This is a genomic window from Pseudonocardia sp. ICBG1142 (assembly GCF_020496255.1).
Taxonomy (GTDB): Bacteria; Actinomycetota; Actinomycetes; order Mycobacteriales; family Pseudonocardiaceae; genus Pseudonocardia.
In genome coordinates this window covers 57,672-173,014 of sequence record NZ_JAHLJC010000031.1, presented here as the reverse complement: position 1 = coordinate 173,014, position 115,343 = coordinate 57,672, and the positions used below count along the sequence as shown (strand labels likewise).

General features: G+C 71.0%; 87 protein-coding genes, 1 tRNA gene, 3 rRNA genes and 5 pseudogenes (2 of these 96 cut by a window edge). 32 read left to right on the top strand and 64 right to left on the bottom strand.

All coding sequences use genetic code 11. The features are described 5' to 3' along the window. The 3 genes from KPL59_RS25230 to KPL59_RS25220 form a co-directional block, all read left to right on the top strand. Positions 1-438, top strand: partial view of a TetR/AcrR family transcriptional regulator gene (locus KPL59_RS25230; protein ID WP_226362235.1) — the 3' portion only. Its footprint begins 144 nt before the window's first position; only the last 438 of its 582 coding nucleotides appear in the window; the start codon falls outside the window, past its left edge; its stop codon occupies positions 436-438. A gap of 332 nt (positions 439-770) precedes the next feature. Further along, positions 771-1,604 carry a MerR family transcriptional regulator gene (locus KPL59_RS25225; RefSeq protein ID WP_226362234.1) on the top strand — a complete coding sequence of 278 codons (834 nt, stop codon included), beginning with the start codon at positions 771-773 and terminating at the stop codon, positions 1,602-1,604. 77 nt (positions 1,605-1,681) lie between these two features. Next, the gene (locus tag KPL59_RS25220; protein WP_226362233.1) at positions 1,682-2,968 is read left to right on the top strand and encodes a glycosyltransferase; all 1,287 of its coding nucleotides are present in this window, start codon (positions 1,682-1,684) and stop codon (positions 2,966-2,968) included. An 82-nt stretch (positions 2,969-3,050) separates the two neighbouring features. Here the strand turns inward: KPL59_RS25220 and KPL59_RS25215 are convergent, their stop codons facing one another. Next, a complete protein-coding gene (locus KPL59_RS25215; RefSeq protein WP_226362232.1) occupies positions 3,051-3,533 on the bottom strand; it encodes a hypothetical protein in 483 nt (160 codons plus the stop codon). Between the two features lie 197 nt (positions 3,534-3,730). On the opposite strand from KPL59_RS25215, the gene KPL59_RS25210 reads away from it, so the two are divergent. The 10 genes from KPL59_RS25210 (at position 3,731) to KPL59_RS25165 (ending at position 14,973) form a co-directional block, all read left to right on the top strand. Further along, the gene (locus KPL59_RS25210) at positions 3,731-4,366 is read left to right on the top strand and encodes a hypothetical protein (RefSeq protein WP_226362231.1); all 636 of its coding nucleotides are present in this window, start codon (positions 3,731-3,733) and stop codon (positions 4,364-4,366) included. A 16-nt stretch (positions 4,367-4,382) separates the two neighbouring features. Next, complete coding sequence (locus KPL59_RS25205) at positions 4,383-5,540, top strand: aminotransferase (RefSeq protein ID WP_226362230.1); 1,158 nt, start codon at positions 4,383-4,385, stop codon at positions 5,538-5,540. 40 nt (positions 5,541-5,580) lie between these two features. Further along, on the top strand, positions 5,581-6,153 hold the full coding sequence (locus tag KPL59_RS25200; RefSeq protein ID WP_226362229.1) for a DUF664 domain-containing protein: 573 nt from the start codon (positions 5,581-5,583) through the stop codon (positions 6,151-6,153). 63 nt (positions 6,154-6,216) lie between these two features. Continuing rightward, positions 6,217-7,212: an AMP-binding protein gene (locus tag KPL59_RS25195; protein WP_255677775.1), complete on the top strand. Its 996-nt coding sequence runs from the start codon at positions 6,217-6,219 to the stop codon at positions 7,210-7,212. Continuing rightward, complete coding sequence (locus KPL59_RS36025) at positions 7,154-7,783, top strand: AMP-binding protein (protein WP_255677774.1); 630 nt, start codon at positions 7,154-7,156, stop codon at positions 7,781-7,783. Before KPL59_RS25195 ends, KPL59_RS36025 begins: the two co-directional genes overlap by 59 nt. Positions 7,784-7,801: 18 nt before the next feature. Further along, positions 7,802-8,083: an acyl carrier protein gene (locus KPL59_RS25185; protein WP_226362228.1), complete on the top strand. Its 282-nt coding sequence runs from the start codon at positions 7,802-7,804 to the stop codon at positions 8,081-8,083. Further along, positions 8,080-9,027, top strand: coding sequence for a chlorinating enzyme (locus tag KPL59_RS25180; protein ID WP_226362227.1), 948 nt, complete (start codon positions 8,080-8,082; stop codon positions 9,025-9,027). Before KPL59_RS25185 ends, KPL59_RS25180 begins: the two co-directional genes overlap by 4 nt. A gap of 140 nt (positions 9,028-9,167) precedes the next feature. Continuing rightward, a complete protein-coding gene (locus KPL59_RS25175; RefSeq protein WP_226362226.1) occupies positions 9,168-10,211 on the top strand; it encodes an alpha/beta fold hydrolase in 1,044 nt (347 codons plus the stop codon). A gap of 94 nt (positions 10,212-10,305) precedes the next feature. Further along, the gene (locus tag KPL59_RS25170) at positions 10,306-11,058 is read left to right on the top strand and encodes a thioesterase II family protein (RefSeq protein ID WP_226362811.1); all 753 of its coding nucleotides are present in this window, start codon (positions 10,306-10,308) and stop codon (positions 11,056-11,058) included. A 15-nt stretch (positions 11,059-11,073) separates the two neighbouring features. Further along, positions 11,074-14,973 carry a condensation domain-containing protein gene (locus KPL59_RS25165; protein ID WP_226362225.1) on the top strand — a complete coding sequence of 1,300 codons (3,900 nt, stop codon included), beginning with the start codon at positions 11,074-11,076 and terminating at the stop codon, positions 14,971-14,973. Between the two features lie 51 nt (positions 14,974-15,024). On the opposite strand, the gene vioC is transcribed toward KPL59_RS25165, so the two are convergent. After that, positions 15,025-16,038: an arginine beta-hydroxylase, Fe(II)/alpha-ketoglutarate-dependent gene (gene vioC / locus KPL59_RS25160; protein WP_226362224.1), complete on the bottom strand. Its 1,014-nt coding sequence runs from the start codon at positions 16,036-16,038 to the stop codon at positions 15,025-15,027. Between the two features lie 130 nt (positions 16,039-16,168). Here vioC and KPL59_RS25155 point away from each other — a divergent pair, with 130 nt between their 5' ends. Together KPL59_RS25155 and KPL59_RS25150 are read left to right on the top strand one after the other, a co-directional pair. Further along, positions 16,169-16,933 (top strand): transposase, encoded by a 765-nt coding sequence (locus KPL59_RS25155; protein ID WP_226359944.1) that lies wholly within the window; start codon positions 16,169-16,171, stop codon positions 16,931-16,933. Between the two features lie 147 nt (positions 16,934-17,080). Next, entirely contained in the window at positions 17,081-17,485 is a 405-nt protein-coding gene (locus tag KPL59_RS25150; RefSeq protein ID WP_226362223.1) for a hypothetical protein, read from the top strand. Here KPL59_RS25150 and KPL59_RS25145 read toward each other — a convergent pair. Next, the gene (locus tag KPL59_RS25145; RefSeq protein ID WP_226359944.1) at positions 17,470-18,234 is read right to left on the bottom strand and encodes a transposase; all 765 of its coding nucleotides are present in this window, start codon (positions 18,232-18,234) and stop codon (positions 17,470-17,472) included. The genes KPL59_RS25150 and KPL59_RS25145 overlap by 16 nt on opposite strands. Before the next feature lie 154 nt (positions 18,235-18,388). Here KPL59_RS25145 and KPL59_RS25140 point away from each other — a divergent pair, with 154 nt between their 5' ends. Both KPL59_RS25140 and KPL59_RS25135 read left to right on the top strand, forming a co-directional pair. Next, positions 18,389-19,117, top strand: coding sequence for an aminotransferase class I/II-fold pyridoxal phosphate-dependent enzyme (locus KPL59_RS25140; RefSeq protein WP_226362222.1), 729 nt, complete (start codon positions 18,389-18,391; stop codon positions 19,115-19,117). A 16-nt stretch (positions 19,118-19,133) separates the two neighbouring features. Then, entirely contained in the window at positions 19,134-20,387 is a 1,254-nt protein-coding gene (locus KPL59_RS25135; protein WP_226362221.1) for a cytochrome P450, read from the top strand. Positions 20,388-20,405: 18 nt separating this feature from the next. On the opposite strand, the gene KPL59_RS25130 is transcribed toward KPL59_RS25135, so the two are convergent. The 14 genes from KPL59_RS25130 to vioD all read right to left on the bottom strand — a co-directional run bounded on the left by KPL59_RS25130 (position 20,406) and on the right by vioD (position 38,709). Then, positions 20,406-21,458, bottom strand: a complete 1,053-nt coding sequence (locus KPL59_RS25130) for a MupA/Atu3671 family FMN-dependent luciferase-like monooxygenase (RefSeq protein WP_226362220.1) — start codon at positions 21,456-21,458, stop codon at positions 20,406-20,408. Positions 21,459-21,462: 4 nt separating this feature from the next. After that, the gene (locus KPL59_RS25125; RefSeq protein ID WP_226362219.1) at positions 21,463-26,109 is read right to left on the bottom strand and encodes a non-ribosomal peptide synthetase; all 4,647 of its coding nucleotides are present in this window, start codon (positions 26,107-26,109) and stop codon (positions 21,463-21,465) included. A gap of 112 nt (positions 26,110-26,221) precedes the next feature. Next, entirely contained in the window at positions 26,222-26,959 is a 738-nt protein-coding gene (locus tag KPL59_RS25120) for a thioesterase II family protein (protein WP_226362218.1), read from the bottom strand. Then, on the bottom strand, positions 26,956-28,227 hold the full coding sequence (locus KPL59_RS25115) for a cation:proton antiporter (RefSeq protein ID WP_226362217.1): 1,272 nt from the start codon (positions 28,225-28,227) through the stop codon (positions 26,956-26,958). The genes KPL59_RS25120 and KPL59_RS25115 overlap by 4 nt, the downstream gene beginning before the upstream one ends. Further along, positions 28,224-29,027 carry a PhzF family phenazine biosynthesis protein gene (locus KPL59_RS25110; protein WP_226362216.1) on the bottom strand — a complete coding sequence of 268 codons (804 nt, stop codon included), beginning with the start codon at positions 29,025-29,027 and terminating at the stop codon, positions 28,224-28,226. The genes KPL59_RS25115 and KPL59_RS25110 overlap by 4 nt, the downstream gene beginning before the upstream one ends. Further along, a complete protein-coding gene (locus KPL59_RS25105; RefSeq protein WP_226362215.1) occupies positions 29,008-30,156 on the bottom strand; it encodes a hypothetical protein in 1,149 nt (382 codons plus the stop codon). Before KPL59_RS25105 ends, KPL59_RS25110 begins: the two co-directional genes overlap by 20 nt. Then, a complete protein-coding gene (locus KPL59_RS25100; RefSeq protein WP_226362214.1) occupies positions 30,153-30,845 on the bottom strand; it encodes a TenA family transcriptional regulator in 693 nt (230 codons plus the stop codon). Before KPL59_RS25100 ends, KPL59_RS25105 begins: the two co-directional genes overlap by 4 nt. Positions 30,846-31,046: 201 nt before the next feature. After that, positions 31,047-31,811 carry a transposase gene (locus tag KPL59_RS25095; RefSeq protein WP_226359944.1) on the bottom strand — a complete coding sequence of 255 codons (765 nt, stop codon included), beginning with the start codon at positions 31,809-31,811 and terminating at the stop codon, positions 31,047-31,049. A gap of 97 nt (positions 31,812-31,908) precedes the next feature. Beyond that, positions 31,909-32,619, bottom strand: coding sequence for an aspartyl/asparaginyl beta-hydroxylase domain-containing protein (locus KPL59_RS25090; protein ID WP_226362213.1), 711 nt, complete (start codon positions 32,617-32,619; stop codon positions 31,909-31,911). Positions 32,620-32,623: 4 nt separating this feature from the next. Continuing rightward, entirely contained in the window at positions 32,624-33,511 is an 888-nt protein-coding gene (locus tag KPL59_RS25085) for a chlorinating enzyme (protein ID WP_226362212.1), read from the bottom strand. Next, the gene (locus KPL59_RS25080; RefSeq protein WP_226362211.1) at positions 33,501-36,125 is read right to left on the bottom strand and encodes an amino acid adenylation domain-containing protein; all 2,625 of its coding nucleotides are present in this window, start codon (positions 36,123-36,125) and stop codon (positions 33,501-33,503) included. The genes KPL59_RS25085 and KPL59_RS25080 overlap by 11 nt, the downstream gene beginning before the upstream one ends. 128 nt (positions 36,126-36,253) lie before the next feature. Continuing rightward, positions 36,254-37,099, bottom strand: a complete 846-nt coding sequence (locus KPL59_RS25075) for a phytanoyl-CoA dioxygenase family protein (RefSeq protein ID WP_226362210.1) — start codon at positions 37,097-37,099, stop codon at positions 36,254-36,256. A 63-nt stretch (positions 37,100-37,162) separates the two neighbouring features. Continuing rightward, positions 37,163-37,567 carry a hypothetical protein gene (locus tag KPL59_RS25070; protein ID WP_226362209.1) on the bottom strand — a complete coding sequence of 135 codons (405 nt, stop codon included), beginning with the start codon at positions 37,565-37,567 and terminating at the stop codon, positions 37,163-37,165. After that, the gene (vioD, locus tag KPL59_RS25065; RefSeq protein WP_226362208.1) at positions 37,564-38,709 is read right to left on the bottom strand and encodes a capreomycidine synthase; all 1,146 of its coding nucleotides are present in this window, start codon (positions 38,707-38,709) and stop codon (positions 37,564-37,566) included. Before vioD ends, KPL59_RS25070 begins: the two co-directional genes overlap by 4 nt. Positions 38,710-38,843: 134 nt before the next feature. On the opposite strand from vioD, the gene KPL59_RS25060 reads away from it, so the two are divergent. The 6 genes from KPL59_RS25060 to KPL59_RS25035 all read left to right on the top strand — a co-directional run bounded on the left by KPL59_RS25060 (position 38,844) and on the right by KPL59_RS25035 (position 49,067). Beyond that, positions 38,844-39,053 (top strand): MbtH family protein, encoded by a 210-nt coding sequence (locus KPL59_RS25060; RefSeq protein WP_226362207.1) that lies wholly within the window; start codon positions 38,844-38,846, stop codon positions 39,051-39,053. A gap of 56 nt (positions 39,054-39,109) precedes the next feature. Then, positions 39,110-41,032, top strand: a complete 1,923-nt coding sequence (locus KPL59_RS25055; RefSeq protein WP_226362206.1) for a fatty acyl-AMP ligase — start codon at positions 39,110-39,112, stop codon at positions 41,030-41,032. Continuing rightward, positions 41,032-46,368, top strand: coding sequence for a non-ribosomal peptide synthetase (locus KPL59_RS25050; protein WP_226362205.1), 5,337 nt, complete (start codon positions 41,032-41,034; stop codon positions 46,366-46,368). Before KPL59_RS25055 ends, KPL59_RS25050 begins: the two co-directional genes overlap by 1 nt. Continuing rightward, on the top strand, positions 46,365-46,619 hold the full coding sequence (locus tag KPL59_RS25045) for an acyl carrier protein (RefSeq protein WP_226362204.1): 255 nt from the start codon (positions 46,365-46,367) through the stop codon (positions 46,617-46,619). The genes KPL59_RS25050 and KPL59_RS25045 overlap by 4 nt, the downstream gene beginning before the upstream one ends. Beyond that, positions 46,616-47,770, top strand: coding sequence for an alpha/beta fold hydrolase (locus KPL59_RS25040; protein ID WP_226362203.1), 1,155 nt, complete (start codon positions 46,616-46,618; stop codon positions 47,768-47,770). The genes KPL59_RS25045 and KPL59_RS25040 overlap by 4 nt, the downstream gene beginning before the upstream one ends. Before the next feature lie 532 nt (positions 47,771-48,302). After that, entirely contained in the window at positions 48,303-49,067 is a 765-nt protein-coding gene (locus tag KPL59_RS25035; RefSeq protein ID WP_226359656.1) for a transposase, read from the top strand. 344 nt (positions 49,068-49,411) lie between these two features. On the opposite strand, the gene KPL59_RS25030 is transcribed toward KPL59_RS25035, so the two are convergent. After that, a complete protein-coding gene (locus KPL59_RS25030) occupies positions 49,412-50,176 on the bottom strand; it encodes a transposase (protein ID WP_226359656.1) in 765 nt (254 codons plus the stop codon). A gap of 484 nt (positions 50,177-50,660) precedes the next feature. Between KPL59_RS25030 and KPL59_RS25025 the strand changes: the two genes are divergently transcribed. Beyond that, positions 50,661-51,251: a response regulator transcription factor gene (locus tag KPL59_RS25025; protein ID WP_226362202.1), complete on the top strand. Its 591-nt coding sequence runs from the start codon at positions 50,661-50,663 to the stop codon at positions 51,249-51,251. An 853-nt stretch (positions 51,252-52,104) separates the two neighbouring features. Further along, positions 52,105-52,683 (top strand): annotated as a pseudogene (locus tag KPL59_RS37815) (AMP-binding protein); the annotation flags it as partial. Positions 52,684-52,959: 276 nt separating this feature from the next. Here KPL59_RS37815 and KPL59_RS25015 read toward each other — a convergent pair. The 25 genes and pseudogenes from KPL59_RS25015 to KPL59_RS24900 form a co-directional block, all read right to left on the bottom strand. Then, positions 52,960-53,637 (bottom strand): hypothetical protein, encoded by a 678-nt coding sequence (locus tag KPL59_RS25015; RefSeq protein WP_226362201.1) that lies wholly within the window; start codon positions 53,635-53,637, stop codon positions 52,960-52,962. A 528-nt stretch (positions 53,638-54,165) separates the two neighbouring features. Then, a complete protein-coding gene (locus KPL59_RS25010) occupies positions 54,166-55,980 on the bottom strand; it encodes a condensation domain-containing protein (protein ID WP_226362200.1) in 1,815 nt (604 codons plus the stop codon). 75 nt (positions 55,981-56,055) lie between these two features. After that, positions 56,056-57,216 carry a cytochrome P450 gene (locus KPL59_RS25005; protein ID WP_226362199.1) on the bottom strand — a complete coding sequence of 387 codons (1,161 nt, stop codon included), beginning with the start codon at positions 57,214-57,216 and terminating at the stop codon, positions 56,056-56,058. A 71-nt stretch (positions 57,217-57,287) separates the two neighbouring features. Then, the gene (locus KPL59_RS36020; RefSeq protein WP_255677773.1) at positions 57,288-57,410 is read right to left on the bottom strand and encodes a hypothetical protein; all 123 of its coding nucleotides are present in this window, start codon (positions 57,408-57,410) and stop codon (positions 57,288-57,290) included. 4 nt (positions 57,411-57,414) lie between these two features. Beyond that, the gene (locus KPL59_RS25000) at positions 57,415-60,141 is read right to left on the bottom strand and encodes a non-ribosomal peptide synthetase (protein ID WP_226362198.1); all 2,727 of its coding nucleotides are present in this window, start codon (positions 60,139-60,141) and stop codon (positions 57,415-57,417) included. 190 nt (positions 60,142-60,331) lie between these two features. Next, a complete protein-coding gene (locus tag KPL59_RS24995) occupies positions 60,332-60,913 on the bottom strand; it encodes a hypothetical protein (protein ID WP_226362197.1) in 582 nt (193 codons plus the stop codon). Between the two features lie 47 nt (positions 60,914-60,960). After that, complete coding sequence (locus tag KPL59_RS24990) at positions 60,961-61,632, bottom strand: MFS transporter (RefSeq protein ID WP_374111678.1); 672 nt, start codon at positions 61,630-61,632, stop codon at positions 60,961-60,963. A gap of 789 nt (positions 61,633-62,421) precedes the next feature. Further along, a complete protein-coding gene (locus tag KPL59_RS24985; protein WP_226362196.1) occupies positions 62,422-63,099 on the bottom strand; it encodes an MFS transporter in 678 nt (225 codons plus the stop codon). Then, entirely contained in the window at positions 63,096-64,358 is a 1,263-nt protein-coding gene (locus tag KPL59_RS24980; RefSeq protein WP_226362195.1) for a non-ribosomal peptide synthetase, read from the bottom strand. The genes KPL59_RS24985 and KPL59_RS24980 overlap by 4 nt, the downstream gene beginning before the upstream one ends. A gap of 1,026 nt (positions 64,359-65,384) precedes the next feature. Further along, positions 65,385-65,458: transfer RNA gene (locus KPL59_RS24975), tRNA-Pro, on the bottom strand. A 27-nt stretch (positions 65,459-65,485) separates the two neighbouring features. Next, positions 65,486-66,211 (bottom strand): response regulator transcription factor, encoded by a 726-nt coding sequence (locus tag KPL59_RS24970; protein ID WP_063718844.1) that lies wholly within the window; start codon positions 66,209-66,211, stop codon positions 65,486-65,488. Positions 66,212-66,237: 26 nt separating this feature from the next. Continuing rightward, positions 66,238-67,011 (bottom strand): DUF5995 family protein, encoded by a 774-nt coding sequence (locus KPL59_RS24965; protein WP_172718150.1) that lies wholly within the window; start codon positions 67,009-67,011, stop codon positions 66,238-66,240. Between the two features lie 73 nt (positions 67,012-67,084). Beyond that, on the bottom strand, positions 67,085-69,994 hold the full coding sequence (locus tag KPL59_RS24960; protein WP_226362194.1) for a LuxR family transcriptional regulator: 2,910 nt from the start codon (positions 69,992-69,994) through the stop codon (positions 67,085-67,087). Between the two features lie 186 nt (positions 69,995-70,180). Beyond that, the gene (locus tag KPL59_RS24955) at positions 70,181-71,155 is read right to left on the bottom strand and encodes a zinc-binding dehydrogenase (RefSeq protein ID WP_226362193.1); all 975 of its coding nucleotides are present in this window, start codon (positions 71,153-71,155) and stop codon (positions 70,181-70,183) included. Further along, a complete protein-coding gene (gene der / locus KPL59_RS24950; protein WP_164514873.1) occupies positions 71,155-72,567 on the bottom strand; it encodes a ribosome biogenesis GTPase Der in 1,413 nt (470 codons plus the stop codon). The genes KPL59_RS24955 and der overlap by 1 nt, the downstream gene beginning before the upstream one ends. An 83-nt stretch (positions 72,568-72,650) precedes the next feature. After that, a complete protein-coding gene (locus KPL59_RS24945; RefSeq protein WP_226362192.1) occupies positions 72,651-73,346 on the bottom strand; it encodes a 1-acyl-sn-glycerol-3-phosphate acyltransferase in 696 nt (231 codons plus the stop codon). Next, a complete protein-coding gene (gene cmk, locus KPL59_RS24940; protein WP_020622139.1) occupies positions 73,343-74,017 on the bottom strand; it encodes a (d)CMP kinase in 675 nt (224 codons plus the stop codon). Before cmk ends, KPL59_RS24945 begins: the two co-directional genes overlap by 4 nt. A 103-nt stretch (positions 74,018-74,120) precedes the next feature. Continuing rightward, positions 74,121-74,483, bottom strand: coding sequence for a chorismate mutase (aroH, locus tag KPL59_RS24935; RefSeq protein WP_020622138.1), 363 nt, complete (start codon positions 74,481-74,483; stop codon positions 74,121-74,123). After that, on the bottom strand, positions 74,483-75,244 hold the full coding sequence (locus KPL59_RS24930; protein WP_020622137.1) for a pseudouridine synthase: 762 nt from the start codon (positions 75,242-75,244) through the stop codon (positions 74,483-74,485). Before KPL59_RS24930 ends, aroH begins: the two co-directional genes overlap by 1 nt. A gap of 166 nt (positions 75,245-75,410) precedes the next feature. Then, positions 75,411-76,346 (bottom strand): SMC-Scp complex subunit ScpB, encoded by a 936-nt coding sequence (scpB, locus tag KPL59_RS24925; protein WP_374111666.1) that lies wholly within the window; start codon positions 76,344-76,346, stop codon positions 75,411-75,413. Positions 76,347-76,587: 241 nt separating this feature from the next. Beyond that, positions 76,588-77,430, bottom strand: a pseudogene (locus KPL59_RS24920) (ScpA family protein); the annotation flags it as partial. Positions 77,431-77,432: 2 nt separating this feature from the next. Next, positions 77,433-78,326: a ParA family protein gene (locus KPL59_RS24915; protein WP_149665150.1), complete on the bottom strand. Its 894-nt coding sequence runs from the start codon at positions 78,324-78,326 to the stop codon at positions 77,433-77,435. Between the two features lie 189 nt (positions 78,327-78,515). Continuing rightward, positions 78,516-79,187: a DUF4097 family beta strand repeat-containing protein gene (locus tag KPL59_RS24910; RefSeq protein ID WP_226362191.1), complete on the bottom strand. Its 672-nt coding sequence runs from the start codon at positions 79,185-79,187 to the stop codon at positions 78,516-78,518. 75 nt (positions 79,188-79,262) lie between these two features. Continuing rightward, on the bottom strand, positions 79,263-80,186 hold the full coding sequence (locus KPL59_RS24905; RefSeq protein WP_226362190.1) for a site-specific tyrosine recombinase XerD: 924 nt from the start codon (positions 80,184-80,186) through the stop codon (positions 79,263-79,265). A 3-nt stretch (positions 80,187-80,189) separates the two neighbouring features. After that, entirely contained in the window at positions 80,190-81,182 is a 993-nt protein-coding gene (locus KPL59_RS24900; RefSeq protein WP_226362189.1) for an LLM class F420-dependent oxidoreductase, read from the bottom strand. A gap of 141 nt (positions 81,183-81,323) precedes the next feature. Between KPL59_RS24900 and KPL59_RS24895 the strand changes: the two genes are divergently transcribed. From KPL59_RS24895 to KPL59_RS24870, 7 genes and pseudogenes are all read left to right on the top strand, one after another. Beyond that, positions 81,324-82,661, top strand: a complete 1,338-nt coding sequence (locus KPL59_RS24895; protein ID WP_226362188.1) for a cytosine permease — start codon at positions 81,324-81,326, stop codon at positions 82,659-82,661. Between the two features lie 68 nt (positions 82,662-82,729). Beyond that, positions 82,730-84,322: a hydantoinase/oxoprolinase family protein gene (locus KPL59_RS24890; RefSeq protein WP_226362187.1), complete on the top strand. Its 1,593-nt coding sequence runs from the start codon at positions 82,730-82,732 to the stop codon at positions 84,320-84,322. Next, positions 84,319-85,422, top strand: a complete 1,104-nt coding sequence (locus KPL59_RS24885; RefSeq protein WP_226353426.1) for a DUF917 domain-containing protein — start codon at positions 84,319-84,321, stop codon at positions 85,420-85,422. The genes KPL59_RS24890 and KPL59_RS24885 overlap by 4 nt, the downstream gene beginning before the upstream one ends. After that, complete coding sequence (locus KPL59_RS24880) at positions 85,419-86,549, top strand: DUF917 domain-containing protein (protein WP_226353427.1); 1,131 nt, start codon at positions 85,419-85,421, stop codon at positions 86,547-86,549. Before KPL59_RS24885 ends, KPL59_RS24880 begins: the two co-directional genes overlap by 4 nt. A gap of 18 nt (positions 86,550-86,567) precedes the next feature. Beyond that, positions 86,568-87,035: pseudogene (locus tag KPL59_RS36015) on the top strand (DUF917 family protein); the annotation flags it as partial. A 167-nt stretch (positions 87,036-87,202) separates the two neighbouring features. Beyond that, complete coding sequence (locus KPL59_RS36010; protein WP_308187946.1) at positions 87,203-87,646, top strand: DUF917 family protein; 444 nt, start codon at positions 87,203-87,205, stop codon at positions 87,644-87,646. After that, positions 87,643-89,130, top strand: a complete 1,488-nt coding sequence (locus KPL59_RS24870; protein ID WP_226362186.1) for a CdaR family transcriptional regulator — start codon at positions 87,643-87,645, stop codon at positions 89,128-89,130. Before KPL59_RS36010 ends, KPL59_RS24870 begins: the two co-directional genes overlap by 4 nt. Before the next feature lie 44 nt (positions 89,131-89,174). Here the strand turns inward: KPL59_RS24870 and KPL59_RS24865 are convergent, their stop codons facing one another. From KPL59_RS24865 to KPL59_RS24770, 21 genes and pseudogenes are all read right to left on the bottom strand, one after another. Continuing rightward, positions 89,175-89,807, bottom strand: coding sequence for an NUDIX hydrolase (locus KPL59_RS24865; protein WP_020623249.1), 633 nt, complete (start codon positions 89,805-89,807; stop codon positions 89,175-89,177). A 169-nt stretch (positions 89,808-89,976) separates the two neighbouring features. After that, complete coding sequence (locus KPL59_RS24860) at positions 89,977-91,755, bottom strand: CTP synthase (protein ID WP_226362185.1); 1,779 nt, start codon at positions 91,753-91,755, stop codon at positions 89,977-89,979. 22 nt (positions 91,756-91,777) lie between these two features. Further along, a pseudogene (locus KPL59_RS37810) lies at positions 91,778-91,870 on the bottom strand (hypothetical protein); the annotation flags it as partial. A 77-nt stretch (positions 91,871-91,947) separates the two neighbouring features. Beyond that, positions 91,948-92,712, bottom strand: a pseudogene (locus KPL59_RS24855) (copper transporter); the annotation flags it as partial. Beyond that, complete coding sequence (gene steA, locus KPL59_RS24850; protein WP_226362184.1) at positions 92,697-93,884, bottom strand: putative cytokinetic ring protein SteA; 1,188 nt, start codon at positions 93,882-93,884, stop codon at positions 92,697-92,699. The pseudogene KPL59_RS24855 and the gene steA, both read right to left, overlap by 16 nt. 283 nt (positions 93,885-94,167) lie before the next feature. Then, positions 94,168-96,156 (bottom strand): DNA repair protein RecN, encoded by a 1,989-nt coding sequence (recN, locus tag KPL59_RS24845; RefSeq protein WP_226362183.1) that lies wholly within the window; start codon positions 96,154-96,156, stop codon positions 94,168-94,170. Positions 96,157-96,246: 90 nt separating this feature from the next. Beyond that, positions 96,247-97,173 carry an NAD kinase gene (locus KPL59_RS24840; RefSeq protein WP_075305866.1) on the bottom strand — a complete coding sequence of 309 codons (927 nt, stop codon included), beginning with the start codon at positions 97,171-97,173 and terminating at the stop codon, positions 96,247-96,249. Beyond that, a complete protein-coding gene (locus tag KPL59_RS24835) occupies positions 97,170-98,003 on the bottom strand; it encodes a TlyA family RNA methyltransferase (protein WP_226362182.1) in 834 nt (277 codons plus the stop codon). Before KPL59_RS24835 ends, KPL59_RS24840 begins: the two co-directional genes overlap by 4 nt. 2 nt (positions 98,004-98,005) lie before the next feature. Next, positions 98,006-98,212: a hypothetical protein gene (locus KPL59_RS24830; RefSeq protein ID WP_020622954.1), complete on the bottom strand. Its 207-nt coding sequence runs from the start codon at positions 98,210-98,212 to the stop codon at positions 98,006-98,008. A gap of 70 nt (positions 98,213-98,282) precedes the next feature. Then, positions 98,283-99,290: an HAD-IIA family hydrolase gene (locus KPL59_RS24825; protein WP_226362181.1), complete on the bottom strand. Its 1,008-nt coding sequence runs from the start codon at positions 99,288-99,290 to the stop codon at positions 98,283-98,285. Further along, the gene (locus KPL59_RS24820; protein ID WP_226362180.1) at positions 99,287-102,481 is read right to left on the bottom strand and encodes a hypothetical protein; all 3,195 of its coding nucleotides are present in this window, start codon (positions 102,479-102,481) and stop codon (positions 99,287-99,289) included. Before KPL59_RS24820 ends, KPL59_RS24825 begins: the two co-directional genes overlap by 4 nt. A gap of 158 nt (positions 102,482-102,639) precedes the next feature. After that, a 5S ribosomal RNA gene (gene rrf, locus KPL59_RS24815) occupies positions 102,640-102,756 on the bottom strand. A gap of 105 nt (positions 102,757-102,861) precedes the next feature. Beyond that, positions 102,862-105,965, bottom strand: a 23S ribosomal RNA gene (locus tag KPL59_RS24810). A 316-nt stretch (positions 105,966-106,281) separates the two neighbouring features. After that, positions 106,282-107,801 (bottom strand): 16S ribosomal RNA (locus KPL59_RS24805). The 16S, 23S and 5S rRNA genes sit together here, the layout of an rRNA operon. Positions 107,802-108,232: 431 nt before the next feature. Next, entirely contained in the window at positions 108,233-109,507 is a 1,275-nt protein-coding gene (gene tyrS / locus KPL59_RS24800) for a tyrosine--tRNA ligase (protein WP_226362179.1), read from the bottom strand. Between the two features lie 46 nt (positions 109,508-109,553). Further along, a complete protein-coding gene (locus KPL59_RS24795; RefSeq protein ID WP_226362178.1) occupies positions 109,554-110,225 on the bottom strand; it encodes a DNA-3-methyladenine glycosylase in 672 nt (223 codons plus the stop codon). Then, positions 110,225-111,448, bottom strand: coding sequence for an aminotransferase class I/II-fold pyridoxal phosphate-dependent enzyme (locus KPL59_RS24790; protein WP_226362177.1), 1,224 nt, complete (start codon positions 111,446-111,448; stop codon positions 110,225-110,227). The genes KPL59_RS24795 and KPL59_RS24790 overlap by 1 nt, the downstream gene beginning before the upstream one ends. Next, the gene (gene argH, locus KPL59_RS24785) at positions 111,445-112,890 is read right to left on the bottom strand and encodes an argininosuccinate lyase (protein WP_226362176.1); all 1,446 of its coding nucleotides are present in this window, start codon (positions 112,888-112,890) and stop codon (positions 111,445-111,447) included. The genes KPL59_RS24790 and argH overlap by 4 nt, the downstream gene beginning before the upstream one ends. Then, complete coding sequence (locus tag KPL59_RS24780; protein ID WP_226362175.1) at positions 112,887-113,444, bottom strand: arginine repressor; 558 nt, start codon at positions 113,442-113,444, stop codon at positions 112,887-112,889. The genes argH and KPL59_RS24780 overlap by 4 nt, the downstream gene beginning before the upstream one ends. Beyond that, on the bottom strand, positions 113,437-114,360 hold the full coding sequence (argF, locus tag KPL59_RS24775) for an ornithine carbamoyltransferase (RefSeq protein WP_226362174.1): 924 nt from the start codon (positions 114,358-114,360) through the stop codon (positions 113,437-113,439). Before argF ends, KPL59_RS24780 begins: the two co-directional genes overlap by 8 nt. Continuing rightward, positions 114,360-115,343 carry the 3' portion of an acetylornithine transaminase gene (locus KPL59_RS24770; protein WP_226362173.1) on the bottom strand. The gene runs 210 nt beyond the window's last position, so only the last 984 of its 1,194 coding nucleotides appear in the window; its start codon lies beyond the right edge, outside the window — the gene reads right to left on this strand; the stop codon is at positions 114,360-114,362. Before KPL59_RS24770 ends, argF begins: the two co-directional genes overlap by 1 nt.

Sequence of the window (115,343 nt, the reverse complement as noted above, 5' to 3'; positions counted from 1 at the left end):
TTCTACCACTTCCGCACGAAGGAGGAGCTCCTGCGGTCGTTGGTCGAGGAACGGACGGCGGGCGAGTTCCGGGAGCTGCTTCCCGACGAACCCGCCGCGTCCCTGGCGGCGGCGGTCGATCTCGCCTGGACCACGGTGCTCCGTGAGTTCGGCACACCGAACCCCCTGCGGCGCATCATCCTGCGGGAGATGCTGAGTCGCCCCGACATGCGGCGCGCGGCGCATGCGGCCCAGACCGCGATCACCGAGCAGACGGCCCGCTACCTCGCGCGCAGCGCGGGCCGTTCCGGGGAGACGCCGCCTGCCTTCCGGACCGTGGCCCGGCTCCTCGTGGTCGCCGCGTCGTTGTGCGAAACGACCTCCGACACGCCACCGCCGGAGCTGGAACCGGGAGCGGTCGCCACGGCGCTCACCCGCGGACTCTCCGAGCCCGACTGACACCCGCGCCGTCGGCGAACCGATGCTCGGCCCGACCCGCGAGCGGCCCTCACCCCGACGGGGTGCCGGCCGGCGGTCGGACGTGGGTAGCGACCGCTGCCGCCACCGGCCGCCCGACGTGACGAGCCGGACGCTCCCGGTCCCCGACCTCTGCCGATCGGCGGGTCGACGCCGTCGTGACGTTTCTCCCGACACCGCTTCGGGTGGCCCCGCCCGGCACCGGGGCGGGAGCAGCGGGGACGCACGACGAGCTTGCACCTGCCGTAACGGCATGTGGTGTCCTCGGGGCAACACCGAGAGAAGGGGTTCGCTCTGCCATGCCTCACCTAGTGATGTCTCCCCGTCGGGTCACGATCGGTGGCGCGGCCACGTTCGCCGGTACCACCCCGCGCGCGATCCGCCACTACCACCAGATCGGTCTGCTGCCGGAGCCCGAAAGAGGCGCGGACGGCCGCCGCCGTTACGGCTACGACGACATGATCCGCCTGCTGTGGATCCGCAAGATGGCGGAGGCCGGGATCAGCCTGCACACCATGCGGTCCGCCTTCGACGGATCCCAGGACATCGAGGAGACCCTGGGGCGACTGGCGGACACGCTGGCCGAGGAGGAGGCCGACATCAAACGACAGCGCGCGGCGGTCCAACGCCTGAAGGCGGTGGGCAGCCCGCTGGGGCTGCTCTCCCCGCTCGTGACGGACCGACTCAGCCATCTGCCCACGGGGGCGCTGCGCTCGTCCGACCTGGACGCACTGCTGGTCACGGAACGGATATTCGGCCCGTTGGGAGCCGCCATTCAGGCCAGCAGGTTCATCGCGTTGGCCACCCACCCGGAGCTGCGGGCCGAGGAGGACCGTCTCGACGCCGCCGACGCCGACCTCGACGACAGCGTCGACCCCCACGACCCCCGTGTCGAGGAGCTCGCTGCCCAGCATTGTGCGCACCACGAAGCCCTGATGGAGGCCATCGAGGCGGACGGGCTGGACGCGGCCGAGAAGCGTCTGCTCGAGAGCCACGACGACGGTCCGACGGACGACGGGGACGCCCGGATGAGCGTCGTCGACGCAGTGAGCAAAATGCCCTACGACTTCTCCCCCGCCAGGAAGCGATGTATGGAGCTGACGACACGACTCCTTTACCAGCAGCAGGACGCTCCGAACGGCTCCTGATCGGGTGGTAGCCAGGGCATCGTCATCGTCCGGCCGAGCTGTGTCCGGACAGCCGGCTTCTACGTACCGTAGAGCGCATGCGGGTTCTGGTCCTTGCTCCGGGCTCGACAGGTGACGTGGCTCCGTACACCGGATTGGGGCAGCGTCTCCGAGAAGGCGGTCACCACGTTGCCATCGCTGCGAACGAGCGGTTCCGTTCGATGGTCACCGGCGCTGGTCTCGAGTTCCGCCTGCTCCGCGGCGACCCGGAGCCGGGGAACACCGGTGAGGGCGGAAGGCGCTGGCACGCCGGCGGCACCGGCCCGCTCGGCCAGGCGCGGATGGTGCGCGTTCTGCAGGACTACGTCGACTCGGTCAGCGAGGACTTCATCCCGGCGGTCCGGGCCGGCACCGACTTCGTGCTGCTCAACACCGTCGCGCTGTTCACCGGCTACGACGTCTGCGAGGGCCTCGGCGTCCCCTCCGCCGGCGCCTTCCCCTCTCCCGTCCACCCGACCGGAGACCTACCGCCCGCCGCGCTCGGCCTGCCGAGCCTGGGACGCACCGTCAACCGGGCTCTGGACCGGGTCGCACTCGCCGCAGGCGCACAGTCGTTCGGCCGGACCTCCCGCAGACTGCGCACTCGGCTCGGCCTTCCCCACGTGCGGCCCGCCTCGCTGTGGTCCCGACTGCAGGCTCAGGAATGGCCGGCGTTCTACGGCTTCAGCAGCGCCGTCCTGCCGCGGTTCAGCGACTGGCCGCCGTCTGCACGGGTGACCGGGACGTGGTGGCCCGCCACACCTGACGGGTGGCGACCCGACCCGCGACTGCAGGACTTCATCGACGACGGCGATCCCCCGGTGTACGTCGGACTCGGGAGCCGCTCCCTTCCCGATCCCGACGCCGCGCTCTCGGTCGTCCGCGAAAGCCTGCGCCGCGCAGGACTGCGGGGCATCGTGCAGTCGGGATGGGCCGGCCTCGACGGCGGAGAGGCCGACGACCGCATCCTGACCATCGGCGAGGTTCCCCACGAGTGGCTGTTCCCGCACATGGCGGCCCTCGTGCACCACTGCGGCGCCGGCACCACAGCGGCAGGGCTGCGCGCAGGCGTCCCCACCGTGGGCCTACCCGTCCTGGCCGACCAGCCGTTCTGGGCATCCCGCCTGGTCGAGGTCGGGGTCTCGCCCGGCGCAGTGCCGCTGCGTCACCTCACCACAGACCGTCTCGCCGATGCGCTGACAGCCGCGACACGGGACGGCCGGTACCGGCGTCGCGCCGAGGAGCTGCAGCGGATCGTGAGAGCAGAGGACGGTGCCGGCCGTGTGGCGGAAGCCTTGCCGTCACTGGTGCGACCGCCGCACGGTCGTGGCTCATCACCGCCCTAGGAGCATGACGACGACCCCCGGGAACAGGATGGTCCCGGGGGCCGTCGCTACTCCTGCGAAGTGGAGGCCGCTGCGTCGTGGCTCAGTCGACGCTGCCGGCGTCGACCGCCCTCTCGGAGCCAGAACCGGAGTTCGGCCAGACCCGGCGGCCGCCGTCGCAGGGCTGGGAGCAGCTGTTGCGCAGCCCCGGCGCCGCAACAGGCGTGAGTCGAGGAGCTTGTAGGAGCCACCGTACGGCGGTCCCCACGACGGCCGCCGGTACGGCGCAGACAAGCACCACCACCGTCCACTTCTCCCACGCGCCGCTCTGCAGGTACTGCCCGAAACCATGGTGGTGCGAGGGGTAACCGACCGCCCAGTGCGCCTTGAGCACGTAATAGTTGCTGACCGAAGCGATGCCGCACGCGAGCACCGACATCAGATTCGTGCCGAACCTGTGGGACGCCATCGCCGAGAGCCCGAGGATCGCGGCCCACGACCACCAGGTGTCGGTCACCGCGACGACGGAGGTGAGTTCGGCGTGCCGGGCACTGATCGACAGCGCACCCCAGCCACACCCGAGCACGGCGGACAGCGTAGGTGGCACGACGATGCTCGTGCCCCGAGCACATGCGGACGTGCCAGGCGTGCTGTTCCTGATCACGATACTCAGCAGCCTTCGGCTCTTCGGGCGGTCTGATTCCCGACCTGTTCGCAGACGAGGCTGTTCCCTCGGGATGGATCCCGGCCACCGCGCTGGTGGACGGAAGTCACCTCCCGCAGGTGCTCGGCTGGGCGGAAACTCGATGGCGGGCCCCTCCACACGTCGCTGCAGCACTGGCGTGGAAGGAGTACACGTACTGGCTGGCCGTCCCGGTCGTACTGGGATGGACGGTCGCTCGTCGGGTACCGCTCCTGACACCTGCTGATGTGCTGGTGCGGCACGGAGGTCCTGGTTCTCTGCTCACGCTGTCCCTGCGCCGATCGGTCCGCCTCGCCGTTCTGGCCGATGACCCGCTGCTCGTGACCGCCAACTCGGATCGTATCCGGCCGGCCGCGACCGAAGCAGATCTGCTGGCCGAGCTGAGCGAGTCGTTCCTGGGGAAGCATCTCGATCCGTTCATCCGGACGCTCACCGGGCATACGAGGATCGGTGTCCGTCCACTGCGTGGTTCGGTGAGCGCAGGTGTCGCTCACGCGTTCGTCCGAGCGGCGGTGCCCGGAACACAGCCGTCCGACCTGGCCACCATTCTGTCCGCGCTCGGGCTCGACGACCTTGTTCGGCTGCGTCCCGGGCCGGGCGGCACCTGCACCGTCGAACGTCGGACTTGCTGTCTCGCCTTCACCCTCCCGGAACGCCGCGCGTGCCGCGGCTGCTGCCTGGCGGCCACGTGGCCGACGACCTCCGAGCCCGCATGACGTGAGGAAGGCCCACATGCACCTGAACAGGAACGTCGTCCGTGCGACGGTCTCACCGATAGGAGCGGCACACGACTTGATCGTCGGCCGAGCGGGCGAGCGTCCACTTCTCGATCTGTCGCAGGCCGCACCGCGATACCCGGCTGCGCCGGTGGTGTGCGAACAGGTCGCCACGGCCGCGTTCGACCCGGCGGGCGGAACGTACACCGAGATCGCGGGACTCCCGGATCTGCGCGAGGCATTCGCAGCCGAACTCTCCGCAGACTACCGAGGTCGGATCGACGGTGCGAACATCGTCGTCACCGCGGGTTGCAACCAGGCCTTCTGCCTGGTGATGTCCGCACTCGCCGCCCCCGGCGACGAGGTGATCATGGTCTTGCCGTACTACTTCAACCACGTCATGTGGCTGACCATGGCCGGGATCCGCCCGGTGTTCCTCGAACCCGGTTCAGACCTCATTCCCAGCGTGCACGCGACGGAGCACCTCATCACGTCCAGGACACGTGCGATCGTCCTGGTGACACCCGGGAACCCGACCGGGGTCACCGTGCCTCCGGACCGGCTCGCTGCGTTCGCCGACTTGGCTGATCGTCACGGCATCGCACTGGTTCTGGACGAGACCTACCGTTCCTTCCGCGAGACCACCGCGCCGCCCCACGACCTATTCTCCGGACCGGACCGCCTGCGCACGGTCATCAGCCTCCACAGCTTCTCGAAGGACCTGGCGATCCCGGGCTATCGCGTCGGAGCGGTCGTGGGCTCCACAGACCTCATCCACGAACTCACGGAACTGATCGACTGTGTGGCCGTCTGTGCCCCGCGGATCGGCCAGCTCGCAGCACTCACCGGCCTCCGGGAGGCCGGCGCCTGGCGCCGTGAACGCGCGGCCGAGATCGCCACGCAACGTCGGCTCTTCGCAGCAGTCCTCGCCGACCGGCCCGGGGGATTCCAGATCGTGTCGCTCGGCGCGTTCTTCGGATGGGTACGCCACCCCTTCACGGGCCGTTCGACCGCGGAGGTCGTCCGGGACCTGATACTCCGTCTGGACATACTGGTCGTGCCCGGGACTGCGTTCCTCCCGGAGGACCGAGCGATGCTGCGGGTGAGCGTCGGCAATGCCGACCCGGACGAGCTGACCGAACTCGCCGCGCGTCTCGCGCCGGCCGCCGGATGAAGGCGGACCGCCGCCTCGGCCGCTCGGTAAGGTCGGCACGGTGACGATCAACGCACCGTCCTGGGAGCCACCACTCGCCGGGACCGAAGCCGAGCATCTCACCGGTACTCTCGACCGTCTGCGCACCACGTTCCGCTGGAAGGTCGACGGTCTGGACACCGCCGCGCTCCGCACCCGGATCGGCACATCGTCGCTCACCCTCGCCGGCCTCATCAAGCACGTCGCGCGCGCGGACACCCAGTGCTTCACCGCCAAGCTGAGTGGCGAACCATTGGGACGTCCCTGGGACGACATCGACTGGCGAGCAGTACCGGATTGGGACTTCGAGTCGGCCCTGCAGGACTCTCCTGACGAGCTGTACGCACTGTGGGACAGCGCAATCGGTGCGTCCCGTACGCGACTGGCGAACGCGCTGTCCTCGGGTGGACTCGATCAGCCGGTGCACCTCGCGTGGCCGGACGGCCGACACGCCAACCTGCGTCGCATCGTGTTCGATCTGGTCGAGGAGTACGGACGACACACTGGGCACGTCGATCTGTTGCGCGAAGCCGTCGACGGGCGAGTGGGCGAGGACCCGCCTCCCGATTGGGTACCGCCGTCGTCCCTGAGATGACCGGGGTGGTCGCCGGTTCCGGTGACTCCACGGAGCCCACCGCCGCTCCTACGGTCAGTGACCATGCGGCAGCAGCCGGACCCGGCGATCACCTCCAGCAGGGCGGACCAGACAGAGATCGCCCTCGGCGCGGACTGCCTGCACACGATCTTCCGGCGGCGGGCCGAGGAGGCGCCGTGGCGCGTGGCGCTGACAACCGACGCGCGCTCGATGACCTACGGCGAGCTCGACGAGCGCAGCGACCGACTCGAACGTGTCCTCCGCGTCCATGGGGTCGGACCCGGCACACTCGTGGCGCTGTGTGTCGACCGGGCTCCCGCGGCGATCGTCGGGATGCTGGGCATCCTGAAAGCAGGTGCCGCCTACGTTCCGGTCGACCCGGCGTACCCGAGCGCCAGGATCCGGCACCTGCTCGCCGACAGCGCGGCGCCGGTCGTCGTCGCCACCCGGCAGACGGCTGACCTCGTCGCCGGACGCACCGTGGTGCTTGCCGACGATCTCGTCGACGTACCGGAGCAGGAGTTCTCCGAACCTGCAGCCGCGGCGACCGACCTCGCCTACGTCATCTACACCTCCGGTTCCACCGGAGCTCCGAAAGGTGTCGCCGTCGAGCACCGCAACGTGGTGCGCCTGTTCGACCGGACCCGAGCGTGGTTCGGCTTCGACCACGACGACGTCTGGGCCCTGTTCCACTCGATCAGCTTCGACTTCTCGGTGTGGGAGATCTGGGGGGCGCTGCTGCACGGTGGTCGACTCGTCCTGCTCCCGGAGATCAGCACCCGCTCCCCCGAGACCCTGGTCACGCTGCTGCGTTCGATGCAGGTGACCGTGCTGAACCAGACACCGTCGGCGTTCCGGCAGCTGGCTGCCGTCTGCCCTTCACCGGAAGGACTGGGTCCGAACCTGCGGCTCGTCGTGTTCGGTGGAGAACGACTGAGCCCGTCCCTTCTCGAGTCGTGGCTGCGAGCGCGTACCGGGGGGGCGCCCCGAGCTCGTCAACATGTACGGGCTCACCGAAGCGACCGTCCATTGCACATACCGACCGATGACCGTCGCTGATCTGGACGACCCTGCCGTCAGCCCCATCGGGATCCCCCTCCCGGACCTGCGGATACTCCTGCTCGGACCGGACGGCGACCCGGTAGCCGACGGCCAGCCGGGAGAGATGTACGTCGCCGGGGCCGGGGTGGCCCGCGGTTACCTGAATCGGCCTGAGCTCACGGCCGGCCCCTTCGTCTCCCGCCCGGACCTGGGCGAGCACCGGCTCTACCGGACAGGTGATGAGGCGCTGCGCCGACCGGACGGCGAGCTGGTCCACCTGGGTCGGCTGGACGGTCAGCTCAAGGTTCGGGGCTTTCGCATCGAGCCCGGCGAGATCGAGCACTGCTTGGCCGAGGTACCCGGTCTCGCCCGGGCGGTCGTGGTGCCACGCGACCGCGGCGACGGTGACGTCCGGCTCGTCGCGTGCCTCGTTCCGGGGCCGGGCTCAGGACCGGACCTGACAGCGGTCGCCGAACGCCATGTTCGGGAACAGCTACCGCGACATCTTCGCCCGTCGCTCTACACGATCGTCACGGAGGTTCCGTTGACGGTGAACGGAAAGGTGGATCGTGATGCATTGGCACGCTGACCGCAGGGCAGACCGGACATGACGGCGACCTCGAACACAAGTCCGATGCGGGACGTCAGGAAGACGGTCGCCGAACTCGTCCAAGACGAGATGGACCGCGCCGTCGACCCCGACGTCGACCTGTTCGACCAGGGCATCACGTCGCTCACCTTCCTGCGCATCATCGCGCGGACCAATGAGACGTACGGCATCGCGCTCGACGTGACCCAGCTCTACGAGGCCAGTGTCGCGACGCTGTCCGACCTGGTCGCGGCGCACCTGAGCGCCGAGACATCCGCCACCGCAGAGGACAGACGATGACGAACACACTTCCGCAGAGCTTCACCCCGACGCCGGAGGAGGTGGCCCTGTTCCACGAACGGGGATACCTCGGTCCGTTCACGGTCTACTCCGAGGAGGAGATGAAGCGCCTGTGGCGCCGGGAGCGACTGCAGCTCATGGACCGCAGCGGCGCCGTCTACGACGAGGACGAGGCACAGGCCGGGAACACCAACATCGCCAACTACGACCGACACCTGGACTCGACCTTCCTCGCCGACCACATCTGCCGACCGGAGATCGTCGATCGCGTCTCAGCAGTTCTCGGCCCGGACGTGCTGTGCTGGCGGTCCGAGTTCTTCCCGAAGTACCCGGGCGACGAGGGCACCGACTGGCACCAGGCCGACACGTTCGCGTTCGCCTCGGGCAAGCCGCAGATCGTGTGGCCCGCCGAACAGAAGGAGTTCGGAGGCACCATCACGGTGTGGACGGCGTTCACACCGGCCACCGAGGAGACCGGCTGCCTGCAGTTCATCCCCGGTTCCCAGCGCACGATGCACTACGACGAGACCAAGAACATGCACTACCAGCCGGAGAAGATCAACAAACAGGCCAAGGACGGACAGACCCGCGGCTTCTACGGTTACGATTATCGAGAGCTGCAGAAGGACCCGAACTGGCGGCCACCGGAGGAGCAGGCCGTCTCCATGGTGATGCGTCCCGGCGAAGCCGTGATGTTCTGGTCCACGATGATGCACGCGTCCAAACCGCACAGTGCGCCGGACCAGCAGATGCGCCTCGGGTTCGCCGGCCGGTACGTACCGACCTGCGTGGAGGTCTACCCGGACACCCAGGACGTCGACGAGTACGGCGGCCGGGTGAGCTTGCGGGACTACGGCACGGTTCTCGTCGCCGGCGTCGACAACTACAACCACAACCGCCGCGTGACGACGACGACCCGGGGTCACACATTCCGGGTCCGGTGAGCACGGCAGCCGGGACGGCTCTTGCGGCCACGTCGATCGCCCGACTCGTCGCGTCGATGCTGTCCGTGAGCCCGCTGGTCGACGCTCTGCACGGACCGGTCCGGGTGGCAGTGCCCGGCGATCGACACGACGGGCTGGCGTTGCTGCTCGACCGCGTCGCGGCGCATGCCGACATGGCCGGAAGACTGGTCGCGACGAGCGGCGACCCGGACGAGCTCGGCGTGTTCGAGCGGGTGGTGAGCGACCACCTCGCTCTCGGCGCGGTACCTGAGGACGTCGTGTCCTGGCCGGACCTCGACGCGACCGCCGTCGCGGCCGTCGCAGACGGGTTCGACACGGTGTTCCACAAGCAGCTGGTGCCGGGAGCGGACGGGGTGCTCGTGCAGGCCTACGACTCCGGACCGCGCGACGGACCGGGTGAGGACCGCTCGCCGAACACCAGCTCGACGGCCACCGTGTTGGTGCCTGCCTGCGGCATGCCGGCAGCCCTGACCGAGTCCTGGATGCGCAGGCTCGCGGCCGGCCGCCGCGTGGTCTCGTGGGAGAGTCGGGGGTTGTTCGGCCCCCTCGCCGAGGCCGGTGCCGTCGACACCGAGAGCCAGGCGGACGACCTGTTCGCCGTGATGGACGCCTTCGGCCTGGAACGAGCGGACGTCGTCGGTCTCTGCGGCGGGGCGGTGATCGCCCTTGCCGCAGCTGCAGCCGGACCGGATCGGGTCGCGTCGCTGAGCCTCTGGCACGGTGCATACACATTCGCCGGAGGTGGCCCACGCACACGTCACCAGCACGACCTCATGGAGCTCATGGAGATCGCCGCGCTGGGACGTCCGGCGGCGCGCTCGGTCCAGTCGGCATTCGGTCGGCTCGCCCTGACCGGAATCCCGCCGAGCATCGCCCACTTCGCGCTCTATCCGTTCGCGAATCCGGAGCTGTTCTACCGCTACTGCCGGCTCAACGGACGTCTGGCGAGAACCGATGCACTGGCGTACCTCCCCCGAGTGTCTCAACGAACCCTGGTGGTCACCAGCGAGGACGACCACACGGCGCACTCGGACGGTTCTCGCCGGATCGCGACGGAGCTGCCCCGTGCTCGCCTGCTGATCCGTCGACACGGCGATCACGCGACGTTGTTCCAGGCGCACGACGATCTCGTTGGAGTCGCCACCGACTTCATGGCCGGGTGACCGAAGGCGTCATCGATTCCGGTGACAGCACCGCCCGGACGGCGCTGGTTAGCGTCGAGTCGGTCCTGGAGGAACCATCACGGACGAGGTGGCGATGCACGACTACGCGCGGTACGTCGACCGTCGCTGGTTCAAGCGGTATCGGCCCACCGACGACGCCCGGATCAGCCTGTTGTGCTTCCACCATGCCGGCGGCACAGCGGCGATGTTCCGAGGATGGGCCGATCGCGTCCCCGCCTCTGTGGATCTGCTCGGCGTGCAGCTTCCCGGCCGGGCGGACCGGTTCGGCGAGCCGGCGCACGCACACATCACACCGTTGGTCGACGACCTGATCGACGCCATGGAACCGCTGTTCGACCGGCCCTTCGCGCTGTTCGGGATCAGCATGGGGGCCCGCGTGGCATGGTCACTCGCCCACGAGCTGCGTGAGCGAGGACTCCCGGAACCGCGCGGACTCTACCCGGCCTGTGACGCCGGCCCGATCACCGACGACGGACGCTGGCCGTGGGAGAACCGAGCCGACGGCTTGGAAGGCTACATGCGTGAGATGGGCGGTACCCCGGCTGCGGTGCTCGACCAGCCGGGACTGCTCCGCGCACTGATCCCGACGCTCCGGTGCGACCTCATGGTGCTGAGCACCCACCCGCCACGGCCGGGCGCTCCTCTGCACGTACCGATCCGGGCCTTCGCCGGCGTCGACGATCCCGTAGCCACACCGGAGCGGGTGGCTCGCTGGGATGTCGAGACGACCGCGAGCTTCCAGCTGGACCTCGTGCCCGGCGGCCACTTCCTCAGCGGTGAGGCGGAGGGCCGAGTCGTCCGCACGCTCGCCGCGGATCTCACCTGACGCGAAAGGGCCGCCATGCGCAGCGCCACCATCGACGACGTCTACGAGCTGTCCCCCCTGCAGCGGGGCATCCTGCTGCACAGCACCCATGACGGCTCCACGGACATGTACCTCAGCCAGCACACCTATGCCGTCGACGGCCCGCTGGACACCGCTGTGCTGGTGCGCAGCTGGGAGGCGACGACCGCAGCTCATCCCGTCCTCCGGACATCGTTCCACTGGCGCGATCTGGACAAGCCGCTGCAGGTCGTGCACCGCGAGGTGCACCTGCCGGTACGCCATCTCGACTGGTCCGGCAAGGACGAGCGCGATCAGCACGAGCTCCTGGGCCGGTTGCAGACCGAAGACCGGGCCACCGGCATCGACCCCGAGAACCCACCCCTGCAGCGACTGGCGGTGATCCGACTCGGCGAGCACAGGCACCGGATTCTGTGGACCTACCACCATGTGCTGCTCGACGGCTGGTCGATCCCCCTGGTGCTGGACGAGGTGATGGCCTGGTACCGCTCGATTGCCGGAGGAGTCCCCGAGCCGAGACCGGTTCCGGCGTACCGCGAGTACATCGGATGGCTGCAGCGCCAGGACGACACGGAGGCACGCACATTCTGGACGGAGACGCTCGCCGGCGTCTCCCCCACGAGAGTCGCGCCGGACGAGGCGAAGGGCGGCACCACAGGAACCGGCACCGTGCAACGGCGCATCGTGCCGATTCCGGCCGCGACCTCCAGCAGGCTTCGCGACGCCGCGGCCGGGCACAGGGTCACACCGAGCACGCTCCTGCAGGCGGTATGGGCTGTCGTGCTGCAGCAGCTCACCGGCGGACCTGAGATCGTCTTCGGCTCGGCGACGTCCGGTCGTCCCGCCGACCTCCCCGGTGTGGACCGGATGGTCGGGCTGCTGGCGAACACGCTGCCCCTGCGGGTCACGGTGCCCCGCGACGGGGACCTCGGAACCTGGCTGCGCTCGCTGCAGAACCACTACGCAGCGATGCGCCGCTACGAGTTCACCCCACTCTCGGAGATCAAGAGGTGTGCCGGCCTACCGGGCCGACAACTGTTCGACAGCCTGCTGGTGATGGAGAACTACTCCCTGGCCGTGGACGCACACGGGGTCGGCGACCCGGGGGACACGGGTTCGGACGACGCTGACTCCGGTATCGATCAGGCGGTCTCGCTCAGGGTCGAGACGCTGTACGACAAGATCGACCTTCCGCTCACGTTGACGGTGGCGCCGTCCCCGGTGTCGGAGATTCAGCTCCTGATCCACGAGGCACGGTTCGCCACAGGATTCGCCGACGAGCTGCTCGACCGCCTGTTCCGCACCTTGGAAGCAGCAGTGACCTCGGATGACGTCGCCGCTGTGGTCACCGCGGCGGGCCCGCCGAACGCCCGTGCGGCGATGGCGGAGCCGGCCGCGCGGACGCGTCCGGCCGGACCGGCCGCGCCGTCGACTCCACGCGAGATCGCCGTGGCCGCGGCGTTCGAGGAGGTCCTCGGCGTACCGGTGGACGCCGTCACGAGCTTCTTCGAGCTGGGTGGCGACTCGTTCGACGCGGTACGGGCCGTCGGTCGGCTCGACGGAGCCGGAGTCGCACTGCTTGCCGCGCATCCGACCGTACGCGAGCTCGCCGCGGCGCTGGACCTCGCCGACGGGCCCGACGGAGCGGTCGGAAGCGACGGCCTGGACGACGAGATCGCCGATCTCGAGCGTGCGCTGGAGGCAAAGCGAGCCGCCAAGCGAGCGGCGAGGGAGGACCGAACGGGCCGTACGTCGGTCTCCCGCGAGGGGCTCCTGCCGTGTTCACGGCAACAGGAGGGCCTGTGGTTCATGTACCGGCTCGACCCGCTCTCCCCCGTGTACAACGTCCCGTTCGGGATGCGACTGCACGGAGCGTTGGACGTCGCGGCGCTCCGGCGGGCCGTGCTCGCGCTCGTCGTCCGTCACGAGCCCCTGCGCACCCGATTCACCGACCTCGGGGGTGCCGTCCGTCAGCGGATCGACGCGCCGCCGGAAGAGGTCGCGGTGCCGGTCGTCGAGATCGCCGCAACCGACGTCGACGCCTGGGCCGCGGAGCAAGCAAGGCTGCCGTTCGACCTGGAGAACGGTCCGGTGTTCCGAGCCTCCTTGGCCGAGGTCGCGGCCGACGAACACGTGCTGGTCCTGGTGGTGCACCACATCGTGGCCGACGGCTGGTCCGCGCTGGTCCTGGCTCGCGAGTTGTCCCTCATCTACACCGGGTCCGCCGAGAGGCTGCCACCACTGACGCTCCAGGCCGTCGATCTCGCCGTCGAGCAGGCGGCCCATCTCCACGGCCCGGAGCTGGAGCGCCAGCTCGGCTACTGGCGGGAGCACCTCGCCGGCCTGACCACCGTCGACATGCCGACCGACCGACCCCGACCGGCCCAGCCGACCGGCTCCGGAGGCGCGACCCGTCGACGACTCCCAGAAGCCACAGCGACGGCGGCGAACAGGTACTCCCGGGAGAACGGGGTCTCGTTCCTGGCGGTGCTGCAGGCCGGCCTACTCACCGTCCTACACCACTACACCGGACAAACCGACCTCACCATCGGCTCCATCTTCTCCGGACGCACCCGCCCCGAAACCGAACCCCTCGTCGGCTACCTCGCCAACACCCTCGTACTCCGCACCCACCTCAACGACAACCCCACCTTCACCCAACTCACCCACCAATGCCACCACACCGTCCTCGCCGCCACCGAACGCCAAGACCTCCCCTTCTCCCTCCTCGTCGACGACCTCCAACCCCACCGCATCCCCGGACGCAACCCCCTCTTCCAGATCAGCCTCACCCTCCAACCAGCCGATCTCCGGGCCGATCTCGCACTGGGCGACGTCGTCGCGGAACCACTTGCGGCGGCCAACCGATCGGCGCGCTTCGACCTCGCGATCGACGTCGCGGACGCGCCGGACGGGCTCGGGGTCTCGGCGGAGTACTCGACCGACCTGTTCGACCGGTGGCGGATCGAACGACTGCTCGACGACTTCACCCATGCGTTGCGCGTCGGGACCGCCGCCCCCTCGACGATCGCCACCGCGCTGCCCTTCGACACCGGCCCCGACCGCGCCGAGATGCCGCACGTCCGCCCCGCGGCCGCAGGCCCGGACGCCGACCATGTCCCGATCGTGACGCTGAAGGCGGGCGGGGAGAGGCCACCACTGATCCTCGTGCACGCGGCCGGGGGGTCGATTCTGCCGTACGTACGGCTGGTCTCGCTGCTCGACGAGGATCGACCGGTGCGAGCGATCGAGGATCCCGGCATGTCCGGAGGTCCGCGGCACGACGGCCTGGACGAGCGAGCCGCTCGATACGCGGCGGCGATCCGCCGGGCCGTCCCCGACGGTGTCTGCTGCCTGGGTGGTTGGTCGTTCGGTGGCGTCGTCGCCGTCGAGATGGCCGGCCTCCTCCACGAGGCCGGGGTCGAGGTGGAGAAGGTCGTCGCGCTGGACAGCAGATTCGGTGCCGATGCGCGGATCCCCGAGGGACCGGCCGCGCTCGCCGACTTCGTGCACGATCTGGCCGGCCTTGCCGGCGCGCCCGCGCCGCACATCGATCTGGACAGCCTGCGTGGGCTGGACAGGAGAACCGTCCAGCGCCGGGTATTAGACGCCCTCGCCGCGGCCGGTCTCGTCCCGGACGGTCTCCGCGACGAGGTCGCGCTACGGATGACGGTGTTCGCCGCGAACCTGGAAGCCCTGCGCGCACACCGACCGCGTGCCGGACGGACCCGGCTGCTCTTGCTCAGCGCCGGCGCCGACCGTTCACCGCGGCTGTCCGCGTGGGACGGCGCCGTCGGCGAGCTGGTGCACCGCCAGGTGCCGGGGACGCACTACTCGATGCTGGACCACCCGCACATCACGGCGGTGGCGGCCGCGGTACGAGAGTGGCTCGCCTGACGCAGAGGGTCCCGGCCGGTCGACACCGGCCGGGACCGCCGTGCACGTGGGTCAGTAGATGATGCGATCGTCCGGCGTCCGCCGCCACGCACGGGAGCCCCGTAGGTTCCGAGTGATGTTCAACCGCTTGAGCCACCGGTCGGACCCGTCGTAGCGGGGTCGGAACGACTTACGCCCGTGGACCGCACGGAAGTTGTCCAGGAACACACAGTCGCCCGGCGCGAGACCGATCCCGTGCATGCGACGCTCGATCTCCTCGCACAGACCAAGGAATGCGCCCGTCGCGCGGGCCGGCCACCCGGAAGTCTGCATGTGGTAAGGGTCGAGGGCCATGTACGGCGCAGCGCGGTCGCCGAAGAGCACGGGACGGGGAAGCGGTTCCTCGTTCCAGGAGCGGATCAACTCGAAACTGCGCGACCGCAGCCGGTCGGTCACTGGGTCACCGGTCGAGAGATCGGCGTTATCCGGCAGGTGGGAGTTGTCGGGCATCTGTGTGAAAAGCGACTCGAAGAGCGCGTCGACGTCCAGCGCGGACCAGTCCAGGTCGCCCGCGTCGCAGACCAGGGTCTCGACCGAATCAGGATTCTTCAGACACATCAACGCCACGTAGTCGCCCCGACACGGGTGGAACGCGTCCTCGGTGTGCCACGACAGGTGCTGCAGGCTGTTCGAGCCGATCTCGTAGTTCTCGTGCCCCTTGATCGGCAGCACGTCGTGCATGAGCCGCCCGTCCTGCTGGGTGGCCCATCCGAAGACGTCGCCGAGAACGGAAGCGCAGAGCAGGAAGAAGACCTCCTGCGGCAACGCGGGAGAGTCGTACTGGCTGCCACGCCAGTGCTCCGGCGTCGGTCCGAGCCGCTCACCGTCGACGTCGAGACCGGAGATCAGACAGACCGCCGACGGCTCGGCGGTGCGGTAGTGCACCAGGAACTCCAACAGACCCTCCGGCAACGACCGCGCCAGCGCCGGTGCGCGCCGGACGAGGTCGGGGTGTTCGATGACGCCGTACTCCGCCGCGAGCCGATTCAGGAGCGGCTCCATCATCCGATTCTCCCGAGCCGACAATTCGAAACGATGAGGCTTATTCAGGCCCCGTGAAATAACGATCTAGCCCGGCGTGTCGGGTTGGGCGACAGCCCGTCCATCGCGAATATTGGTTTGCCGAATCAATCCGAGATGAACGGGCTGCCGCAGTATGTACTATACCACTGGTTTCCGGCGTGATGAAATTCAGGATCTTGTCGCTATAGTGTATGAGCAGGATCAGCGGGACGCGACGGAGGCACGTTTGTCTTGGCCGCCGGTTCTGGGGTTGTTCTGGTCGGTGGTGATCACGTTGGCGTATCTGCGCGGGAATCGTGTGCAGTGGGAGTTGGCGGAAACCTATGGGGTGTCGCAGTCGACGGTTAGTCGAGCGATCACGGGGGTGACACCGTTGCTGGCACAGGCGCTGCGGAGTGTCGTTCCGACGGCAGAGGAGCTTCGTGCCGATCGGCAGTACATCATCGATGGAACCTTGCTGCCCTGCTGGTCATGGGCCGCGGTGCCGGGTCTGTGGTCGGGCAAGCATCGCACCACCGGCGTCGTCGTCCAGGTCGCAGCCACCCTGGAAGGGCAGCTGTCGTGGATCTCCGACCCGACCCCAGGCTCCCGACACGACCTATATTGCCTCGACCAATCCGGCGCCCTCGACCACCTCGCCACATACCCCCCGATCGGCGATAAAGGATACATCGGGCGCGGCATGCTCACCCCGTTCAAAAAACCACCCGGCCGGGAACTTCTCGACTGGCAAAAAACATTCAACAAGAGCCTCAACCACACACGCGCCACCATCGAACGAGTCATCGCCCATATCAAAACGTGGAAAGTTCTCCACACAGACTACCGGCGGCCCTACGCCACATTTAAAACGACAATCTCGGCAGTCATCGGACTCATCTTCTACACACTTACCTGACGGAGCCTGAATAAGGCTCGATGCACGTCGCGATCCTAATTTGTGCGCGGGCCGCGGATCGGTCCCCGTTAGACGGGACATGCACAGACCGGGAGCCGACCGTACCGTCGGCGCAACCGGACCGACGTGTGTGGCCGAAGGGTCGAGATGAGCGATATCACCAACCTCACTGCCATGGAAGTGGACGCGCTCACCGACCCGGAAAGAGGCGTTAATCTGACGGGCGGACACGCGCGACTACCTCTTTTCGGACAACAGAGAGAAATTGTCGACAGAATCCCCGAGATGTTCGCGGCGGCATCCCGGCGGCCGTTCCGCGAGATCGAGACCGCGGCCCACACCGCGTTCTTCGGCGCTGTCGGCCAGCTCACTGCGCCGGTCGGTACCGGTCGCATCCTCAGCTGCTATTCCTCCACGTTGGCGACGGACATCGTGGCCCGCGCGCTACCCGCCGGAGCGACGGTCGCCGTCCTACATCCCACGTTCGACAACATCGCGGATCTGTTCCTCACCCGGGGAGGCTTATTCAGGCTCCGTCAGGTAAGTGTGTAGAAGATGAGTCCGATGACTGCCGAGATTGTCGTTTTAAATGTGGCGTAGGGCCGCCGGTAGTCTGTGTGGAGAACTTTCCACGTTTTGATATGGGCGATGACTCGTTCGATGGTGGCGCGTGTGTGGTTGAGGCTCTTGTTGAATGTTTTTTGCCAGTCGAGAAGTTCCCGGCCGGGTGGTTTTTTGAACGGGGTGAGCATGCCGCGCCCGATGTATCCTTTATCGCCGATCGGGGGGTATGTGGCGAGGTGGTCGAGGGCGCCGGATTGGTCGAGGCAATATAGGTCGTGTCGGGAGCCTGGGGTCGGGTCGGAGATCCACGACAGCTGCCCTTCCAGGGTGGCTGCGACCTGGACGACGACGCCGGTGGTGCGATGCTTGCCCGACCACAGACCCGGCACCGCGGCCCATGACCAGCAGGGCAGCAAGGTTCCATCGATGATGTACTGCCGATCGGCACGAAGCTCCTCTGCCGTCGGAACGACACTCCGCAGCGCCTGTGCCAGCAACGGTGTCACCCCCGTGATCGCTCGACTAACCGTCGACTGCGACACCCCATAGGTTTCCGCCAACTCCCACTGCACACGATTCCCGCGCAGATACGCCAACGTGATCACCACCGACCAGAACAACCCCAGAACCGGCGGCCAAGACAAACGTGCCTCCGTCGCGTCCCGCTGATCCTGCTCATACACTATAGCGACAAGATCCTGAATTTCATCACGCCGGAAACCAGTGGTATAGTACATACTGCGGCAGCCCGTTCATCTCGGATTGATTCGGCAAACCAATATTCGCGATGGACGGGCTGTCGCCCAACCCGACACGCCGGGCTAGATCGTTATTTCACGGGGCCTGAATAAGCCTCGGGGGCTGTCCCTGACCCCGTTGTCCGAATCGGCGATGCTGGCCTGCCAGTGGCCGGACGCCGACGTTCGCGCGATCATGCTGACCCACCCGAACAATCCCACCGGACTGGTCACCCCGCCGGAGAACCTGCGCTCGCTGGCCGAGCATGCAGCCCGGCAAGGTCAGACGGTCATCATCGACGCCAGCTTCCGCGGCCAGGTACGGGACGCACAGTACGACACGTACGCGGTGCTCGACGGTGCCGGCGCGGACTGGATCGTCCTCGAGGACACCGGCAAACTGTGGCCGGTACACGAGCTGAAGATCGGACTGCTGGCCTGGAGCGAGCAGTGCGAGCTGCCGCTGCAGCGGGCCTTCTCCGAGTCGATGCTCGGCGCGTCACCGGTCGTGCTGCAGCTGGTCGAGGCACTCGCCGGGGACTGGGCGACCGGCGGGTACGAGCGCGCCCGTGACCTCGTCGAACACAATCGGACCGTTGTCCGGGAGACGATCGCCACCGTCGGACTGGCCCTCGCCGACCCGGACTCGCAGATCAGTGTGGCTCGTGTCGAGCTCCCCGACGGCGGCCCCGACTCGAGCCGCCTCTATCAGGACCTGCTCGCGCACGGCGTACACGTCCTGCCGTGCGCGCCCTTCTACTGGGCCGACCAGGCAAGTGGGCTGCGTTTCATCCGACTGTCCCTGGCCCGTCCGACCGAACTGGTACGCATCGGCGCCGAGGGTCTCGCTCGCGCCTATCGCGACCTGACCGTTCCGGTCTGACGAGGCGGACCCGAGGATGTCTCCGACGAACCCTGCCGCCCCGTCGACCGTCGACGACGGCCCCGTCGACCCGACCGAGATCGGCTACGACCCGTTCGACTACCGCATACACAACGACCCCTACCCGGTCTACGCCTGGATGCGCGAACACGCCCCGATCTACCGCAACGAACAGCGCGACTTCTGGGCCCTGTCCCGGCACGCCGACGTGGTGTGGGCGTTGCGCAGTCCGAAGCTGTTCTCCAACGTCAACGGCATCTCGCTGGAGAGCGAGCTGTGGGGCCCGCACGCGGTGAAGACCAGCTTCTTCCTCGCCATGGACCCTCCCGAGCACGGGCTCTACCGCAGCCCGGTAGCCGCAGCCTTCACCCCCCGCCGAGTGGCGGAGCTCGAACAGCGCATCCGCGAACTGGCCAGGGATCGGCTCGAGCCACTGCGCGACCAGGCACGATTCGACTTCGCAGCCGACTATGCCGCGGCGCTGCCGAACGACGTGGTCTGCGAGATGCTCGGGGTCCCCGAGCAGGACTGGGATCTGATCCGGGCCGACACCGACCAGCTCAACCAGCGTGAGGACGGTTCCGAGGAGCGCGGGCCGAACTCGGTGGCGGCCGCACTGCGGCTGGCGGACTACTTCGTCGGTCTGGTCCGTGACCTCCGTCGCCGCCCCGGAGACGACCTGACCTCGGTGATGCTCGAAGCCGAAGTGGACGGACGGCGGCACACCGACTCCGAGATCGTCGCGTTCCTCTTCCTCGTGATCAGTGCCGGCAACGAGTCGACCGGCAAGACGATCGGCAATGCCTGGTACCACGGCTGGCGGTTGCCCTCGGTGCAACGCGAGGGCCTCCACGGCCGTGCCGCCGACTGGGCCGCCGAGACGCTGCGCTACGACTCTGCCAGCCAGATGACGGCGCGAGCACTGACCGAGGACACCGTCGTGCACGGCGTCGAGCTGCCCGCCGGGGCCCGCGTCGCGATCCTTCCGGCGGCCGGCAATCGTGACCCGCGTGTGTTCGACGATCCGGAACGCTTCGACCTCGATCGGAACACCTCCAAGGCGATCAGCTTCGGTCACGGACCGCACCACTGCCTCGGCTCGGCCCTGGCCAAACTCGAGATCAGGATCGCGCTGGAGGAGATCAGCGCGCTGGTCTCGGCCTACGAGGTCGACCCCGCCAACTCTCGACGGGTGCACTCCCCCCATCAACGCGGGTTCGCCGCGCTGCCCTGCGAGGTGACCCACCGCCCTCGGCGGGTCCGGGACTAGCCGGGCGGGGCTGCGGCCTCAGCGGCCGCCGGCGCATCTACCGCTCAGGTCACCGAGGTGCTCCAGCGAGCACAGCACCTCGGTGTTCGGCACACCGAAGTCGATCAAGCAGGCGATCTCGTCCACCCCGATCGCGGCGAACCGGTCGACGACGGCCAGACCCTCGTCGACGGTCCCGAACAGGCCGCTGGTGCTGAGATACCGATCGACGGCACGGCCCACCAGGAACTGCTTGTCCCGCTCCGGCAGCCTGCTGAGGTCGAGCCCGGGCGGCAGCTGGGACGCCGCTCCGCGGAGAATCAGGTCCGCGGAGCTCCGGAGGTAGTCGGCGAACGGCTCCCGGGCCAACGCGCGTACCCGTTCCGGGTCGGTACCGAGCAATGTGTGCAGCATCAGGACCACGTGACCGGGCTGATCGGGTCCGTGGGTCCGAGCCAGCTCGGCGCGGTAGGTCGCCACGTTCGCAGCCAGTGTCTCCGCGTCCTGACCGAGCAGGTGGGTCAGCACCCCGGCGCCGAGCCGGCCTGCGGACGCGAACGTGTCCGCGGATCCCGCGCTGGTCAGCCACACCGGCAGGTCGGAGCGTACTGGGGGCGGGTAGATCCGCACGTCTCGCAGCTCACCCGCCCCGTCCGGGAATGGCATCCTCTCGCCCCGCCAGAGCCGACGGACCGTCTCCACGGTGTCGACCACGGCATCCCGGCGGTCCTTCCACGCGTCTGGGCGCAGCACGAAGTCCCCCACGTGCCACCCCGAGGCGAAGGAGACCCCCACCCGGCCGCCGGAGAGGTTGTCGACCACCGACCACTCCTCCGCGATGCGCAGAGCATGGTGCAGCGGCGCGACGACGCTGCCGGCGCGCACATCCACGCGCTCCGTGACGGCCGCCAGGGCGGCACCGGTCACGGCCGGGTTCGGGTACAGGCCGCCGAACGGGTGGAAATGCCGTTCCGGGGTCCAGACCGCGGCCAGTCCGTTCCGGTCGGCGAACCGGGCCGAGTCGAGCAGGAGCCGATAGCCGTCCGCACCGCTCAGCGCGCTGTCGGCGAAGAAGAACAGGCTGAGGTCCATCGCACTACAGGCTGCCGAGCAGCTGGTCGAGCTGCTGCTGGTCGACGCGTGCGAGGGGGAAGTCGGACGGCGTGTGCAGCGGCTCGGCGCCCGCCCGACGGGTGAGTGTGGCCGTTTCGTGCAACACCGTCTCGAGCAGCCGCTCCGCCTCCGGTCGGCAACGACACGCCGGATCCCACCGGAGCTCGATCTGCAGCTCACCTGTGACCACCTGCGCGGTCATCTGCAACGGATGCGACATCGGGGCGTCCGGCGCGTCGTCGGCACCCGCGCGGGTGGACACGACCCGGAACCCGTCGGCGGCCGGCGGGTCCAATGAGTCCCGGAAGGCGAACGACACGGTCGTCATGACCGGCGGCACCGGGTCGCTGTCACGTCGCAGCAGCGGCCAGCGAACACCTCCGGACGGCGCACCGCGCAGCCCCTGCTTCACGTTCTTGAGCGTCGTGCCAGGGGCGGTGTCGGGACCGCTGTCCAGCACCACCGGGTGTGCGAACGCGAACCGGCCCACGGTCCTGGACAGGTCGACGTCGTCGAAGAGGGGCTCACGTCCGGCGCGCTCGACGGACACGCGATGCCGGCCTGATCCCGACGTCGCCGTCAGAGCCCGACAGAGCGCAGCGAGCAGCACCTCCTCGGTACGACAGCCCACGGCCGCCGCCGCGGCGGCCAACACCGGCGCGTCGCCGACGACACCGGAACAGGTCTCCGCGTCCTGCAGTCGCACCAGATCCGCGGGCCCGCCTCCGGAGCTGCCGGACCTCTCCGCGAGTACGGTCCAGTACCCGCGCTCGGCCTGCACCTCGTCGGAACCAGCATGTGCACCGAGACGCCGGGCCCAGGACTGCCACGAGGTGGTCTTCGCCGGCAGGTGGACATCGCGACCGGCCGCACGCTGGACGACCGCGGTGCGGAGGTCCTCGATCATGATCCGCAGCGACGCAGAGTCGGCGACCAGACGGTGGGCCACCAGAGCGAGACGGTCCGGTCGGCGGCCGCCGGACCGCAGGAGCGCCGCACGGACCAGCGGCCCGACCGCCGGGTCGAGGCTGCGCTGCAGCGTGTCCGCGATCTCCACGGTCCGACGTTCCGCCGCGGCGTCGTCGATGTCGGACAGGTCGTGCGACTCGAACGGCGTTCTGTCCCCGCGCGGCGCGATCCTCGCGCGGGTCCGCTCACCGGCGATCAACACCCGCTGGCGCAGACCGTCGTGATGCCCCATCAGGTCCTCGACGGCCGCTCCCACGACGTCCTCGGAGATCGCGGATCCGAACTCCACCAGCACCGAGACGTTGCGGTGTCCCGGCTGCGGCGCATCCGCCACGCAGTACGGGCGCTGTGCGGGCACCACGGGCATCGGTCCGGTCACGTCACCCTGGTCTGCGTCGACGACCAAGCCCGCGGACACGACGTCGGCGAGCTCCTGGACCGTCGGATGGGTGAACAGGTCGTACGGAGACAGTCGGATACCCGCGTCCTGTGCCCGGGCGACGACCTGGATCGCCAGAATCGAGTCACCGCCGATCTCGAAGAAGTTGTCGCGGATCCCGATCCGGCCCACACCCACGACAGCGGAGACGACGTCGGCCAGCCGTCGCTGAACCGGTGTCTGCGGCGGAAGGTACTCCTCACCCACCTCTGCCCGCGTGCTGTCCGGCGCCGGTAGCGCGCTGCGGTCGACCTTCCCGTTGGCGTTCAGCGGTAGCTCGTCGAGCACCACGAACATCGACGGCACCATGTACGGCGGCAGCTCGGTTTCCAAGGAAGCCCTCAGGTCGCCGGCGCCGGTCTCCGCCCCCGGCCGGGGAACCACATGCGCGACCAGACGCCGATCACCGGGAGCCGGCTCGTACAGCGACACGACGGCGGCTGCGATGCCGGGGAGGCGTCCGAGCGCGGCCTCGACCTCGGTCGGCTCGACCCGGAATCCGCGGATCTTGATCTGGGTGTCCACGCGGGACAGGAACTCCAGGTTGCCGTCCGGCCGCCTGCGGACGAGATCGCCGGTGCGGTAGAGCCTCGCGCCACCACCCGCCGGGTCGGCGACGAAGCGGGTCGCCGTCAACCCGGGCCGACCGACGTAACCCCGGGCGACCCCGCTGCCACCGATGTAGAGCTCACCGGTGGCGCCGAGCGGCGCCGGTCGCAGCCCCCTGTCGAGGATCCGGAGGTCAGCCGACGGCAGTGGCGTGCCGATCGGCAGGTTCGGCCAGTCCTGTACCGGATCACCAGGGTCGAGTCGGAAGAATGTGGAGCTCACCGTGGTCTCTGTGAGGCCGTAGACGTGTGTGAGCGGAACCGCGGTGCGTCGCCAGAGGCGGATGCGGTCGGGCAGCACCCGCTCACCGCCGATGATCACCAGTCGGAGGTGGTCCGGCAACGACACGTCACGACGGTGCAGCTCTCGGGCCCATCCGTGCCAGTAGGCGGTCGGCAGCTCCATCACGGTGATCCGCTCGCGTCGGACCAGCTCGGCGAGATCCACGGCGCCACTGACGATGTGCCCGTTCGGGATCACCACCGCACCGCCGGCCGACCACACGGGGAACAACTCCTCGACCAGCACGTCGAAGCCTGGAGAGGCGAACTGGAGGAAGCGGTCACCGGTACCGAGCCCGAGGCGGTCGACGACGTCGCGTGCGAAGGTCGCCAACGACCGGTGCTCGACGGCCGTACCCTTCGGCCGCCCTGTCGACCCGGAGGTGTAGACGATGTAGGCGGCCGACCCTGGAACCGGCCGTCGGTCGGGATCGCTGTCGTCGAGGCACTCCCATGCGGCACGCTCGGCGTCGTCGTCGAGCAGCACGACGGTGTCGGGTACCGCGACGCCGGCCGCGGACAGGGCGGCGGCGTGCTGCCGTTCGGTCACGAGCACGACCGCCTCCGAGTCGGCGAGCATGTAGGCCATCCGATCCGGCGGATAGGCCGGATCCAGCGGCAGCGCGACAGCACCCGCCTTCAGCACGGCCAGCATCGCCTCCGGAAGCCGAACCGAACGGTCCACCAGGATGCCGACGGCTGTCTCCGGTCCGGCACCGAGGGAACTCAGGTGCCGGGAGAGACGATTGACCGCGCTGTTCAGCTCCGTGTAGCCGGTGGCGACCCCGTCGTGCACGACGGCCACGGAGTACGGCGCCTGCGCTACCCGCCGCTCGAACAACTCGACGAAGCAGGGACCGTCACCGCTCGGCTCGGGGACAGCAGGCGCCGAGCCACCGGTGGCGAGCTCGATGTCCGAGACCGGAGTCCGGGGCCGCGCGACGACGGACTCCAACACGGTCCCGAACTGCTCGGCCAGCAACCGCACGGTGGCCTCGTCGAACATGTCGGTCATGTAGACCCACTGCAGACGGATCCGCTCCGGGTTCGGATCGGCATCGAGGGTCAGCGGCGCTGCCGACATCGTGACCTCGATGGGCTCGCGGCTGATCCGGAGCCCCGGCATCTCGAGCGAGCTCTCCGGGGTGCGGACATCCAGCCACATGTGCGTCAGGGAGGTCTGCGACGCCTCACGGCCGAGCTTGAGTTCCTCGACGAGCCGCTCGACCGGCAGGTCCTGGTGGTCGTAGGCGGCGAGCGCGGTCTGTCGGGCCCTGTTCACCACGTCGTAGAGCGTGTCGTCGGAGGACATCCGCAGGCGCAGTGGCAGAGCCGTCACGAAACAGCCGATCATCCGCTCGACCTCGGCGCGGCCCCGACCCGAGACGATCTCTCCGATGATCAGGTCGTCGCGCTCCAGATAGCGCTGGAGCAGCACCGACAGGCTCGCCAGCAGCACGACGCCGATCGATGCCTGCTCCTTCTCCGCGAAGTCACGGATCCTTGCGGACAGCGTCGTGGACAGCTCGACGACATGAGCGGCGCCGGCGAACGTGGGCCGCGCCGGGTACGGGCGATCGCTCGGCAACACCAGTGGTCCGGGCACACCGTCGAGCACCTGTCGCCAGTGCTCGATCTCCTCGGTCGTCCGCTGCGCGCCGAGGTCGCGCTGCCAGGCCGCGAAGTCGGCGTACTGCAGCTCCGGCGCCGGCAGCCCCGGCCCGCCCGTGGAGCGGTGTGCGTAGAGTGCGGCGAACTCCTGGACCAGGATCGCCATCGACACCAGGTCGGCAGCGGCATGATCGGTGGTGATCAGCACCACGTGGTCGTCGGTGCCCATCCGCAGCACGGTGGTCCTCAGCCGTTGTGCACCGGCCGGGTCGAACGGTTGCACGACCTCCGCGGTCCACCGGCGCTGCACCTCCGCCCGCTGTTCGGCCGGCGTTCGGTCGGTGAGATCGACGACGGGCGTCGGGACGGGGGCCGACGGGTGCAGAACCTGGACCCGGGTGCCGTCGCTGCGGAGCTCCACGGTGGAGCGCAGCACCTCGTGGCGAGCAAGCACGTCCGTCAGAACCCGTCCGTACAGCTCGATGTCCAGTCGCCCCTGCACACGGAACGCGCCGGGGATGTTGTTCGCCGACCGGAACTGGGCCATCGCCCACTCCCGTTCCTGCTGCAGCGCCAGTGGCACCTCGCCGGTGCCCACCCGGGGCCGGATGCGCTCACCTCGGGCCGGGGTATGGGCGGCGGCGAGCTGTGCGACCCGCAGCTCCAGCTGCTCGCGCTGTTGCGGCGACAGCGCCGCGATCCGGCTCTCAACGTCGGTCATGTCGTCTCCGCCGCGGCCGCGTCGTCACACAGGCCAGGTCGTCGGGTGTACGCCGGTCAGGCAGGCCCGTCGGCCGCCATCGACGCTACGAGGCGTCCCGTCATCCGTGATGTCACGTGAAGTCGGGACCCGTCATCGCGGCAGCGAGCAGCGTGAGCAGCTCGGCCGGCGCGTCCACGAAGCGGTGGTGCCGACCCGGGAGGACCGTGAACCCGGTCTCACCGCATCTGCGCCACCCGTGCATCTGCCGCGGAGCGACCTCGGTGTCGGCGTCCCATCCGACCGCGGTGATCGGGCAGCTCAGGCGGACCGGGTCCTGCACGACGTAGCGCCTGCTCGCCTCGACGTCAGCGCGCAGGACCCCCACGTAGATCGCCAGAAGCTCGGGGTGCGGGGACGCTCCGCCCTGGTCGCGGATCATCGCGGCCAGTTCGGTCTCCAGCCCGGCCTCGTCCATGCCGAGCATCCGGCCGGACGGGCCGTCCTGCGGGGCGAGCTGCGAGGACACGAACAGGTGCCGTGCGTGCGAGCCCGCCAGTTCCTGCAACTGCGCTGTCACCTCATAGGCGAGCAGCGCCGACCAGCAGTGGCCGAAGAACGCGAACGGCACGTCCAGGCGCGGGCGGAGCCCGTCGGCCATCGCGGCCGCCAGCTCCTGCAAGGTGTCCGGCTGCGGCGCGCCGAAGCGGGCGAGCCGGCCGGGCAGCTCGACGGGCAGGAACTCCACCCCGTCCCGCGCTGCCGGCCAGTTTCGGAACACGCTGGTCCCACAACCTGCGTGCGGAAGGCAGAAGACGCGTGGGGCCACACCGATCGGCTCGCGCTGGAGCCACGACGTGGTACGCGTCATGTCGACCGCAGCACGCCGGACAGAGGTGGCGGATCGAACTCCGCGACAGGACGGCCGGCACGGTCCAACAGGCTGAGCACCACCCCGGTCATCATCGTCGTCACCAGGGCCATGACGATCAGCAGGGAATAGCTCCGTTCGTCCAGGACTCCGAGCTGCAACCCGGTCGTCAGCACGATCAGCTCGGTCAGCCCGCGTGTGTTGAGCAGCGTGGCGAGCACGAACGACCGGCCCGGCGGGATCCCGCACAGGCCAGCTCCCGCGGCGACCCCGAGCCACTTGCCGCCCATTGCCACGAGAAGGATCAGGCCGAGGACACCCCACGCCCCCGCGTCCAGACCGGACAGGTCGACCTGCAGACCCGCGACGGTGAAGAAGACCGGCAGCAGGACCCACGAGCTCACCCGGTTCAGAGCGCGCTGCACCCGCTCACGCGTTGCGTCGAGTCCGCTTCGCGGCATCGCGACGCCGAACAGGAAAGCCCCGAAGATCAGATGCAGGCCCATCGCCTCCGTCGCCCGGGCGGACAACCACAGTCCGACGGGCAGCGCCACCGCAACTGCGGCGGCCGAGAGCCATCGCCCTGCCCCTGAGGCGGAGGAGGCGTGCGTGCACAACCGGGCCAGCACGGGGCGGACCACGAACAGGAGCACCAGCGCGAACGGCACGACGAGCAGGACCAGCCACGGCTCCCCCGTACCTCCCGCCAGCGCCGCGACGACGGCCAGCAGGCCCCAGGCCATGACGTCGTCGAGGGACGCGGCGGCCAGCGCGAGTCCACCCACCGGTGTGTGCAGCAGGCCCCGATCGGCCAGTATGCGGGCCAGGACCGGGAACGCGGTCACCGACATCGCGGTGCCGATGAACAGTCGGAAGGCGAGCTGCTGTACGGGGTCGCCGTCGGACAGCAAGGCCGGTGCGATCAGCACACCGAGCCCGAAGGGCACCACGATCGCGCCGACCGCGACACTCACCGTCACCCGGCCGCGACCGCGGAGCAATCGCCGGTCGAGCTCGACGCCGACGAGGAACATGAACACGACGACACCGATGTCGGCCAGCTGCTGCAGCGCCGGCCGGACCGCCGCGGGGAACAAGACCTCCGGGAGCGCCCCGCCGAACAGCGTCGGGCCGAGCAGGACCCCGGCGAGGATCTCGCCGATGACGGGAGGCTGGCCGAGGCGTCCGGCGAGAACGCCCAGCAGACGGGCCGTCACGACGATGACGACGAGAGCGAGCACGAGCGCGCCGAGCACGTCGGCACTCACTGCGGTGCTCCGCCGGCGGCGAACGCGGGTGCTGCCCGGCGCACGGCACTGCCGAGCACCTTCACGCGATCACCCGCGTCGTCGACGACCAGGCGACCCCCGCGCTCGGAGAGCTGCAACGCGGTCATCCGGGACCGGCCGAGGCGCGCCGACCAGTACGGCGCGAGCATCGTGTGCGCGGTGACGCACACCTGGTCCTCGTCGACCCCCAGGGACGGGAAGAACGTCCGGGAGACGAAGTCGACCCCGTCGTCCGCACGCGCGGTCACGATGTGACCGCGGAAGGGCAGACGTGCCAGCGCTCCGTAATCCGGCGCGACCGCCGCGACCGCCGCCGGTGAGGCCAGCTCCACGAGCAGATCGTCGTCCGACACGACCTCGCCGACGGCGGTGCCCCCTCCGAGCGCATCCACCAGACCCGGTGGTGGCGAACACGGCGTCGGATCGGCGGCGGGCAGGTCGATGCTGACCATGTTCCCGACCCGCTCGGTGTGCAGGACACCGTGACGAGACGTGAACGTCAGCCGGGACCGGGCGCCGTTCACGTCCCGGTCGAACAACACCCGAGCCGCGGCGATCGTCGCGTGACCGCACAGGTTGATCTCCGCGAACGGGGTGAACCACCGCACCTGGTACTGCCCCGGCCCGTCCGGTACCAGATAGGCCGTGGTCGGCAGACCGATCCGATGCGCACCACGTTGCATCTGGGCCTCGCTCGGGAACCGGGACGAGACCACGACGGCCGCCGGGTTGCCGGCGAACCGGTCGTCGGCGAAGACGTCAACCACGTGGTGACGCATGGGCGGTGCCTCCCTCGCGGCGGGCCAGACTGCGGAACATCTGGTCGACGGCAGCACCCATCCCCCACACCTCGCGATAGGGCGGGCCCTCCGGGCCCTGGTCGATGTCCCGCTGCCGTGCGTACGCAGCCGTCGTCCACTCGTTCGTGGACGGATAGCGATGGTGGTAGTCGTGGTTCGGGAGGTCACCGACGATCACCAGCAGACGGGACGGCAGGTGGTAGAGGACGGTCGCCGCGAGCCATCTCATCCACGCCTTCGCGGCCGCACCCGTGCCCAGCCCGGTGGACGGCACCGGCTCCCCGCAGAACCGCGCAGCCGTGTTCGCAGCCGTGTAGAAGCGATGGCCGAGGGCCGGATCGCGCGGAGCCAGCCACTCGTGCTCTCCGAGACGGTCCAGCAGTGCGCTGAGCTGCGCGAAGACGATCACGGGGAGCACGAACGCGAGCAGCAGCACGAGCACGCCGTTCGGCATCCAGAACGGCGTCGACAGCCACGCACCGATCCAGACCACGAACGCGACCACCCGGACGGTGCTCCCGTGCAGGTTGCTCCCGGCGCGGCCGAGCAGGCCGTCGAGATAGAACCTCGGTGAGACGAAGACACGACGGGCCCGCCTCCAGAGCGCTCGACGCGACATCCCCGGGACGAAACCGAGGTCGATCAGGAACTGCACCGGAGGATCCGCCTCGGTGGCGAACACCTCGCGCCGGTGGTGGTTGTCGAAGTGCTCGACCTTGAAGTCACGAAACGTGTGGAAGACCGACAGCACGGTCACGACCTCTCCCCAGAACGCGTCCCGTCGCGCATCGCCGGAGAACCGCCTGTGGAGTGCCTGGTGCGCGATCACCAGGACCATCACCCGTTCCCCGTGCACCGTGAGGAACCAGCCAGCGACCAGCGCGACCCACCAGAAGGGGAACATCAACGTCACGGCGAGTGTGGACATGAACAGGCCACCGAGGAACGCCGCGAGCGTCACGGCGAGATACGACGCCCAGCTGTGCCGCAGCAGTGGCTGCTGTCCGGGGAGTGCCTTGCCCGTCTGCCAGGTCCAGAAGTGCTGGGTCCACGCCGGGAAACGCCGATAGGTGGCCCGGACATCGATCACGCCGGTCACCTCGGTCACCGCGTCGCGGCGGGGACCTCGAGGCCGGTCTCGACGACGAGGCGGTCGAAGAATCCCGTCCAGAGCTGCCACATCCGGTCTGCGGCGCGCAGTACGGCCGCCTCCTGTTCTGCCTCGAAACCACTCAACAGCACCCGGTTGGCCTCCTCGACGTGGTCCGGTTCCTGCACCACGTGGATGCTGACCCAGGCGTTGTCCGTGGCTCCGGTCGTCCGGGCTATCGCGGTGCCGATGCTGGACACCATCAACAGGTCGGTGGTCTCGGTGGCGAAGATGAAGCCGAGCGCGTCGGCAGGAGTCTCCGAGGCGGCACGGTAGCCCTCGACCAGCGCCTCCGTCTCCGGGAACGGCGCGCTCCCCGTCACCACGGCGCGGTCGAAGCCGCACCGCTCCATCGAGTCGGCGTAGACGAGCTCGTGGGCCTGCGTGGGGTCGTCACCGCCGGCCTCCTGGTTCAAGATGCGGGTGATCGCACTCTTCGACGCGATGTCCGGCAGTACGGCGACGCACCGGGCCAGGAAGGTCGGGAAATAGTGCAGCGGGTGCCACCATTGCGCGAGCAGCGTGGCGGCGTGCTCGGTGGACAGCTCCGCGGTGCGTACGGCCTCGAAGAACGGGTGCGCCCGGAATCTCTGGTGCACCTCGCTCTCACTCAGACGTTCGCCGAAGGACAGGGTGGTGGGCGTCATGTCACTACTCCTTGCTTCCGGTTCGATCGAGGGTGAAGTACTGCCGCAGGTCACGGATGCGAGGAAGGACGGTGGGATCCGCGGAAGCGGAAGCAAGACGGGTCATGGTGTCCCAGGCGAAGTCATCGCCACCGTCCCACCGGAAATGCGTCTTGATCACGATGCTGAAGACCTCGTACAGGGAGGCTTATTCAGGCTCCGTCAGGTAAGTGTGTAGAAGATGAGTCCGATGACTGCCGAGATTGTCGTTTTAAATGTGGCGTAGGGCCGCCGGTAGTCTGTGTGGAGAACTTTCCACGTTTTGATATGGGCGATGACTCGTTCGATGGTGGCGCGTGTGTGGTTGAGGCTCTTGTTGAATGTTTTTTGCCAGTCGAGAAGTTCCCGGCCGGGTGGTTTTTTGAACGGGGTGAGCATGCCGCGCCCGATGTATCCTTTATCGCCGATCGGGGGGTATGTGGCGAGGTGGTCGAGGGCGCCGGATTGGTCGAGGCAATATAGGTCGTGTCGGGAGCCTGGGGTCGGGTCGGAGATCCACGACAGCTGCCCTTCCAGGGTGGCTGCGACCTGGACGACGACGCCGGTGGTGCGATGCTTGCCCGACCACAGACCCGGCACCGCGGCCCATGACCAGCAGGGCAGCAAGGTTCCATCGATGATGTACTGCCGATCGGCACGAAGCTCCTCTGCCGTCGGAACGACACTCCGCAGCGCCTGTGCCAGCAACGGTGTCACCCCCGTGATCGCTCGACTAACCGTCGACTGCGACACCCCATAGGTTTCCGCCAACTCCCACTGCACACGATTCCCGCGCAGATACGCCAACGTGATCACCACCGACCAGAACAACCCCAGAACCGGCGGCCAAGACAAACGTGCCTCCGTCGCGTCCCGCTGATCCTGCTCATACACTATAGCGACAAGATCCTGAATTTCATCACGCCGGAAACCAGTGGTATAGTACATACTGCGGCAGCCCGTTCATCTCGGATTGATTCGGCAAACCAATATTCGCGATGGACGGGCTGTCGCCCAACCCGACACGCCGGGCTAGATCGTTATTTCACAGGGCCTGAATAAGCCTCAGGGTGTCCGAGGTCAGCACCTCGGCGAGCCGCATGAGCGCTGCTCGCGCGTCCTCGGCCAGCGGGGGCCGCTCGAGGCGTCGGTCCGGCGCAATGCCCTCGGTGTTCTCGTGGGCCCGGGTGATCAGCGGCCCGCCTCCGTCCCGGTCGGCGAAGTCGAAGATCAGGTGGATCCGTGGGGCCCTGGCCATCGAGGCAACGGCGTGGATCCGTGACGCGTCGAACGACCAGACCTCACCCGCCCGCATGCGATACACGACGTTGTCCTCGCTGAAGAGGCAGTGCTCGTGCGTCACCAGAGGGATGTGCAGGCGGTGTGCGGGCCGGGACTCGGCCGGCATGTCGTCGAGCTCCAGGAAGTCCCGGTGGGGGATGATGACGCTGTCGGAGAACCGCGCGAGGCGGACGAACAGCAGCCGATCCAGGTCGGCCGTCGTGGTGATGATCTCCTGGAGATACGGCAGCCGGGCGGCGTCCTCGGTGAACGTGGCGCTCGAGGAGTCGGTGTAGGAGGTGAGGACCCCTGACCCGGTACGGCCTCCGACCGCCCACAGGACGGCGCTCTTCCACGGCCCCCCGATGAGATAGTTGCTGTAGGCCTCCGAGTAGTGGAGGGCCTCGCTCTCCTCGATGTCCTTCGCCAGCCGGGATTCGTCGAGCTCCAGCGTCGTCAGGTAGCTGGTCCGCATCAGGTCACAACCTCTCCTCGGCGGTGCTGAACGGTTCGCCCCACGCGTTGTGACGGGCCATCCGGTTCAGTCCGTACTCGTCACTGCCGCCGACCAGGACGCATCCGTGGCGCTCCAGGTCGAAGTGATGCCCGAACTCGTCGAACCCGGTCATGCCGCCGTACACCCGGACGTGCGTCGGCACCACCCGTATCGCGAATCCCATGCGCTGCCGACGGCCGACGTTCGGGTTGGAGCCGTGGATCGTCCGAGCCGTGAAGATGAAGAACTGCCCGGCCCGCATCTCCAGGTGCCGAACATCCTGCTCGTCCGGGTTCCAGTCGGCGTCGATCTTGATGCCGTCGTAGTTGTAGCCGAAGAACGAGTTGTCCCGTGCCGAGGCGTTCCACCGCATCGGCGCGTGCTCGTCGTAACGCCACTGTCGGTGGCTGCCCGGGATCACCTTCATGCAGGCGTTCTCACGTGCGGCCTCGGTGAAGGCGACCCAACAGGTCAGCTCCATCGGGACACCGGGCGAGTGCTCGGTGGCCTCCAACATCCCCACGCTCGTCTCACCGATCGCGTACTTCTCGACCTGGTGCCACCCCGTGCCGGAGTCTCCCGGGTTCTTGGGGAAGAACTCGGTGCGCCAGCACAGGACGTCCGGACCGATCAGGGCCTGCAGACGGCGGACGATGCGGGGGTCGCTGATCAGCTCGCCGAGCCCCGGGATGTCGAGGTGACGGTCGTAGTTCACCGGGTTGTCGAAGGTCTTGCGGGAGCCGGCCTCCGGATCGAGCAGCACCTTGCGCTGTCTCTTCCACCAGGCCGCCATCTCGCCGGGCTCCCAGAGGGTGAAAGGCCCGATGTAGCCCTGCTCGGCGAACGTCCGCCGGTCGTTGTCAGGATCCACGAACACCACTTCCTGCAGTTCCGACCCGCTCGAGTGCGGAGTCGAGTTCCGCGGCGGCGCGCCGCACGTGCTGGCCGCGGACGAAGGCCCAGTGGTCGCCGGGGACGGCGACAGCGGACAACGACCCGGTGCAGAGCCTGCTCAGAGCCTCCCGTTGGCTACGCAGGCGTTCCGGCCCGACGTCCTCGGCCTGGAACAGATGCACCGTCCCCGGGTAGGGCTGCGGCGAATAGTGCATCGCGGCGTCCATACAGGACCGTGCCACCGCAAGCGCCGCGCGGAGGTGGCCGGCGGGAGTGCCGGCCGGTACCGGAGCACCCATCAGGTCCACCCAGATCCGGCCGGTCGTCAGTTCGGCCAGCTCGTCGGCGGTCGATGCCGGGTCGTCCAGACGCGCCAACACCGAGTCGATCAGCTCGAGGAACGGCGTCCGTCCCATGGGCAGCCCGGTGATGGGGTCCTGTACCGGATTCGCGTCGAACAGTCCTAGGAACTCCACCTCGGCTCCGAGCCCGACGAGGATGCGGGCGACCTCGAACGCCAGCACGCCGCCGAAGGACCAGCCGGCCAGCCGGAACGGGCCGTCGCCCTCCATCGCGCGTAGCTGTTCGACGTGTACGCCGGCGATGTCGGCGAGCGTCGCCCCGGGCTCGGGCGGCGAGCCCGTCCAACCAACGCCGAGCACACGCACCGGCGCCGCGCTCTGCCGGGCCAGCTCTCGGTAGCCGAGCAGCTCGCCCCCGAGCGGATGGAGCAGGTAGAGCGTTCGCCCGGACGGCCCCGGACGCAGCGTCACGATCTGCGACGGTCCCGGCCCGGCGGCAGGCACGTCTGCACCCTCCGACGACGCCCACTCGACGAGTTCCTCGACGGTGGGGCACTCCAGCAGCTGTGACAGAGGGACCGGTCGTCCGAGGAGCCGACCGATCTCGGCCACCACCCAGGTGGCCAACAGCGAGTCCCCGCCCACGTCGAAGAAGTCGTCATCGGCATCGAACTCATCGTGGCCGAGTACCCGTGCCCAGAGTGCGGTGATCGCACCGCTCAACGACCTGGTGTCGAGGTGCGCCTCGGGTTCGGGCAGTGGACGTGCCGCGAGCGTCTGCACGTCGACCTTCCCGGAGGTCGTGCGTGGCATCTCGGCGACGGGGACGTAACGGGCCGGGATCATGTGCTCGGGCACCAGCTCACGCATGTGGGCCGTCAGTTCGCGGTGGCCGAGCGGGCCGGTGCACTGCACGTAGCCGACCAGCACCGACATCTGGTCCGTGACAGCGCGCAGACCGACCGCCGCGGCATCGACACCGGGGTGGCTCAGCAGGGCGGCCTCCACCTCGGCGGGCTCCACCCGGTGGCCGCGCACCTTGATCTGGTCGTCGGCGCGACCCTCGAACTCAAGGAGTCCCTCGACGTCGCGTCGGACCATGTCGCCGGTGCGATACATGCGCCTCCCGCTGCCTGCCGGATCCGCGACGAAGCGCTCCGCCGTACGGGCAGGGTCGCCGCGGTACCCGTCGGCCAGGCAGTCGCCGGCCACGTACAGCTCACCGGTTCGACCGGCAGCGACCGGCATCAGCTCGTCGTCCAGCACCTGGCAGTCCACTCCGGACACCGCCGTGCCGATCGCCGGGACCGCCGGCCACGTCGCCGGATCGGCGGGCAGCGTCAGTCTGGTGACCAGATGCGCCTCGGTGGGGCCGTAGTGGTTGTCCAACCGGCACCCAGGGAGGGAACGGAACAGGGCGCGGATCGCCGGGGTCACGACGAGTCGCTCCCCCGCGGTGACGACGTGCTGCAGTGCGGGCGGCACGATCCCGCGGCGCGCGACCTCCGATGCCAGCAGCTGCAGCGCGACATAGGGCAGGAAGAGCCGCTCCACCCGGTGTTCGACGAGCACGTCGAGCAGCCGGGCAGGATCGCGCCGGACCGCATCCGAGGCGAGGACGAGGCAGCCGCCCGACCCCACTGTCGACAGCAGTTCCTGGAACGTGACGTCGAACGAGGACGCTGTGAACTGCAGCGTCCGCAGACCCGGCGGGCCATCGGCGAGCTGCCAGTCGATGAGTCGGCGCAGCCCACGGTGCGGCATCGCGACGGCCTTCGGGGAACCGGTCGAGCCGGAGGTGTGGAGTACGTAGGCCAGCGCGTCCGGCGGTGGCATCGGCCAGGATCTCTCCGGCGGCCCCTCCGCCTCCGGGGCGACCCTCACCGGTCCGTCCGGCAGAGCGTCGGCGTGCGCCTCGGTGGCGATCACCGCGGACGCGTCGAGCCTGGCCAGCATCGAGCGGGTCCGAGCGACCGGCGCGTCGACGTCGAGAGGGCTGTACACAGCCCCTACGGTGAGAGCCGCCAACATCGCCACGACCGTGTCCGGCGAGCGGTCCAACAGCACCGCGACGAGGTCACCGGGACGCACACCAGCCGCGTGCAGACCGTGCGCGAGGGCCTCGACCCGGGTCGCGAGCTCACCATAGGTCAGCACGGCATGGTCGGCTCCGTCCGAGCCGGCCGGGTCGACGACGGCGGGTCGGTCATCGGCCCAGCGGGCCCACCGGCCGAGCAGTCCGGTGGTCTGGTCCGCGCCCGGCGGGCGCTGAGGCATGGTCTCGGGCACCGCGAACAGCCGTCCTTCCGCAACGCGGTCTCCGACAGCCGTACCGCTGGATCGCATGCGGATGTCGCCTGCCGTTCGGAGAACGACGCTAGGTCGAGATGGTTCGGATCAGGAGTCACGTGAGCTCGCTACGACGGACAGGGCCGTCCGGTCGTCAGGCCGCCGTCGAGCGCGGTCAGCGGTGGGCCGGGGGGCGCCGACAGGAAGTCCGGGCGCCAGCCGCGACCGTCCGCCGGTACGTTGTCGACGCTGTTGTAGGTGATGATCGCCATCTGCCGATCGAACGGCGACATGTTCGTGCCGGACCCGTGGACGAGCCGGGGGTCGAACACCACCAGGCTGCCCGCTCCTCCGACCGCCGCGGCCATCCCGTGCACCGCTGTCAGCTCGGCCAGCAGGTCCACCGGCAGCGCGTACTCCAGGTCCGCGGACAGATGCGAACGCCAGTCCGCGCCGTGGGGCGTTGCGCGCCCCGGCGCGGAGACGGTGCCGTGCCGGTGCGAACCCGGGAGGTACAGCAGCGGGCCGTTGAACGAGGTGGCGTCGTCCAGCAGCAGCGCGACGTTGGTCACCGCGGGTGCCGGCAGACCGTCCTCACGTTCCCAGAACGTGAAGTCCTGGTGCCAGGGCCACGACTCCCCGAGTAACGCACGCTTGGCGTTCACCTTGCTCTGGTGCACGTAGACCTTGCTGTCCAGGACTGCCTCGGCCACCCCGAGGAGTGCCGGAAGGCGGACGAGCCTGGAGAAGAGTTCGCTCTGGAGGTGACACCCGTGCACGCCGCGGATGGTCTCCCCGTCGGTCTCGAGGACCCGACCGGGATGGTTCCGGCGATAGAGGTCCGCTACCGCATCGCGGACCAGTGCCAGGTCTGCGGGCGACACGACGTCCGGGAGAACCAGACAGCCTTCGTCGCGGTACGCACGCAGCTGAGCGTCGTCGAGCGTGCCCGCGTACTCCCTGTCGGCATCCACGACGACGATGCTCGGCGGTGTTCGGTCGTCTGCCATCTCCCGTGTTCGAGTGACATGACCGCCTCAGCCACGGGTCAGCTCGTCCAGATCGGCACAGCGCAGGTCTACTCGGGCCGCGGCGGCCGCGAGCTCATCGTCGAGCGTGACGAGTGCGTCGCCCTGCAGCCGGGTCAGCGCCAGGTACTCGGCGCGGTAGGTGTCCGACCAGGCCAGCTCCGCGGCGATCTGCCAGGCCGTCGACTGGAGGACGCGGTCTCCGAGCAGCCGGATGCGCAGCGCTCGGATGCCGTCCAGAACTCTTCGTCCCGCGCGCTCGTCCAGCTCGCCGTCCCGGACGGATGCATAGACGAGCGCGAGCGCGTCCGAGCGCACCAGTGTCGGGGCGAGCAGGGTGTGCCCGTGGGCCACCGGGACGGCGTTCGTCGCGAGTCGCACCGCCACCGCGGCGTCGACCACATAGCGCGTCATGAACGCACGATCGCACGGTCGGTGCGCAGCACGGCTTCCAGGGCGTGAAGACCGATCATCAGCTCCTCGGTCGTGCCGCCGAAACCGAGCCGGACATGGTCGGCGAACCTGTCGCCGAAACACGATCCCGGCACGACCAGGACCTTGTCCCGTTCTGCGAGCGTGCGACAGCTCCGATCGACGTCGGACTGTCCGGGCAACCTCAGGAACGCGCTGACGCCACCGTCCGGAGGCACCAGCGCCACGTGGTCCGGGAGACCCGCGGCCCAGTCCGTGAGCAGGGACAGGTTGTGCTGTGCATGCGCACGCTGCAGCGCGACTATCGAGTCCGCGTTGCGGACCGCGTGCTCGGCGAAGAACTCCAGGACGGGAGACACGTAGAGGGCGATGTAGTCCCGCAACTCGGCCATGCGCGCGAGCAACGGCGGCGGCGCCACACACCAGCCGACCCGCAGACCGGCGAGCCCGTAGCTCTTGGAGAAGGTCCCCCAGCAGATCGCCTCCTCGTACTCCGGTAGAGGCAGCGGAGCACCCGTGTGGGTGAGCTCGCCGAACGCGTGGTCCCAGACGAGCCATGCGCCGGCCTCTTCGGCGATCTCCACCAGCTCCTGCTGCTGCGCAGCGGTGACCGAGACCCCCGTCGGATTGTGCGGGAAGTTGACGACGATCATGCGCGGACGGCCGCGGACGAGTTCACGTAGCCGATCGAGATCCGGGGCGAACCCGTCCGTGGCCGCCAGCGGCCAGCGCACGACGCGGCATCCACGCGCTGCGGCGATGTCATGGAGCTGCTGGTAGGCCGGATCGACCACGACGATCTCGTCACCAGGCTCGAGCGCCAGGTGCATGACCAGGTAGATCGCCTCGCTCGAGCCGTGCGTGACCATCATGCGATCGGTGTCGCCTCCCGTCCACCGGTCGGCCAACGCCGCGCGCAGACCCGTTCCGCCATAGCTCTCGCTGTCGTGGAAGACCATCGCGTCCAGGTCCGCGTAGTCGAAGCCGCAGAGAGCACGCAGTTCGTGCATCGACAGGTCGCGCACGCCGCTGCTGCCGATGTCGTACTCGACCGCGTGGTAGTAGTCCCGCATCCACAGCTCGAGCCGGGCGGGGGTGACGCCGGCGACGTCGGGAGTGTTCATGACGCCACGATCCGGGCCCACCGGATCCGTCGGTGGTCCTCGGTTCACGGGACCTCCGCGACGCGGGAGCTCCGCCTAGCGTGGCGGCGCCGGACGTTCCCGGCGTCCACCACCGCGCTCGAGGATGTGATCGCATGAATCCGTTCGACGATCCTGACGCCACCTTCATCGTGCTCGTCAACGACGAGGAACAGCACTCCCTGTGGCCGGAACGGCTGCGGACCCCGGACGGCTGGCGTCAGACGTTCGGTCCGGCGTCACGACAGGACTGCCTGGACTACGTCGAGCAGAACTGGACCGACATTCGGCCGCTGAGCGCGCGACGCGCAGCGGAGACGCGCTGAGATCACCGGTTTCCGGGACAGCCGGTGGCACGCGACAGGTGGCTAGCGTCGTAGTCATGTCGTCCGACCTCCTCGCCGATGTCCTGCTCGCCCGGGCCGAGGCGACACCGGACAGGGTCGCCTTCGAGCACGCGTCTCCGGGCAGCCCGGTCACGACGCTCAGCTACGCACAACTGGCCTCTCGGGCGGTCGCCCTGGCCGAGCGTCTGGCCGACCTCCCGTACGGCCCGGTCCTGGTCTCCTGCCCAGCAGGGCCGGACTACGTGACGGCCGTCTTCGGGACGTTCCTGTCGGGTCGACCCGCGGTGCCGGCATCCCCCGCGCGACCGGGATCGGCGTCCGACCGGCATCGGCTCTCCGGGATCCTGGCGGACTCCGCGCCCCCCGTCGCGGTCTCCGTCGAGCCACTCGACGGCTCGGGAACGGGCACGCCGATCGTGGTCCCGCCGCCCGGACCAGAGGCGGACACGACCGCGTGGTCGCTCCCGAACACCCCCGACGGGGGCTCGGTCGCGGTGATCCAGTACACCTCAGGCAGCACCGGGACGCCGCGTGGGGTGCTCGTCCGGCACGAGGCGCTGGCTGCCAACACGACGGCGATCGTCGACCGCTTCCGGCTCGGTCCGGGTTCACGGGCGCTGACCTGGTTACCCCCGTTCCACGACATGGGACTCGTCGGCGGGCTGCTGACCCCCGTCGCTGCCGGGGTCCCGATGCGGATCCTGGCCCCAGAGGACTTCCTCAAGTCACCGCTGTGGTGGCTGCGTCAGATCGACGAGACCGCCACCACACATTCCGGTGGACCGGACTTCGCCTACGACCTGTGTCTGCGCCGGGCCCGCTCCGACGACCAGCTGGCCGGGTTGGACCTGTCCTCGTGGGAGGTGGCGTTCAGCGGTGGCGAGCCGGTACGGCGACGCACCCTGGCCGCCTTCTCCGAGAGGTTCGCCGAATCGGGATTCCGGGCCAGCGCGTTCCTGCCCTGCTACGGCCTGGCCGAGGCGACCCTCATGGTCAGCGCAGGTCACTGGGACGGCAACGGTCGAACGGACTCCCCGGTGAGCTGCGGACGCCCCGTGCACGGTCAGGAGGTCGTGATCGTGGACCCCGATCAGAAGGTGCCGGTGGATGGACAGGGTGAGATCTGGGTGGCAGGTCCGCACGTGACCGCGGGTCACGTGACCGGCACCTCGGAGGGGCTGTTCGGTGATCTGAACGGTGTGCGGCATCTGCGCACGGGCGACCTCGGGTCGATGCGTGACGGCGAGCTCGTGGTCAGCGGTCGGCTGAAGGACGTGCTCATCGTGCGTGGGGTCAATCATCATGCGGCGGACATCGAGGACGCAGCGCTGGAGACCGTGGGCTGGGCAGGACGGTGCGCGGCGGCGTTCGCGATCGAGACGGGCCCCGGCCCGGTGACGGTGGTGATCCTGGAAGCCGCCGGGCGCCGTGATCCCGGGCTGGCCGAGCGAGTACGCGCGCAGGTCCTGACCCGCACCGGGGTGCGGCTGGACGTGGTCGCGATCGTGGCGCCGCGCTCCCTCCCGCGCACGACCAGCGGGAAGATTCGTCGATCGGCGGCGCGGGAGGCGTTCCTGGCCGGTGAGTACGGCGACGGCGACGGCCCCGCGGCGGGCTCGGCCGCTACGGACGCGCTGGCGGCGCCTCGGTCCTGGGCAGGTGCCCGGACAGAGCTGACACCGCTCGTCTGTGGGGTCCTTGCCGAGGTCTGCTCGGTGGAGGTCTGCGAGCCCACTGACCGGCTGGCCACCCATGGTGTCGACTCGATGCGCGCTGCGGAGGCCGCCGCGGCGTTGGAAGAGGCGCTGGAACTCGCGGTGCCGATGGCCGACGTGCTCACGGCAGCGACCGCACAGGACGTGGTGGCCGCGCTGCTGCAGCGGTGGCAGGCGGAGGGCGTCGCCCCGTCCCTGGTGCGGGCCCGCATCGACCGGACGGCCGAGGTCGGGGTGATGTGATGGACGCCGTCGTCGGTCGGGAGCTGGTTCGACGCAGACGGGCACGAACGAATCGCACGCAACCGGTCGCAGTCGGCCCCGCCGCTCTCTCGACGGTGCAGAACGGAGTGCTCGTCTTCGAGCGCCTGTGGCCCGGCACACCCGCCTTCACCCTGCACTTCGCGGCGCGTCATACCGGCCTGCTCGACGAGGACCGGCTCGACACGGCGCTCGCGGCGCTGGTCCGCAGGCATCCGGCGCTGCGCAGTACGTTCCCGGACGGCCCAGGAGGCGTACCGACCAGGTCGGTGTGCGAGACGCAGGTGGTCACCGTGCAGTGGGCCGACGTGCGGAACCTGCCCGTCGCGGAGCGTGCCGATGCCGCACGGCGGCACGCCGAGCGCGTCTCGGGCAGACCCTTCGACGTGCAGCGTGGTCCTCTCGTCGCCGTGCACGGCATCCGGGTCGGCGACGACGAGCGGTTGCTGGTGTTCCTGGCGCACCACCTCGTCTGCGACGGCGCCTCCATGCAGGTGCTGCTCTACGAGCTGGACGCCGCCTACCGCGGTCTGCTGAGCGGCATCCGGCCGGAGCCGGCGCTGCCGGCCGTCTCCCCCACAGCGACCCGACACTGGCGCGACCGCCTGGCCGGGCTCCCAGAGCTGGACCTGCCGACCGACCAGGCTCGACCGACAACGCCGTGCTTCCGGGCCGGGTCGGTCCCGGTCGAGATCCCGGGCTCCTCGGTGCGGGCGGCCCAGCAGCTCGCGCACACCGAGCGAACCACCCTGTTCGCCGTCGTGCTGGCCGCCTATCAGCTGGTCCTCGGTGAGCACAGTGGTCAGACGGACTTCGGAGTGGGGGTACCGGAGGCCGGACGCGCGATCGGCGACCGGCACGGAGCAGTCGGGCTGCTGTCGGACATGCTCGTGCTGCGGGCCGATCTCGGGAGGCGGCCGTCGTTCCGGCAGCTGGTCGGTCGCGTGCGGGACACCAGCCTGGAGGCCCTGGCACACCGCGGCGTCCCGTTCGAGCACATCGTCGCGGCTGTCACCACCGGTCAGAAGGAGCGGGACGCCGGCGCGTCACTGGTGCGGGCCGGGCTGGCGTTCCACGGAGACTGGGGTGAGCCACGGCTGGCCGAGGCACCGCTGGAGCAGGTGCTCCTCAGGCGACCGGGTCTGCGCTACGACGTCGATCTGCACCTGTGGCTCCGCGGGACAGTGCTCTGGGGCACCTGGGACTACCGCACGGACACCGTGGACGCCGGCACCGCGAGGCGCATGGCGGCACGCCTGTCCGCCGTACTCGAGGCGGGGCTCATCGAGCCGGATCGGCCGTTGTCCGAACTGGACCTGCTTCCCGACGACGAGCGGGAGTGGCTCCTGCTCCGTGGGTGCGGGCCACTCCCGGACGATCCGGACGACAACCTCGTCGATCTCGTCGGGCGTTGGGTGACGGCGACCCCGGACGCGGTCGCCGTCGAGGACGGGCGTCGACATCTGAGCTACCGGGCGCTCGACGAACGGTCCGCTCGTCTGGCCCGGCTGCTGCATGGCCGCGGTGTGGGGACCGGAGACGTCGTCGGGATCCGGCTCGGACGTACCGTCGACCTGGCCGTGGCCATGCTCGCGATCATGAAGCTGGGGGCTGCCTACCTGCCGTTGGACCCGGCCTACCCGGCCGAACGGACCAGCTACATGCTGGCCGACAGTGCCGCGGCAACCGTGGTGACCGGCGCCGACCTCGCTGAGATCGACACCTCCCAGGACGACGAGTCCTCGCCCACGTTCACCCCGATCGCACCGGACACCGTCGCCTACGTCCTCTACACATCCGGCTCCACCGGCAGCCCGAAGGGCGTTCTGATCACCCATCGGAACGCGGTTCCGATGGTGTTGTGGGGAGCTCGCAGGTTCGCCGGCGGCGGGCTCTCCCGGGTGCTGGCTGCGACATCGATCTGCTTCGACGTGTCCGTGTTCGAGTTCTTCGCACCGCTGTGCGTGGGCGGCACCGTCGTGGTGGTCGAGAACGCGCTCGCCCTGCTGGCCGAACAGCCGGACGTGACCATGATCTGCGCCGTCCCGTCCGCGGCTCGTTCCCTCGTCGCTGCCGGTGCGCTACCGCGGTCCACCCGGGTGGTCGCGCTCGCCGGTGAGGCGGTGACCGGTTCACTGCCGGACGATCTTTACGCCACGGGCCACGTCGAGGCGGTGGTCAACTGCTACGGCCCGACCGAGGACACGACGTACTCCACCTCTGCGCTGCTGCGTCGCGGCGAGGCACCCTCGCCGATCGGCGCACCGCTGCCCCAGGGACGGGTGCGCGTCCTCGACCAGGACCTGCGACGGGTCCCGGTCGGCGCTGTCGGCGAGCTGTACCTGGCGGGGCAGGGCGTCGCGGTCGGCTATGGCCGGCGTCCCGGTCTGACCGCCTCACGGTTCGTCGCCGACCCCTTCGCAACCGTCGCCGGCGAGCGGCTCTACCGCACGGGCGACGTCGTCCGCTACCGCAGCGACGGCGCGCTGCTCTATCTCGGCCGATCCGACTTCCAGCTGAAGGTGCGTGGACAACGGATCGAGCCGGGCGAGATCGAAGCCGCGTTGCAGCGTCACCCACGGGTCCGCGAAGCCGTCGTGTCGCTGCAGGAGGACAACCTGGTCGCCCACGTCACCGCCGTGCACGACGCCGGCCCACCGGACGTCGAGGAACTCCGGGCCGAGCTGCGCCGCACCCTGCCGGTGGTCATGGTGCCGAACCGGTTCGTCGTCCTCGACGAGCTGCCGAGAACCCCGAACGGGAAGATCGATCGCCGCGCACTCCCGGCGGCGCCGCAGCAGGCCCCTGTCGCCGGCGCACCGCCGCGCGGCCAGACCGAGGAACTGGTCGCCGAGATCTGGCGCGAGCTGCTCGGCCGCGATGCGGTGGGGCGCTTCGACGACTTCTTCGACCTCGGTGGGACCTCGCTCTCTGCCGGTGAGGTCCTGACGAGGCTGCGTGCACGGACCGGCAGCGCGGTCGGGCTGCGAACGGTGTTCGGGAATCCCCGGCTGTGCGATCTCGCCGCCGCGCTCACGACCGAACGGACCGGTACGGAGGCGATCGAGCCCCGCGACGCCGGTACGACGCCGGTCCTGTCGTTCGAGCAACAGCGCACCTGGCTGGAATGCCAGCTCTCCTCGGGCGCCGCGTACAGCGTGCACGGACGCCTGTGGCTGCGTGGACCGCTGGACGTGGCCGTTCTGGAGCGCAGTGTCCGTGCTGTGATCTCCCGGCACGAGAGTCTGCGCACGACGTTCCCGACGGTGCGTGGCCTGCCCGTCCCGCGGGTCGCCGAACCGGACCAGGGCTGGGCCCTGTCGGTCGTCGACCTGAACGGGGGGCCGGACGTGCACGCCGATGCCCTCCGCCGGGCCGACGAGGTGGCGGCCCGCCCACTCGACCTGGCACACGGGCCCTTGCTGGCCTGCCGGCTGTGGCGCGTGTCCGCGGAGGAGCATCTGCTCTCCCTGACCGTCCACCACATCGTGTTCGACGGCAGGTCGATCGCATTGGTGCTCGACGAGTTGTCCGCGCTCTATGCCGCGGGAGGCGACTCCCGTCGCGCCGGCCTACCAGCGCTCCCGGTGTGCTACCGGGACTACGCGGCCTGGCAGCGCAGCGCTCTGACGGGCGAACGGCTCGCGACGCACATGGACTACTGGCGGAGCCGGCTCGCCGGGGCCCCCGTCGCGACGATCCTGCCGGACGCTCGGCGACGACGGCCCGGACGCCGGCACGCCGGGGCCGTGACCAGCGGACGTCCGGACACCGCCGCCGTGGCAGCGCTCTCGGGGCTGTGCCGGGCCCGGAGCGCGACCCCTTTCCTCGTTCTGCTGACCGCGCCGTCGGCGGTGCTTCGCCGATGGTCGGGGCAGCAGGACCTCGTGATCGGTGTCCCGGTGGACACCCGCAGGCAGACCGGCACCGAGAGCCTCGTCGGCCTGTTCGTGAACACCGTCGCGGTGCGGGTGGACCTCGGCGGCGACCCGTCCTTCGCCGAGGCGCTCGAACGGGTGCGGCACTCGGCCACCGAAGACCACGTCGAGCACGGGGAGACCCCGTTCGAGTACATCGTCGCCGCCGCAGGAGCCGTCCGGGACCCGACCCGCACACCCTTGTTCCAGGTCGTGCTGAACATGATCGAGGACGGCGGGGAGGCATGGTCCCTCCCGTCGACGACCGTCGAGCGCGCCGCGCCACCGGCGCAACCCTCGAAGTTCGACCTGCACCTCGACGTGCGGCTCGGCAGTGACGGACTCCGCCTCGACCTGGCTCACGAACCCACGCTGCACACCGCCGACACCGCACGGGCACTCCTCGACCAGATCTCGGTCCTGCTGGTGGCAGCGGCGGACGCCCCTCACAGATCGCTGTTGGACCATGATCTGACCGGAACACCTTCGGATGCGGACCGCACCGCACCGCAGCAGTCCACCGACCCGTCCCTGCGGGACAGGTGGTGGCCCGGGTCGTCCGACGGAGACCGTCTCGCGCTCGTCGGCCACCCGGCGCGTCCCGCGGCCGTCACCGCGGCCCGTTCCGCCGGTCCCGTCGACGTACTGGACGCCCGCGAACCCGGCACGCTGCTGCACCGGCTGCGAACGCTCTCGGTGACGGCGGTGCACCTGCCGGCGGCCGTGCTGCGTTCGCTCGATCCGCCTCCCGCCGAGGTCGCCCTCCCCGGAGTGAGGTTGGCGTTCCTGGACCAGACCGGAGATCTGACCGCACACGACGTCGAACTGGTGCACAGGCTCGCACCGTTGTGCACGGTCGTCGTTCTGCACCGGACCGACGCGGACGGACCGCCCACCACGGCCCTCCGGATCTCGCCCCACCTCTGGTCCTCGGACACCGTGCCGTTGCGGGTGCCAGTCGGCACCGTTCTGCCCGGCCGACCGGAAGTACCACGGGGTCCGCGGGGCGGCCCCCTGGCCCCCGGGGAGCTCGGCCGGTTGTCCGTCCCGGGTACGGCAGACGGAGTGCCCGGCACCGCGGTCCGACAGCGACCGGACGGCACGCTGGAGCTCGCAGATCCGGACGGCGGTGCAGTCGACCTTCTGGAGACGGTCGCCGTCCTTCGCGATCAGCCCGAGGTCCGGGACGCAGTGGTCGGGTACGAGGGCGACCTGCTGGTCGCGCACGTGGCCGTACGGCCTGACCGGCCCGGTCTGGGACCGGTGCGTCAGGAGCTGGTGACGAGGCTCCCTGCGCACCTGGTGCCGGACCGCATCACGGTGCACCGGCGCTTCCTCCTCACCGACGAGGGCGAGTACGACCTCGCCGGAATCCGTCGGACCGGCGAGGTGATCGGATGACCGGCCCGCCGCCCGCTGCGGTCGTCGCGGAGATCCTGACGATCGCCCGGCAGGTACTCGGCCTCCCGGTCCTCGGTGCCGACGACGACCTGGTCGCGGCTGGGGCCACCTCGCTGGCGATGCTGCGCATCGTGGCCACTGCGTGCCGTTCGCTCGATATCGACATCGCCCCGGGCAGCCTCGGAGGAGCGCCGGTCACCGTCAACGTCCTGGCCCGGGCGGCGGCCACCGCCGGGCCGCTCCGACCGTGAACGAGGCACGGGACGCCCTGTGCGACCTCGTAGGTGCCGTCCGTCAGCTGGCGGGTCTGACGGAGCAGGTCGGACCGTTCTCGCTTCCTGCGGGCACCGACGCCAACGCTCCCGCGCTACTGGAGGCCGTCTGTGGAGCGCTGCGTGTCCCATTGCGCTTCGACGGCCCCTCCCCGGGCGTCGCACGGGATTACGCTCCCGCCGTTCTGGCCGCAGAGATCCACAGAGCGCAGGCCGTGCAGGCTCTCGCGACGCTCGACGATGTCGATGCCGTTGCCGAGTCGGCCCGTCAGATCGCCGACGAGCAGGATGCCGGTCTACGGTCGATCATCGTCGATCGCTCAGGTGCTCCCGTCATCACGGCGGTGGAGGCCGGGCCACCTGACGGGCCCCGTGTCCTGGTGTCCCCTCCCTGCGCGATGAGCCCACTACTGTCATTGCGGTGGGTGCGCAAGCTCGCCGCGCTCGGGTACCGATGTCTCGTCCCGGCCACCCGGGGCACCACCGGACGCATCGTCGAAGCCACAGATTTCGACCGACACGGCAGCGGAGTCGAGGACCAGGTCGACGATCTCGCAGCTGCGGCCGCAACGCTCGGAGGTTCTCGGATTCACCTGATGGGTCTGTGCGGCGGTGCGACGGCGGCGCTGGCCCTGGCGGCGCGCAGGCCAGACCTCGTCGAGTCGCTGAGTCTCTGGCACGCGGCCGCCCAGCTCGGGCCAGAGGTGCCTGAGTCCGCGCATCAGGCCAATCTGCGCACCACGCTGGACATCGCCGCCGAGTCCCGGGACACGACAGCCTGGCTGCGCAGACGGCTCGTGGCCGGTCCGATGACAGGCGTGCCGCCCGGGATCGGGCCGCTGGTCGTACGCCCCTACGCCACCGACGAGCTGCTGTACCGCTACGCGAAGCTGATGGTCGCGACGATGCACGAGGACTCACGCGCGGCGGTCAGCGCAATCAGGCAACCCTGTCTTCTGGTCACCAGCGAGGCGGACTCGACGGCTCACCCGGCCGGATCCCGCTGGATCGCCGCGGAGCTGCCAGGTGCGCAGCTCGCGCTGACCGGTCACGTCGATCATCTCGATGCGTTCCGCGCAACTGACTCGCAGCTGTCGATGCTGACCGGCTTCCTGGGCGGGTCCGCCTAGAACAGGCTGCCGGATGCCTCCCTCAACGACCGGCGTCCGGCATCCATGGTTCGACGACTATGTCACTCTTCGCAAATCGCCCCAGCGAGTGCATCTCGCACCTAATGGACGCGGTTTGGGTCGACCATGTGACACGCATGATTCAGCAAGTTACCGAATGACATGACAGACGGCCACCTACACCTGTGATCCTTGCTCCATCCCAGTGAACGAAGTGACTCGGCGTTGATGTTCGAAGAAGGTCGAGTAACTCTGAGACGCCACCAGTTCACCCACCTACGGCACGCCCTCGCGGGTCCTTCTTGGACCGACTCCTGAACAGGCGGCATCATGCAAGCCAGAATCGATCAAACTCCCAGCCTCGGGACTTCCATGCACCAGACACTGCATGAGACCCGACAACGCGCGCCCCAGAGGCTTATTCAGGCCCCGTGAAATAACGATCTAGCCCGGCGTGTCGGGTTGGGCGACAGCCCGTCCATCGCGAATATTGGTTTGCCGAATCAATCCGAGATGAACGGGCTGCCGCAGTATGTACTATACCACTGGTTTCCGGCGTGATGAAATTCAGGATCTTGTCGCTATAGTGTATGAGCAGGATCAGCGGGACGCGACGGAGGCACGTTTGTCTTGGCCGCCGGTTCTGGGGTTGTTCTGGTCGGTGGTGATCACGTTGGCGTATCTGCGCGGGAATCGTGTGCAGTGGGAGTTGGCGGAAACCTATGGGGTGTCGCAGTCGACGGTTAGTCGAGCGATCACGGGGGTGACACCGTTGCTGGCACAGGCGCTGCGGAGTGTCGTTCCGACGGCAGAGGAGCTTCGTGCCGATCGGCAGTACATCATCGATGGAACCTTGCTGCCCTGCTGGTCATGGGCCGCGGTGCCGGGTCTGTGGTCGGGCAAGCATCGCACCACCGGCGTCGTCGTCCAGGTCGCAGCCACCCTGGAAGGGCAGCTGTCGTGGATCTCCGACCCGACCCCAGGCTCCCGACACGACCTATATTGCCTCGACCAATCCGGCGCCCTCGACCACCTCGCCACATACCCCCCGATCGGCGATAAAGGATACATCGGGCGCGGCATGCTCACCCCGTTCAAAAAACCACCCGGCCGGGAACTTCTCAACTGGCAAAAAACATTCAACAAGAGCCTCAACCACACACGCGCCACCATCGAACGAGTCATCGCCCATATCAAAACGTGGAAAGTTCTCCACACAGACTACCGGCGGCCCTACGCCACATTTAAAACGACAATCTCGGCAGTCATCGGACTCATCTTCTACACACTTACCTGACGGAGCCTGAATAAGCCTCCCAGTCCCTCATTGAGGAAGAATGGCAGCACGTGCCGAGATTCCCGAGTTCCTGGTTGCTCGCGGACCCAACCGGGGCGCACCACGACGAACAGGGAGACAGGCGCCGGGCCGCACACCGGTGACGTGCACACAACACCACGTCACCGCGACTCGGCCGAGCCGATGCCTGATTGCCCACCAGGTCGCACGCCACGCCAGAGGGCGACGTCGCCGATAACGCGGAACCACCCCGAAAGAGCGCGAACGCCAGCAAGACCGACGGCGAGCGCGACCCCGTTCGACCGAGGTGCCGCACCTCTGCGTAGAGGCTTATTCAGGCTCCGTCAGGTAAGTGTGTAGAAGATGAGTCCGATGACTGCCGAGATTGTCGTTTTAAATGTGGCGTAGGGCCGCCGGTAGTCTGTGTGGAGAACTTTCCACGTTTTGATATGGGCGATGACTCGTTCGATGGTGGCGCGTGTGTGGTTGAGGCTCTTGTTGAATGTTTTTTGCCAGTTGAGAAGTTCCCGGCCGGGTGGTTTTTTGAACGGGGTGAGCATGCCGCGCCCGATGTATCCTTTATCGCCGATCGGGGGGTATGTGGCGAGGTGGTCGAGGGCGCCGGATTGGTCGAGGCAATATAGGTCGTGTCGGGAGCCTGGGGTCGGGTCGGAGATCCACGACAGCTGCCCTTCCAGGGTGGCTGCGACCTGGACGACGACGCCGGTGGTGCGATGCTTGCCCGACCACAGACCCGGCACCGCGGCCCATGACCAGCAGGGCAGCAAGGTTCCATCGATGATGTACTGCCGATCGGCACGAAGCTCCTCTGCCGTCGGAACGACACTCCGCAGCGCCTGTGCCAGCAACGGTGTCACCCCCGTGATCGCTCGACTAACCGTCGACTGCGACACCCCATAGGTTTCCGCCAACTCCCACTGCACACGATTCCCGCGCAGATACGCCAACGTGATCACCACCGACCAGAACAACCCCAGAACCGGCGGCCAAGACAAACGTGCCTCCGTCGCGTCCCGCTGATCCTGCTCATACACTATAGCGACAAGATCCTGAATTTCATCACGCCGGAAACCAGTGGTATAGTACATACTGCGGCAGCCCGTTCATCTCGGATTGATTCGGCAAACCAATATTCGCGATGGACGGGCTGTCGCCCAACCCGACACGCCGGGCTAGATCGTTATTTCACGGGGCCTGAATAAGCCTCGTAGATCTCGCCATTCTCGACCCAACGAGAAGGTGCGTCGCATCACCTTCGCAATGCAATTAGTTTCTCTCATGGTCGCCAGCCGTTCACATCACGCCGTCGTCCGTTTGACCCGTCACTACGAAACGGACAACGAGCATGAAATCGACGCATCTCCTCTCCGAGCGGAGCCGCTGCGATGCCCGCTCAGCGCAGGTAGGTGTCCCCCGAACCAGGGACCGAACGGCACTGACCGGCGCTGTTAATTTCTGTTGCGGCAATCGTCGACCGTGGGGGTAGCCTTGATCCGGATTGACGTACTTGTGGGATCACCAATCTTTAGCGTCGGCCTGACAAACATTCTCACGAATGCCGGGCTGAGGGTAGTGGCAACTCGCAGCTCCCCGCACGAGGAACCGTCCTGGCTGGCGGACGCAGTCATCATCGACGTCGATGCACTGGATTCGACAAACGATCTGATACATATTCAGGCGACCGCGCGGAACTCCGCCGTGCTGGTCCTGACGGGGACAGGGGAGATCGGAGGCGCGGTCTACCTGGCCGCGGGCGCAGCCGGGGTGTTGAGCCGAAGTGAACCCGGCGACAGGGTGGTCGAGGCCATTCGAGTGATCACCTCGGGCCGATCTCTCGACGGTGCGCAGTACCGCAACGACCCCGCGAAGTGTGCGGAGGGCACGTCGTCGGCCGCCCCGGAGGAGGACGAACGGGTCCCACGCCTGTCCGAGCGCGAGGACCAGGTCCTGCGCCAGATCGCCCGTGGTCTGACCCATGGCCAGATCGCCACCCGTCTCGGCATCAGCCCTCACACGGTCGACACCTACGTCAAGCGCATCCGAGCCAAGCTCGGTGTGGGCAACAAGGCCGAGCTCACCCGAGCCGCGCTGCTCAACAGCGCGATGACACAAGACCGTCCGATCGCTGATCCGACGTCGGTGCACCCGACGTCGGCGGCGTGAAGGACGTCGCAGCGGGCCTCGGAGGGCGGACGGGCGGACCGGCCGCGGACTGCGTCGGTCCGCTGCCGGTGCCGCCGGCGCTCGTCACCCGGTTGCGGGCGTTGGCCCATGCACGGGGAACCGACGACCTGGCCCCGCTGCTGACCTGCGCCGAGGAGTTGGCGCGCCGCGTCTCCTCCGATGCCACGACGGTCCGGATCGGCGTGGCACACGACCACGAAGCCTTCGTCGTCGCAAGCCATCCGTCACAGCGGAGCCCGGCGTCGACGTACGCACAGCAGATGTCGACTCGACGAGCGAGGCCCGCACGACCGGCTGACGTCGGACGTCATGTTCGTGCTGTCGGGCGACGGCAGGCGTCTGTACGGGGAACGACTGACCGATTCTCCCGGAGGACCGTCGGCGCTCGCCTGGACGCGCGGGTTCCTGGATCTCCTCACCGAGTCGGCCGCGGCAGGAGCACCAGCGCGCACTCGTGGCGGCGGAGCGCGCCGGGGCATCAGCGACCTCGTCGACGCCAGGTGACGCTCGCCCCCGACGCGATCGCTGTACTCGACGAGGACGGCACGGAGCTGACTTATCGCGAGTTCGACCGGTGGGTCGGCCGAGTTGCCGATCGGTGCGCACTGCCGGAGCAGGGACCGGGCGGCCCGGATCGCCATCTGCATGCAGCGGGGCATCGTCCCAGGTCGTGGCGATCCGCCGCGGTCGCGGACCGGGGCGGGCGTACCCGGACCTCGACCACCCCGACGCACGACTCGGCGAGTCATGACGGACGCGGCCCGAAGCCGTTGCGGGACCTCGTCGGCCGGACCCACATCCCGGACGGCCGTGGACGGTCGTCGACGCGGACCTGCCGGGACAGCAACCGACCCGCGCACCGCAGCACCTCCCGGGTACCGGCCGGACCTACCGGACCCCGCGGTCACCCTCCTCAACATCCTCTACCCTCGATCCACGGCCGTCCGAAAGGCGTCGCCTACCCGGAAGAGGGCGCGCTCGCCCATCTGGACTGGATGCAGCGCCGCTACCCGTTCCGAAGCGGCGACACCGCGTTGTTCAAGACGCACCGGGCGTTCGAACGTACGATCGCGGAGCTGTTCTGACCGCTCCTCCACGGCGGGCGGCTCCTGGTCGGCCGGGGGACCGGGACCGGGACCCGGCCCACCTGGCAGAACTGATCGCCGCCCACGACGTGTCCACCGTCTTCCTGCCACCGGCCGTGCTGGCACCGGTCCTGGAGCACATGGGCACCCGCCGGATCCGCGGGTTGCGCTGGGTGCTCTCCGGCGGGGAACCCCTCACTCCACAACTCCGCGACGCCGTGCACACGACCCTGCCCGATGCGGGACTCGTGCACTGCTACGGCCCTACCGAGGCCGGAACGGTCACCGACACCGTGGTGGCCCGGGACAGCGCTGCGACGGTCCCGCTCGGGTTGCCGGCCGGACTTCCGGCTCCGGTCTCGGCGAACTGCGGATCGCACCGATCGGCGCCCGAGAGGCGTCGTCCGGGACCGTCGGCGGCCGGTTCTGGGGAGCCCCGGGCCCGACCGCCGAACGGTTCGTGGCCGACCCGTTCGGGCCCTGCCGGACGGCCTACCGCACCGGGACCTGTGCAGCCGTCACGACGGCGACGTGCTCCGACATCTGGGGCGTATCGACCGGCGAGGTCAAGGACGCTGCGGGATCGACCCGGCGTGGCGAGGTCAGCTCACGATCATCGCGACCAGCTGTCGCTCCATCTCGGTGCGCGGCGCGGCATGGCTCGGACCGTCGTCGTCCCCTGCTGGACGGGGCAGTGCGCGCAGGTCGTAGTCACCCCACGGAGTGCGCGGCAATGAGTCGAGCACGACGATGCGGCGAGGCACGAGATGCTCCGGCAGCCGTGTCCGGAGATGGTTGTGCAGCGCGATGACGTCCGGCCGAGAGGTGCCTCCGGCGGCGTAGGCGATGAGATCCGGCGGAGATCCTGCGGTCGTCTCGATGACCAGCGCGTCCTGCACGCCCAGGGCGTCCCGGAGGAATGACACGATCTCGGCAGGGTCGATTCCTGGCTGCGTGCCGACGCGACCTGCGAGCTCCAGGGTCCCGTCTGGGCGCCGGCGCGCGAGATCGCCGGTCGGCTCCGGTCCGATCCAGATCTCACCGGGCTCGCCGACCGCGGTGGAGCGGCCTGACGGGTGTCGCAGCGTGACCGGCGCGGCCGGGGTCCCGATCGGGACGCGCAGTGGTGCGGTGGCGACGTGCATGTCGTGAGGAACGTCGAACCAGGCACTGGGACGGCCGTCGGTGGCCACCCGGTACAAGCCGACACACCGACAGTCCTCGGCCATGCCGCGCAGGGCCTCGACGTCATGAGGCAGCAGAGAACCGTCGTTCTCCACGAGAACACAGCGTAGGTCGGGGAGTCGGCGCCCGGTGGCCGCGAGTGCGCGAAGCACCGGCGGGTCGACGTAGACGACCGTGGCCTCCTGCTCGCGCAGCCAGTCCGCGAGCCCGGCGGCGTCGGTGCCGAACGGCCGGTCAGGAACGACGATCGTGGCGCCCGCGTCGAATCCCGTGCAGAGCGCGGACATCAGGTGTCCGGGGCGGTGAGAGAGAATCACGAAGCGGTCTGCGGGACCGAGGCGAAGCGAAGCGACCTGTTGCCCAGTCGCGCCCTGCTGCCGGAGATGCTGCGCCGCCGGGTTCGGATGTGCCGTCGTCGGCCACCGCTGCGCTGAGATCGACCGTTCCGGCTGCCGGGACGCCGCCCTGTGGACACGGGTCGAGAACGTGCGTGAGACCGAGTGGTCGGGTGAGGGCCGGGTCGTCGGTCTCGATGACCTGAACGTCGGCGCCGGTGCCGGCCACCGCGGCGAGCGTGACCAGGAACGACGCTGTCGGTCTCCGAACCACGCCGACCCGACGAGTCAGGGCGCTGCCCGGGTGCGTAGACAGCTCGGAGACAACCCGACGCGCGGCGGTGGCGCCCACCGGTAGGTCCACCGTCCTCTGGCGTCGACGACGACCGCGACCCTGTTCCCGTCGGTGGCGTGCCGGTCGAGTGCCAGGGCCGGCGCCGGCGCCGGGGCGGGCTCGTTCGGACCGGGCTCGGCGTCCGGTTCTGCGGCAATGTCGAGCAACCGCACCGAGGTGTCGGCGACGGCGGCACGCAGCAGGTTGCGCATCTGCCCGAGCAGGGCGCGCCCTGTCGCGTCGTCGCACCGATCGGCTGGGAAGTCGAGCGCGAACCGGAGCGCCCCACCGGCTTCCTGAGCGGTGAGGTTCAGGTCGAAACGGCTGAACAGGGACGGTGTGTCGATCGGCTCGATGCGCAGCGTCGGTACCTGCTCGGCCTCCGGGTTCCCGACGACGTTCAGTACGACCTCGAAGAGCGGGGTGCGACGTGGGTCGCGGACGATGTCCAGATCGCGTACCAGCTCGTCCATCGGTGCCTCGGCGTGTGCGTAGGCGTCGAGTGCCACGCGCCGGACGCGCTCGAGCTGGTCGGCGAAGGTCGGCGAGCCCGAGAGGTCGGCGCGGAGGGGAAGCAGGTTGACGAAGAAGCCGATCAGGCGGTCGGACACGCTCGTCGTCCGGCCGGCGACCGGGACCCCCACCACGATGTCGTGTTGTCCGCTCCACCGAGCCAGCACCGTCGTGAACACGGTGAAGAGCACCATGAACGACGTCACGCCCTGTTCACGACACAGTTCGTGCAGGGCAGCAGTCTCCTCGGTGGGGAGCACCTCGGTCACCTGGCCGGCTTCCGCGCGCATGTCACCGGTCCGCCGCTGCACGGTCGGCAGCGCGAGGGCACGCGGTGCCTGTTCCAAGTGGGTACGCCAGTGGCTGAGCTGGCTCTCGAGTACGTCACCGGTGAGCCAGTCCCGTTGCCACGCCGCGTAGTCGCGGTACTGCACCGGCAAGGGCGCCAGCCCGGCGCGTTCCGTGTCACCGTCCGCCTCGTAGAGGGCGGTCAACTCCCTGATGAACAGGCCGATCGACCACGCGTCGGAGACGATGTGGTGCATCGTGACGCCGAGCGCGTGTACGTCGTCGTCGAGCTGGATCAGCACGCACCGCAGCAGCGGGCCGGTGGTCAGGTCGAAGGGGGTCGTGAGCTCCTCGTCGAGGACGATGCGAGCTGCGACATCCGGTTCGGCGCGGTCACGCACGTCCTCGAACCGGATGCGCCATGTCGGATCCGGCGGGTCGACGATCTGGCGAGGCTCGCCGGACTCCGCGGTGAAACGGGTGCGGAGCGACTCGTGCCGCGTCATGATCGAGCAGATGCTCCTCTGGATCGCCGCGGTGTCGAGCGGCCCGGTGATCCGCCTGCGTCCGTGCACGTTGTAGATCGGCCCAGGGAGAAGTTGGTTCTCCATCCACAGCCGATACTGGTCGAACGAGAGGATCGTGTCCGGTTCCGCGGGCCGGGCGCGGAGCTCGGGAGGTCGGGCAGCAGCACGCGCGGTGCGCGACCGCGCCGAGACGACGGCGGCCAGTCCTGCGACCGTCCGTGCCTCGACGTAGTCCGCGACCGGCACGTCCACCCCGGTCGTCCGGCGGATCCGAGCGACGACGCCCGGCACTTGCCCGAGATCGGTCAGCGTCAGCAGTGCGTCGTCGACCTCGACGTCGCGACCGAGCGTCTCGGCGAGGATCCCGAGTACGGCGTCCTCGTAGGGTGTGGTGGGAGGCAGGGCGGGTGCGATCCGCTGCGAGGTTGACCGGCGCGCCATGATCCGACGGTAGGCCGCGGTCATGGCCAACGGTTGTCCCGCGAATCCGGCGCTCGTCGTGCCCGCCGTGTGGGCTCAGATCCGGGTCGGAACGATGCGCAGCGGCAACCGCGCGTAGCCGTGCAGGAAGTTCGACCGCATGAGCTCGGCCGGTCCCGCCGGCTCGAGGAGTTCGACGGTATCCACAAGACGATTCAGAACGCTCCGGATCTGTACCCGGGCCAGACCGGTCCCGGGGCAGCTGTGTGGGCCGGCGGCGAACCCGATGTGTGGGTTCGGGTAGCGGTACACGTCGAACTCCTCGGCCTGCTCGAAGACGTCCGCGTCGCGGTTCGCCGACCGTGGGAACACGACGACCGGCTCGCCGGCACGGATGGCGCGGCCGCCCAGCTCGACGTCTCGGACGGCGACGCGCGCCAGGTGCCGTACCGGGTTGGCCCATCGGACGGCCTCCTCGACCGCTGTCGGGACAGTCGTCGGGTCGGCCCTCAGCGCGGCCAACACGGCTGGTCGTGTGCTCAACACCTGCAGCAGATTGCCGAGCAGGCTGCGAGTGGTCGTGGTCCCGCCTATGGCCAGGTTCAGCGCGTTGAGAACGGCTTCCCCGACGCTCAGCCCCTCCCGGTTCCCCTTGCCCGTGACGAGACGGCGGACCAGACCGGAGTTCGTCGAGCGGGGGGAGCGGAGCAACCGCGCGAAGTAGGAGAGCAGCTCGTCGTCCGCGCGACCGGCCTCGACGCGCAGATCGCTCGCGCCGTCCTCGCTCGGTCCGGAGAGGAACACCTGCGCGGTGCGGGCCGTGATCCAGTTCAGGTCCTCGGCGGGGAGCTCGAGCAGTAGTCCGGCGGCGTGCGTCGGGACCTGCGATGCGAGCGCGACCATGACGTCCACCGGCCCCGGTCCGGACACCAGCTCCGACACGAGTTCTCGGACGTGCCGATCGATCGTCGGTTCCAGCGATCCGACTGCTCCGTCTGCGAAGAAGGCGCCGACGCTGCGGCGAAGTCTGCGGTGCTCCGGTGGGTCGGTCACCTCCACCATCATCCCGGCTGCCGGGTCCTTGTCGGGTCTCAGGCTGTCCAGGGTCATACCGTGCGTGGCCGAGAAGGTGGCTGTGTCGCGGTAGACGCGCAGTGCCTCGGCGTAACGGATGACGGCCCAGAACCCGTTCCTGCTCTTCGGCGCGTGCCAGAAGACGGAGCACTCCGGCCGCAGTCCCGAGAGCACGCCGTCCACCAGGGCTGCTCGAGCCGGATGCGGGTCGGCGAGATCGACGGAGGGTATCGGATCGCTGTGATCCGGGCGGCTCATCCGGCGGCCTCCCCGGAGGATCCTGCGACCTCGGTCATGACCGTGCTGCAGGCGTCGACGAGTTGCAGGACCGTCGCCTCGTCGAGCAGGTCCCTCGCGTAGACGACGGCGCCTTCCATACCGTCATCGATGCGCTGGGTGAGGTGGATGGACGTCGAAGTGGGTGTGCGGCGGGAAGGGCACAACGAACCCGGGTGGGTCGGCAGGTGCGCCGTGCAGCGCGACGAACACGTCGAACAGTGGGTGGCGTCCCGATGAGCTGGTCGGTTCGATCTCGGTGGACGCGACCATGTCCTCGAACGGCAGGACCGCGTGCTCCGTCGCGGCATCCCGACGTGCCCTGACCTGCCTGGCCAGCTGGGTGAACGTGGGACGCTCCCCGAGATCGAGCCGCAGCACCGCTGTCTGCTCGATCATCCCCACGACGTCGTCGAGGGACGGGTGGTCCCGGCCGTCGACCGCGACGCCGAGGTTCACGGTCGTGCTGTCGATCCAGCGACTCAGGCCGCTGACGACGGTCGTGAGTGCTCCGGTCGGCTGGTCGCCGCCGGCTGCGTCGCGCACCGCTCGTATGGCGGGAGGCGACACGGAGAACCGCACCACGGCGCATCGGCTGTCCCGCACTTCGCGACGCGGTCGGTCGAGCGGGAGGTCGGCGGGTGGAGGGCCGGACAGCGTGGTCCGCCAGAACTCGCGGTGCCGGGCGGCTCCTGCGCTCGCAGAGCGGTCTCGTTCCCATGTCGCGTAGTCGTTGTAGCTCAGGGCGGGGGAGACGACTGCACGACCGCGGTACGTCGCCCGCAACTGCGACGTGACCAGCGCACGCGACCTCTCGTCGGCCGCGATCTGATGCACGACCGCCAAGAGGAACGGCGCGGCGCACGGGGTCGGCCGGACCAGACGCAGCCGTACGGGCGGCTCGTGTGCGAGATCGAAGGGCCTGGCCAGCTCGGCGGCCAGGACCGATTCCGGATCGGCCGTCTCGAGCGGGGGTGGTCCGGGAGGTGGGCCCACGGCGGCGACGGGCAGCCCGGCCGCGTCGGCTTCGTAGCGGGTGCACAACATCGGGTGTCGTCGGAACAGTCCGTCCAATGCCGTGTCCAGTGCCGCCCGGTCGAACGGCCCCGGTAGCCGCACGACGACGGCCGAGCCGTCGGCAGTGTTCTCGGGGTCGGCGCGGTGTCGCAGCCAGAGTCGCCACTGGGCCGCGGAGAGCCGTGCCTCGTCACCGGCGGCGGGGCTGGGCATCGGTGTCGCATCGGCGCCGCTGTCCAGTATCCGGGCGAGCCCGTACACCGTGCGGACCTCGAACAGCGAGTTGATCGGCACCTCCGTGGCGAGCTGCTCGTTCAGCCGCAGGACGATCTGTACGGCGCGCAGTGAGTCGCCACCCATGGCGAAGAAGTCCTCGTGGACACCGACCGTGTCGCGGCCGAGGACATCGGCCAGCACGGAGGCGATCAGCCGTGCGGTGGGGCCCGCGTCGTCGTCGGACAGCGCGTCGGTCGTCGCCGGCTGATGCGCGCCGACAGCGGGCCGGCCCGACGTGGCGAGGGCCGCACGGTCGAGCTTGCCGTTCGGGGTCCGTGGGAACGTGTCGTGCACCAGGAAGCGGGCCGGGATCATGTAGCCGGGAAGGACGCGGCTCAGGCTGCTGCGCAACCGGTCGGCGTCCGGCGGCCGACTCACGTCGACGGGCCGGATGTGACCGTCCAGTGACGTGCTGCCCTCTGGGCTCCTGACGCTGGTCACCACCGCCTCGGCGACTCCGGGAACGCCCACCAGGGCGTGCTCGATCTCACCGGGCTCGATCCGGAATCCGCGGATCTTGACCTGGTCGTCGCAGCGACCGAGGATCCGGATCCGCCCGTCCGGGGACGACCGGGCGAGATCACCGGTGCGGTAGAGGCGGCCGCCGTGCGGGGACGTCGGGTCGGCGACGAATCGCATCGAGGTCAGTCCGGCTCGACGGTGGTAGCCGACGGCGAGCCCCGCACCGCCGATGTACAGTTCGCCGACCTCCTCCGCAAGAACCGGTCGCAGCGCGTCATCGAGCACGTGGAGCGACGTGCCGTCGACGGGGGCGAAGCGCGTGGGCGCACCGAGCTGGTGGCGGGTCAGGGACGACCACACGGTCGTCTCGGTCGGACCGTAGAGATCCCAGAGCGCCGCTCCGTCGCCGAGCAACCGCTCGGCCAGGTCGGTAGGTAGACGCTCGCCGCCGCAGAGCACCGTGAACCCCGGTCCCGGCATCCACCCGGCGTCCAACAGCAGGCGCCACGTGGCGGGGGTCGCCTGCAGTGCGCGTGCGTGGCAGGCGGTCAAGAGATCGGCCAGCCGGTGCGGGTCGTTGACCTCCTCCGGTCGTGCGACCACGACGCGTCCGCCGGTGACAAGCGGTAGGAACAACTCGAGACCCGCGATGTCGAACGAGACCGTCGTCACGGCGGGCAGCAGAACGGGCTCCGGAAGCCGGAGCTGGTCGCGCATCGAGGTCAGGAAGGTGCTGAACGCGCGATGGTCGACCACGACACCTTTCGGCCGCCCGGTCGACCCGGACGTGTAGATCACGTACGCAGCGGAGTCCTGGTCCACGGTGGTCGCGGCGTCGACGGCGACGACGTCCTGCACGTGGACACGGAGGTCGACGGCGAGCCCACGACACACCGTCCCGTCCGTGGTCACCAGGACCCGAGCACCGGAGTCGGCGACGAGATGGCCGAGCCGGTCGGCCGGATGGTCCGGGTCGAGGGGCACGTACGCCGCGCCGGAGAGCTGGACACCCAGCAGCGCCGGCAGCAGATCCACCCCACGCGGTACGGCGACCGCCACGGCGTCCCCCGACTGCACCCCGGCCTGCGCAGGTGCACCGCCACCCCCGTCGCCTCCGCGACCATCCGGGCGTAGGTGAGCTGCTCGACGCCGCACTGCACGGCGACCGCGTCCGGGGAGCGCCTCGCCTGAGCGAGCACCAGCTCCGGGACGGGGGTGATGCCCGTGAGGTCCGATCCGTGCCGCTGGTGTCGTACCTGGGCGCCGGTCACGCCTGATCCCCACGTTCGGCCTTCGCCGGTGGAGACCCGACCGGGGCGTCCTCGGGGGTGACGTCAGGCAGGTCGTCCTCCACACGTCGCAGGTGCGGGTTGAGGTAGGCGACGAGGACACAGACGGCGAGCATCAGCCCCATCACGAGCATCAGGAGCGCGAAGCCACGACCCGGACCGTCCCCGACCACCGCCGAGAGCAGGGGGGACTCGACTCGGTCCCTCCCGACGAGCGGGACGAACACGCTGTCGGCGACCAGACCCGCCAGACAGAAGGAGAGGAACTGCGGCACCGCGGCGACCATGTACTGCAGTGAGATGACACGACCCAGCAGATGCGGCTCGACCTTGGTCTGCCAGAGGCTCTGGTTGCAGTTGATGACGACGGCGAGGCTGCGGAGAAGCACGAAGGCGGCCGCCGCCATCAGCGTGAGGTCGGGCCGCAGCGAGCCGACCACGATCGCCACGGAGATCAGCGACGAGAAGCCCAAGAGGCCCCGTACCCGCCGCCGTGGGCCGCCCCACGCGGTGACCGCCACGCTGGCCACCGCCATCCCGATGCCACCGAAGGTCAGCACCGTGCCCAGCGCAGCGGACGAACCGAACGCGAGGGTGACGGGCGTGATCAGGACGTCGACGAACCCGCACAGAACTCCAGGGCCGAGATGAACATCAACAGGGCGAGCAGCCCGGGGCGGCTCGTGACGTACCGCAGTGCCGGCTGGAACTCACCGAGCAGGGAGGTCGGCCCGCCGCCGATGCCGGGAGGCCGCACGGCCCGGGGGACCCGCACGAGGAGCAGGGTCACGAGACCCCAGCCGAACGTCAGACAGTCCATCACGACGATGCCCTCGATACCGATGATCAGGAGCAGGAAGCCGGCCGCGATGGGGCCGAGGATCTGACTCGTCGACGTCGCGATCAGGCGCATCCCGTTTGCTCTGCCGATGCGTCGCTTCGGCACGAGGAGCGGCACGGCGGCCTCGAACGCCGGCACCTGCAACGCACTCAGGACCGACAGACACGCCACGATCACGCTGACGTGCCACGGTACGAAGGCGCCTGTCGCGAGCAACAGGGCGAGTACCAGCGTCATCAGCAGACCGCCTGCATTGCCCACGACGAGCGCGCGGTGCGTCCCCCACCGGTCCACCATCGACCCGGTGAACAGGGACGCGACGATGAACGGAATCGACGCCATCGCCATCGCGTAGATCAGTCCGAACAGCGTCGCGGAACCGGTGACCTGGTAGACGTGGACACCGAGTGCGAATCCCGACAGCGACGACCCGACCAGCGACGAACTGTCCGCTCCACAGGATGACGAACGTCCGAAAGCCGGACTCCGGAGCGGCCGTTCGTCCGTGTTCGACGGTGCTCACCGCGCGACCGTTCCGGCTGCGATGTCCTCCGGGTGCGGTCGGGCAGCCGTTCGTCGAGGTCGCGCAGAGGGCGTAACGGTAGGCGGCCACGGTGCACGACGCGATCAACAACCCTGCGAGCAGCATCGCGAGCGCGAACTCACGACCGGGCCCACCACCGATGACCGGGCGGAGCATCCCGGCGAGCGCGCCGTCGGCGCCGGCCAACGGCTGCAGCGCCCCGCTCGCAGCTCCGGCGGCGACGTTGCCGAGTATCAACACTCCGGCGTAGACGACGTTCTTGTAGCCCATCACCCTGCCGAGCATGTGCGGCTCCACCTTGCGGTTGAGTACGGTGTGGATCGTCCCGACGATGATCGACGTGGTACCGAGGAACACGAATGCGGCGACTGCCACGAGCGTGACGTCCGGCCGCAGCGCGCCGAGGACCATCGCGGCGGCGAACACCAGCGAGAAGCCGGCGAGACCTGCGATGTGACGACGGGGCCCCGCCCAGACCGTCACGACGATGCCGGTGACGGCCATTCCGATCATCCCGACGACGAGCACGGTCACGAGATCCGACTCCGGGGCGAACGCGGACACCATCCCCGGCAGCAGCACCTCGACGAAACCGATCCCGAAACTGATCACTCCGAAGAAGCCCATCAGCGCCGGCAGCCCGGGCCGGGCCAGCGCATACCGCCATGCCTCGCCGCAGTCCTTCAGGAGGCCGCGCACACCGGGGCCGGGGTATCGGGTCGGGTAGCTCCCTCGAACCGGACCACGAACAGGGTGACCACAGCGATGGCGAGTGCGACGACGCCGAGCACCCCGACCACACCGATCCCGACCGATTGGAGGAGCAGTCCGGCTGCGACCGGTCCCAGAACGGCACCGGTGCCGTTGACCAGCATTCGGGTCCCGTTCGCGCGCCCGATGTGCCGCTTCGGAACCAGGAACGACACTGACGCCTCGAACGCAGGTAGGAGGAGTGCCTTGAGGATCGGAACCGCGGTGATGACGACGAATCCGTGCCACACCGAGAACGAGCCCGTGACGAGTGGGACGACGAGGCTCAGCGCCAGCAGCAGCCCTCCCACGTTGCTCACCATCAGTCCGCGTCGTGGCCCCCAGCGATCGATCAGCCCACCCGCCAGCACGGAGGCCACCAGGAAGGGCACGAACGGAAGCGCGAACATGACGCCGAGCACGAGCAGTGAGTAGTCGTGTCGGTAGGTGAAGTACGCGGCGGCGAAGTTGATCACGGTCAGCCCCGTCACGGCGACGAACTGACCGACCCAGACGACCGCGAACCGGCTCCCGCTCGACGGGACGGCCGGAGCGGCAGGGCGGCTCCCGTGATCACGTGAGCGACCGGCGTCGACGTGCTCCGAGGTCATTCGACGTTTCCTTCCGGCTGTTCCACTGATCCGCCTGCGCGTCCGGGACCGGAGCGCAGCGTCGCGGCGACGTCCCTGACTGTCCCGGTCAGCAGCGTCGCGACGTCGGGTGCCGCGGACAGCTGCTCATCGAGTAGGTCGAGCAGCCGGAACGCCTGCACCGAGTCCCCACCGAGTCGGCTGAACGTGTCGGACATGCTGATCCGGTCCCGGTCCAGCACCGTCCGGTAGAGCCCGGCCACCGTCGCCTCGTGGTCGTCGGCGGCGGTGTCGCGCGATGCGGACCTCGCCTCGTGAATCCGAAGCAGGTCCAGCAGCATGTTCCGGTCGACCTTGCCGTTGACGTTCGTCGGTACCGAGGCCACGGGAACGACGGCGGCCGGGCGCAGATGGGCCGGCAGCGAGGCCTCCGCGTGTGCCAGGACGGCCTCGCCGAGCCCGTCGTCGTCAGGGCCGGTCGACACCACGAATGCGATCAGACGTACCGGCTCGCCCTCGGGAACCACGACGCAGCGTGCGACCGCGGGGTGGCGGGTGAGCGTGGCCTCGACCTCGCCGGGCTCGACCCGGATCCCGCGTACCTTGACCTGCCGGTCGATACGCCCCAGATGTCGGAGCACGTCGCCGTCGTGACGGCTGCACAGGTCACCGGTGCGGTAGAGCCGCCCTCCGGCAGGGCCGAACGGGTCGGCCACGAACCGTTCGGCGGTCGGGCCCGGGGCTCCCCAGTAACCCCAGGCCAGGCCGACGGTCCCGCCGACGTACGCCTCTCCGGGGACGCCGATCGGTGCGATCCGCAGTTCGTCGTCGAGCACCGGAAGCCGGAAGTGTCCGGCCGGCAACCCGAGCGGGACCGTCGCAGCGCTGTCCCGGGCCACCACGGTGTCGGTGACCGTTCCGGCCTCGGTAGGGCCGTAGCAGTGCACGAGTCCCGCATCGGGCAGGGTCGTGTGCACGGCGTCGCGGAGTTGTGGAGTGAGGGGTTTCCCCGCCGGAGAGCACCCAGCGCAACCCGCGGATCCGGCGGGTGCCCATGTGCTCCAGGACCGGTGCCAGCACGGCCGGTGGCAGGAAGACGGTGGACACGTCGAGCACGGCGGCGGTCTGCAGGCGAGCTCGTCGTCACCCGAGCGGTCCGGCCGGAGCCCATGACGCCGACCCGAGGCGGAGTCATCGGCACAGAACCCACTCCCGTCTCCATCACGGCACCGATGATGCCCGCCTCCAACCAGGCCGTGGCGCCGCTGCGGGACGGACATCGGCCTGCCGGTCCGAGCCCACACGGCCGGACGCCCTCGTCAGTCCCTCGAACCCACAGCCGCACCAACCCGATCCCGTAGCCGAGTTGGTCTGCGATCCGCCTTGCCGCGATCGGCCCCGGTTCGGTACGCCGGTGCGGACCTGCCGTACCGCGACGGCCGACTCCGGAATGCTGCTGGAGCACATCTCCAGGACGACCGTCCCGGTCCCGACCGCTAGGCCATCCGGCTCACGCAGTCCAATCGAGGGAAGTGAGTCGGACAAGTCCATCGAGCAACGCGGGGTCGACCGGTCCCGGCGGGGTCGATGCCCCTCGGCACGCCCGAACCCGGCAGCTCCCACCACACGCCCCGGCTCCAGCACGTCCACAGCCCGATACCACTCCCGCAACGGCTCACGAAGCCGCGCGTGCAACTCGAAACTGCGCCGCAACCTCGCCCGGTCGCCAACCCCTTCCGCGACCGCAACGTCGACAGATCAGAGACCGACACCAGCACGAGATCGGCGAACCCCAGCCGACCGGTCCCGAACGCCCGGCGCACCGCGCGCAACTCGTGATCCCACCGGTCGATCGGGCCCGCTCCGACCCGCGCCAGACACCAGCTGTACTGCAGCTTCAGCGGGTCGCTGTCACACACCGCGACACCACCATCCGCGTCGATCGACCTGGCCGCCGCCCAGCGATTCGCGTGCACCCCGACCCAGTAGGCCGCTTGGGCTTCCCGATCCACACCGTCGGGCTCGTGCCCTGTCGGGCCGTACTCCGGGACCACCTGGCCCTTCCCCGAACCGCGCACACCACGTCGACTTCCCCGCCGCACTGGGACCCTCGACAACGACGATCATGGCGGGCCAGCCTCCCGCACATAGTCACTCAGCTAGTCACACAACGGTTCGCAGGACCGCCCGAGGACTCGGGCCCACCAGCCCCGGGGACCATCCGGGGACCACGACACTGCCACGAATCCGCTGGTCACACGAGTAAAGGCCGTACCCGATGCTCTCGGATACCGGCCTCCGGCCTGTCGGGACGACAGGATTTGAACCTGCGACCCCTTGACCCCCAGTCAAGTGCGCTACCAAGCTGCGCCACGTCCCGGCCACCCCTCGCGGGGCACGTGGAACTTTACCGCATCCACGGCAGGACCCCACCAGGGGTGTCGTCCGTGGCGTCGACGCTGCGCACGAGCGCGACCGCCTCCAGCTGCGAGCCGACGTCGAGCTTCGCGAGCACCGCCCTGACCTGCGTGCGGACCGTCGGGAGCGACACGACGAAGTGCTCGGCGATGGCGTGCGCCCGCATACCGGCGGCGAGCAGTTCGAGGACTTCCCGCTCGCGGCGGGTCAGGGTCGCGATGCGTCCGCGGACGGCTCGCTGGCGGCGGTCCCACTCGACGTAGCGCTGCACGAGCTCGTCGCGGTGGGTGGCGTGCAGCAGCGAACGACCGGCGCGGGCCTCGCGGATCGCGACGACCAGCGCCGGCATCGAGGCCGTCTTCGACACCCAGGTGAAGCCGCCGTGGTGCAGGGCGGCGCCGATCCGGATGGGGTTGGAGCTCCCCGAGAGCACGAGGACCCGCCAGCCCTGGGCACGCAGCCCCGGGACGAGCGGGACGGTGTCGATCCGGCGGCCGTCGGCGTCGCGACCGAGGTCCAGGTCGAGGACCAGCAACCCGGGCTCGACCCCCGCGACGGCGCGGTGCACGTCGACGTGGGAGTGCGCGGGCCGGAACGACGCCGGTTCTCCCTCCGCGCGCAGCGCCAGCGCCAGCGACGACCCGACGAGCTCGTGGTCGTCGATGATCAGCACGCTGTCGAGCGGCGGGGCCGCCGCCGACCGAGGGTGTGACACCCGCCCGCCCCCCACTCGGGCGGGTGTCACGTCAGGGCTCCCAGCGTGAGCAGGCCACGCCCCAGGAGCGCGGTCCGGCGGTCGAGCGCCGCGACCTCGTTCTCGTACTCCATCGGCCGGGAGCGGAGCTCCCACAACTCGAGCGCCTGCCGCCAGGCGACGTCGCGGGCCAGCACCACCGGCACGTCGGCGACGCAGCCCAGCAGCTGCTCGGTCAGCGAGATCTCACCGGGGGCCGTCTCGTCGAAATCGTCGAGCAGGCGGACCATGTGCAGGGAGAACACGTCGTTCACGGCCCGGTAGTCGGCTCGCTCGGCGGGACCGGGGGCGCTGCGCCCGAGGACGGTGCAGGTCCGCACGACCGCGGGTGCCAGGTCGAAGTTGACGTGCGCGTTCACCCCGACGACCGCGTACTCCACCGGGGAGATCCGCTCGTGCCGACGGCGCTCCAGCAGCACCCCCCAGGACCGCGGCGGGGTCCCGCCGGTCGCCTCGGCGTGCAGCGCCCGGAAGTAGCGGCGGGCGAACTCCACGTCGAGCCGGACCAGGAAGTCCCGGTCGGCGAACAGGTCGTCGTCGAGCTGGTCGCGGATCCCGCGGGTGATGCGCAGGTACAGCCGGTTGAACGAGGCGACGCCGTCGCCGGGGCCGTACTCGCACTCGAGGATCTCCTGGAGGCGTTCCTGGTGCGCGATGACGCCGTCGATCGTCTCGGGTGGGGTGGCGAGCAGTTCCGCGACGCGCGCCCGGCCCGCCGCGGCGGCGCCCTCGTCGGAGGGCGTGTCGATGGTGGCCGTCATCGGTTCCTCCGCGTCGCTCGGTCCGGTGATCACCTTGGTCGAGCGGGCGTGGCGACGGTATAGGGCGAATGACCTAGATGTCGGCGCGGTGCTCACGCAGGACGGCCGCGGCGCTGGTGCGGTTGGTGACGTCGAGCTTGGCGAAGACCGAGGCGAGGTGGGCACCGACCGTCTTCGGGGTGATGAACAGCCGGGCCGCGATCTGCTTGTTGGTGGCGCCGTCGGCGAGGACCTCCAGCACCTCACGTTCCCGGTCGGTGAGCCGGGCCAGCGGGCCGTCCACGGCGACCGGGGCATGACCGACCGCGCCGACCGCGGCGAGTGCTGGCACCTCGATCCGGGCCCGGTGGGCGACCTCGGCGATCTCGGTCAGCAGCGGACCGGCCCGCAGTCCCGCGGCGAGCTCGGCGGCACGGCGCAGGTCTGCGGCGCCGTCCTCGGTGCGTCGGCCCGACAGCAGCGCTTCGGCGCTGCGCAGCCGGGCGTAGGACCCCGGGTAGGGCTGGCCGAGGCCGTCGAGCAGGTCGGCGACACCCCGCCAGGTGTCCGGGTCGGCACCCGGGGTGGTCCGGGCGTCCTCGGCGGAGCACATGGCCTCGTAGCTCGCGATCACCCCGCGCAGCGCCGGGGCCGAACGCTCCCCGCGCTCGACGAGGTCGCGGCGGTGGCGGCGCAGCCGCCGGAGCCCGCTGGCGTCGGGGGGTCGTCCGGCGAGGACGGCCTGGGCGTGCGCGCGGGCGCCGTGCCAGAGCAGCGGCGCCACCGCGAAGACGTCGTCGATGCCGGACTCGACGACGTCGAGCCCCTTCCCGACGTGGGCGAACGCCAGCTCCGGGTTGCCCCGCCACATCTCCAGCCCGGCGCGCAGGATCAGCAGCGGCAGCCGCTGCTTGGGCAGGCCCGTCGACCCGGCGACGAGCTCGGCCGCGGTGAGGTCGACGTCGGAGCCGTCGAGGTCGCCACGACCCATCCGGAGCCGGGCGCGGGCCAGGCGCAGCTCCAGCATCTGCGCACCGGACGGGGCGGCCGCCCACGCCGTCGCCACCTCCCGCTCGGCGTCGTCCCAGGCTCCGGCGCGGAACAGCCCGTTCGCCGCCACCACGCGCAGCGACACCGACGCGGTCCGCCCCAGCCCCAGCCCGGCCATCCGCTCGGCGCCCGCCCGGGCCGCGGCGACGCCGTCGTCGAGGGCGTTGAGCGGGCCGGTCAGCAGCTCCGCCCGCCGGGCCAGGCACTCCCCCAGCGTCTCCGGGTCGCCGCCGGCCTCGGCGACGGCGACCGCCTCGGTCAGCGCGTCGAGCCCGGCAGTGCCGTCGCGGGAGTGCGCGGCACCGAACCCGAGCGTCGCCAGCACCGACGCCAGTGCCCGCGGCTCCCCCACCCGGCGCGCCGCGACCAGCGCCTCCTCGGCGACGGTGCGGGCACCGGCGTAGTCGGCCCGGTCGAGGAGCGCGGCCGCGTACCCGGCGAGGACCTCGGCGCGGGCGGCGACGGCGGTGTCGTCCGGGTCGTCGTCGGCGGGCAGGGTGGCGACGGCGCGCCGGTGGGCCCCCTCGGCCTCGGTCAGCTGACCCGCCGCACCGAGGTAGCGGCCGAGCCGGGACCGCAGCACCGCCTGCTCGGTGCCGCTGGGCGCGTCGGGTTCGCCGAGCCGTTCGGCCAGCAGCGCCACGGCCGAGCCGTGGTCGCCTGCCAGGGCCGCGGCGGCCGCCGCCCGTTCCAGGTAGCGGCTGCGGTCGCGGACGGCGGCAGGGACCGGCAACGTGGCCGCGCGCAGCCAGTGCCGGTGCGCCTCGGCGTAGCCGCGCAGCCGTTCCGCCTCCTGCGCGGCGTCGAGGGTCGCCTCCAGCGCCTCGTCCGGGCGCCCGGCGAGCTGCCAGTGGTGCGCGAGACGGGCCGCCGACCCGGGGACGCGGTGGCCGCCGTGCAGCGCGGTGGCGTAGCGGCCGTGCAGCTCGACCCGCTCGGCGGGGAGCAGGTCCGCGGAGACGACCTCGGTCATCAGACCGTGCCGCAGCGTGTAGCCGTCGGCACCGGCGACGACGACGAACCCGGCGTCGGCAGCCTCCCGCACGGCGGCGGCCAGCTCCGCCCCGTCGACGTCGACGACGGCCGCCAGCAACGCGTGCTCGACCTCCCCGACCCCGGCCGCGACGGCCCGCACGACCGCCGTCGCCGCCGCCGACAGCCCGGCGGCGCCGGCCCGCACCAGCTCGCGGACGGTCTGCGGCACGCCGTGCGGGTCCCCGTCCAGCACGGCGCGGACGGTCTCGCGGGCCAGGAACACGTTCCCACCGGAGTGCCGCCACACCAGGTCCTCGACGTCGTGCCGCTCGGGTGCCCACCGCGCGACCAGCTCGGCCAGCTCGTGCCGGGGCAGCGGCTCCACCCGGGCGAAACGCACCCCACGGTGCCGGCGCAGCTCCCCGGTGAGCCCGAGGAGGTCGACCGGGACACCGCCCGCCGGGGCGTCGCGGTAGGTGCCGACCAACAGCACCGGCGACGACGACAGCGCCGCCAGCAGGTAGGCGAACAGGTCGCGGGTGGAGCGGTCGGCGCGGTGCAGGTCGTCGACGACGAGCACCACCGGTGCCCGGCGGGCCGCCCGCTCGACGACGGCGGCCAGCTCCCCCAGCATCTCGACCCGCCCGGCCGGGCCGTCGGCACGGTCCAGCCGGGACAGTGCGGCGGCACACTCCCGACCCAGCGCGCCGCGGCTGCGGGACTGCTCGCGCAGGGCGGACACGACCGGCCAGAACGGCGGGGCGTCGGCGATGTCCAGCGCGCGGCCGGACAGCACGACCGCGCCACCGCTCGTCGCGGTCCGACCGAACTCCGACACCAGCCGGGTCTTGCCGACCCCGGCGTCGCCGCCGAGGAGCACGGCCGAGGCGCCGCCGGCGACGGCGGCGCGCAGCGCCTCGGCGAGCAGGTCCAGCTCCGCGACCCGGCCGTGGAAGACCTCGGCCGGTGTCTCCCTCACGTCCGGCCACGATAGTGACCGTGTCGTCACCGTTCCAGGGGGCCCGTGGTGACGGTGCGCCGAGCGAGCAGGATCGAGGGCTCGCAGGCAGCACCCGCCCGCCGGAGTCGTGCGACGGCCGTCACTCCGGCACCGTCACCTCGACACCGTCACATCGGGGCGGCGCCGGTGGGGGCGGGCGTGGCGTCACGAGCCGGACACCTCGATCACGACCTTGCCGACGGCACTGCCGGACCGCAGGTGCGCGACGACGTCCGGGGCGTCGTCGAGAGCCACGACGCGGTCGACGGTGGCACGCACCCGCCCGTCGCCGACGAGGCCGAGTACCGGCGTCAGCGCGGCGGCGACGGCGGCACGCTCGTCGGCGCCACGGACGCTGAAGGTGGTGCCGATCAGGCGCAGCCTGCGGAAGGACAGGGTGTTCAGGTCCAGCGTCGCCGACGGCCCGGCGAGCCGGCCGATCTGCACGATCGTCCCGCCGATCCGCACGGCGGACAGGGCGGCCGCCAGGTAATCGCCGCCGACGAGGTCCAGCACGACGTCGACGGGTCCGTCGAGATCACCCAGCGCATCGATCCCGACGAGCGGGATCGCCCCGGCATCGACGAGCGCGGAGCGCTTGGCGGGCGAGGTCGTCGTCGCGAGGACCGGCGACGCCCCCAGCGCAGCGGCCAGCCGGATCGCGACCTGCCCGACCCCGGTGCTGCCCCCGAGCACCAGGACGGCGCCGCCGTCGGCGCCGAACCCGGCCTGGGTGACCAGCGCGTCGTGCGCGGTCTCCAGCGCGACCGGCAGCGCGGCGGCCTCGGTCCAGGTCAGCCCGGACGGGACGGGCAGGGCGCGGCGGGCGTCGACGACGGCGTACTCGGCGAACGCGGCCGGGGCGGACGCGAACACCCGGTCCCCCGGCCCGCGGCCCGGGGCGCCGGTGATGCCCGGACCGGCGGCGACGACCTCACCCGCGAGCTCCATGCCCGCGGTGAAGGAGCCGTCGTCGTCGGCGTGCGGAACGGGGTAGCCACCGCCCAGCGCGAGCAGGTCGGCCCGGTTCACCCCGGCCGCCCGGACCCGCACGAGCAGCTCCCCCGGACCGGGGACCGGGGTGTCGATCCAGCCGACCTCCCAGGTCCGCGCACCCGGACGGCCGCGCAGGGCCCGCATCACTTCTTCCGGGCGCGCTTCTCGCGGACCCGGACCGAGACGCGGATCGGCGTGCCGCCGAACCCGAACTCCTCGCGCAGCCGCCGCTCGATGAAGCGCCGGTAGCCCGCCTCGAGGAACCCGCTGGTGAACAGCACGAACGTCGGCGGACGGGTCTGCGCCTGCGTCGCGAACATGATCTTCGGCTGCTTGCCGCCGCGGACCGGCGGCGGGGTCGCGGCGACGAGGTCGTTGAGCCACTGGTTGAGCCGCCCGGTCGGCACCCGGGTGTCCCAGGACGCCAGCGCGCGGTTCAGCGCGGGCGCGATCCGCTGGGTCGACCGGCCGGTCAGCGCGGACACGTTGACCCGCTCCGCCCAGCGCACGCTGATCAGGTCGCGCTCCAGCTCGCGGGTGAGCTGGTGGCGGCGCTCCTCGTCGACCTTGTCCCACTTGTTGAACAGGATGACCAAGGCACGCCCGGACTCCACCACCATCGTCAGGACCCGCTGGTCCTGCTCGGCGATCGGCTCGGAGGCGTCGATCAGCACCAGGGCGACCTCGGCCGACTCGATCGCGGAGCTCGTCCGCAGCGAGGCGTAGTACTCCATGCCCGAGGCCATCTTGACCCGCTTGCGCAGGCCGGCGGTGTCGACGAAGCGGAACACCTGGCCGTCGAGCTCGACCAGGGAGTCGACCGGGTCGACGGTGGTGCCCGCGACGTCGTGGACGACCGACCGCTCCTCGCCCGCCAGCTTGTTCAGCAGGCTGGACTTGCCGACGTTCGGCTTGCCGACCAGCGCCACCCGGCGCGGACCGCCCCCGGACGCGCCGAAGTCGTCGCGCGGGGTCTCGGGGAGGATCTCCAGGATGGCGTCGAGGAGGTCACCGGAGCCGCGGCCGTGCAGGCCCGACACCGGGTGCGGCTCGCCGAGCCCGAGCCGCCACAGGTCGGCGGTGTCGGAGGTGAGCCGGTCGTCGTCGACCTTGGTGGCGCACAGCATCACCGGGACGTCGGCGCGGCGCAGGACCCGCGCCACCGCCTGGTCGGTCGCGGTCGCACCGACCGTGGCGTCGACGACGAGCAGCACCGCGTCGGCGATCCGCATCGCGGTCTCGGCCTGGCGGGCGACGAAGCCCTGCAGGCCGTCGGCGTCGGGCTCCCAGCCCCCGGTGTCCATCAGCTTGAACCGGCGGCCGTTCCACAGCGCGTCGTAGACGACGCGGTCACGGGTCACCCCCGGCACGTCCTGCACGACCGCCTCGCGACGACCGAGCATCCGGTTGACCAGGGTGGACTTGCCGACGTTCGGACGGCCGACGACGGCCAGGGTCGGGGTCGCCAGGACCTCGTCGGGGTCGATCCCGGCGGTGACCACACCGTCGGAGTCGACCGCGACGAACTCGGCCGGGTCCAGCCCGAGCCGGTCCATCTCGGCCCGGTCGGCCGCGTCACCGATCCCGACGCCGGCGTCGTACGCCGCGCCGAGGCTCGTTCCGCGTTCGCTGTTCTCGCTCACTGCTCTCTCACGTCCCCGGCCGCGTCGGGCCGTGTCACTTGCCTGTGTTCGTTGTCCAGTTCGCGGACCAGTGTCCGCAGGGCCTCCGTGACCTGGGCGGTCGCGGCGGCCAGGCCGTCCCGTCCCGGCGCCGTCGGCGCCGGCAGCGGGTCACCGACCAGCACGTCCACCCGGGGGCGGAAGCGGCGGGCCGCACCCGCCGGGCGGTGCGTGCCGCGCACCGCCACCGGGAGCAGCGGCGCCGATGCCGAACGGGCCAGCCAGGCCGCGCCCTGCCGGGCCTTCCCGATGTCGCCGCCGAGCTCGCCGGTGCCGCGGGTGCCCTCCGGGAAGACGGCCACCATGCCGCCGTCGCGCAGGACCTCCAGCAGCGTCGTCAGCGGCCTCCGGTCGACGACGTCACGCCGCACCGGCACCTGCCCCAGCCACCGCAGCAACGTCCCCACGATCCCGGCGAACATCTCCGCCTTCACCAGGAACACCACGCGGCGCCCGAACATGCCGAACAGCAGCGGTCCGTCGACGAACGCGGTGTGGTTCGCGACGAGCACCACCGGGCCGGTCGCCGGGATCCGCTCCCGGTGCCGGATCCGCACCCGGAAGAACGGCACCCACACCCACGTGCCGATCCAGCGGCCGAGGTCGTGCAGCCACCCGAGAGCGTGCTCCGGCAGCGCACGCGACCGGCTCACCCGTCCAGCCCCCGCGCGGCGACGAGCTCGCGCAGCTTCGCCAGCACCGCGTCCGCCGACAGGTGGTCGGTGTCGAGCACCAGCGCGTCCGCCGCCGCGTAGAGCGGGGACACCCGCCGCGACGAGTCGAGCCGGTCCCGGCGTTCGACGTCGGCGAGGGTGACGTGCAGGTCGGCCTTGCGGCCCGCCTTCTCGTCCTGCCGCCCGCGCCGCGCCGCGCGGACCTCCGGCGACGCCGTCAGGTAGACCTTGAGCGGCGCGTCCGGCACCACCACGGTACCGATGTCGCGGCCCTCGACGACCATCCCGCCCCCGCTCTCGACGGCCGCCCGGATCAGGGCGTGCTGACGGGCGACCATCTCGGCGCGGACCTGCGGCACCGCCGAGACGGCCGAGACGAACCCGGTCACCTCCGGGCCGCGGATCGGGACGGAGACGTCCTCGCCGTCCAGGGTGATCGTCGGCGCGTCCGGGTCGGTGCCCGACTCCAGGCGGGCCCCGACGGCGGCGCGGGCGATCTCGTCCTCCGCCGCGCCCTCCCGCAGCCCGGCGCGCAGCGCGGCCAGGGTCGCGGCGCGGTACATCGCCCCGGTGTCCAGATAGGCCGCAGAGCAGGCCTGCGCCAGCCGCCGGGAGACGGTCGACTTGCCCGTCCCGGACGGACCGTCCATCGCGACGACGCCCCGCAAGGCCACCTTGTTCCCCCACCGTGTTCGAGTGTGCTGCGTCCGGCATTGTCGCCGGTCAGCCCCCGCCACGACGGGGCGGGGTGTCCTACTGCGGTAGATCGGTGCGCAGCGCCCGGGCCCCGTGCAGGTAGACGTGACGCATCGCCGAGCGCGGCTTCGGGGTGTCGACGTGGGCGAGCAGCCGCAGCACCCGCGGCAGCGCGCCGGGCACCGACATCTCGGTGGCGCACATCAGCGGCACGTCGGTGAGCCCGAGCAGCCGTGCCGCGTACGCCGGGAACTCGGCGGTGAGGTCCGGCGTGGCGGTGAACCAGATCGAGATGATGTCGTCGGAGACCAGCTCGTTGCGCTCCAGCACCGCGGTGACCAGCTCGGCGGAGCGGTCGAGGATCTGCTGCCGGTCGTCGGCGTCGACCTGGGTCGCGCCCCGCAGGGCCCGCACGGCCATCAGAGACCGACCGCCTTGTACAGGGAACCCACCTCGACACGGTCGAGGGGACGGAGCTTGCCGGGCCGCTGGTTGCCCAGCGCGACCGTGCCGACGTGGGTCCGCACCAGGCGGAGCACCGGGTGACCGACCTCGGCGAGCATCCGCCGCACGATGTGCTTACGGCCCTCGTGCAGGACCAGCTGCACCGTGGCGCGGCCGGGGACGGCGTCGACGAGCTTGAACGCGTCGACGCGGGCGATGCCGTCCTCCAGCTCGATGCCGTCGCGCAGCCGTCGCCCGAGGTCCCGGGCGATCTTGCCCTCGATCTCGGCGAGGTAGGTCTTGGGCACCTCGTAGGACGGGTGCATCAGCCGGTGGCCGAGCTCGCCGTCGTTGGTGAGCAGCAGCAGTCCCTCGGTCTCGGCGTCGAGCCGGCCGACGTGGAACAGCCGCTGCGCGGTGTTCATGATCTCGACGCGGTCGGCGAGCAGGTCACCGATGCACGGCCGGCCCAGGTCGTCGGACATCGTGGAGTGCAGCCCGTACGGCTTGTTCAGCGCCAGGTAGACCTGGTCGTCACGCAGGGTGACCCGGGCGCCGTCGACGTGGACGACCGCGGTCTCCGGGTCGATCCGGCGGCCCTGCTCGCGGACGGTCTCGCCGTCGACCTGCACGCGTCCCTGCGCGATGAGATCCTCGGCCGCGCGCCGGGAGGCGACGCCCGCGCGGGCCAGCACCTTCTGGAGCCGGACGCCGTCGGGGTCGTGTGTGTTGCTCATGATGACTTGTTGCCTCGTCCAGAAATGTCAGGGCCGGAATCGGTGGGGCCGGGTGGTCGTCGGCAGGGCGCCGGACCGGCCGGGTACCGACGGTACCCGGCGTGCTCGGCTGCGGCGCCGACAGGCGGCGCGCGCCGGGTCCGGTGTCGACGTTCCCGGACCGGGGTCAGCTGTCCAGGTCGTCGATCGCGTCGATGTCGGGGAGCAGCGGTGCCAGCGGGGGCAGCTCGGCCACCGAGGATATCCCGAGCCGTTCGAGGAACAGCTCGGTGGTCCGGAACAGCGTCCCCCCGGTGTGCTCCTCGGTGCCCGCCTCCTCCACCAGCCCGCGGGTGAGGAGCGTGCGGAGCACGCCGTCGCAGTTGACGCCCCGGACCGCGGAGACCCGGGCACGGGTGACCGGCTGGCGGTACGCGACGACGGCGAGGGTCTCCAGAGCGGCCCGGGTCAGCCGGGCGCGCTGGCCGTCCATCAGCATCTTCTCGACGTAGGGGGCGTAGCGGTCGCGGGTGTAGAACCGCCACCCCTCCCCCGCCCGTCGCAGGTCGATGCCGCGCCGGTCGGCGGTGTAGGCCAGCGACATCCGGTGCAGCGTCTGCCGGATCCGCGACGGCGTCTGGTGCAGCGCCGTGGCCAGCGACGCCTCGTCGACGGGGGCGTCGACGACGAGCAGCAGGGCCTCCAGGGCGTGCTCGAGCTCGGTGTCGTCGGCGAGCTCGTGGAACTCGGGGTCCTCGGGGTCCTGATCGTTCTCGGGCTCCGGGTCCTCGGTCCGTGGGTCCTCGGCCCGGGAGGGGACCGACCCGTGGGAGGGATCGCTGCCGGTGGGGTCGCGTCGTGACTCCCGGCTCACATCGAGAGGCACGTTCTCGCCCTCGGCGGGGCCGGAACGTGCATCTCGATCGCTCGGCCCGGTCGTCACGGGTGCGGTGGCGGCGGGTGGGGCCTCCGGTTCCAGGGCCGGGCGGTCCTCCGGGTCGTCCTCGGCCTGCGGCGACGCACTGGCGTGCGGGCTGCGCGGCACCGTGCGGCCGATCAGGCGCAGCAGCTCGGACGGGTCCTCCGGGTCGTCGGAGCCCGGCCGGTCGTCCGGCTCAGTCACCGGTGGTTCCGGTCCTCTCGTCGTCGGGTTCGGGGTGGAGCACGTCCGCCGGGTCCTGGTCGGAGCCGTGACCGGCGAGGTCGGTGTCCTCCGGATCGAGGTCCTCCCGATCCGGGTCCTCGGAACCGGGACCCTCGGGGTCCGCGGCGGCGTCGGAGCCGGACGCGGCCGGGTGCGCGTCCGGTTCGGCGCGGTTCTTCTTCCTGCGGCGCCGGTCGCGGGCCCGCACCGCCTCCTCGGCGGCGGCGGCCTCGTCCTCCAGCGCGGCGGCGTAGGCGACCGGGTCGTCGTCGCGGTCCGCGGTCCAGGTGACCGTCAGGTCGGCGAACGCCTCCGGCTGCTCCAGGGCGACCGAGCGCTCCCGGTACAGCTCCAGCAGCGCCATGAACCGGGCGATGACCTCCAGCGTCGCGACGCAGTCGGCGGTCAGGTCGGCGAAGGTGGCCGTGCCGACGAGCGCGAGGCGTTCCCGCAGGATCGCCGCGTGCTCGGGCACCGACACGTGCACCGCGTGCAGGTGGTCGACGCCGACCTCGTCCGGCGGGCGGGGCCGGAACACCGCGGCGGCGAGCTCGGCGAAGGCCTGCGCGTCGACGCCGAGCAGCACCTCGGGCAGCAGGTCGGCGTAGCGGTCCTCGATCGCGACCGAGCGCGGGAAGCGGCGCATCGCGCCGTTCTCCAGCTCGACGAACAGCGCCGCGGCCTCCTTGTAGGCGCGGTACTGCAGCAGCCGGGCGAACAGCAGGTCACGGGCCTCGAGCAGGGCGAGGTCGTCCTCGTCGTCGACCTCGGCGCCGGGCACGAGCCGCGCGGCCTTCAGGTCGAGCAGGGTCGCCGCGACCACCAGGAACTCGGTGATCTCGTCGAGGTCGGCGTCGTCGCCGAGGTCGGTGAGATGGGCGATGAAGTCGTCGGTGACCTTGTGCAGGGCCATCTCGGTGAGGTCGAGCTCGTGCTTGCCGATCAGCTGCAGCAGCAGGTCGAACGGGCCCTCGAAGTTGTACAGCCGGACGGTGAAGCGCCGGGTCCGCGGCGCCGCCACGTCCCCGTCGTCGAGCCCCTCGGGGGCGCCGTCGGCGAGCAGCGTCACCGGGCGATGACCTCGCGCGCGAGCATCCGGTAGGCCTCCGCGGCGTACGACGTGGGCGCCCACGTCGTGATCGGCTCCCCGGCGACCGTGGTCTCCGGGAACTTGATCGTCCGGTTGATGACGGCGTCGAACACCTTCTCCCCGAACGCCTCCACCACGCGGTCGTGGACCTCGCGGGTGTGCAGTGTGCGGGTGTCGAACATCGTCGGGAGCACGCCGAGCAGGCGCAGGTCCGGGTTGAGCCGCTCGGTCACCTTGTCGATGGTGTCCATCAGCAGCGCGACGCCGCGCAGCGAGAAGAACTCGCAGGCCAGCGGGATGAGGACCTCGTCGGCGCAGGCGAGCGCGTTGATCGTGAGCAGGCCCAGCGACGGCTGGCAGTCGATGAGGACGATGTCGTAGTCGGGCAGGAACCGCTTGAGGGCGCGGCCGAGGGCCTGCTCCCGGCCGACTTCGGTGACGAGCTGGACCTCGGCCGCCGACAGGTCGATGTTCGACGGCAGCAGGTCGAGGTTCTCCACGCCGGTGTCCTGGAGCACCTCGTCGGCCTCGACGCCGCGCTCCATCAGCAGGTTGTAGACGGTGGACTCGAGCTGGTGGGGCTGCACGCCGAGGCCCACCGACAGCGCGCCCTGCGGGTCGAAGTCGACGAGCAGGACCTTGCGGCCGTACTCGGCGAGCGCGGCCCCGAGGTTGATGGTCGACGTCGTCTTACCGACGCCGCCCTTCTGGTTCGCCACCGCGATCACGCGGGCCGGCCCGTGCACCGACAGCGGTGCGGGCTCGGGAGCGCGCGCGCTGGTGGTCTGGGTGCCTCGCCCGTGATCCGGCGCCGGCTCGTCGCTCGGGTCGTCGAACCTGCCCTGGGCCTCCGGCCGCGTCGGGTTCATGCGGTCTCCGGTCTCGTCGCGGGTACCGTGCCGGGTCTCGGGTCCCGGTCAGGGCCTGAGACCGCACTGCAGGAGATGCCCCCACGTGCGGCGACGTCCCTGTCGGGCCACGTCGCGGTATGGATTTCCGGTCACCCTACCCGCGGTCGTGCGCCGTCCGGCCGACGGTGCGCCCCGGCGTGTCGCGCCTCAGCCCGCGGGCAGGACCGACACGCCTCCCGCGCTGCTCTTCGCGGTGATCCGGTGGTCGGCACCGGGCTGGTCGGGGACACCGACCTCGGTCGACCCGGCGGAGGTCTCGGCGGTCACCTCGTAGGCCGGGCCGACCGGGACCCGGACCTCGACGCCGCCGGCGCTGGACTCCGCGGTCACGTCCGCGGCCGCCGCGGCGAAGGTCAGCTCGACCGAGCCGGCGCTGGACTTCGCACGCACGTCGCCCGGTCCGACGCCGGTGGCGTCGACCCCGCCCGCCGACGAGGTCAGGTCCAGCGCCCCGGTCAGCCCCCGGACCTCGATGCCGCCAGCGCGCAGGTCGACCAGCGCCGAGGACGCGGCAGGCGCGGTCACCACGAGCCCCGCCTGGCAGCGGTCGCCGCCCCGGTCCGGGCAGCGGGCGGTGATCCGCAGGACGCCGCCCTCGACCTTCTGCTCGACCTGCGGGCGGGCGTCGCCGGTCCACCGCAGGTCCTGCTCGACCGCAGCACTCTCCCCCGCGACGAGGCGCACGTCCCCGGCGTCGGAGTCGACCTCGACGCGGGTGACCGGCCCGTCGACGGGCTCGTTCACCGTCTGCTGCTGCTCCGGCCCGGCGGCGACACCACCGCACCCGGCCAGGAGGAGTCCCGCCACGACCGCCGTCACCCACGTTCCGTACCGCATGGGCCCGGAACGTAGTCGTTCGTCCTCCCCCGCGGCCCGCCGCCCCGGGGTCCGTGGTCACCCCCGGGCGCGGGGGTGCGCGGTGGCGTAGACCTCGCGCAGCGTGTCGACGGTGACGTGGGTGTAGATCTGCGTGGTCGCGACGCTCGCGTGCCCGAGCAGCTCCTGCACGACCCGCACGTCGGCGCCACCGGAGAGCAGGTGGGTGGCGAAGCAGTGCCGCAGCGTGTGCGGGGAGACGGTGGCGACGACGTCGCCGGGCAGCCCGGACGCCTCGGCGGCGGCCCGCAGGACGTGCCAGGCGCTCTGGCGCGACAGCCGGTTGCCGCGGGCGTTGAGCAGCAGCGCCGGGCTGCCCGTGCCCCGTGCCGCGAGGGCGGGGCGGGCGCGGACCCGGTAGGCGTCGACGGCGGCGAGCGCGGGACGACCGACCGGCACGATCCGCTGTTTGTTCCCCTTGCCGTGCAGCAGGATCGTCCGCGCGTCCGGGTCGAGGTCGTCGAGGTCGGCGCCGACGACCTCGGAGATCCGGGCGCCGGTGGAGTACAGCAGCTCCAGCAGGGCGCGGTCGCGCAGTCCGACCGGGCCGTCGGAGACGCAGCCGGCGAGCAGCTGGTCGACCTGGTCGACCGACAGCGCCGACGGCAGCCGCGAGCCCAGGGCGGGCGGCGTCACCCCGGCCGCGACGTCGGTCGGGGTCAGCCCCTCGTGCAGCGCGAACCGGTGCAGCCCGCGGACCGCGGCCAGCGCCCGCGCCGCCGACGACGCGGCCAGCGGACGCTCCCCCGTGCGCAGGGCCGCGACGAACGCGGCGACGTCGGCCTCGGCCACCTGGGTCAGCTCCGTACGTCCCAGGTGGTCGAGGTGGTCGAGGTAGCGCCCGAGGTCGAGCCGGTAGGAGTGCAGGGTGTTCTGCGCCCGTCCCCGTTCGACGGCCAGGTGGTCGAGGTAGTCCTCGGCCACCCGTCGCGCGGTCGGCACCGGTCAGTCCCGCAGGGCCGGGACGACCTCGCGCTCGAACAGCTCGATGCCCGACCGGTCGTAGGCGGCCTCGGGGAAGTAGAAGATGCCGTAGCTCATGCCGACGGCCGCCAGTGCGGAGAGCTTCTCCACGATCTGCTCCGGGGTCCCGACGCCCGGCATCCCGCGGAACGCACCCAGCGCGCCCTGGGCCTTCTCCGCGCCGACGATCGGCTCCAGCCGGGCGACGAGCCGGGCGAGCCGCTCCTCCACCTCGGCCTCGGTGTGCCCGATGGCGACGTTGTAGTTGGCCGAGCGGACGATGGCGTCGTAGTCGGTGCCGATGTCGCGGCAGTGGTCGGCGAGCAGCGCCGACTTGTGCCGGAAGCCGTCGAAGGTGCCGTCGAAGTTGGTGTACTGCGCGTACTGCGCGGCGATCCTCAGGGTGACCTTCTCGCCGCCGCCGGCGATCCAGAGCGGGATGCCGCCGTCCTGGAGCGGGCGGGGCGCGACGATGGCGTCGTCGACGGTGTAGTGCGTGCCGTTGAGGGTGGCCCGGCCCTCGCGCCAGGCCTGGGTGAAGATCTGCACGCCCTCCTCGAGCATGCCGAGCCGCTCACCCGGCCGCGGGAAGCCGTAGCCGTAGGCGCGCCACTCGTGCTCGTACCAGCCGGCGCCGATGCCCATCTCGACGCGGCCCTTCGAGATGACGTCGGTGGTGGCGGCGACCTTCGCCAGGTAGGCGGGGTTGCGGTAGGCCATGCAGGTGCACATCTGGCCGAGCCGCACCCGCTCGGTCGTCGCGGCGAAGGCGGCCATCAGGCTCCACGCCTCGTGGCAGGCCTCGTCGGTGGGCGCGGGGACGGTGTGGAAGTGGTCGTAGACCCAGACCGACTCCCAGACGTCGCCGCGGTCGGCGTGCTCGGCGAGGCCGCGCATCACGTCCCACTGCGCGGTGGGGTCGATGCCGACGAGGTCGAGGCGCCAGCCCTGGGGCACGAAGAGTCCGAAACGCATGCACCGAGCCTAGGACGCCCGCCGCTCGGCGGCCGGGAAGGGCGATCTGCACAGTCAGTGACCCCGGACCGGGCACATCGCCCCGTGACCCGGCCCTGACCTGCACCTACCGTTCTCCCGACCAGCCGAGAGGAGACCGAGATGAGCGGTGGGGTCGGTACGGACGACTACGCCCTGAGCAGGGTTCCGGAGCACGCCCGGTACTCGTGGTGGAGCGTGGCGGTACAGCGGTTCGGGCAGGTGTCGGCCCTGAGCCAGTTCCTGCTCGGCTCGACACTCGGGTTCGGGATGGGGTTCTGGGACGCCTTCCTCGCCTTCACCCTCGGCGCGGTGATCCTGGAGCTGGTCTCGATCGGCGTCGGGATCATCGGCTGCAAGGAGGGCCTGAACACCTCGCTGCTGGCCCGCTGGACCGGCTTCGGTCACGGCGGCAGCGCACTGATCGGTGTCGCGATCGGGGTGAGCCTCGTCGGCTGGTTCGGCGTCCAGTCCGGGGTCTCGGCCGAGGGACTGGTCTCGCTGGTCGGCGTGCTGCCGGTCTGGGCGTGGTCGCTGGTGTTCGGCCTGGTCGTCACCATGATCGTGCTGTGGGGCTTCGGCTCGATGCAGTGGGTCGCCTACGTGACGGTGCCGGCCTTCCTGGTGCTGGTCGGCTGGTCGATCGGCAGCGCCCTGCTCGGCCACGACGTCGGCGCGCTCATGGTGAGCCCGCCGCCGGGGCCGTCGATCTCGCTGGTCGAGGGCACGACGCTGGTCGCGGGCGGCTTCATCGTCGGGGCGATCATCACCCCGGACATGACCCGGTTCAACCGGACCTCCGCCGACGTGGTCAAGCAGACCGTCGTCGGGTTCACCCTCGGCGAGTACGTGATCGGCATGTCCGGTGTGCTGCTCGCACACGCCATCCGGTCCGACGACATCATCACCATCGTCACGTCGTCGGTCGGCTGGGTCGGCACGCTGATCATCATCCTCGGCACCCTCAAGATCAACGACTGGAACCTCTACTCGGCCGGGCTGGGCGTGGTGAACTTCGTCGGCAGCGTCCTGGGGCGCACCGTCAGCCGCCCGATGGTCACCCTCGCGCTCGGCGTCGTCGGCTCGCTGCTGGCCGCGGGCGGCATCCTCGACCTGTTCACCGGGTTCCTGTCGGTGCTGGGCGTGGTGTTCCCGCCGATCGCCGGGATCATGGTCGCCGAGTACTTCGTGGTGAAGCGCTGGCGCGGTGACCTGGAGGCCGCGCGGACCACCGGTGCGCTGCCCGTCACCTCACCGACCTGGGTGCCGGCGACGCTGGTCATCTGGGCCGCGTCGGCCCTGCTCGGCGGTCTCGTCGACGCCGGGCTGCCCAGCGTGAACTCGATCGTGGCCGCCTCCGTGCTCTACGTCCTCGCCGGGCGGCTCGGGCTGCTCCGCGGGATCGGCGTCAGCCGCACCGAACGGCCGGACGTGGTCCCGGCCCCCGCCGTCACGTCCTGACCCGCACTCCGCGCCGCCCGTCCGCGATCCCGCGGGCGGGCGGCGCGGCACCACCGAAGGAGCACTCCATGCGCATCGGCATCGACGTCGGCGGCACCAACACCGACGCCGTCCTGCTCGACGACGCCCCGGCCGGCGGGGTCCGGGTACTGGCCGCCGTCAAGTCCGCGACCACCGACGACGTCACCTCCGGCATCGTCGGCGCGCTCACCGGCCTGCAGGCCGACCACCCGTTCTCCCCCACCGACGTCGACGCCGTGATGATCGGGACGACGCACTTCGTCAACGCCCTGGTCGAGGCCCGCCGCCTCGCCCCCACCGCGGCGCTGCGCCTGGGCCTGCCCGCCACCGCGGCGCTGCCGCCGATGGTCGACTGGCCGCAGCGGCTGGTCGACGCGATCGCCGGGCGCGGCTACCTCGCCCACGGCGGCCACGAGTTCGACGGCCGCCGGATCTCCCCGCTCGACCCGGACGAGCTGCGCCGCCACGCCGCGGACATGGCCGCGCACGGCGTCCGCTCGGTCGCGATCTCCTCGGTGTTCTCCCCGGTCACCAGCGAGTGCGAGCTGGCCGCGGCGGAGATCATCGCCGAGGAGCTGGGCCAGGACGTCCCGATCTCGCTGTCCCACGAGATCGGTCGGGTCGGGCTGCTGGAGCGGGAGAACGCGACGATCGTCAACGCCGCGCTGCGCGAGCTCGCCGCGCACATCGTCGACGCGCTCGCCGGGGCGGTGCAGGGCCAGGGCATCACCGCGCCGCTGTACCTGTCGCAGAACGACGGCACCCTGATGGACGTCGGCTACACCCGTCGCTACCCGGTGGCGACGTTCGCCTCGGGTCCGACCAACTCGATGCGCGGAGCCGCCGTGCTGTCCGGGCTGGGCACCTGCGCGGTCGTCGACGTCGGCGGCACCACCTCCGACGTCGGTGTGCTGACCGCCGGCTTCCCGCGGGAGGCCGCCGTCGAGGTCAGCGTGGCCGGGGTGCGCACCAACTTCCGGATGCCCGACGTGCTCAGCGTCGGCATCGGCGGCGGCTCCCTGGTCCGCACCGGCGAGCCCGGACGGTCCGAGGGGCCCACCGTCGGCCCGGACTCTGTCGGCTACCAGCTCACCGAGCGGGCGCTGGTGTTCGGCGGCGACACCCTGACCGCGACCGACATCGCCGTCGCGGCGGGCCGGGCCGACATCGGCGACCGCTCCCTGGTCGCCGGGCTGTCCCGGGAGCTGGTGACCGCGGCGCTGGACCGGATCGCCACCGACGTCGCCGACGTCGTGGACCGGATGCGGATCTCCGCCGACCCACTGCCGGTGGTCGCCGTCGGCGGCGGCTCGGTGCTGCTGCCCGACGCCTTCCCCGGGCTGGGCGCGGTGCACCGCCCGGAGAACTTCGCCGTCGCCAACGCGATCGGCGCGGCGATCGCGCAGGTCGGTGGGGAGGTCGACCGGGTGTACGCGATCGAGCCGGGACGCCGCGACGCCGTCGTCGACGCCGCCAAGCAGGAGGCGGTCGACCGTGCGGTCGCCTCCGGCGCCGACCCCGGCTCCGTCGCGCTCGGCGACTTCGACGAGGTCCCCATTCCCTACCTGCCCGGCAACGCGACCCGCATCCGCGCCAAGGCGGTCGGCGACCTGCGTCTGGAGCGGAGGGTGACCCGGTGACCGGCGTGCTGACCGTCGAGGACCTGCCCGCGCTCGCCCGCGGTGCCGCGCTGCTGGGGACCGGCGGCGGTGGTGACCCCTACCTGGGCCGGCTGCTGGCCGAGCGGGCGCTGCGCGAGCACGGGCCGGTGCCGCTCGTCGACCCCGCCGACCTGCCCGACGACGCCGCCGTGTTCGTCGTCGCGCAGATGGGGGCGCCGACGGTGAGCGTGGAGAAGCTGCCCGCCTACGACGAGATCGGCCGCGCGGTCACCGCGCTCGCCGGGCACCTGGGGGTCACCCCCACCCACGTCGCGTGCATCGAGGCCGGCGGCATCAACTCCACGATCCCGGTGGCCGGTGCGGCGATGCTCGGGCTGCCGCTGGTCGACGGCGACGGCATGGGCCGGGCGTTCCCCGAGCTGCAGATGGTGCTGCCCGGCATCGCCGGCGTCCCCGCCACCCCGATGTCGATCACCGACGAGCAGGGCAACACCGGCGTCCTGCACTGCCCCACCGCGAAGTGGGCCGAGGACCTCGCCCGCTCCATGACGATCACCATGGGCTGCACCGCGATCATCTCGAACTACCCGATGACCGGGGCCCGGGCGCGGGAGACGATGATCCGCGGCACCCTCGGGCTCTGCGTGCGCATCGGGCGTGCCATCGCCGGGGCCCGGGCCGGGTTCACCGACCCGGTCGCCGCGGCCGCCGCCGAGATCGGCGGACGCGTGGTGCACACCGGGAAGATCGTCGACGTGCAGCGGCGCACCACCACCGGGTTCGCCCGCGGGACGGCGACGCTGTCCGGCGGGTGCGTGCTGCACTTCCAGAACGAGCACCTGATCGCCGAGGTCGACGGCGCGACGGTCGTCACCACCCCGGACCTGATCATGGTGCTGGACACCGCGACCGGGGAGCCGGTGACCACCGAGGGGCTGCGCTTCGGGCACCGCGTCAGCGTGCTCGCCGCCCCCGCGGACCCGCGCTGGCACACCCCGGAGGCGATCGCCGTCGTCGGACCGCGGTACTTCGGCTACGACACCGACCCGGTACGGGTCGCAGGCGACACCGACCCCGTGCGGGTCCACGACACCGTGACGGACGGAGCGCCGGTATGAGCTGGACCCTGACCCCCGACGACCTGGCCGACCTCGCCCGCGGCGCCGCGCTGCTCGGGACCGGCGGCGGCGGGGACCCCTACATCGGGCGGCTCATGGTGGAGCAGGCGATGCGCGAGCACGGGCCGGTCACCGTGCTCGATCCGGCCGATCCGGCCGACCTGCCGGAGGAGATGTTCGTCATCGCGACGGCGATGATGGGCGCGCCCACGGTGATGATCGAGAAGATCCCGCGCGGCGACGAGCCGGTGCTCGCCCTGCGCCGCCTGGAGCAGCACCTCGGGCGCACCGCGGACGCGACCATCCCGATGGAGTGCGGCGGCATCAACTCGATGATCCCGCTGCTCGTCGCGGCCCGGACCGGGCTGCCGGTGATCGACGGCGACGGCATGGGCCGGGCGTTCCCGGAGCTGCAGATGGAGACCTTCGGGGTGTACGGCGTGCCCGGGTCCCCGATGGTCGTCGCCGGGGACCACGGCGAGTCGGTGCTCATCGACACCGGCACCGACAACCACCGCATGGAGCACCTCGCGCGGGGCGCCGCCATCCGGATGGGCGGGTCCGCGCTGATCGCGGAGTACCCGATGTCCGGCGCCGACGTGCGCCGCACCGCGATCCCGCACACCCTCACCCTGGCGCTGCGGCTGGGCCGGGCGATCCGGGAGGCGCGCGAGCAGCTCGGGGACCCGGTCGCGGCGATCGCCGACACGCTCGCGCCGACGCTCTACCGGCACCTGCGGGTGCTGTTCGCCGGTAAGGTCACCGACGTCGAGCGGCGCACGGTCGACGGGTTCGCCCGCGGCACCGCCCGGTTCACCGCGTTCGACGGCGGCTCGGAGCTCCGCACGGTCTTCCAGAACGAGACCCTGGTCGCCACCGTCGACGACACCACCGTCGCGGTCGTCCCGGACCTCATCTGCGTGCTCGAGGCCGAGTCCGGGGAGCCGATCACCACCGAGGCGCTGCGCTACGGCCAGCGCGTCGTCGTGGTGGGGATCTCCACCCCGGACATGATGCGCACGCCGGAGGCCCTCGCCGTGTTCGGGCCGGCCTGCTTCGGTCTGGACGTGGAGTTCGTACCGCTGGAGGCGGTCCCCCGGGGAGCGGGCGCCACGGACCGGGTCTGACCTGGCAGCATCCCCGGCGTGGAGGTGACCGCAGGCGACGTCGACGCCCTCGTCACCGGGGTGCAGCTGCTGGGCTCCGGCGGGGGCGGCGACGCCCGGGTGTACGCCCACGTGCTGCGGTCGGTGCTGGCGGCGGGCCCGGTCCGGCTGCACTCCCCGGCGGAGCTCGGCGACGCCCCGGTCGTGCCGGTCGGGATGCTCGGCGGCACCCGGGTGCTGGGCGAGAAGCTGCCCTCGGGCGACGAGCTGCCCGCGGCCGTGCGCGCTCTGGTCCGCTGGACCGGGGTCACCCCGGCCGCGGTCATGCCGTTCGAGGCGGCCGGGCTGAACGGTGTGCTGCCGCTGCCGCTGGCCCACCAGCTGGGGCTGCCGCTGGTCGACGCCGACCTGATGGGGCGCGCGCTGCCGCGGGTCGACCAGCTGACCCGGGTCGTCGCCGGGGGCGCGGTGACGCCGATGGCGCTGGCCGAGCCGGCCGGGCAGACCGTCGTCGTCGACGGCGGGGACGCGGTGTCGACCGAGCTGACCGTGCGGGCGTTCGTCGCCCAGGCGGGCGGCTGGGCCGGGACGGTGATGGCGCCCGCGCACCGGCCTCGGCCGCGCTCGGCGACGCCTGTCTGGGCACGCTGGGCCGCGCGCTGGGGCTGGGTCGCGTGCACGCCGGGCTGGGTGACACCCCGGCGCCCGCCCGTGTCGCCGACGCGCTCGGCGGGCAGCCGCTCGGCGGCGGCCGGGTGGTGGACGTGCGCCGCTCCCCCGTCGGCCGGTTCGGCCGGGCCGCGGTCACCGTCGACGCACCGGGCACGGGTGTCCTGCGGATCGAGGCGGAGAACGAGTACCTGCTCGTGCTCGCCGACGGCGAGACGGTGGCCGCGTCGCCGGAGGTGATCGTGCTGCTGGACCGTCGCTCGGCCGCGCCGATCGCCGCCGATGCCGTCCGCGCCGGCGACGACGTGCTGGTCCTGGTGCTGCCCGCGCCGCCGTGGTGGGCGGCCCGCCCGGATGCTGCGGTCCACGTCGGTCCGCAGGCGTTCGGGCTCGGACCGCCCACGGCCCGCGGCGGGGCGGCACCGTCCGGGACGGGGGCGGGGCGGTGAGCGGCGGGCTGGGTCTGTCCGGGCTGCTCGCCCATCCCGACTGGGCCGCGGTGCGCTCGCTGGGCGGTCCCGTCCCGGACGGCGCCACGGTCGAGCGGGTGGTCACCGTCGCCGACCTGCACGCCGACCCGGGTGAGGTGCGGGCGGCGTTGCTGACGGTCGCGGTGTCCGCGCCGCGCGAGGACTGGCACCTGGACGTGCTGTTGCGCCGCGCCGTCGCGGCCGGGGCCGTCGCGGTGCTGCTCGCCGGGGACGCACCGTTGCACCCGGCGAGCCGGCTGCTCGCCGGGCGGATGGGGCTGCCGGTGCTCGGCACACCGGACGCGCTGGCCGCCGCGCTGACCGCGACCCGGCTGCTGCAGGAGCCCGACCAGGTGGTCGCGGCACTCGTCGGTCGGACGGCGGCGGTGTGCGGGGTCCCGCACGGCGGCGTCGACGACCTCGTCGCGGACCTGGCCCGGACCTGGCGGCGGCCGGTGTGGCTGCTCGACCCGGGCGGCTCGGTCGTCGCGGGCGCGGATCCGGTGGGCCCCGCGCCCCCGCCGCCGGCCGCCGGGTCGGCGCTGCTGGAGGTGGCGTTCGGTCCGGGCCAGCCGGACGGCCGCCTGGCCGTCACCGAGCCGGAGGGGGTGCCCGCCGAGACCGCGGCGCTGCGGGCGGCGCTGGCCGTCGCCGCGAACTCGGTCCGTCAGCGGCTCGCCGAGCAGCGGCTCACCGTGGAGCGCGACGCGCGGCTGCGGACGGCGCTGCTCGCCGAGATCCTGCAGGCCGGGGACCCGCTCCCCGCCGGGCTGCGACGCCGGGCGCTCGACGCGGGCTGGTCGCTCGACGGCTGGCACGCGGGCCTGCGGATCGACGTGCCGTCCTCGGTGGACGTCGTCGCGGCCCGGGAGCAGGTGCTGCGGGCGGTGGAGACGGCGCGGCTGCGGGCGGTCGTCGTCGAACAGGGGCCGGGGTGGAACGCCTGGACGACGTTCGACCACGAGCCCGTCGCCGGCGAGCTGCAGCAGCACGCGACGGCCGCGCGGCGCACCCAGTGGTTGCTGCGGGAGTCCCTGCCGACCTCGACCGGGGTGGGACGGGTGCACCGCGGGGCGGGCGGGCTGGCCCGGACCCTCGGCGAGGCCGGGGACGCGGCCCGGCTCGCGGCCGAACGCACGACCAGCGGCCGGTTCGTCCACGTCGACCGGCTCGGCCTGGGGGCGCTGCTGCTGGCCTGGACCCGCACCGACACCTTCCTACCCGCCGCCAGGTCGATGCTGGAGCCCTTGCAGGGCAGGCCCGGGGACCTGCTGACGACGCTGACCGCCTACCTGGACGCCGAGTCGTCGCTGACCGAGACCGCGGCGGTGCTCGGGGTGCACCGCAACACCGTCGCGACCCGGATCGAGCGGGTACGGCACGTGCTCGGCGTCGACCTCGCCGACCCGGACGAGCGCCTCGCCCTGCACCTGGCGTGCCGCAGCGTGCTGTTCCACAGCTGAACGCGGCTACGGCCGGAGGATGCGGCACCCCGTGGCGAGGGCGGTCACTCGTCGGCGCGGCGGGCGAAGCGGAACGGCCGGTCGACCCACTCGGCGTCGACCGGCCGCGGGTCGAACTCCCCGGCCAGGACCGCGCGGGCCGCGAGCAGCCCGGCGCAGGACACCGCGTTCACGATCTCGCCGGAGAACACCATCCCGAGCGCCTCGGCGATCGGGATCCAGCGCAGCTCCAGGTCGGCCTCCTCGTCGTCGCCCAGGTCGGGGCGGGGCTTCTCGACGAGGTCGCGCGCCAGGAAGATGCGGACCGACTCGTCGGAGAACCCGGGCGAGGGCACGACGTCGAGCAGCACCGACCAGTCGCGCGCCGACAGCCCGGCCTCCTCGGTCAGCTCCCGGTCCGCGGTGACCGCGGGGTCCTCCCCCGCCACGTCGAGCAGGCCTGCGGGGAGCTCCCACAGCCGTCGCCGGACGGCGTGGCGGTACTGGTGCAGCATCCGGACCCGCCCGGACTCGTCGACCGCGACGACGGCGACCGCGCCCGGGTGCTCCAGGATCTCGCGGGTCGCGACCCGGCCGCCGGGCATGACGACGCGGTCGGACCGCAGCGCCATGACACGACCGGAGTAGATGTCGGTGGCCGAGCGGACCGGGAAGTCGTGCTCACCGGGGCGGGTCACCGGGCCACCGCCCGGCGGGTGCGCAGTTCGATCACCCGTCGGACAGTAGTCGCCGGGCCCCGCCTGTGCGGGGCGCGCGGGCCGTACGGGCCGCGCCCCGCGCCCGGCGGCAGGGCACCCGACCGGCGGACCGGACCGCACCACCGGCGGCGGCCCGGTCCGGTCGGGGTCAGCGGACGGAGGTGCTCTCGGCCGGGGCCACGCCGTTGCCGCCCGCACCGACGGCGACGTCGTCGCCCTCGACCGTCTCGGCGTCGTCGGCGTCGGTGTTGTCCCGGCCGGGCAGGTGCACCGGCAGCCGGTCCTCGGCCCGGTAGCGCAGGGCCGCCTTCACGAACGCCGCGAACAGCGGGTGCGGCCGGGTCGGGCGGCTCTTGAGCTCCGGGTGCGCCTGGGTCCCGACGAAGAACGGGTGCTGCGACGACGGCAGTTCCACGAACTCCACCAACGTGCCGTCCGGGGAGGCCCCGAACACCAGGCCCGCCTCGGTGAGCTGCTGCCGGTAGGCGTTGTTGACCTCGAAGCGGTGCCGGTGCCGCTCGGAGATCTCGCGCGTCCCGTAGGCCTTCGCCGCGACCGAGCCGGGCTGCAGCACCGCCGGGTATGCGCCCAGGCGCATGGTGCCGCCCATGTCCCGCTCACCCGCGACGACGTCGCGCTGGGTCGCCATCGTCGAGATGACCGGGTGCGCGGTCTCCGGGTCGAACTCGGTCGAGCTGGCACCCTCCAGGCCGGCGACGGTGCGCGCGGTCTCGATGACCATGCACTGCAGTCCCAGGCACAGGCCCAGGGTGGGGATGCGCCGGGTGCGGGCGTGGGTGATCGCGCCGAGCTTGCCCTCGATGCCGCGGATGCCGAAGCCGCCGGGGATGAGCACCCCGTCGACGACGTCGAGCGCCTCGGCCGCGCCGGCCGGGGTCTCGCACGAGTCCGACGGCACCCAGCGGACGGCGACCTTGGCATGGTGGGCGAAGCCCCCGGCCCGCAGCGCCTCGGTGACCGAGAGGTAGGCGTCGGGCAGGTCCACGTACTTGCCGACCAGCGCGATCGTCGCGGTCTCCCGCGGGTGGTGGACGCGGTCGAGCAGGTCGCCCCACACGGTCCAGTCCACGTCGCGGAAGGGCAGTCCGAGCCGGCGCACGACGTAGGCGTCGAGGCCCTCACCGTGCAGCACCTTCGGGATGTCGTAGATCGACGGGGCGTCCGGGCACGCGGCGACGCCGTCGAGCTCGATGTCGCACATCAGCGAGATCTTGCGCTTCATGCCCTCGGGGATGTCCCGGTCGGCGCGCAGGACCACCGCGTCGGGCTGGATGCCGATGTTGCGCAGCGCTGCGACGGAGTGCTGGGTCGGCTTGGTCTTCAGCTCGCCCGACGGCGCCAGGTACGGCACCAGCGACACGTGCAGGAAGAAGCAGTTGTCCCGGCCGACCTCGTGGCGGACCTGCCGGGCGGCCTCCACGAACGGTAGCGACTCGATGTCGCCGATGGTGCCGCCGACCTCGGTGATGACCACGTCGGGGGCCACGCCCTCGGCGTCGGGCTCGGCCATCGCGAGGACGCGGTCCTTGATCTCGTTGGTGATGTGCGGGATGACCTGGACGGTGTCGCCGAGGTACTCGCCGCGGCGCTCCTTGGCGATGACCTCGGAGTAGACCTGGCCGGTGGTCACGTTGGCCCGCCCGGCGAGGTCGCGGTCCAGGAACCGCTCGTAGTGGCCGACGTCGAGGTCGGTCTCGGCGCCGTCCTCGGTGACGAACACCTCGCCGTGCTGGAACGGGTTCATCGTCCCGGGATCGACGTTGAGGTACGGATCGAGCTTCTGCATGGTGACGCGAAGCCCGCGCGCGGTGAGCAACTGACCGAGACTGGAGGCGGTCAGGCCCTTACCCAGCGAGGACGCGACCCCACCGGTGACGAAGAGATGACGGGTGGCGCGAGTCTGCACGGAGCTTCAGCCTACCGATCGGTCAAGGGGCGGCGGGAACCGGCCCCGCCGTTCCGGCCCCGGAACCGTAGCGGCCGGTGCCTCCTGCCTGTCGTTCGGCGAGTGCGAGCACGGTCGCGACCCGCCCGGCCCCGGTGCCGACGCCGTCGACGGTGGCGAGCCGGCCCCCGGCCCGGCCCCGGCCGCCCGGGCGGCGGCGACGGCCGAGCCCTCCGCGGCGTCCCGCCCGGCCAGCACGGCTCCCGCACCCCGACGGTCGAGCTCGGCAGCCAGTGCCGCGGCGGTGCCTGCCGAGGCGTCGGCGTCCACCCCGGAGTACGCCGCCCCGGTCACGACGACGGCGAGTCTCCCGGCCGCGGGGCTGCCCTGCGGGGCCTCGGCGAAGCCGCCGCCGGCGAGCCCGGCGAGGACCGTGCCGGCCGCGTCCGGGGCGGGTGCGGGGCCGTCGGGCGGTGTCAGCAGCGCGGAGCCGAGCAGGCCCCCGGCGAGCGCACCGGCGTCGGTGGCGGTGGGGAGCTGCGCCCCCGACGGCAGCAGCCGCGCAGACAGGTCGCGCAGCTGGTCGGCGCGGGCCGGGTCGGTGACGGCCAGGGTGAGCACGACCTCCCCCGCGACGCTGCCCCCCGCGGTGACGACGAGCTCGGCGACCGCGCGCGTGTCGGCCGGGTCGGCACCGAGCGAGACGACGGTCACCGGCACCCCGGTGAGCTTCCCGCGCACCAGGTCCGGTCCGACGCGGCCGGCGAACTCGTCGCTGGCGTGCAGCTGCGCGGCCAGGGCATCGCGTTCGGCGCTCAGCCGGGCGGTCTCTCCCGTGTCCGCCCCCGAGGCCGCGACGTCGGCGATGCGCTGCGGCAGCCCGACGACGGCGAGGGCGAACCCGGCCGCGAGGGCCAGCACGAACACCGCGACCAGGGCGATGCGGTGGTGGCGCCGCGAGATCACGCCGGGAACCATCCGGCGACCAGGGCCCGCACGCTCTCCAGCACGCCGCGCAGCCACTCCAGCACCGCCGGACCACCGCCGGACACCAGCACCGCGACGACGACCGCGACCACGGCGGCCGCGACGAGCAGCAGCAGCGGCGCGAACGAGGTCCGGCTCCGGTACATCTGCGCGATCATCGCGCCGTCGACGACACTGCCCCCGGCCTGGAGCCGGGTCAGGAAGGTGGAGGCGTTGCTGCCGGAGCGTCCGCGGTCGAGGAACTCCCCCATCGACGCGGACAGCCCGACCGTGACGATCATCGAGGCGCCGCGGTGGTGGGCCAGCAGCAGCGCCAGGTCCTCGGGGTTGGCCATCGAGGGGAAGGTGACGGCGCTGGCGCCCAGGTCCTGCACACGGTGCAGCCCCGGGGCGTGCCCGTCGGGGAAGGCCGGGACGACGACGTCGGCGCCGCTGGTCAGTGCCTGGTTCGACACCTCGGAGGGGTCGGCGACGATGAGGTCGGGGCGGTGGCGCGCGTTGAGCAGCGCGTCCGCCCCGGCCCCGACGCCGATGAGCACCGGCCGGTACTCCTTGATGTAGGCCTTGAGCTGCTTGAGCACGGCGAGGTGCTCGAACCCGGCGGCGACGACGAGCACCGGCCGCCCGTCGAGGGTGACGTCGACCTCGGGGACGCCGTGCCCGTCGAGCAGCAGCGAACGCTCACGACGCATGAACTCGATGGTGTTCGCGGCGAACGCCTCGAGCTGGTGGGTCAGGCCCTGCTTGGCCTCGTCCAGGGCGTCGGCGACGGTGTCCTCGGTCTGCTCGCGGCCCTCGCACAGCGGCTGCTCGCCGGAGTAGAGGACGCCGTCGTGCAGCCGCACCCGGATGCCGTCCTTGACGGCGCGGAGGGTGTCGGGACCACAGTCGTCGACGAGCGGGACACCCGCCTCGACGAGCACCTGCGGGCCGAGGTTCGGGAACCGGCCGGAGATCGACGGCGCGGCGTTGACGACGGCGGCGACCCGGGCGGCGACGAGCGCGTCCGCGGTCGCCCGGTCCAGGTCGACCTGGTCGATCACCGCGATGTCGCCGGGCCGCAGGCGCCGGAGCAGCGACTCGATGCGGCGGTCGGCGCGTGCCGGGCCGGTCAGGCCCGGCAGCTCCGGTCGGGAACGGTGCAGCAGGCCGGACAGCTTCATGTCGCGCACTGTGACAGGTGGGGCGCCCGTGACCACGGAGGCACGCCGCGTGAGACTGTGACGTCACTGGCCCGGAGCATTCCCCGCGCCGCCGGTCGGCGGCAATCGGAGCAGCGGCCTGCTCACCCACAGCGACCACACGCCGCCCGCCGGCGCACACGGGCGACCCGGCCCGGCGGCTCACCCTGGCCGTCCGGCCCCGTCGATCTGCTCGGCCGTCCGGCCCTGCCGATCTGCTCGGCCGTCCGGCCCTGCCACTCGGCCCAATCGCTCGCCCGGCCGCTCAGCCGGCCCGGGCGACCCGGCGACGCCGCGGCGACGCGGCCGGCCGGCCCGCCGCGCCGTCCGAGCCGGTTCCCCGGGTGTCGGTGCCGCAGGAGTCCGTACCGCGGGAATCGCTGCCGCGCGGTCCGGGCACGCTCCCCTCCGCCTGCGCGGTGGCGAGCTCGGGCTCCACGTCCTGCGGGGGCCGGCCGCGCCGGGACTGCGCGCGCCACGACCGGGCCTCGGCGAGATCCGCGGGGCGTGCCGCCGCGCGGTCGGCCTCGCGGTGCGCGGTCGCGACGCTGAGCAGCTCTTCGGCATGCGCGCGGCCGGTGTCGGTGTCGTCCATTCCGGCCAGCATCCGTGCCAGCTCCCCGGTGCGCTCCTCCTCGGTGAGCCGCCGCACGCTGGAGCGGGTGACCCCCGCCCCCGACGCCTTCTGCACCACGAGGTGCCGGTCGGCGTACGCCGCGACCTGCGGCAGGTGCGTCACGACGATGACCTGGTGCCGCGAGGCGAGCTGCGCGAGCCGGCGGCCGATCTCCACCGCGGCCCGGCCGCCGACGCCGGCATCGACCTCGTCGAACACCATGGTCGGCACTGGGTCGGCTCCGGCGAGCGCGACTTCCAGGGCCAGCATGACGCGGGACAGCTCACCGCCGGATGCCCCCTTGTGCAGGGGCTGGGCCACCGCACCGGCGTGCGGGACGAGCCGGATCTCGACCTCGTCGACACCGCTCGACCCGGCCTGACAGCGCCGCCCGCCGACCTCGAGCACCGGCCCGGTGTCGGCGGCGGGCCGCGGCTGCACACCGACCTGCAGCGTCGCGTCCTTCATGGCGAGACCGGCGAGCTCTGCCGTGGTGGCCTCGGCCAGCCGGGACGCAGCAGCGGTGCGCGCCGCGGTGACCGCGGCGGCGTGCCCGGCCAGCTCACCGGCGAGTGCGTCACGGCGGGCCGACAGCTCGGCCAGCGCCTCGTCGGAGGTGTCGAGCCCGGACAGCCGTTCGCGGGCGGTGGCCGCCCAGGCGAGCACGCCGTCGGTGTCCGCGGCGTACTTGCGGGTGAGCGCCTTGAGCTCCGCCTGCCGGGTCAGGACGCGGGACAGCAGCTCGGGGTCGGCGTCGAGCCGGTCGAGGTAGCCGGACAGCTCGGCCGCGACGTCGGCGAGCACCGCGACGGCCTCGGTCAGACGCGGCCCGAGCTCCTCGAGCGCGGGGTCACCACTGCCCTCGACGAACCCCTTGGCCTGCCCGGCGAGCCCGACGGCACCGGGGGCCTCGCCGTCGTCCGTCCCGGACAGCGCGAGATGTGCGCTCTCCGCGGCGGCCCGCAGGTCGTCGGCCTCGGCCATCCGGCGGGCCTGTCCGACGAGCTCGCGGTCCTCCCCGGGCTGTGGGTCGACGGCCTCGATCTCGGCGAGCCCGTGCCGCAGCAGGTCCGCCTCCTGCGCGAGCCGGCGCGCGTTGTCCCGCCGCTCCGCGAGCTCGGTGACCACCTGGAGCCACTCGGTGCGGACCGCCCGGTAGGCGGCCAGCGGCACCGCGACCGGGTCCCCGGCGAAGCGGTCGAGCAGGGCACGCTGGTCGGACCCGCGCAGCAGCCGCAGCTGGTCGTTCTGCCCGTGCACGGCGAGCTGGGTCTCGGCGAGCCTGCCCAGCACCCCGTTCGGCACCGACCGCCCGCCCAGGTGGGCACGGGAGCGCCCGTCGGCCGACACGGTGCGGGCGGCGATCAGCGACCCGTCCTCGTCGGCCTCGGCTCCCACCTCCTCGGCCAGCTCCAGGGCACCCGGCGAGGCCGCGAACCGGCCCTCGACGACGGCCCGCTTCGCCCCGGCCGACACCCGCGAGGACTCCGCACGGCCACCGCCGAGGAGGTTCAGCCCGGTCACGACCATGGTCTTCCCGGCGCCGGTCTCGCCGGTCAGCACGGTCAGGCCCGGGTCGAGCTCCAAGGTCGCGTCGTCGATCACGCCGAGGCCCTGGATCCGCATCTCGGACAACATGCGTGGGACCATACGTTCGAACACCGACAGCGTTCGAGCCCCGACACGCAGCCGGCACCGAACGGATGTTCCCGTGCGCCGAACGGTCGATCAGGCGTTCGAATCCGGTGGTGGGTTCCGGGCCCCGCGCCAGCCCCGGACGGGCAGGTCGAACTTGCGGACGAGCCGGTCGGCGAAGGGCTGCGCGGCCAGGCGCACCATGCGCACCGGCTCCGACGCGCGGCGCAGCTCCACCCGGGCCCCGGGCGGCACGGCGACGGTGCGGCGACCGTCGCAGTCCAGCACGGCGGACGGGCCGTCGGCGGACACCTCGATGGCGACGGTGCTCTCCGGCGCGATCACCATCGGCCGGGCGAACAGGGCGTGTGCGTTGCTGGGGACCACCAGCAGCGCCTGCACCTGCGGCCAGATCAGCGGGCCGCCCGCGGAGAACGCGTAGGCGGTGGACCCGGTCGGGGTCGAGCAGAGCACCCCGTCGCAGCCGAAGGAGGACACCGGGCGGCCGTCGACCTCGAGGACGACCTCGAGGATGCGGCCGCGGGTGGTCTTCTCGACGACGGCCTCGTTCAGCGCCCAGGCCCGGCCGAGGACCTGCCCGGCGGCGGTGACGACGGCCTCGAGGGTGGTGCGTTCCTCGACCTCGTAGTCGCCGTCGGCGAGCTTCTGCAGTGCCTCGGGCAGGGTGTCCTCCTCGGCCTCGGCGAGGAAGCCGACGTGGCCGAGGTTGACGCCCAGCAGCGGCACGCCGGCGTGGCGGGCGAGGTCGGCGGCGCGCAGCAGGGTGCCGTCGCCGCCGAGGACCAGGACCGCCTCGGCGCCGCGGGCGCACTCGGGGCTCCCGGGGACCGGGACGGGTTCGTAGCCCGCGGGGACGTCGGGGTCCGCGGCGAGCTCGGCCCACTCGTCGGCGAGCACCCGGGTGCGTAGGCCGAGCCGCCCGAGTTCGCTCATCACGTGCAGCGCGGTCTTGCGGTTGGTGGGTCGCCCGGTGTGCAGGACCAGCAGGACGTCCCTCATGCGGGGCCGTCCGCGACCGCGGCTGCCAGCATCGGTGCGAGCTCGGGCTGTGCGGGGGCGACGCCGGCCGGTCCGTCGGCGGGCCGGCGCAGGTGCAGGAAGTACTCGACGTTGCCCGACGGGCCGGGCAGCGGGCTCGCGGTCGCACCGAGGACCTGCAGCCCGGCCGCCGCGGCGGCGGTCGCGACCCCGTGCAGCGCCTCGGTGCGCAGACCCGGGTCGCGCACGACCCCGCCGGACCCGAGCCGGTCCTTTCCGACCTCGAACTGTGGTTTCACCATGGGCAGCAGGTCGCCTCCGGGCGCGGTGCAGGCGGCGAGTGCCGGAAGCACGGTGCGCAGCGAGATGAACGACAGGTCGGCGACGGTCAGGTCGACCGGTCCGCCGATCTGCGCCGGTTCGAGGGCCCGGACGTTGGTGCGGTCGTGCACGTCGACGCGCTCGTCGGACTGGAGGCGCCACACCAGCTGGCCGTACCCGACGTCGACGGCGACGACCTCTGCCGCCCCGCGGGTGAGCAGCACGTCGGTGAAGCCGCCGGTGGAGGCGCCCGCGTCGAGGCAGCGCCGCCCGGACGGATCGACGCCGGTGAACGCGTCGAGGGCCCCGAGCAGCTTCTTGGCGCCGCGGGAGGCCCAGTCGGGCTCGCCGGCGTCGTCCGGGCGGACGAGGACGGGTGCGTCCCGGTCCACCACGGTGGCGGGCTTCGCCGCCGGCATGCCGTTGACGACGACCCGGCCGGCGGCGATCAGCTCGGCGGCCTGGCCGCGGGAGCGGGCGAGCTTGCGGCGGACGAGCTCGGCGTCGAGCCGGGAACGGGTGGGGCCCATCGTCACTCCCGTTCCGAGCCGGCGCTCAGCGCGCGGCCGAGCGCGGCGTGCACCCGCTCGAACGCGGCCGGGTGCTCGGCGACCGGACGGTCGTCCAGCGCGTCGAGCGCCGCGACGGCCGCGTCGACCTCGGCACGCAGGGCAGCGACCGGGCGGTCCTGCTCGGGCCGCGGGTCGCCCGGACGGGGTCCGGGTGCGGGAACGCTCATGGATGGTCTCCGGGGACGGGGTTCTGACGCCACGGTAGCCGACGGTCCCGACAGCGGCGGGGACGCGGCGTCACCGCCCTGGCGGCTCCGCCAGACCGAGGTCGGCCAGCGCCGCGGCGGCGGCCGCACCGTCGGGGCGGACGTCCTGGACGCCGTGCTCCCAGGCCACCGCGCAGAGCGCACGCAGCGCGTCCACCGCGGGTTCGGGACCGTCCCCGTCGCCGGAGAGCACGAGCGTGCCGCCGTCGACGGCGATGTGCCACCCGGGTCGCGGACCGGGGGCCAGCTCGTCCGGTGCACGGGTGAGCGCGGCGAGGTCGGCCCCGATGTGGGTGGGGCGCAGCTCCGCGGCGGCGGCGAGCAGGTCCGCGGCGCCGCTGACCCCGGTCAGGACCATCAGCGACGGGGCGCCCATGGCGTTGGCGCCCTCGATGTCGGTGTCGAGCCGGTCCCCGATGACGAGCGGGGCCCGCGCGTCGCCGGCCCCCTCGCGGAGCAGCCGGGCGGCGGGCTTGCCCGCCACCTGCGGCTGCGCGCCGGTCGCCGTCCGCACGACCTGCACCATCGAGCCGTTGCCCGGCAGTGCACCCCGCTCGGTGGGCAGGGTGGGGTCGACGTTGGAGGCGATCCACAGCGCCCCGGCCCGGACGGCGACGACCGCCTCGGCCAGGATCCGCCATCCGGTGTCGGGCGAGTGCCCCTGGACGACGGCGTCCGCGCCGTCGGCGGCGTCGACGACGGCGAGTCCGCGGGCGCGGACCTCCTCGGCCAGCGCCGAGGTGCCGACGACCAGGACCCGCGCGCCCGGCGGGAGCTGCTCGGCCAGCATCGCGGCCGCGGCCTGCGAGCTGGTGCGGACGTCCTCGACGCGCGCCGGGAACCCGAGCTCGGCGAGGTGCGCAGCGACGTCGGCGGGGCTGCGGGAGGCGTTGTTGGTGACGTAGACCGTGGGCACGCCGCGGTCGGCCGCCCCGAGCACCGCCTCGACGGCCCCCGGGACGACCTCGGGGCCCCGGTACAGGGTGCCGTCGAGATCGGCCAGGAGGACGTCGTGGCGGGACAGCAGGTCGTCGGTCACCGGTCGCCGGCCCCGGGGTCCCGGCGCTGGTCCTGGTCCTGAACCGTGTCCTGGTCGGTGACGGGTGCGGTCGGGTCCGGTGCGGTGTCGTCCCGTCCGGTCCCGCCCTCCGGGGCCGCGCTGCCGGCGCCCGACGGGCTCTCGGGGTCGGACGGGCCGTCCCCGTCCACTGCGCCCGACGTGGTCCCACCGGCCGCCACCTGACCGGCGACGGTGTCGGCCTCGGCGTCCCCGCGGACGTCGTCCGTCCCGTCCTCGCCGGTCCGCTCCTCGCGGGTGCCGTCCCCGACGGTCCCAGCCCCGACGGTCCCGTTCTCGTCGGTCCCGTCCTCGTCGGTCCCGTCGACCACCGGGGCCTCGGTCTCGGCGCTGTCGGAGCTGTCGGCGGACGCGGCATCGGCGCGTGCACTGTCGGCATCGGTGCTCGTGGCACCGCCTGCGTCGGTGCCGGTCTCGGTGCGGTGGTCGGTGCCGTGGTCGTCGGCGGCCGGGGGCACGTCCTCCCAGCCGACGGTGAGCTCGTCGTCGGCGCCCTCGAGCTCGTCGCCGGTCAGCTCGGCGATCCGCGCGGCCGCGTCGGTCTCCCGGTGCGCGTCGGCGTCGTGGGCGTGCACGAACCACTGCACGGCCTCGGACTCACGGCCGGCGGCGAGCAGGTTGTCGGCGTAGGCGTAGAAGAGCCGGGCGCTCCACGGGTCGCGGCGCGCCGCGTCGAGCTCGGGGACCTGGAGCCCGACGACGGCGGCGTCGGCCTCACCGAGGTCGCGCCGGGCGCCCGCGGCGACGATGAGCAGCTCGATGCGCTCCTCGTGGCCGAGGTCGCGGGCCTCGGGGCTGCGGGCCAGGTCGAGGGCTCGCTCGGGACGTCCGAGGGCGCGCTCGATGTCGGCCATGACGTGCACGTGCCCCGGTCCGCCGCCCATCCGGCGGGCCGCGCGGAACTCGCCGAGAGCCTCGTTCCACTCCCCCGCGTGGTAGGCGACGATGCCGGCCGCCTCGCGGACGACGGCGATCCGCGACGCGCGGCGGCGTGCGTAGCGCACGTGCTCCAGGGCCTGCACGGGGTCCTCGTCGACGAGCAGACCCGCGGCGACGAGGTGCCGCGCCACGACCTCGGCGGTCTCCTTCTGGAGCCCGCGCAGGTCCCGTCGCACACTCGGGTCGAGCTCGGCGGCCGACACCGAGGCCGGCAGGTCCGGCTCGGCGACGAAGGTCCGCTCGGCCGACTCCGGGATCGCCCGGCGCGGACGGTCGTCGCGGCCACGGTCATCACGGCCACGCTCATCACGGCCACGCTCATCACGGCCACGCTCATTGCGACCGCGGTCGTTCCGCCCCCGGTCGTCGCGCCTGCGGTCGTCCCGGCCGGCCCGCGGTCCACGGTCGTCCCGGCCGCCACGCGGGCCGCGGTCGTCGCGTTCCCGGCGCTGGCCACGGTCGCCACGCTCGTCACGGTCACGGAGCGGGCGACGCTCGTCGCGCCCTGCGGGACGCTCCGCGCGGTCCGCGCGGGGACCGTCGGCGACTCCTGTCGTGCCCGCTGCGACCGGGTCGGTCCCGGCACGGTCGACCGCGTCGGCCCCCGCACCGCGGGAGTCGGTCCCGCGGGTGTCCGTCGCCCGATCACTATCGGCCCGGTCGCTGTCGGTCCGGGGGCCGTCGGTCCGGGGGCTGTCGGGTGCGACGGTGCCCGTGCCGCCCACGTCGTCGGTGCGCTCGTCGCGGCCGGCCGGGGCGCCGTCCGCCGCTGCGGACGAGGTGTCCGGTCCCGGGGTGCCGGTACCCGGTGCGGTGGCGTCGGAGGTGGCGGCCTCGGAGGTGGTGCCGGTCGAAGGTGCAGGCTCGCGACCGTCGTGGACCGGCGTGCCGGCCGACGACGGGGTCACGACAGGGGTGTCACCGGCCGGGGCCGACGACGGAGCCGGGTCGGTCTGCACGACGTCCTGGGGCTCCAGGGCCGTGGACCCCTCGACCGGGCGGCCCTGCGACGGTCGTTCCTCGCGGGCGCGATACGGCCGCTCCTCCCGGGGCCCGCGGTCGTCGCGGTCGCGGAAGGTGCTGCGCCGGCCCTCGCCGCGGTCGTCACGACCGCGAGGGGCGCGGTCGTCACGGCCGCTTGCGGGACGGCCGCCACGCTCATCGCGGTCGCGGAAGGTGCTGCGCCGGTCCCCGCCGCGGTCGTCACGGCCACGGGGGGCACGGTCGTCGCGACCGCCGAAGGAGCGGCCGGCACGATCGTCACGGTCGCGGGACGGACGGGTGGGCCGGTCCTCGCGGTCGCGGAACGAACGGCCGCCGCGGTCGTCGTCGCGCTGCGGACGAGGCCCACGGTCGTCGCGGTCCCGGAAGGAGCGGGTACCGCGGTCGTCCCGCCCGCCGAAGGAGCGGCCGCCACGGTCGTCACGGTCCCCGGCCGGGCGACCACCGCGGTCGTCGCGGTACGGGCGGCCACCACGGTCGTCACGGTCGCGGGCGGGCCGTCGGTCGTCACGGCCCTGGTAGGAGCGGCCGCCACGATCGTCGCGGTCACCCGTGGGTCGTCCTCCGCGGTCGCCGCGGAACGAGCGGCTGCCACGGTCATCGCCGCCCGAGAACGAGCGGCCACCACGGTCGTCGCGGCCGGAGCCCGGACGACCGGCGCGGTCGTCGCGGTCCCGGAAGGACCGACCGCCGCGGTCGTCGTCACGCTGCGGACGGGGGCCACGGTCGTCGCGGTCCCGGTGGGGACGGCGGTCGTCACGGCCCGAGGTGGGCCGGCCACCACGGTCGTCGCGGAACGGGCGGCTGCCGCGGTCGTCGCGTCCACCCCGGAACGAGTCACGGCGGTCGGAGCCACCGGACCGACGATCGTCGTCGCGGGCCGGACGACGGTCGTCGTCGCGCCGCGGCCGGTCCCGGTTGTCGCCGCGGAAGCCGCTGTCACGCCGGCCGGTGTCACGTCCGCCCCGATCGGTGTCGCGTCCGCCCCGGTCGGACCAGGAGCGTCCCTCGGTACGACGGTCGCCCGGACGCCCTCGGTCGTCCCGCGCACGGTCGCTACTGCTGCGGCCGGCCCGGTCGTCGCGACGCGGGCGGTCGTCGCCGTCACGGCGCCGTCCCCGCTGGTCATCGCCGCGCGACCATCCCGACCCGCTGCGCGAGCCGCGCCCCTCGCCTGCCCGGCCGTTGCCGGGACGTTCCCCGTCCGTCACGTGGTCAGGGTACAAACGAACACCGTCACTTCCGCGGTCAGCGACCACACTGGGCGAACCGCTCCGCGCAGCGAGGCGGACACGGCTGCATACATACGAAGAAAGGGGAGCCCACAGCGGTTTCTACACCGTTGCGGACTCCCCTTTCAGAGGTTGAATGTCGGCGGCGACCTACTCTCCCACACCCTGGCGAGTGCAGTACCATCGGCGCTGGAAGGCTTAGCTACCGGGTTCGGAATGGGACCGGGCGTTTCCCTACCGCAATGACCACCGACAACACTATTCAACAAACCCCCACACAAACATGGGGGGACCTACGAACACACAACCCGCACAGGGGTTGTGGGCTCAGGGTCACACAGTGGATGCGAACAACTCGTTGTGGCAAGCCCTCGGCCTATTAGTACCGGTCAACTCCACCCCTCACAGGGCTTCCATCTCCGGCCTATCAACCCAGTCATCTCCTGGGAGCCTTACCCACTCAAAGGTGGTGGGAGACCTCATCTTGGAACAGGCTTCCCGCTTAGATGCCTTCAGCGGTTATCCCTCCCGAACATAGCCAACCAGCCGTGCCCCTGGCGGGACAACTGGCACACCAGAGGTTCGTCCGTCCCGGTCCTCTCGTACTAGGGACAGCCTTCCTCAAGTCTCCAACGCGCGCGGCGGATAGGGACCGAACTGTCTCACGACGTTCTAAACCCAGCTCGCGTACCGCTTTAATGGGCGAACAGCCCAACCCTTGGGACCTACTCCAGCCCCAGGATGCGACGAGCCGACATCGAGGTGCCAAACCATGCCGTCGATATGGACTCTTGGGCAAGATCAGCCTGTTATCCCCGGGGTACCTTTTATCCGTTGAGCGACACCCCTTCCACAAGGTGGTGCCGGATCACTAGTCCCGACTTTCGTCCCTGCTCGACCCGTCAGTCTCACAGTCAAGCTCCCTTGTGCACTTACACTCAACACCTGATTGCCAACCAGGCTGAGGGAACCTTTGGGCGCCTCCGTTACTCTTTGGGAGGCAACCGCCCCAGTTAAACTACCCACCAGGCACTGTCCCTGAACCAGATCATGGCCCGAGGTTAAGACACCCAATTCGACCAGAGTGGTATTTCAACAACGACTCCACCACCACTGGCGTGATAGCTTCACAGTCTCCCACCTATCCTACACAAGCCGAACCGAGCACCAATACCAAGCTATAGTAAAGGTCCCGGGGTCTTTCCGTCCTGCCGCGCGTAACGAGCATCTTTACTCGTAGTGCAATTTCGCCGAGTCTGTGGTCGAGACAGCGCCCAAGTCGTTACGCCATTCGTGCAGGTCGGAACTTACCCGACAAGGAATTTCGCTACCTTAGGATGGTTATAGTTACCACCGCCGTTTACTGGCGCTTAAATTCTCCGCTTCGCCCCCCGAAAGGGACTAACAGGTCCTCTTAACGTTCCAGCACCGGGCAGGCGTCAGTCCGTATACATCGTCTTGCGACTTCGCACGGACCTGTGTTTTTAGTAAACAGTCGCTTGGGCCTGGTCTCTGCGACCGGCCATCCCTAGCCCGCACGGGGCATCAAGACAACCGGCCCTCCTTCTCCCGAAGTTACGGAGGTATTTTGCCGAATTCCTTAACCACAGTTCGCTCGATCGCCTCGGTATTCTCTACCTGACCACCTGTGTCGGTTTGGGGTACGGGCCGCAACAACACTCGCTAGAGGCTTTTCTCGACAGCATGGGATCACCCTCTTCGCCTCAATCGGCTACGCATCACCTCTCACCCCTCACGACCCCCCGGATTTACCTAGGAGATCAGGCTACAGGCTTACACCACGACAACCACCGCGTGGCGGAGCTACCCTCCTGCGTCACCCCATCACTTGCCTACTACCAGATCGGATCCCACGCTCCCCCACAAACAACACTCCCGAAGGAGCGAAGGTGGGTTCGGATGGTTAGCATCACCAGCCTCGGCATGGACGCACTATCACGAGCACGGGAATATCAACCCGTTGTCCATCGACTACGCCTGACGGCCTCGCCTTAGGTCCCGGCTCACCCTGGGCGGAACAACCTGGCCCAGGAACCCTTGGTCATCCGGCGGCAGAGATTCTCACTCTGCATTCGCTACTCATGCCTGCATTCTCACTCCCACACCCTCCACCCGTAAATCACTCCCGGGCTTCACCAGACGCAGGACGCTCCCCTACCCAACAACACCACAAAGATGTCATTGCCACGGCTTCGGCGGTGCGCTTGAGCCCCGCTACATTGTCGGCGCAGGACCACTTGACCAGTGAGCTATTACGCACTCTTTCAAGGGTGGCTGCTTCTAAGCCAACCTCCTGGTTGTCCGGGCGATCCCACATCCTTTCCCACTTAGCGCACGCTTAGGGGCCTTAGCCGGTGATCTGGGCTGTTTCCCTCTCGACCACGAAGCTTATCCCCCGCAGTCTCACTGCCGCGCTCTCACTCACCGGCATTCGGAGTTTGGCTGACTTCGGTAAGCTTGTCGGCCCCCTAGGCCATCCAGTGCTCTACCTCCGGTGAGAAACACACGACGCTGCACCTAAATGCATTTCGGGGAGAACCAGCTATCACGAAGTTTGATTGGCCTTTCACCCCTACCCACAGCTCATCCCCCAGGTTTTCAACCCTGGTGGGTTCGGGCCTCCACGACGTCTTACCGACGCTTCACCCTGGCCATGGGTAGATCACTCCGCTTCGGGTCTACACCCCGCGACTCAACCGCCCTATTCGGACTCGCTTTCGCTACGGCTACCCCACACAGGTTAACCTCGCCACGAAGCATAACTCGCAGGCTCATTCTTCAAAAGGCACGCCATCACCCCGCCCCGAAGGACTCAAGGCTCTGACGGCTTGTAAGCACACGGTTTCAGGTACTATTTCACTCCCCTCCCGGGGTACTTTTCACCTTTCCCTCACGGTACTTGTCCGCTATCGGTCACCAGGTAGTATTTAGGCTTGACGGGTGGTCCCGCCAGATTCACAGCGAATTTCACGGGCTCGCTGCTACTCGAGAACAATGCCCACAACAGAACCAAACATTTTCGCGTACGGGGCTATCACCCACTACGGCCGACCATCCCAGAATCGTTCCGCTAACACCGGTTCTCGTTGTCCCATCCTCGGCAGAAGATGAACGACACGCCTCACAACCCCGCACCCGCAACGCCTGCCGGCTTGACACGGACACGGTTTAGCCTCATCCGCTTTCGCTCGCCACTACTCACGGAATCACTATTGTTTTCTCTTCCTGTGGGTACTGAGATGTTTCACTTCCCCACGTTCCCTCCACGCACCCTATGAATTCAGGTACGGGTAACGCCCCATGACGGGCGCTGGGTTTCCCCATTCGGACACCCTCGGATCACAGCTCGGTTGACAGCTCCCCGAGGCCTATCGCGGCCTCCCACGTCCTTCATCGGCTCCTGATGCCCAGGCATCCACCATGTGCTCTTAACAACTTGACCACAACAAGATGCTCGCATCCACTATGCAACACTCAACCCACAACCACACCCAACCAAGAAACAACCACCACCCACCACAAGCAGGCGTTAGGAAGCCCCCGACCAGAGCGGCCAAAGAAAACAACCCGTTCACCAGGTGTCTCCTCAGGACCCAACAGTGTGCCAAGCCAAACCGGTCCAACGAACTGCGTTCCACCCAACGCACCCAACCCACAGACGGAGTTGATGGCGCGATTCAATGAAGGAACCACAGAAACCCACAGAGCAAAACCCTGTGAAGCCATGTGGTGCCCCATCACATGATGGGACTCCTTAGAAAGGAGGTGATCCAGCCGCACCTTCCGGTACGGCTACCTTGTTACGACTTCGTCCCAATCGCCAGTCCCACCTTCGACAGCTCCCTCCACAAGGGTTGGGCCGCCGGCTTCGGGTGTTACCAACTTTCGTGACGTGACGGGCGGTGTGTACAAGGCCCGGGAACGTATTCACCGCAGCGTTGCTGATCTGCGATTACTAGCGACTCCAACTTCACGGGGTCGAGTTGCAGACCCCGATCCGAACTGAGACTCACTTTAAGGGATTCGCTCCACCTCACGGTCTCGCAGCCCTCTGTATGAGCCATTGTAGCATGTGTGAAGCCCTGGACATAAGGGGCATGATGACTTGACGTCATCCCCACCCTCCTCCGAGTTGACCCCGGCAGTCTCCCATGAGTCCCCACCATAACGTGCTGGCAACATGGAACAAGGGTTGCGCTCGTTGCGGGACTTAACCCAACATCTCACGACACGAGCTGACGACAGCCATGCACCACCTGCACACCAACCACAAGGGAAGCCCTATCTCTAGGGATGTCTGGTGCATGTCAAACCCAGGTAAGGTTCTTCGCGTTGCATCGAATTAATCCACATGCTCCGCCGCTTGTGCGGGCCCCCGTCAATTCCTTTGAGTTTTAGCCTTGCGGCCGTACTCCCCAGGCGGGGCGCTTAATGCGTTAGCTGCGGCACAGAAACCGTGGAATGGTCCCCACACCTAGCGCCCAACGTTTACGGCGTGGACTACCAGGGTATCTAATCCTGTTCGCTCCCCACGCTTTCGCTCCTCAGCGTCAGTATCGGCCCAGAGACCCGCCTTCGCCACCGGTGTTCCTCCTGATATCTGCGCATTTCACCGCTACACCAGGAATTCCAGTCTCCCCTGCCGAACTCAAGTGATGCCCGTATCGACCGCACGCTCAGAGTTAAGCCCCAAGTTTTCACGGCCGACGCGACACACCGCCTACGAGCTCTTTACGCCCAATAATTCCGGACAACGCTCGCACCCTACGTTTTACCGCGGCTGCTGGCACGTAGTTGGCCGGTGCTTCTTCTCCAGGTACCGTCAATCACTCTTCGTCCCTGACGAAAGAGGTTTACAACCCGAAGGCCGTCATCCCCCACGCGGCGTCGCTGCGTCAGGCTTCCGCCCATTGCGCAATATTCCCCACTGCTGCCTCCCGTAGGAGTCTGGGCCGTGTCTCAGTCCCAGTGTGGCCGGTCGCCCTCTCAGGCCGGCTACCCGTCACCGCCTTGGTAGGCCATCACCCCACCAACAAGCTGATAGGCCGCGGGCCCATCCCCCACCGAAAAAACTTTCCACCACCAACCATGCAGCCAGTGGTCCTATCCGGTATTAGACCCAGTTTCCCAGGCTTATCCCAGAGTGGAGGGCAGGTCACCCACGTGTTACTCACCCGTTCGCCGCTCGTGTACCCCCGAAAGGGCCTTACCGCTCGACTTGCATGTGTTAAGCACGCCGCCAGCGTTCGTCCTGAGCCAGGATCAAACTCTCCAACAAAACCCTGACAAACAAACACTAGCCACAACACCCGACGGAGGCCGAATGCTGCAACCAAACAAACAATTTGGCACAAAACGCCAAACCGATTCAAATAGCTCGACACACTGTTGAGTTCTCAAAAGACACCCGCGCTCGGGAACCGGGCCTGATGGCCGTCGCCCCGGGGCGTCAGAGTCAGCCCCGCGAGGAGGCAACTCTCTTATGCTACGTGTACCGGAGAGCGGCGTCAAGCCTCACTCCGGGCGGCCGGATCTTCACCGAAGTGAAGTTCCTGGGCCGTCGCCTCCGGTCCGGATCCGCGTCCCTGGCCTGTCGGCCGGTCTCGCTCTCGTCCGCCCCGTCCTGGCGACATCGAGAAAGTTACAGGATGCTCCGGAGGCGTTTCACAGGGGGGTCCCCTTCTGGTGTTCCTGCAGGTCAACGCTCGATCAGGCCGCTCGGACCCGCACACCGGCCAGGTTGCGCTTCCCCCGGCGCACCACAAGCCAGCCGCCGTCGAGGACGTCACCGGCTCCCGGTACCCACTCCTCGTCGACGATCTTGACGTTGTTGACGTACGCGCCGCCCTCCTTCACCGCACGACGGGCTGCGCCCTTGCTGTCGGTCAGGCCGGTGGCGACGAGCAGGTCGACGATCGTGTCGGCCGGGCCGGCGTCGGCCGTCGGCACCTCGGCGAGCGCGGCGCCGAGGGTGGCCGCGTCCAGGTCGGTGAGCTCGGCCCGGCCGAACAGGGCCTGGCTCGCGGTCGTCACCTGCCTCGTCTGCTCCTCGCCGTGCACCAACGTCGTCAGCTCGGCGGCGAGACGCCGTTGTGCGCCACGCAGGTGCGGCTTCTCGGCCAGCTCGGTCTCCAGCGCCTCGATCTCGGCTCGGTCGAGGAAGGTGAAGAGCTTCAGGTAGGTGATCGCGTCGGCGTCGGCGACGTTCACGAAGTACTGGTACCAGGCGTACGGCGAGGTGCGGTCCGGGTCGAGCCAGACGTTGCCGCCCCCGGTGGACTTGCCGAACTTGCGGCCCTCGGAGTCGGTGACCAGCCGCAGGGTCAGCGCGTGGACGTGGTCACCGGTCACCCGACGGATGAGGTCGACACCTCCGACGATGTTGCCCCACTGGTCGGACCCGCCGATCTGCAGCCGCACCCCGAGCTCGCGGTAGAGGTGCAGGTAGTCCTGGGCCTGCAGGAGCAGGTAGCTGAACTCGGTGTAGGACATCCCGTCGCCGGCGAGGCGACGCTTCACCGTGTCCCGCGAGATCATCGTGCTGACCGGGAAGTGCTTGCCGAGGTCGCGCAGGAACTCCAGGACCGTCTGCTGCCCGGTCCAGTCCAGGTTGTTGACGGCGGTGGCGCCGGTCGGCCCGCCGTCGAAGGAGACGAAGCGCTCCAGCTGTCCGCGGATCAGGTTCGTCCAGTCGGCCACGGTCGCGGCGTCGTTGAGCGTCCGCTCCCCCACGTCACGCGGGTCGCCGATCATGCCGGTCGCGCCGCCCGCGAGGATCGCCGGACGGTGGCCGGCCTCCTGGAACCGGCGCAGCGTCAGCATCGGGATCAGGTGCCCGGCGTGCAGGCTGGACGCGGTCGGGTCGAACCCGGCATAGATCGACACCGGGTCGCCGGCGGCGAGCTCCTTCGCGAGCGCGTCGCGGTCGGTGCTCTGCGCGATCAGGCCGCGCCACTCCAGGTCGTCGAGGATGTCGGTACCCACGGTGCCCATCTTGGTCGGGCCGCCGCGGCGCGTGCACGCGGGTTCCTCAGGCGCTGCGACGACGGCGCGTCCCGGCCCGGTACGGGCTGACCGCGGGCGAGCCGTCGACCCAGTACCGCCACGGCAGCTCGGCCGCCGCGGCGACGCCCACCCGGGGTCCGGACCGGACGAGCTCCGGAGCGAGCGGGGTCCCCACTCGCAGCCGTACCCGGGAGGCCGGGTCGGTGACGTCGGTCCCGTCGTCCTCGCGCCGCAGCCCGAGGAGCGCGGCCAGCCGTGCGGGTCCGCGGGCCACGTCGGCGTCGCGGCGGGCGGTGGGCCGGCGCTCCCGGGCCACCCCCGGGTCGGTGAGCAGCTCGCCGGCGCGCAGCAGCACCGCGCCCGGCTCGCCGTCGGGCAGGCACGACACGTTCGCGCAGAAGTGCATGCCGTAGACGAAGTAGACGTACAGGTGCCCGGGCGGCCCGAACATCACCGCGTTGCGCGGGGTCCGGCCCCGGTAGCAGTGCGACGCGGGGTCGTCGCGGCCCCGGTAGGCCTCCACCTCGACCAGCCGCACCGCGACCGTGCCGTCGGGGGTGTCGGCCTCGAGGACGCAGCCGAGCAGGCGTCGCGCGGCGGGCAGGACATCGACGGCCAGGGCGGACCGGTCCAGCAGACCGGAGGGGCCCGGCCGGTCGTCCCGGCCGGGCCCCTCCGTGTGGTCGTCGTCCGCCATCAGCGGCGCGCGAGCGCCAGCTGCACGCAGGTCACGACACCGGCCATGGCTTTCTCGACCTCGTCGAGCGGGGGCAGGGTCGGGGCGAGACGGATGGTCGCGTCCTGCGGGTCCTTGCCGTAGGGGTGCGTCGCACCGGCCGGGGTCAGGACGATGCCCGCCTCCTTGGCCAGGCGCACGACCTCCGAGGCGAGGCCGTCCGGGACGGTCAGGCTCACGAAGTAGCCGCCCTTCGGCTTCGTCCAGGTCACGCCGTCGACGTCGGCGAACGCCTCGGTCAGCAGACGGTCGACCGCAGCGAACTTCGGGGCGATCAGCTCGCGGTGCGCGGCCATGTGCGCGCGCAGCCCGGCCGCGTCCTTGAGGAACAGCGCATGGCGGAGGTGGTTGACCTTGTCCGGGCCGATCGTCTTCTTCGACGCCAGCTTCAGCCACCAGTCGACGTTCGCCTGCGAGGCACCGAAGAACGCGACGCCCGCACCGGCGAGGGTGATCTTCGAGGTGGACCCGAAGACGAACGGCCGGTCCGGGTTGCCCGCCTCGGCCGCGAGCGCGAGGACGTCGGCGATCTCGATCTCCTCGGTCGTCAGGTGGTGCACCGCGTAGGCGTTGTCCCACATGATCCGGAAGTCCGGGGCGGCGGTCGGCATGGTGGCCAACCGGCGCACGACCTCGTCGGAGTAGACGACGCCGTCGGGGTTCGAGTACTTCGGCACGCACCAGATGCCCTTGATCGACGGGTCCTCGGCGACGAGCCGCTCGACCTCGTCCATGTCGGGGCCGTCGGCGGTCATGCCGACGGTGACCAGGTCGATCCCCAGGCGCTCGCACACGCCGTAGTGCCGGTCGTAGCCGGGGACCGGGGCGATGAACGCCACGCGGCCGGCGTCGACCCAGCGGGTCGGGGCGCCGGGCAGCGCGGTCAGCAGTGCGTGCACGAGGGTGTCGTGCATGAGCTCGAGGCTGGAGTTGTTGGCCGCCACCAGCTGCCCGACCGGGACCTGGAGCGACGGCGCGAAGATCTCGCGCAGCTCGGGCAGACCCTGGCCGCCGCCGTAGTTGCGGGTGTCGGTGCCGTCGGCCGCGCGGAACTGTCCCGCGCCCGGCAGGCCGAGCAGCTCGTGGGACAGGTCCAGCTGCTGCGCGGACGGCTTGCCCCGCGTCAGGTCGAGCTTCAGGCCGGCGGCCTTGAGCTCCTCGTAGGCTGCGGCAGGGTCGGTCATGCGGTTCCTCCGGTGAACTCTCGCGCTGCTCCGACCGCGGTACGCAGGTCGGTGAGCTGCTCGGCAACCCGGTCGCCGGCCGTCCCACCGCGGGCGTTCCGCGACGCGATGGAGCCTTCCACGGTCAGTACCTCGCGCACACTCGGGTCCAGTGCCGGGTGCACGGCGGCCAGCTCGGCGTCGGTCAGGTCCTCCAGCCCGACGCCGCGGGCCTCGGCGGCGCGGACGCAGCCGCCCGCGGCCTCGTGGGCGACCCGGAACGGCACGCCCTGCCGGACGAGCCACTCGGCGACGTCGGTGGCCAGGGTGAACCCGGCCGGGGCCAGCTCGGCGAGCCGCTCGGTGTGGAAGGTCAGGGTGGCCACCATCCCGGCGACCGCGGGGAGCAGGAGCTCCAGCTGCGCGACCGAGTCGAACAGCGGCTCCTTGTCCTCCTGCAGGTCCCGGTTGTAGGCCAGCGGGAGCCCCTTGAGGGTGGTCATGAGCCCGGCGAGGTTGCCGACCAGCCGGCCGGACTTCCCGCGGGCCAGCTCGGCGACGTCGGGGTTCTTCTTCTGCGGCATGATCGAGCTGCCGGTGGAGAACGCGTCGTCGAGGGTGACGTAGCCGAACTCGGCCGTCGCCCAGAGGATGACCTCCTCCGACAGCCGCGACAGGTCGACGCCGATCATCGCGAGGACGAACGCGGCCTCGGCCGCGAAGTCGCGCGCGGCGGTCCCGTCGATCGAGTTGGCCGAGGACCCGGTGAAGCCGAGCTCGGCGGCGACGGCCTCCGGGTCGAGCCCGAGCGAGGAGCCGGCCAGCGCGCCGGAGCCGTACGGCGACCAGGCGCTGCGCCGGTCCCAGTCGGCCAGCCGGTCGACGTCGCGCAGCAGGGCCTGGGCGTGCGCGGCGAGCTGGTGGCCGAGCAGCACCGGCTGCGCGTGCTGCAGGTGCGTGCGGCCGGGCATCGGGGCGTCGGGGTGGGCCTGCGCCTGGTCGACGAGTGCGTCGACGACGTCGAGCACGCCGGAACCGACCCGCCGCACGGCGTCGCGCAGCCACATCCGGAACTGGGTGGCGACCTGGTCGTTGCGCGAGCGACCGGCCCGCAGCTTCCCGCCCAGGTCGACGCCCGCCCGCTCGATCAGGCCGCGCTCGAGCGCGGTGTGCACGTCCTCGTCGCCCGGGTCGGGGCCGAACGCCCCGGAGGCGACGTCGGCGGCGAGCTCGTCGAGTGCCTTGTGCATCCCCGACAGCTCCTCGTCGGTCAGCAGACCGGCGCGGTGCAGGACCCGGGCGTGCGCCTTCGAGCCGCGGATGTCGTAGGGGGCCAGTGCCCAGTCGAAGTGCGTGGACTTCGACAGCGCCGCGAGCGCGTCGGCCGGACCGGACGCGAACCGGCCACCCCACAGCGCTCCGCCACCGGCGACCGCGCCCCGTCGGGGGTCCGCGTCGGTCATGTCGGGTCTCCTTCTCGTTCGTCGTGCGCCCCGGTGGCCGCGTGGGCCCTCCGGGACAGGTCCTGCAGCCGCTCGGCCAGCTCCGCCCCGGTGAGGGGCTCACGGGCGACGACGATGACCGTGTCGTCCCCGGCGATGGTGCCGACGACGTCGTGCAGTGCGGCCCGGTCGAGGGCGCTCGCGAGGTAGTGCGCCGCGCCCGGCGGGGTACGCAGGACGGCCAGGTTCCCACTCGCGTCGGCGGACACGAGCAGCTCCCCCAGCAACCGGGCCACCCGGACGGTGCCGCCCTCGACCCCGCGCACCGGGCTGCCGTCCTCGGGGATGCGGTAGACCGGCTGCCCGCCGTCGGCGCCGCGCAGCTTCACCGCACCGAGCTCGTCGAGGTCCCGCGACAGCGTGGCCTGGGTCGTCTCGATGCCGTGCCGCTCGTGGAGCAGCCCGATGATCTCGACCTGGCTGCTCAGCTGGTGGTTCCAGATCACGTCGATGACGGCGGCCTGCCGTCGGGCCCGGTTGACCGGGTTCCTCCGGTCGCGGTCGGTCTCACCCATGCCGCAGGAGCCAGGCGAGCAGCGCCTTCTGCGCGTGCAGCCGGTTCTCGGCCTCGTCCCAGACGGCGCTGGCCGGGCCGTCGAGGACCTCGTCGGTGATCTCGTCGCCGCGGTGGGCCGGCAGGCAGTGCAGCACGATCGCGTCCGGCGCGGCGTGCTCCAGCAGGGCGGCGTTGACCTGGTACGGCCGGAACGGCGCGACCCGGTCCAGGCCGTCGTCCTCCTGGCCCATCGAGGTCCAGGTGTCGGTGACGACGACCTGGGCCCCCGCCACGGCGGCCACCGGGTCCGCGACGAGCGCGACCGAACCGCCGGTCTGCTCGGCCCGGGCCTTCGCGTCGCGCAGGACGTCGTCGTCGGGGGTGAACCCGGCGGGCGCGGCGATCCGCACGTTCAGCCCGGCGGTGGCGCCGCCGAGCAGCAGCGAGTGGGCGATGTTGTTCGCTCCGTCGCCCAGGTAGGTCAGGGTGAGCCCGGCGAGGCGGCCGAACCGCTCCCGCACGGTCTGCAGGTCCGCCAGGATCTGGCACGGGTGGAACGTGTCGGTCAGCGCGTTGACCACCGGCACGGTCGCCGCGGCGGCCATCTCCTCGATCCGCTCCTGGCCGCTGGTGCGCCACACGATCGCGTCGAGGTAACGCGACAGCACCCGGGCGGTGTCGGAGATCGTCTCACCGCGCCCGAGCTGGCTGGTCGTGCCGTCGAGGATGATCGCGGTGCCACCGAGCTGGGTGATCCCGGCCTCGAACGACACCCGGGTGCGGGTGGAGGACTTGTCGAACACGACCCCCACCGCACGCGGACCGGCCAGCGGGCGCTCGGCGAAGGGGTCGGCCTTGAGCCGGTCGGCGAGATCGAGGACCTCGGCCTGCTCGGCCGGGGTCAGGTCGTCGTCCCGCAGCAGGTGGCGGACCATCAGCTCCCCTGCCCCTCGTGCTGGGCCGCGGCGGCGTCGAGGAACGCCGGGAAGGCCGTCAGGAACTCCTCGGCCTCGTCGTCGGTCAGGGTCAGAGCCGGGGCCAGCCGGAGCCGGTCCGGGGTGGCGTTGTTGATCAGGATCCCGGCGTCGCGGGCGGCCGCGGCGGCCTGCGCGGCGACCGGCGCGGTGAGGCCGATGCCGATGTGCAGGCCGGCGCCGGACACGTCGCCGACGAGGGGGTGGCCGAGACCGTCGATCCGGCTGCGGATCTCCTTGCCGAGCCGGTCGGCGTGGCCGAGCAGACCCTCGGCCGCGACCGTGTCGAGCACGGCGAGCGCCGCGGCGCAGGTCACCGGGTTGCCGCCGAAGGTGGTGCCGTGCTGCCCGGGCTCGAGCAGGGCGGCGGCGTCGCCGAGCCCGATGCAGGCACCGATCGGGAGGCCGCCACCGAGGCCCTTGGCCAGGGTGACCACGTCCGGGAGCACGCCGTGCGCCTGGTGGGCGAACCAGTACCCGGTGCGGCCGATGCCGGTCTGCACCTCGTCGAGGACGAGCAGCGCGCCGCGCTCGGCGGTGATCCGCCGGGCCTGCGCCAGGTACCCCTCGGGAGGCACGATCACGCCGGCCTCGCCGAGGATCGGCTCCAGGACCACCGCGGCGGTCCGCTCGGTCACCGCGGCGTCGAGTGCGGCGACGTCACCGAACGGGATGTGTGTCACCCCGGCGGGCATCGGCTCGAACGGGGCTCGCTTGGCGGGCTGCCCGGTCAGCGCGAGCGCGCCCATCGTGCGGCCGTGGAACGCGCCCTCACAGGCGATGATCTCCGGCCTGCCCGTCCGGCGGGCGATCTTGAAAGCGGCCTCGTTGGCCTCGGTGCCGGAGTTGCAGAGCAGGGTGCGGGCGTCGTCGCGGCCGAGCAGGGCCTGCAGCCGCTCGGCGAGCTGCAGCGCGGGCTCGGTGATGAAGAAGTTCGAGGTGTG

What these genes read in the sequence shown, in the direction of transcription:
- KPL59_RS25070 (WP_226362209.1), bottom strand. Translation starts at nt 37,567, where the DNA reads ATGACGCGCTATGTGGTCGACGCCGCGGTGGCGGTGCGACTCGCGACG.
- recN (WP_226362183.1), bottom strand. Translation starts at nt 96,156, where the DNA reads ATGTTGTCCGAGATGCGGATCCAGGGCCTCGGCGTGATCGACGACGCG.
- KPL59_RS25050 (WP_226362205.1), top strand. Translation starts at nt 41,032, where the DNA reads ATGGACGCCGTCGTCGGTCGGGAGCTGGTTCGACGCAGACGGGCACGA.
- KPL59_RS24955 (WP_226362193.1), bottom strand. Translation starts at nt 71,155, where the DNA reads ATGCGGGCCCTGCGCGGCCGTCCGGGTGCGCGGACCTGGGAGGTCGGC.
- KPL59_RS24880 (WP_226353427.1), top strand. Translation starts at nt 85,419, where the DNA reads ATGAGCTGGACCCTGACCCCCGACGACCTGGCCGACCTCGCCCGCGGC.
- KPL59_RS24790 (WP_226362177.1), bottom strand. Translation starts at nt 111,448, where the DNA reads ATGACCGACCCTGCCGCAGCCTACGAGGAGCTCAAGGCCGCCGGCCTG.
- KPL59_RS25055 (WP_226362206.1), top strand. Translation starts at nt 39,110, where the DNA reads ATGTCGTCCGACCTCCTCGCCGATGTCCTGCTCGCCCGGGCCGAGGCG.
- KPL59_RS24900 (WP_226362189.1), bottom strand. Translation starts at nt 81,182, where the DNA reads ATGCGTTTCGGACTCTTCGTGCCCCAGGGCTGGCGCCTCGACCTCGTC.
- KPL59_RS25100 (WP_226362214.1), bottom strand. Translation starts at nt 30,845, where the DNA reads ATGACGCCCACCACCCTGTCCTTCGGCGAACGTCTGAGTGAGAGCGAG.
- KPL59_RS25120 (WP_226362218.1), bottom strand. Translation starts at nt 26,959, where the DNA reads ATGACGCGTACCACGTCGTGGCTCCAGCGCGAGCCGATCGGTGTGGCC.
- KPL59_RS25030 (WP_226359656.1), bottom strand. Translation starts at nt 50,176, where the DNA reads ATGTACTATACCACTGGTTTCCGGCGTGATGAAATTCAGGATCTTGTC.
- KPL59_RS25170 (WP_226362811.1), top strand. Translation starts at nt 10,306, where the DNA reads ATGCACGACTACGCGCGGTACGTCGACCGTCGCTGGTTCAAGCGGTAT.
- KPL59_RS25130 (WP_226362220.1), bottom strand. Translation starts at nt 21,458, where the DNA reads ATGGACCTCAGCCTGTTCTTCTTCGCCGACAGCGCGCTGAGCGGTGCG.
- KPL59_RS24985 (WP_226362196.1), bottom strand. Translation starts at nt 63,099, where the DNA reads ATGACCTCGGAGCACGTCGACGCCGGTCGCTCACGTGATCACGGGAGC.
- KPL59_RS24890 (WP_226362187.1), top strand. Translation starts at nt 82,730, where the DNA reads ATGCGCATCGGCATCGACGTCGGCGGCACCAACACCGACGCCGTCCTG.
- KPL59_RS25185 (WP_226362228.1), top strand. Translation starts at nt 7,802, where the DNA reads ATGACGGCGACCTCGAACACAAGTCCGATGCGGGACGTCAGGAAGACG.
- KPL59_RS25225 (WP_226362234.1), top strand. Translation starts at nt 771, where the DNA reads ATGTCTCCCCGTCGGGTCACGATCGGTGGCGCGGCCACGTTCGCCGGT.
- KPL59_RS36025 (WP_255677774.1), top strand. Translation starts at nt 7,154, where the DNA reads ATGTACGGGCTCACCGAAGCGACCGTCCATTGCACATACCGACCGATG.
- KPL59_RS25035 (WP_226359656.1), top strand. Translation starts at nt 48,303, where the DNA reads ATGTACTATACCACTGGTTTCCGGCGTGATGAAATTCAGGATCTTGTC.
- KPL59_RS24780 (WP_226362175.1), bottom strand. Translation starts at nt 113,444, where the DNA reads ATGGGTGAGACCGACCGCGACCGGAGGAACCCGGTCAACCGGGCCCGA.
- KPL59_RS36020 (WP_255677773.1), bottom strand. Translation starts at nt 57,410, where the DNA reads ATGGAAGGCGCCGTCGTCTACGCGAGGGACCTGCTCGACGAGGCGACG.
- argH (WP_226362176.1), bottom strand. Translation starts at nt 112,890, where the DNA reads ATGACCGACGCGGACCCCCGACGGGGCGCGGTCGCCGGTGGCGGAGCG.
- KPL59_RS25205 (WP_226362230.1), top strand. Translation starts at nt 4,383, where the DNA reads ATGCACCTGAACAGGAACGTCGTCCGTGCGACGGTCTCACCGATAGGA.
- KPL59_RS25060 (WP_226362207.1), top strand. Translation starts at nt 38,844, where the DNA reads ATGAATCCGTTCGACGATCCTGACGCCACCTTCATCGTGCTCGTCAAC.
- der (WP_164514873.1), bottom strand. Translation starts at nt 72,567, where the DNA reads ATGGACCGGCTCGGGCTGGACCCGGCCGAGTTCGTCGCGGTCGACTCC.
- KPL59_RS24980 (WP_226362195.1), bottom strand. Translation starts at nt 64,358, where the DNA reads ATGTCCGTCCCGCAGCGGCGCCACGGCCTGGTTGGAGGCGGGCATCAT.
- aroH (WP_020622138.1), bottom strand. Translation starts at nt 74,483, where the DNA reads ATGGCCGTGCGGGCCCTGCGGGGCGCGACCCAGGTCGACGCCGACGAC.
- vioD (WP_226362208.1), bottom strand. Translation starts at nt 38,709, where the DNA reads ATGAACACTCCCGACGTCGCCGGCGTCACCCCCGCCCGGCTCGAGCTG.
- KPL59_RS25145 (WP_226359944.1), bottom strand. Translation starts at nt 18,234, where the DNA reads ATGTACTATACCACTGGTTTCCGGCGTGATGAAATTCAGGATCTTGTC.
- KPL59_RS25095 (WP_226359944.1), bottom strand. Translation starts at nt 31,811, where the DNA reads ATGTACTATACCACTGGTTTCCGGCGTGATGAAATTCAGGATCTTGTC.
- KPL59_RS25165 (WP_226362225.1), top strand. Translation starts at nt 11,074, where the DNA reads ATGCGCAGCGCCACCATCGACGACGTCTACGAGCTGTCCCCCCTGCAG.
- KPL59_RS24895 (WP_226362188.1), top strand. Translation starts at nt 81,324, where the DNA reads ATGAGCGGTGGGGTCGGTACGGACGACTACGCCCTGAGCAGGGTTCCG.
- KPL59_RS25135 (WP_226362221.1), top strand. Translation starts at nt 19,134, where the DNA reads ATGTCTCCGACGAACCCTGCCGCCCCGTCGACCGTCGACGACGGCCCC.
- KPL59_RS25090 (WP_226362213.1), bottom strand. Translation starts at nt 32,619, where the DNA reads ATGCGGACCAGCTACCTGACGACGCTGGAGCTCGACGAATCCCGGCTG.
- KPL59_RS24830 (WP_020622954.1), bottom strand. Translation starts at nt 98,212, where the DNA reads ATGAGCGTTCCCGCACCCGGACCCCGTCCGGGCGACCCGCGGCCCGAG.
- KPL59_RS24930 (WP_020622137.1), bottom strand. Translation starts at nt 75,244, where the DNA reads ATGAGCAACACACACGACCCCGACGGCGTCCGGCTCCAGAAGGTGCTG.
- KPL59_RS24965 (WP_172718150.1), bottom strand. Translation starts at nt 67,011, where the DNA reads ATGACGGCCACCATCGACACGCCCTCCGACGAGGGCGCCGCCGCGGCG.
- KPL59_RS25125 (WP_226362219.1), bottom strand. Translation starts at nt 26,109, where the DNA reads ATGACCGACGTTGAGAGCCGGATCGCGGCGCTGTCGCCGCAACAGCGC.
- KPL59_RS24915 (WP_149665150.1), bottom strand. Translation starts at nt 78,326, where the DNA reads ATGAACCCGACGCGGCCGGAGGCCCAGGGCAGGTTCGACGACCCGAGC.
- cmk (WP_020622139.1), bottom strand. Translation starts at nt 74,017, where the DNA reads ATGGACGGTCCGTCCGGGACGGGCAAGTCGACCGTCTCCCGGCGGCTG.
- KPL59_RS25150 (WP_226362223.1), top strand. Translation starts at nt 17,081, where the DNA reads ATGAGCGATATCACCAACCTCACTGCCATGGAAGTGGACGCGCTCACC.
- KPL59_RS25155 (WP_226359944.1), top strand. Translation starts at nt 16,169, where the DNA reads ATGTACTATACCACTGGTTTCCGGCGTGATGAAATTCAGGATCTTGTC.
- KPL59_RS25045 (WP_226362204.1), top strand. Translation starts at nt 46,365, where the DNA reads ATGACCGGCCCGCCGCCCGCTGCGGTCGTCGCGGAGATCCTGACGATC.
- argF (WP_226362174.1), bottom strand. Translation starts at nt 114,360, where the DNA reads ATGGTCCGCCACCTGCTGCGGGACGACGACCTGACCCCGGCCGAGCAG.
- KPL59_RS25010 (WP_226362200.1), bottom strand. Translation starts at nt 55,980, where the DNA reads ATGGCGCGCCGGTCAACCTCGCAGCGGATCGCACCCGCCCTGCCTCCC.
- KPL59_RS25220 (WP_226362233.1), top strand. Translation starts at nt 1,682, where the DNA reads ATGCGGGTTCTGGTCCTTGCTCCGGGCTCGACAGGTGACGTGGCTCCG.
- KPL59_RS25110 (WP_226362216.1), bottom strand. Translation starts at nt 29,027, where the DNA reads ATGCGTCACCACGTGGTTGACGTCTTCGCCGACGACCGGTTCGCCGGC.
- KPL59_RS25140 (WP_226362222.1), top strand. Translation starts at nt 18,389, where the DNA reads ATGCTGGCCTGCCAGTGGCCGGACGCCGACGTTCGCGCGATCATGCTG.
- KPL59_RS25180 (WP_226362227.1), top strand. Translation starts at nt 8,080, where the DNA reads ATGACGAACACACTTCCGCAGAGCTTCACCCCGACGCCGGAGGAGGTG.
- KPL59_RS25195 (WP_255677775.1), top strand. Translation starts at nt 6,217, where the DNA reads ATGCGGCAGCAGCCGGACCCGGCGATCACCTCCAGCAGGGCGGACCAG.
- KPL59_RS24795 (WP_226362178.1), bottom strand. Translation starts at nt 110,225, where the DNA reads ATGGCGGACGACGACCACACGGAGGGGCCCGGCCGGGACGACCGGCCG.
- KPL59_RS24840 (WP_075305866.1), bottom strand. Translation starts at nt 97,173, where the DNA reads ATGAGGGACGTCCTGCTGGTCCTGCACACCGGGCGACCCACCAACCGC.
- KPL59_RS24835 (WP_226362182.1), bottom strand. Translation starts at nt 98,003, where the DNA reads ATGGGCCCCACCCGTTCCCGGCTCGACGCCGAGCTCGTCCGCCGCAAG.
- steA (WP_226362184.1), bottom strand. Translation starts at nt 93,884, where the DNA reads ATGAAGCTGTCCGGCCTGCTGCACCGTTCCCGACCGGAGCTGCCGGGC.